Source organism: Sphingosinithalassobacter sp. CS137, from assembly GCF_014334115.1.
Lineage (GTDB): Bacteria > Pseudomonadota > Alphaproteobacteria > Sphingomonadales > Sphingomonadaceae > Sphingomonas.
In genome coordinates, this window is record NZ_CP060494.1 from 1,721,673 (window position 1) to 1,834,110 (window position 112,438).

Consider the following 112,438-nt stretch of genomic DNA (forward strand, 5'->3'; position numbering starts at 1 on the left):
CGGCATCGACGGCCGCCGCGAACCGGTCCGCGCGCGCATCGCCGACGACGTCGATCGGATTGGCGCGCGACCAGCTGGCCGGCAGCGCGGGATCGAGCCGCGCGACCGTTTCCGGAGAAAGGCTGGCCAGCGCGCCCTCGGTCTTCGCCAGCGCATCGGCCGCGAGCACTCCCGCGCCGCCGCCGTTGGTGACGATCGCCAGCCGATTGCCCGGCACCGGGCGCTTGCGGGCAAGCACCTGCGCGGCGCCGAACAGCCCGGTAAGTGTCTCGACGGGCACGATCCCGGCGCGGCGGAACGCGGCCTGGTACACGTCCCAGGATCCCGCCAGCGCGCCGGTGTGCGACATCGCCGCGCGCCCGGCCGCGTCGGTGCGCCCGGCCTTGAGCGCGATCACCGGCTTGACGCGCGACGCCGCGCGCGCCGCCGACATGAATTTGGCGGCATCGCCGATGCTCTCGACGTAGAGCGCGATCGCTTCGGTGCGCGCGTCGGCGGCGAACAGATCGATCAGATCGGCGAAATCGACGTCGGCTCCGTCGCCGAGCGAGACGATGCCGGAAAAGCCGACGTGGCGCTCGGCGGCCCAATCGATCATCGACGTCACCAGCGCCCCGCTTTGCGACAGCAATGCCAGCCCGCCCGCCGGCGCGCCGCGCTGCGCGAAAGAGGCGTTCACGCCCGCGTGCGGCATCAGCACGCCCAGGCAGTTCGGGCCGATGATGCGCAGGCCGTGGCTGTGCGCCGCGTCGAGCATCGCCTGCCGCAGCTCCGGATCGTGCAGCCCGGCCGAGATCACCACCGCCAGCCGCGTTCCCTTCGCGCCGAGTTCGGCGATGATGTCCGGCACGGTCGGCGCCGGAGTCGCGATCACCGCCAGCTCCGGTGCGATCGGAAGCTCCGCGATCGAGGGCACCCACCAGTCGTCGTCCAGCTCGATCGGGTTGGGATTGACCGCGAACACCGGGCCATCGAGCCGCGCGTCCAGTGCATTTTCCAGGACCCGCTGGCCGATCGTTCCCGCGCGGCTCGATGCGCCGACGATGGCGATGCTGCGGGGCCCGAGAAGCCGGTCGAGATTGTGAATGGTCATGCGCTGTTCTCCGCGGTGTACGAACCCGAGGGCGGACGGCGCCGAGATGCCTGCAAGGACGCGGCGGACCTATGCGGGATGTTCCGTAGTCCTCCGGAAGAATACCGATTCAGTGCGCTGTGCCCCGCCAATAGCGTTGGCGATGTCGATTCCGACGGGGAGAAGTCCGATACCGGTCAACCGCGATGCGACGCGCAGGTTCATGGCAACGGCGACTCCACTGGCTTCGCCGCGCAAGCGACAGGCTGTGCGCGAACTTCGGCCGGACGGCTGCGCGCGCAGGCTTCTTCGGCGGCGGACCGGTTCCGCGGCCGAACGAGTCGAGAGCGGCCGCACGATCGCAGTCGTCGCAGAGTGAAGGCATGACGCCAGCGTCGGCTTTGCCGCAAGGCGCCTCCCCGCGCACAGTGTACGTCAGCGGCGGGCCTGCCCCAGCTTGGCACGCACTGCCGCCGGCGGAATGCCTCGCGCGGCTCGATGCGCACAGCAGCGGGCTCGACGCCGGCGAGGTGCGAAGCCGCCGCGAACGCGACGGCGCCAACACCCTTCCCCAAGCGGCCCGATCCTCGCCGCTGATCCTGCTGCTTCGCCAGTTCCGCAGCCCGCTCATCTATCTGCTGCTTGGCGCGGCGACGTTTTCGCTGGCGATCGGCCATGCGGGCGACGCGGGCTTCATCTTCGCCATATTGCTGCTCAACGCGCTGATCGGCGCGGTGCAGGAAGGCCGCGCCGGAGCCGCCGCCCAGGCGCTGGAAGCGATGGTCAAGCAGACCGCGCGCGTCCGGCGGGCGGGGCGCACCGGCGTGGTGGACGCCGCCGATCTGGTGGCGGGCGACATCTTGCTCCTCGAATCGGGCGACCGCATTTCCGCCGACGCACGCCTGCTCGACAGCCGCGGCCTCCATGTCGACGAATCGCTGCTCACCGGCGAAGCGCTGCCGGTCGCGAAGGACGCAGGCGCGCGAACCGGAGCGGACACCCCCGCCGCCGACCGCGTAACGATGGCGCACGCCGGCACCATGGTGGTGGAGGGGCGCGCCACGGCGCTCGTCGTGGCGATTGGAGAGAACACTCAGATCGGCGCGATCGGCACCGCGCTGGCATCGGCGCGCGCGGTGCCGCCGCCGCTCGTCGTCTATCTCGAGCGCCTGTCGCGGCAGATCGCCGTGGCCACGGTCCTGCTCATCCTGCTGCTCGGCATCGCGATGGCGGCGCGCGGCGCCGGTGTCTACGACATCCTCCTGCTCGCCGTCGCGCTGGCGGTCTCGGCGATTCCCGAGGGGCTACCGATCGCAGTGACGGTGACGCTCGCCGCCGCCACGAGCCGCATGGCCAAACGCAATGTGATCGTGCGGACGCTTCCGGCAGTAGAAGGGCTCGGCGCCTGTACCCTGATCGCGACCGACAAGACCGGCACGTTGACGCGCAACGAACTGAGTGTCGAGGCCGTGCTGCTTCCGGACGGGGTGCGCATCGATCGCCCCGGCTGGTGCGACGTCTTCGATCGGCTCGAGCCGATCGCGCGCGCGGCGGTGCTGTGCAACGAGGCCGAGCGCACCGCCGGCGGCGAGCCGGTGGGCGACAGCGTCGACGTGGCGCTGCTGCGTTTCGGCGGAGATGTCGGCATCGACGGCGAGGGCGCGGTGCGCGAGGCGCTGTTCGCCTATGAGCCGGTCAATCGCTTCGCCAGCGCCGCGGTGCGCGTGAACGAGCGAACGATCGTCTACGCCAAGGGCGCGGTCGAGACGGTGGCGGGAATGTGCGACCACGCCGACCCGGCGCTGATCGCCGCGGCGGAACGATTGGCGGGCGACGGCTTCCGAGTCCTCGCGCTCGCGGGACGCGACGTGGCGAGGCTCGACGAGTGCGCGCTTTCCGCGCCTTCGGGGCTTGCGCTGCTCGGCTGCGTGGCGCTGCTCGATCCGCTGCGCGACGAAGCGATCGAAGCGGTGCGCCAGTGCCGCGGCGCGGGCATCGACGTGCGGATGGTGACCGGCGACCATCCCGCCACCGCGCGCACGATCGCGCGCCAGCTCGGCCTCGACATTCGCGAGGGCGCAGTCGTCACCGGTGCCGATCTGCGCGCGCTGGAGCACGACCCGGCCGCATTCGACGCGCGCGTGGCGGCGGCGAAGGTCTTCGCGCGCACCGAGCCCGCGCAGAAACTACGCATCGTGGAGACGCTGCAGCGCGCCGGGCATTTCGTCGCGGTGACCGGCGACGGCGTCAACGACGCGCCGGCGCTCCAGGCGGCGCAGATCGGCGTCGCAATGGGGCGCGGCGGCACCGATGTGGCGCGCGGCGCCTCCGACCTGATCCTGACGGACGATAATTTCGCCTCGATCGTCGCCGGAGTCGAGGAAGGCCGGATCACCTTCGCGAACCTGCGCAAGATCGTGATCTTCCTGCTCGCCTCCGCGATCGCGGAGATCGGCATGTTCCTTGGCGCGGTGCTGGTCGGCCTGCCGATGCCGCTCACCGCGGTGCAGCTTCTCTGGAGCAATCTGGTCACCAATGGAGTGCAGGACGTGGGACTCGCCTTTGGCCGCGGCGAGGGCGACGAGCTCACGCGCCCGCCACGCGGCGCGGGCAACCGTCTGCTCGCCAGACGCGCGCTGACGCTGATGATCGCGCCCGCGCTCGCGATGGCGGTGGCCGCGCTGCTGCTGTTCGAGTGGCAGCTCGATCGCGGGAAGACCCTCGCCGAGGCGCAGAACGCCGTGCTGCTCGCCACGGTGCTGTTCCAGAACGTCTTCGTGCTGTCGATGCGGAGCGAGCGTCGACCAATCTGGCGGACACCGATTGTCGCCAACCCCCTGCTCGCGCTCGGCGTCGCCGCGGCGCTGCTTCTGCACCTCGGCGCGATGACGCTGCCGTTCCTGCAGGAAATTCTGGGAACGGGACTTCCCGACGCGCCGATGCTCCTGCTCTGCGGGGCCATTGCGGGACTGGTTCTCCTCGTATCCGAAGCGACCAAGGCGGTGCTGAAGCGCCGCTGATCGCCTCCGGCACGCAAACACTGCAGTGGCGGCTGGTTCGGGACCGAGCCGCGCAGCAGATTCGGCCTCACGGCACCCGACTTTTCCCGGGATCGCACCGTCGCAACCGACATGTTCGAGAAGAACCTGCCTCATGCGCCTGCATCTCGCATTGACAGGCGTTCGCCGCCCGATCAAATACTCAGACAAATATAAGAGTGGAGGATGGCTTGTCGGGTGTCACCCTGACGAATGTCAGCAAGGCCTATGGCGCCGTGCAGGTGATCGATCGCCTGTCGCTCGACATCGAATCCGGCGAGTTCATCGTCTTTCTGGGCCCGTCGGGCTGCGGCAAGTCGACGCTGCTGCGGATGATCGCAGGACTGGAAACCGTCGATTCGGGCGAAATCCACATCGGCACGCGGCGTGTCGACCCGCTGCCGCCCGGCGCGCGCGGGATCGCCATGGTGTTCCAGCATTACGCGCTCTACCCGCACATGACGGTGCGCGAGAATATGGCGTTCGGGCTGCGCAACGCGGGCGTGGCATCGGACGAGATCGACCGGCGCACGCAAGCCGCTGCCGAAAGCCTCGAGATCGGCGCGCTGCTGGATCGCAAGCCCGGACAGCTTTCGGGCGGCCAGCGCCAGCGCGTGGCGATCGCGCGCGCGATCGTGAAGGAGCCCGAGCTGTTCCTTCTCGACGAGCCGCTGTCGAACCTCGACGCGGCGCTGCGGGTCCGTACCCGGCTCGAACTGGCGCAGCTTCACCAGCGGCTGCGCACCACCACCATCTTCGTCACGCACGACCAGGTCGAGGCGATGACGCTCGCCGACCGGATCGTCGTGCTCAATGCCGGCGGCATCGAGCAGATCGGCACGCCGATGGACATTTATCTGCGGCCGCGCACGCGCTTCGTCGCCACCTTCGTCGGCTCACCGACGATCAACCTGCTGCCCGCTACGCTGAGCCCTGCCTCGAACGGAGTGGCCCGTGTGCGGCTACCCGACGGCAGCGAGCTGGAGACTGGGGTGCCCACCGCGGCTTTGGGCGACACCTCCGAACTGACGCTGGGGCTGCGTGCCGAATGCGTCCGCATCGCCGATCCGCAGTCCGCGCGGCTGCGCGGCACTGCCCGCGTGGTCGAGCGGCTGGGCGAGCGCACACTGGTCCATGTCGCGCTTCCCGACGGCACGATGCTGGTGGCCGAGGACAGCGGCGTTTCGCAGGTCCGCGCCGGAGATGCCGTGGGACTCGCGGTCGAGGGCGGCGCGGCGCATCTGTTCGATCGCGACGGCATCGGCCATCATCCGGCGGCCGCGCACTAGTGGCCAACAGCTTCTCGGAACCGACGGCCCCGCTGCCGGCCGCATCGCTTCGCCGCCTGCCCTGGCCGGCGACCTGGGATCACGCGCTGTTCGTGCTGCCCTATCTCGCGGTGTTCGTGCTGATGCTGGTGGTGCCGCTAGCAATGGGCATCGGGCTTTCGACCACCAAGGGCGATCTGTTCGGCATCGAGGAATGGGTGGGGCTCGCCAATTTCATCCGGCTGTTCGGCGATCCGATCTTCCTCGAAACGGTGTGGAACACCTTCTATTTCGTGCTGCTGACGGTGCCCGCACTGGCGATCCTGGGGCTCGCGCTGGCGCTGGTGCTCAATCGCCAGACGCGTTGGGCGGCCGTGCTGCGCACCATCTTCTTCGCGTCGACCGTGCTGTCGGTCACGGTCGTCACGCTGGTCTGGCGGCTGGTGTTCCTGCCCGACAGCGGCCTTCTGGGAGTGCTCGCCGAAAGCGTGGGCGCCACGCCGATCGCCTTCCTCAACGACGAGGATCTTGCCATGCCGGCGATCGCAGTCACCACCATCTGGTGGTGCATCGGCCTGCCGATGGTGCTGTTCCTCGCCGCGCTCCAGCAGGTGCCGCGCGACCTCTACGAAGCCGCCGCGCTCGACAATGCCTCGCGCTGGACGACGCTGACGAAGATCACGCTTCCGGCGATCCGCCGCACCTTCGTGCTCGTCATCATCATCGAGATCATCCTGCAGTTCCAGCTGTTCGGCCAACCGCAGCTGATGACGCTGGGCGGCCCCAACAACGCCACCCGCCCGATCGTGCTCTTCATCTACGAAGCCGGCTGGCGGCAATGGGAGCTGGGCTATGCCGCCGCCGCGGCGCAGGTGCTGTTCGTGATGATCCTGCTCGCCGCGATGGCGCAATATTGGGTATCCAGCCGGAAGGACGGTCAATGAGCCGCCCCGGCACGAACAGTCGCATCGCGATCCTTCTGGTCGTGCTCGCCGCGGTGCTGATGCTGGTCCCGCTGCTCTGGGTGCTGGCGCTGTCGCTCAAGGCCAATGCCGAGCTGATGACCGACACCAATTCGGTGTTCCGCGGCCCCTATACGCTGGAGAATTACCGCACGCTGTTGGGCGATGGCCAGGTGTTCCGCTGGATCGGCAACAGCCTGATCGTCTCGCTGGGGATGACGGCGGGCGTGCTGATCCTCTCGTCGCTCGCCGGCTACGGCTTTTCGCGGCTGGAGTTTCCCGGCCGCAACGTCCTGTTCGTGGTCGTGCTGCTCGGCCTCGCCGTGCCCGAACAGGCCGTGATCATCGCGCGGCACCAGATGTTCAGCTGGGCCGAGCTGCACAACAGCTATATCGCGCTGATCCTGCCCGGCCTGTCAGCGCCGTTCGGCGTGTTCCTGATGACGCAATATTTCCGCGCCATTCCCAAGGACATCGACGAGGCGGCGCTGCTCGACGGCGCATCGCGCTTCCGCATCTTCTGGAAGCTGCTGCTGCCGCTCACGATTCCGGCTCAGGCGACGCTGGGGATCTTCACCTTTCTCTCCGCGTGGAACGACTATTGGTGGCCGCTCGTGTCGGCGACCGACAAGGACATGTTCACGCTGACCGTCGGCATCGCCTCGACCCAGATGAATTTCGCCCAGACCGAAGGGCTCGGCTTCCTGATGGCACAGGCGGTGTTCGCCGGATTGCCGATCCTGATCGTCTATCTCTTCTTCCAGAAATATATCGTTCAGGCAGTGGCGGGAGCGGCAGGACGATGAAGATGCGCGCCACCCTCGCCGGCATCGCCGCGCTGCTGCTCGCCGCCTGCTCGGGCGATCCCGACCCGCAGCGCACCGAACTGCGACTCCAGCGCTTCTTCGGCGCGTGCGAGGCGGAATATGGCCGGATGACCGATATTTCGAAGGCCGAGGGCGAGTGCGGGATCATGACCGCACTCATCAATCGGTTCGAAGCCGAGAACCCCGACATCGAGGTGGTCGAGAACATCGTCTTCTGGCCCGGCTACGACCAGCTGACCGCGCAGCTTGCCGCCAACGACGCCCCCGATCTGGTGACGATGCACGGATCGGTGATCGCCGATTATCAGGCGCGCGGACTGCTCGAGCCGCTGGGCGACAGCCTTGCGCGGTTCGGCGTGCCGCCCGCCGCGTTCACCGAGGCGGCACGCACGGCGGTGACGATCGACGGCACGGTGTGGGGCATGCCGATCGACACCTGGGCGCCGCTCTGGCACATCAACATGAACCTGTTCCGCGAGGCGGGGCTGGTCCGCCCCGACGGCTCGCCGATCCTCCCCTCCTCGCCCGAGGAGCTGTACGAACAGGCCGCGCAGTTCCGCGAGCGCACGGGCAAGCCCTATTTCGTGCAGGGCACCGCCAACGAATACGCCGCCTTCGCGCGCAACTTCTATACCTTCGTCATGCAGCAGGGCGGCACGCTCTACAGCGGCCCGCGCGAGGCGGATTTCACCACGCCGGAGGCACGACGGGCGCTCGAGCTGTTCAAGACCATCCATGACCGGAATCTGACGACCAAGAACCAGGATTACAGCGCGGCCGTATCGGGGTTTCTCAACGGCGACGGCGGCGTGTTCCTGGTCGGCACCTGGATGGTCGGCACGTTCAATGCCGAGGCGCAGACCGAAGGACGGCCGCTTTCCGGCGGCTATGCCGTGCGCCCCTATCCCAGCCTGTTCTCCGAGGACGTGACCTTCGCCGACGGGCACAATTGGGTGATGCCCGCCGACGACGAGCGGACGCCGGCCGAGCGCGACGCGGCACTGCGCTTCCTGAAATTCTTCGCCGAACAGGATGGCGAATGGGCGCGCACCGGCCATCTGCCCGCATTTCAGGCAGTGATCGACAGCCCGCAGTGGCGCGCCCTGCCCCATCGCGCGGAGCTTGCCAGCCTGGCCGAGAACGCGCGGCCGCTGCGCAAGGATCTGCGCCGCCAGTTTCCGATCGAAACGATCGTCGGTCAGGAAGCCGCCGCCGCCATTTCCGGCGCCAAGCCGATCGACCGGGCGCTCGCCGACATGGAGCGGCGGGTGAACGCCATTCTCCAGAACCTGTAGGATTCAAGGAACCCCTCATGCTCAAGTCCCGCGTGATCGCCGACCGCGACTTCGTGATCGCCCCGCTCGACCGTCGCGTGTTCGGCAGCTTCGTCGAGCATCTCGGCCGCTGCGTCTATGGCGGCATCTACGAGCCCGGCCATCCGACCGCGGACGCGAACGGCTTTCGCGGCGACGTGCTTGCGCTCACGCGCGAGCTGGGGGTGAGCATCGTTCGCTATCCGGGCGGCAATTTCGTTTCGGGCTATGATTGGGAAGACGGCGTCGGCCCGAAGGAGGAGCGGCCGGTGCGCCTCGATCTCGCCTGGGGATCGACCGAGACCAATCAGTTCGGCACCAACGAGTTCATGGACTGGTGCAAGGCGGCGGACGTCGAGCCGATGTTCGCGGTCAATCTCGGCACCCGCGGCCCCGCCGAGGCGCAGAACTTCCTCGAATATTGCAACCATCCGGGCGGGACCTACTACGCCGACCTGCGCAAGAGCCACGGCTATGAGAAGCCGCACGACATCAAATTCTGGTGCCTGGGCAACGAGATGGACGGACCCTGGCAGACCTGCGCGAAGACGGCGCAGGAATATGGCCGGATCGCCACCGAGACGGCCAAGGTCATGCGCTGGACCTCCGACGGTCTCGTCCTGTCCGCCTGCGGCTCGTCGCATCGCGACATGCCGACCTATGGCGCGTGGGAATATGACGTGCTCGACCATTGTTTCGAGCATGTCGATTTCATCTCGCTCCACCAATATTTCGAGAACCATGAGGACGACATCACGCTGTTCCTCACGGTGATCGACAAGCTCGATCGCTTCATCACCGAAGTGACCGCGATCGCCGATTCGGTCGCGGCCAAGCGGCGCTCCGACAAGCGGATCATGCTCTCGGTCGACGAGTGGAACGTGTGGTACCGCGCGCGGTCGGGCGAGCAGCTGCGCGGAGTGGGTTGGCCCGAGGCGCCGAAGCTGCTCGAGGAAATCTACAATTTCGAGGACGCGCTGATCGTCGGCGGCGCGCTGCTCACGATGATGAACCATTCCGACCGGGTGCAGGCGGCGTGCATCGCGCAGCTCGTCAACGTCATCGGGCCGATCATGACCGAAACCGGCGGCCCGGCCTGGCGGCAGACGATCTTCCACCCCTTCGCGCAGGCGGCGCGCTTCGGCCGCGGCAATGTGCTGCGCGCCAAGGTGGAGACCGGCAGCTTCGCGGCGGGCACGATCGAGGACGCGCCGCTGCTGGTCAGCACCGTCGTCCACGATCCCGAGACCGGCACCGCGACCGTCTTCGCGCTCAACCGCAGCACCGATCAGGAGATGCAGCTCGACGTCGAACTGCGCGGCATGGGCACCCGGGCATTGGTGCAGGCGGAGGAGCTGCACCACGCCGATCTGAAGGCGATCAACTCCAAGGATGCCCCCGAAACGGTGGCGCCGATTGCCCATCCTGCCGCCGAGCTGCGGAACGACGGTCTTTCGGCGACGCTGAAGCCGCTGTCGTGGAATGTCTTCGTCACGAAGGCCGCATGACAGCGCAGTTGTGCCAGGCGGGAAGGAGGCGGTAGAAGGAAGCATGCCGCCTGCTCCCAAGACTTCGAAAGCCGAGGACGCGCAGACGCGACGCAAATCGCTGCGCATCCATGGCGCGATTGCCCGCGATCTGGGAGTGCTGATCGTCTCCGGCCGCTACAAGCCGGGCGAGGTGCTGAACGGCGAAGTGGCGGCGAGCGGCCGGCTACAGGTCTCGCGCACCGCCTATCGCGAGGCGCTGCGCATCCTCGCGGCGAAGGGCCTCGTCGAATCGCGGCCCAAGACGGGCACGCGGGTGAGCCCGCGAGCGAAATGGCATTTGCTCGATCCCGACGTGCTCTCTTGGATCTTCGAGTTCGAGCCCGACGAGCATCTGCTCTCCAGCCTGTTCGAGCTGCGCCGGCTGATCGAACCCGAGGCGGCCGCTTTCGCTGCGCGGCGGCGAACGACTCGCCACCTCGACGAAATGGCACGCGCGCTCGAGGGAATGGCGACGCACACTCTGGCGTCCGAAGAAGGGCGCGTAGCCGATCAGGATTTCCACGCCGCGCTGCTCGATGCGTCCGGCAATCCCTTTCTGGCGACGCTGACCAGCGGCGTCGGCGCCGCAGTCGCCTGGACGACGATCTTCAAGCAGCGCAATTCACCGCTGCGCCGTGATCCCGTTCCCGATCACCAGCGCGTGTTCGACGCAGTCGCAGCAGGCGATGCCGATGCCGCGCGCCTGGCGATGTCCGAGCTCGTCGACATGGCGTTCCTCGACACCACCCGCTCGCAAGCGCCGAAGGTTCGGATCGCCCGCAGCGCGGCGCTCGACGCGCCGGAATAGCGGCGATCCGGCGCGCCATCGCCGGCGAGCATCGGGATGGCGCCCCGAGAGCCCGGACACTGGCGATGCCGCGCCCCCGACAGCTTCCGAACCCCTGGACGCGGCGTTTCTCGACGCCGCCCGTTCGCGCCGCGCCTCAGACCGCGGGCGCCGCCGTCTCGCTGTTCTTGATCTCGTGCGTCGGCTTGCTGCCCCACAGCGCATAGAAGAGCACATAGAGCTCGCACGCGGCAGTGAGCAGGAACGACATCTGCAGCCCGTAGAGATCGGCGAGCCAGCCCTGCACGACCACCAGTGCGCCGCCGGCGATCGCCATGATGAGCAGACCCGACCCTTCCTCGGTCAGCGGCCCGAGGCCGCGGATGCCGAGGGTGAAGATCGTCGGGAACATGATCGAGTGGAACAGCCCCACCAGGATCAGCGACCACATCGCCACCGAGCCGGTCGTGAAGACGGTCAGCATCATCACCACGAAGGCGCCGATGCTGGCCCAGGCGAGCACCGCCTCGGGCCGGACGGCCTGCATGATGAAGCTGCCGGCGAATCGGCCGACCATCATCCCGCCCCACAGCAGGAAGAGATAGTTGGACGCCTGAGCGTGCGTGAGATTGCCGATTTCGGGCGCCGAGATGAAGTTGATGAAGAGGTTCGAAACGCCGATCTCGGCAATGAGATAGATGAAGATGGCCGGGACGCCGAACACGAGGTTGCGGTGCCGCCAGAGCGAATGGCCCTTGCGCTCCTCGCGCGAGGCCCGCCGCGTCGCCGAGCCCATGTCGGGCAGGCGGAACTTGGCGATGACGATGGCCAGGACGAGCAGGACGCCGGCGACGATCAGATAGGGCAGCTGCACCGACTGCGCATCGGCGAGCCGCTCGGCCTCGGTCAGCACGCGCCCAGCCTCGGCGGTTCCCGAGGTCGTGCGGCTGAGGATCAGATAGCCGCCGAACAGCGGCGCGAGCGTGGTACCGAGCGAATTGAACGCCTGCACCAGATTGAGCCGCGACGAAGCGGTTTCCGGCGGACCGATCACCGCGACATAGGGGTTCGCCGCGACCTGGAGCAGCGTGATCCCGCTGGCGATTACGAACAGGGCGAACAGCGTAACGGCATAGGAAGGGATCGCCGAAGCCGGAATCATCATCAGCGCGCCGCCGGCCATCACCATCAGACCGGTCACCATTGCCTTCTTGTAGCCGATCCGCTCGATCAGCTTGGCCGATGGGATCGAGGCGACGAAATAGGCGATGAACCAGACGCTCTCGATCAGCGTGGTCTGGGTATAGGTGAGATCGAACACGCTGCGCAGGTGCGGCAGCAACGTGTTGTTGATGACGGTGATGAAGCCCCAGATGAAGAAGAGCGACGCGAGCACCCCGAGCGCCGCCCGATACACGGGGTAGGCGCCGCCGGTCGTGGAATCCGTCTTGCCGGCGCTCAGGTCCGGTGCGGGTGCGGGCATTCTGGGGTCCTCTTCCTTGAGATCAATCCGCCAACGGCCACCCGTCCGCACTCCACGTCAGGCGTCGGATGCGGAGAGTGGGAGCGCCGTTCAACTGCGTGTCATAGGCGTGGTACACGATATAGTCCTGATCGCTATCCTGCAGGATGGCGACATGGCCGCGGCCGACATAGCGGCTGCCGCTGCCCTGCCCCGATCCCAGGATCGGCGTTCCGCCGCCCTGCAGCATCGGATCCCCGTCCCGATCGAGATAGGGGCCGGTGGGCGACGTCGAGCGACCGACCACCGTGTTGTAGGTGCTGTTGCTGCCTTGGCAGCAGGAGTCGAACGAGACGAACAGATAATAATATTGGCCGCGACGGATCACGAACGGCGCCTCGACGGCACCGGGACTCGGCCGGCGCGCGAGCGAATGGACCGTGGAGTCGCCGGCGAGGCGCAGTCCGGTCGCCGGATCGATCGCGATCATCTTGATCCCCGACCAGAAGCTGCCGAAGACCATCCACTGCCGACCGTCGGCATCGGTGAAGATGTTGGGATCGATCGCATTGAAATCGTCGGTCGTGTTCGATTCGAACACCAGCCCCTTGTCGGTCCAGCCGCTGGCGGGAGCCGAGGGATCGAGCTGGGTCGCCGTGCTGAGTCCGATCGCCGACCGGTTCGAGCCGAAGGTCGAGACCGAATAATAGAGGCGAAACTCGCCGTTCGTCTTCGAAATGTCGGGCGCCCACAGGCCGCGCGTGCCGGGGATCGTTGTCGCCGCCCAGCCGGGCAAGGCGGGAAAGACCGCGCCGCGCAGCGTCCAGTCGACCAGATTGGGCGAGGTGCGCATCGGCACGATGCCCTCGGCATCGCCCATATGACCGGTGGTGAAGAGATAATAGGTGTCGCCGTCGCGCAGGATCGCCGGATCATGCACCGGCCGGATCGCGCCCTGCACTGCGACCGACGCCGGCGTAGGGGTCGGCGTGGGGGTCGGCGTGGGCGTAGGGGTCGGCGAGGGAGTCGGCGTCACGATCGGAGTGGGAGGCTTCGACGGCGCACTGGAGGCTGACCCGCTCGCGCCGCACGCGGAAAGCGCAGGGGCAAGTGCCAATGCGGCGGCTCCGACAAGCAACTTTCTCATACCGATCACTCCGTGCCTTCCGAAAAAAGGCCGGCGGCACCCGAGGATGCCGCCGGAGACAGGGAAGGACTCAGTCGAAGGTGAAGCGCGCACCGATCGCGAAGGTCCGCGGAAGGAGCGTCGTGCCGGTGTTGAACATCTCCGGATTGCCGACGTCGCCGAAGCGATAATATTGCTGCTGGACGTCTTCGGTGAGGTTCACTGCGTCGAAGGTGATGCCGATCGAATCCGTCACCGCATAGGTGAGCTGGAAGTCGAGGCTCTCCTCCGGCGTGCGCCAGAAGCCGATCGGGTTGGCGAACAGGCGGTTCTCGTTGCTGCTCAGGAACTCGTCGCGCCAGACATAGGACAGGCGCAGGCCGAGGCCGCCGTTATCATAGGCGAGCGTGACGTTGTACGAGAAGTCCGACACCCCGAAGAAGGGCGATTCATCCTGCGCGATCACGTTTCCGGCATTGTCGTACTGCGGGATGTTCTGGTTCGAGTCCAGGACGGTGAGGCTTCCCTGCACGCCCAGGCCGTCGAGAATCCCCGGCAGATAGGTCGGGAAGTAGGTGAAGCCCACTTCGATACCTTCGAGCGTGCCGTTCGAGGCGTTCGCCGGCCGCGTGATGGCGAAGCGGGTCGTGTTCGCCGTGTCGTTCAGCGGCGGCGTCGCATATTCGATCACCGAGGTGATCGGAACCACAAGGCCTTCGATCTCGCGCCGGAACAGCGTGGTGTAGATCACGCTTGCCGGTGCGAAATACCATTCGAGCGCCAGATCATAGTTCTTCGACGTGGTCGGCTGAAGATCGGCGTTGCCGCCCGTGCCGCTGCCGCGGCCGATGCCGGTAAGATCCCCGGTCAGCTGGAAATAGGGATTGAGATCCGGGAAGCTCGGACGACGCAGCGTTTCGCCATAGTTGAAGCGAAGCCGCAGGCGATCGGTGATGTCGTAGCGCACCGTCGCGCTCGGCAGGAAGTCCGAGGTGACCTGCGACGTCGAGGTGACGGTGCCGCTCACCCGATCGGTGAAGGTGAGATCGGTGTCGACGTCGACGTAGCGGACACCCGCCTGCACGTAGAGCGGCCGGCCGAACACCGAGAATTCGGTGTCGGCCTGGATATAGGCCGCCATCGACACTTCGTTGATGTCGAACACCCGGGTCAGCGACATCTGATCGCTGAGCAGCAGGTTCGGCTGGACCGCACGATAGAGCTGACGGAATTCGTCGGCGTTCTCGTAGATCGTCCTGCCGCGCGGCGTGATCCAGGTGGACGGCACATTCGCCCGGCCATCGAAGAAGTCGGTACCCTGGAAGATATATTCGTCGCCGAGGGTGCTGAACGGCTGGCCGAGGACGCCCGCATCCTGCGTGCGGACCGAATCCGCCGCCTTGCGATCGTCGTAGCGGATGCCGACTTTCACCGAGCGGAAGACGCTGTTCTCGAACTCGCGAACGCCATCGACGTGCAGCGTGAAGGCCTCACCCTCCGAACGGTTGGCGTTGTCGTAGAACTGGGCGAGCGTCCAGGCCGACGGATCGGTGAGCAGCGAATTGTCGTTGAAGTTGAATGACGGGATGCCGTTGCCCGGGTTCGTGTCATAGGTGACCGAATCCCAGACGCGCTCGATGCGGTTCGCGATGAACGACGTGTTGAATTCGCTGGTCTGGTAGGAGAGATCGGCGGTGATGCCGCCAAGATCGCCCACTTCCCACTTGCCGTTCAGCGCATAGACGAACGAGTCGGTCCGGCTCTTGGTGAAGTCGCCGCTGTTGAAGCCGAACACGTCGTCGACGGTCCGCGACTTGATGATGTTGGTGCCTTCGAAGAGCTCGACCTGCGGATTCGGGCCCACCGAGCCCCACCAGTCGACGAAGGTGAAGAGCAGGCTGTTCTGAAGCTCCTCGTCGTACCGGTTCCAGAAGAACTCGAACGTATATTGCGACGAGGCATTCGGCGCCCATTGCAGTGCCGCACTGACCGCGGCGCGCTCGCGAGTGCCGTGGACGTCCGGCGCGAAGAGCGCGTCCCGCCCGAGATAATAGGGCGTCTCCACACCGTTCAGGGTGAAGGTCGATCCCGCCTCGCTGGGAAGACCGCGGTCGAGCCCCGGCTCCCAGGCGCCCGTTTCGGGAAAAACGCGCTGCAGCGGCGTGAAGCCTGTGCCCGCCGGCGGGTTTTCGGTGACGAACGGCACCATCGCGCCGGCGATCACACTCATCTCGCGATAGTCAGTCTTCGAATAGCTGCCGCTCACCAGCACGCCGATGTCGCCGGCGCCGGTGTCCCAGCGATTGCTGACGAGGCCGCTGACGTTCGGATTCCAGCTATCCGCCTGCTCGTTGTAGATCGCGCGGCCGGCACCCGAGACGACGAAGCCGTCGAAATCGAGCGGACGGCGCGTGAACACGTCGATCTGGCCGGCGATGCCGGTTTCGATCTGCGAGGCCGCGCGCGTCTTGTAGACGTCGATCCGGCTGACGAGGTTGGCTGGAATGTCCGCCAGGGCGAACGAACGGCCCGATGCCGTGAAGATGTTGCGGCCGTTCATCGTCGTCACGACGTCGGGCAGACCGCGGATCAGGATCGCCGAGGCTTCGCCGCGCGCACGGTTGGTCACCTGCACGCCGGTGACGCGCTGCAGCGCCTCGATCACATTGTTATCTGGCAGCTTGCCGATATCCTCGGCGACGACCGATTCGATGATCTGGGTCGCTTCGCGCTTGTTCTCGAGGCCGCCGATGATCGCGGCGCGCACGCCGGTGACGACGATCTCGTCCGCCTGCTCGCGCGGCGGCGCCTGATCGCCCGCGCCGAGTGCGTCCTGCTCCTGGGGCGCATCTTGCGCCATCGTCTGTGCAGCAGCGGGCGCCGCGACGGTCGCCAGCGCAAACAGGGACGCGGAACACAGAATCGTAAGCTTGGAAGCCATGCTTTTTCCCCTCTCCTCCCGGGCGCCCTAGTGACGGCTTGGTGCCGCTCTGCCGAAGCCCGTAATTACTCAGACAAAAACCCCTAGAATGCAGAGGAAGGCGGCGCAAGAGCTTTGTGGCATTTCTCAGACATTTCGGTTCGGTGTTGCAGGAATGGCGCAGATTCGCGTGCTCACGGCGAGTGCCCGCGGCAATTTGCCCTGCCCTTTGCCGTCGGCGATTGATCCTGCGGGCGCAGGCCTATATGTCTGAGTAATTCGATTGGAAAAGAGCGGGCAACCAGGAGAGACAGGTTGGAACTGACAGGCGAACTCTTCATCGGCCAGACGCGCGTATCGACCGGCGACGGCTTCAACGCGATCGATCCGAGCAGCGGCGAACGGATCGAACCCCGGTTCAGCGCGGCGGGCACGGATGAACTCGAACGGGCCTGTGCGCTCGCCGAAGCGGCTTTCCCCACCTATTCCACGACGCCGATCGAGCAGCGCGCGGCGTTCCTCGAATCCGCCGCCGACAATATCATGGCGCTGGGCGACGCGCTGATCGAGCGCGCCCATCTCGAAACCGCGCTGCCGGTCGCACGGCTCACCGGCGAGCGGGCGCGCACCGCCAACCAGCTCAAGCTGTTTGCCGCCGAGCTGCGCGACGGCGGCTGGCTAGGCGTGCGGATCGATCCGGCGATGCCCGACCGCCAGCCGCTCCCCCGCCCCGATCTGCGCCAGCGCAAGGTGCCGCTCGGCCCCGTCGCGGTGTTCGGCGCCAGCAATTTCCCGCTCGCCTTCTCGGTGGCGGGCGGCGACACGGCTTCGGCGCTCGCGGCGGGCTGCCCCGTGGTGGTGAAGGGGCATCCGGCACATCCCGGCACGTCGGAAATGGTCGCGGGCGCGATCGCGAAGGCCGTGAAGGACGCGGGCCTGCCCGAGGGCGTGTTCTCGCTGCTGAGCGGCCCCTCGCACGAGCTGGGCAGTGCGCTGGTCGCCGATCCGCGGATCAAGGCAGTGGGCTTCACCGGATCGCGCGGCGGCGGCGTCGCGCTGATGAAGGTTGCCGCCGATCGGCCGGTGCCGATCCCGGTCTATGCCGAGATGAGCGCGATCAATCCGGTCGTCCTGATGCAGCACGCACTGGAGCAGGATGCCGAGCGGCTGGGCAAGGAATATGCCGGCTCGCTGACGATGGGCGTCGGCCAGTTCTGCACCAATCCCGGCATCGTGCTGGCGATCGACACGCCTGCGCTCGACCGCTTCGTGAAGGCCGCCGCCGCCGCGGTGTGCGATGCGCCCGCCGGCACGATGCTGACGACCGGCATCGCCGATGCGTTCCGCAACGGCGTGGCGAAGCTCGCGGCGAAGGCGGGCGTCACTTCGGTGGCGCAGGGGATTGCCGGTGAGGGCCCGAGCAGCGGCCAGGCGGCGCTGTTCACCGTCGATGCGGACGCCTTCACTAGCGATCCCGAACTGGCCGAGGAAGTGTTCGGCGCCGCATCCGTGCTGGTGCGCTGCGCCGATGCCGACGCGCTGGCACGTGCGATCGCGGGTCTGGAAGGCCAGCTCACCGGCACCGTGCATTTCGTCACTGCCGACGAGCCCGAAGTCGCCAAGATCCTTCCCGCGCTCGAATCGCGCGTCGGGCGGCTCATCGCCAACGGCTGGCCGACCGGCGTCGAGGTCAGCCACGCGATGGTGCATGGCGGCCCGTTCCCGGCGACGTCGGACGGGCGGAGCACCTCGGTGGGCACGCTGGCGATCGACCGGTTCCTGCGGCCGGTCTGCTATCAGGATTTCCCCGACACGCTGCTGCCCGACGTGCTGCGGCGCGACGCCGATGCGGGGATTCCGCGCCGCGTCGACGGAAAGCTCAAGATCTGAACTCGCCCCACAGGGGCGCAAGAACAGAAGCTACGAAAGGAAGGATGGGTTGAGGCTGGTTCAATTTCGGGCGCCCGACGGGCGTCGCGGCGTCGCTTGCGCGGACGATGGCGGGGCGCACAGGGTGAACGAGGTGGCGAGCGTCTATGAGCTCGCGCGCCTGGCGATCGCCGAAGGAGCGTCGCTCGCACAGGCCGCTCAGGCACGCGCGGGCGAGACGGTCGATCTCGCCGCCGCCGACGCCGAAGGGCGGCTGCTCGCGCCGATCGATCATCCCGATCCGGCGCATTGCTATCTGACCGGAACCGGCCTCACGCATCTCGGCTCGGCCGAGGGGCGCGACAAGATGCATCGCGCCGCGGCGGGCGGCGACGTGACCGATTCGATGCGCATGTTCCGCATGGGGGTCGAAGGCGGCAAGCCGACCGACGGCACGCCCGGCGTGCAGCCCGAGTGGTTCTACAAGGGCGACGGCTCGTGCCTCGTCGGCCCCGGCGCCGATCTCGGCTCGCCCGATTTCGCGCTCGACGGCAGCGAGGAGCCGGAAATCGCCGGCATCTATCTGATCGACGAGAATGGCCGCCCGCGCCGGCTGGGCTTCGCGCTGGCCAATGAATTCTCCGACCACATCACCGAGAAGGGCAATTACCTCTGGCTCGCCCACTCCAAGCTGCGGCCCGCCGCGCTGGGCGCCGAGCTGCTGACGGGCGAACTGCCGCAGGACGTACGCGGCACCAGCCGGATCCTGCGCGACGGCGCGGTGCTCTGGGAAAAGCCGTTCCTTTCGGGCGAAGCGAACATGTCGCACAGCATCGCCAATCTCGAGCATCATCACTTCAAATACGGCCTCTTCCGGAGGCCGGGCGACATTCACGTCCACTTTTTCGGAACCGCGACTCTCTCCTTCGCCGACAGCATTGCGACCCAGGAAGGCGATGTGTTCGAAGTGTCGGCCGCTCCCTTCACGCTGCCGCTGCGCAACCCGCTGACGCGCCTCGCGCCGGTCGATGCCCGGGTGCTGCCGCTGTGAGCGCGGTGAAGATCGCACTTGTGGGCATCGGCAAGATTGCCCGCGACCAGCATGTGCCGACGATCGCAGCAACCGACCGGTTCGAGCTCGTCGCCGCCGTCACCGGCCATACGCCGCCCGAGGGCGTTCCCGGTTTCCGCACGATCACCGAAATGATGGCCGCGATGCCCGAAGTGGAGGCGGTGTCGATCTGCACGCCGCCGCGCGGGCGCCGTCCGCTGATCGCGGAAGCGCTGGCGCACGGCCTCGACGTGATGATCGAGAAACCGCCCGCCGCCACGGTCAGCGAAGCGGAGACCTTTGCCAAGATGGCCGCCGACGCCGGCCGCATCCTCTACGCCACCTGGCATTCGCGCGAAGCGGCGGGCGTCGAGCCTGCACGCAAATGGCTCGAAGGCTGCACCATCCGGCGCGTCGAAGTGAACTGGAAGGAAGACGTGCGCGTCTGGCATCCGGGGCAGGACTGGATCTGGGAGCCCGGCATCGGCGTGTTCGATCCGGGCATCAATGCGCTGTCGGTGCTGACCCACATCCTGCCCGAACCGCTGCTGCTGCAGTCCGCCGAGCTGCGCTTTCCGTCGAACAAGCCGGCGCCGATCGCCGCCGACCTGGCGTTCGATCATGCCGGCACGCCGGTCGAGGTGTTCTTCGACTTCGACCAGCGCGGGCCGCAGACCTGGGACATCGATGTCGAGACCGACGACGGGCATCTGAAGCTGTCGCTGGGCGCCTCGAAGCTCGCGATCGACGGCGAACCCGTCGATGTCGGCGACGAGACCGAATATGGCCGCCTCTATCGCCATTTCGCCGAGCTGCTCGAGCGCCGCACGAGCGACGTCGATCTGCGCCCCTTCCACCATGTCGCCGATGCCTTTCTGCTGGGCCGGCGCAAGACGGTGGGGCCGTTCGAAGAATAGTGTCGGTCCGCCCGGTCGAGGCGGCAGAGTCTAGGGAGAGGTTGAATGAAATTGCTCAAGCGGTTCCTCCTGCCATTCGCGGCCACTGCCGCGCTGGCGGCACCGGCGAGCGCGCAACAAGCGCCCGCGACCGTGCGTGTGACGGTGGACTCCGAAAATCCGGGCGCCCGGATCGAACCTGCCATCTATGGCCAGTTCGCCGAGCATCTGGGCCGCGGCATCTACGAAGGGATCTGGGTGGGCGAGGATTCGCCGATTCCCAACACCAACGGCTATCGCAACGATGTGCTCGCAGCGCTGCGCCGCCTCCAGGTGCCGGTGATCCGCTGGCCCGGCGGCTGCTTCGCCGACGAATATGACTGGCGCGACGGCATCGGCCCACGCGACCAGCGGCCGGTGCGCGTCAACAGCCACTGGGGCGGCGTCACCGAAGACAACAGCTTCGGTACGCATGAATTCATGAATTTCACCGAGATGCTGGGCGCCGACGCCTATGTCGCCGGCAACATGGGATCGCTGCCGCCGATCGAGATGGGCCGCTGGGTCGAATATATGACTTCGGACAGCCAATCGACGCTGGCCAACGAGCGCCGCGCGAACGGCCGCGAAGAGCCGTGGAAGGTGAAATATTTCGGCGTCGGCAACGAAAGCTGGGGCTGCGGCGGCAACATGCGGCCCGAATATTCGGCCGACCTGCACCGGCGCTACCAGACCTTCGTCAAGACGCCGTGGGGCACCGATCCGATCGTGAAGGTCGCCACCGGCGCGAACATCGACGATTATAATTTCACCGAAGTGCTGATGCGCGAAGCGCGCAACCACATGAACGCGATCAGCATCCACTATTACACCTTCCCCGGCAGCTGGGAGGACAAGGGCCCGGCAACCGGCTTCCCGGTCGAGAAATGGGCCTCCACACTCCACAATGCGCGGCGGATGGACGAGCTGGTGACTCGCCACAGCGCGATCATGGATCGCTATGATCCGGAGAATCGAGTCGCGCTGTTCGTCGACGAATGGGGCACCTGGTACGATCAGGAGCCGGGATCGACGCCGGGCTTCCTCTATCAGCAGAACACGCTGCGCGACGCCCATGTCGCGGCGCTGACGCTCAACATCTTTCACCGCCACACCGAGCGCGTGAAGATGGCCAACATCGCCCAGATGGTGAACGTCCTTCAGGCGATGATCCTGACCGACGGCGAGCGGATGGTGCTGACGCCGACCTATCACATCTTCGACATGTACATGCCCTTCCGGGGGGCGACTCCCCTGCCCGCACAGGTCGAGGGGCCGAATTATACCCAAGGCGAGTATGAGATGCCGATGGTCGACGTTTCCGCTGCCCGCGGCACCGACGGCAAGCTCTACCTCTCGCTGGTTAACGTCGATCCCGAGCGCCCGGCGCGCATCGAGACGGGGCTCACCGGTCGCGCGACGGGCCGGATCCTGACCGGGCCGGAGCTCGATACCCGCAACACCTTCGACCGGCCGAACACCATTCAGCCGGTCGCCTATCAGGGCACCACCCACAACGGCCGCCTCGCCTTCGACCTGCCGGCGAAGTCGATCGCAGTCGTCGCGGTGGAGTAAGCGCAATGCTGTCGCGCCGCGGCTTCCTGGGTTCGGCGAGCGCGCTTGCGCTCGCCGGCCCCGCGCTCGCCGCGGCGCACGCGGCTCCCGATGAACGGGTGCGTGCCGCCCCGCTGCCGTTGCATGCGGTTCGGCTCGGTCCCTCCCCCTACCGCACCGCGGTCGAGGCAAATGGCCGGGTACTGCTCGCGCTCGAGCCCGACCGGCTGCTCCACAATTTCCACGCCAGCGCCGGCCTGCCGCCCAAGGGCGACGTCTATGGCGGCTGGGAGGCACGCGGCATCGCGGGCCATTCGCTCGGACACTATCTCACCGCCTGTGCGCTCCAATATGCGCAGACAGGCGACCCGGCCTTCCGCGAGCGCCTGGCCTATACCGTGGCCGAACTCGCCCGCTGCCAGGCGGCGCATGGCGACGGCTATGTCGGCGGCACCACCGTCGAGCGCGACGGTGCAGTCGTCGACGGCAAGATCATCTTCGAGGAGGTTCGCCGCGGCGACATCCGCACCGGCGGCTTCGACGTCAACGGCGGCTGGGTGCCGCTCTATACCTGGCACAAGGTGCACGCCGGGCTGATCGACGCGATCCGGCTCGGCGACGTCGAGCCCGCGCATCCCGTCCTGCTCGGCATGGCAGGCTATCTCGGCACCATCCTGGAAGGGCTGTCGGACGAGCAGATGCAGCAACTGCTCGTCGCCGAATATGGCGGGCTGAACGACAGCTATGCCGAGACCTATGCCCTGACCGGCGACCCGCGCTGGCTGCGCATCGCCGAGCGGATCCGCGACCGGCGCGTGCTCGACCCGCTGACCGCGCAGCGCAACATCCTGCCCGGGCTCCACGCGAACACCCAGATTCCGAAGCTGATCGGCCTTGCGCGGCTCTACGAGCTGACCGGCGACCCCGCGCATGCGCAGGCGGCACGCTATTTCCGCGACACGGTGGTGAACCACCACAGCTATGTGATCGGCGGCAATTCGGACCGCGAGCATTTCGGGCCGCCCGACATCCTCTCGCCCTATATCACCGATCGCACCTGCGAGGCGTGCAACAGCTACAACATGCTCAAGCTCACCCGGCATTTGTGGAGCTGGGCGCCCGACGCCGCGCTGTTCGATTTCTACGAGCGCGTGCATCTCAATCACATTCTCGGGCACCAGCATCCCGAAACCGGCATGTACAATTATTTCATGCCGCTCAGCCCGGGCTCGCGGCGGACCTGGTCGACGCTCGAGGACAGTTTCTGGTGCTGCTTCGGCTCGGGGATGGAAAGCCACGCCAAGCATGGCGATTCGATCTACTGGCAGGGCGACGACACGCTGTTCGTCAATCTGTTCATTCCCTCCGAGGCGCGCTGGGCCGAACGCGGGCTCAAGGTGGCGCTCGAAACCCGCTACCCGGATGCGGAGGACGTCCATCTGGTCGTCGCCGAGGCGCCGGACGCGCCGCTGGCGATGGCGCTGCGCCTTCCCGGCTGGGCGGAAGCGCCCGCGCTGCTGCTGAACGGCAGCCCTGCGGCGTTCGATCGGCGGAGCGGCTATGCCGTGCTCACCCGACGCTGGAGCCCGGGCGACCGGCTGACGCTGCACCTGCCGATGGCGCTGCGCACCGAAGCGACGCCGGACGATCCGAGCATCGTCGCATTCGTCAATGGCCCGATAGTGCTGGCCGCCGATCTCGGCCCGGCGGACACGCCGACGTTCGAGGGACTGCCCCCCGCGATCGTTGCCGATACGCCGACGAGCGCCGCACGCGCGACCGGCGAAGCGCACCGCTTCGCGCTGCCCGGCGTTCGGCCCGAGGGGCTCTCGCTCGTTCCCTTCCATCGCCAGCATGACCGGCGCAGCGCAGTCTATTTCCCCGTCTTCACCGCCGCCCAATGGGCCGAGGAGGAGGCGGGGTTCGTCGCCGCCGAACGGGCACGCGCCGCACTCGCCGCGCGGACGGTGGACGTGCTGCATCTGGGCGAAATGCAGCCCGAGCGCGATCATGGCTTCCGCGCGAACCACGCCGATCTCCTCTCCTGGCAGGGACGCGCCGGGCGTCAGGCCTGGTGGGGCGTCGGCAACTATATGGAGTTCGATCTCGCCGTGCGGCCGGGGCCGATGGTGCTCCAGGCGCTCTATTGGGGCGAGGAAGTCGACAAGCACTTCGTCATCTCGGTCGACGGCCAGCCGATCGCGACCGAGCGCCGGGCGAGCGCGCCGGTGCGCGCGTTCGTGACGGCGACCTATCCGCTTCCCGAGGCGCTGACGCGCGGCAAGGAGCGCGTCACCGTGCGGTTCGAAACCAAGGGGACAGACGCTCCCGTTTACGAGGTTCGGATGCTCGAGGCGGCCACGGCCCCGGACGCCTGAGGCGGCGCACCTCAGCCGGCGTAGAGATTGGGGGCGAGGCCGCGAACGCCGGCGTCGACTTCAAACAGGGCACCGGCGAGCGGCTCGAACGCGCGGCCGTCGGCGGCCGAGGTGACGAACATCCGATCGAGATCCGGGCCTGCGAAACAGACATTGGTGATCTGAGTCGCCGGCAGAGTGATCGCCCGCTCGCGCACGCCGTCGGGCGTGAAGCGGCTCACGCAGGCGCCGCCCCAATGCGCGATCCAGAGGCCGCCCTCGGCGTCGACGGTCATCCCGTCGGGCTTGCCCCATTCGCGGTCGAAGCGGATGAACGGCTCGCGGTCCGTCGCCGTGCCCCCCTCGCCCAGCCGGAAGCGGTAGACGATGCCGAGCCCGGTGTCGGTGTGATAGAGCCAGCGGCCTTCGGGGCAGAAGGCGGGGCCATTGGCGACGATATAGCCTTCGTCGATCCGGCGGACGCTGCGGTCGGGTTCGAGGCAATGAAGGCCGCCGGTGGGGCGATCGGCGCTCACCGGCATCGATCCGGCCCAGATCCGCCCGTCGCGGTCGGCTTTCGCATCGTTGAGGCGATTGTCCGGCAGATCGGGTTCGGGATCGGCGATGGGGCGGATCTCCACGCGGTCGCCGTGGATCTCCAGCTCGGCAAAACCGCTCTGGAGCCCCGCGATCAGCCCCGGCGCATCGCGGCGGCCGATCACCCAACCGATCATCTCGGGAACGTCCCAGCGGCGCACCTCGCCGCTGTCGAGCGCCAGCCGGTTGAGCGCCTGGCCGAGAATGTCGGTCCAGTAGACGGCATTCTCGCGCGCCGACCAGAACAGGCCCTCGCCCAGCCGATCGCGGACCGCGCCGCGCTCGATCACGCGATAATGCGCGCCCATCCCGCTCTCCTCAGTGATTATGCCGCGGCACGCCGACGGTCTGCGCCAGCCGCTGATACTTGACCGAATTCTCGAGCACCGCGCCGGTTTCCAGCTGTCCGGTGACGCCGCGCTGCAGCTCCTGCCACGGGGTCTGGCTCGCCGGGAACGGGAAGCCGCCGTTTGCCGCCAGCTCCTCGCGGCGGCGGGCAAGCTCCTCGTCGGAGATCAGGATGTTCGCTTCACCCTTGTTGAGATCGACCCGCACCCGATCGCCGGTCCGGAGCAGCGCCAGTCCCCCGCCTGCCGCCGCTTCGGGCGAAGCGTTGAGGATCGACGGGCTTCCCGACGTGCCCGACTGGCGCCCGTCGCCGATGCACGGCAGCGCCTGAACCCCCGCCTTGATCAGCTTCACCGGCGGCCGCATGTTCACCACTTCGGCCGCGCCCGGATAGCCGATCGGCCCGGCGCCGCGCATGATCAGCAGCGTGTGCTCGGTGACGTCGAGATCGGGATCGTCGATCCGCGCGTGATAATCCTCGGGCCCGTCGAACACGATTACCGGCCCTTCAAAGGCGTTCGGATCGTCCGGGTTCTGGAGGTAGCGCTTGCGGAAATCGTCGGAGATCACCGATTGTTTCATGATCGCGCTGTCGAACAGGTTGCCGCGCAGCACCGAGAAGCCGGCCGCAGGGCGCATCGGCCGATCATAAGGCAGGATCACCCGCTCGTCCTCGATCGTCGCATCGCGGCAATTGTCGCCGATGCTGCGACCGTTCACCGTCAGCGCGCCTTCGTGGATCAGCCCCTGCGCGATGAGCTGGGCGACCACCGCGGGAACGCCGCCGGCGCGATAATAATCCTCGCCGAGGAATTCGCCCGCCGGCTGGAGGTTCACCAGCAACGGGATGTCGCGGCCATAGGTCTGCCAGTCGTCGATGCCGAGATCGACGCCGATGTGGCGGGCGATGGCGTTGAGATGGATCGGCGCGTTGGTCGAGCCGCCGATCGCCGAATTGACTCGGATCGCGTTGAGGAACGCCTCGCGCGTCAGGATGTCGGACGGCTTGCGATCGGCATGCACCATCTCGACGATCTGCTTGCCGGTTTCGTACGCCACTTCCTGGCGATCGCGATAGGGCGCGGGAATCGCCGCCGAACCGGGCAGCGACATGCCCAGCGCCTCGGTCAGCGAGTTCATCGTCGTCGCCGTGCCCATCGTGTTGCAATAGCCGGTCGACGGCGCCGAGCTGGCGACCAGCTTGATGAAGCCCTGATAGTCGATCTCGCCCGCGGCGAGCAGCTCGCGCGCTTTCCACACGATCGTGCCGGAGCCCGTGCGCTCACCCTTGTGCCAGCCGTTGAGCATCGGCCCGACCGACAGCGCGATCGCCGGGATGTTCACCGTCGCCGCGGCCATCAGGCAGGCCGGCGTCGTCTTGTCGCAGCCGGTGGTGAGCACCACGCCGTCGAGCGGGTAGCCGAACAGTATTTCGACCAGCCCCAGATAGGCCAGGTTGCGGTCGAGCCCGGCGGTCGGGCGCTTCCCCGTTTCCTGGATCGGATGGACCGGAAACTCGATCGCGATCCCGCCGGCCTCGCGCACGCCTTCGCGGACGCGCTCGGCGAGCACCAGATGGTGTCGATTGCAGGGGCTGAGATCGCTGCCCGTCTGCGCGATGCCGATGATCGGCTTGCCCGACTGCAGCTCGGCGAGCGACAGGCCGAAGTTCATGTAGCGCTCCAGGTAGAGCGCGGTCATGTCGGCATTCGTCGGGTCGTCGAACCAGGCGCGCGACCGCAGCTTGCGGGGCTCGGCGCCGGACGGTGGCGTGCTGTCGTGGGAAGTCATCAATTACTCGCAACGGAGAAGCGCAGCACCATGGTGTTGCTGTAGGTCTCGCCGGGATTCAGACGCGCGGTCGGAAAGCTCGGCTGGTTCGGGCTGTCGGGGAAGACCTGCGGCTCGAAGCACAGCCCGTCGCCCTGGCGATAGATGCGCCCGCCCTTGCCGGTCACGGTGCCGTCGAGGAAATTGCCCGAATAGAATTGCAGGCCGGGAGCATCGCTTTCGATTTCCATCACTCGGCCCGATACCGGATCCTCGAGCCGGACGGCGGGACGCAGGGCACCCGAAGCGCCGTCGAGCACATAATTGTGATCATAGCCGCGCCCGATGCGGATCTGCTCGTTATGTCCGTTGCGGATCCGCTCGGCGATGACGGTCGGCGCGCGGAAATCGAAGGGAGTACCTTCGACGGGACGCAGTTCGCCGGTCGGGATCAGCGTCTCGTTCACCGGCGTGAAGCGCGAGGCATTCAGCGTCAGCCGCTGCGACACGGCGGCGGGCGCATCGATCGCGCCGCCGGCGAGATTGAAGAAGCTGTGATTGGTGATGTTCACCACCGTCGGCGCGTCCGTGACCGCGCCATATTCAATCTTGAGCTCATTGGCTTCGTTGAGCGTGTAGGTCGCGGTGGCGACCAGCGTGCCCGGATAGCCGCCTTCGCCGTCGGGGCTGCGATAGCTGAGCACCACCTTCGCCTCGGGACCGCTGGTGACCGAGGTGATCGTCCAGACCCGCTTGTCGAACCCGGCGACACCGCCATGGAGATGGTTCGGCCCGTCGTTGGTTTCGAGCGTGAAGCGCTGGCCGTCGAGGCTGAAGCTGCCGCCGGCGATGCGATTGGCATAGCGGCCGACGGTGGCGCCGAAATATTGCGGATTCTCGAGATATTCGGCGGCGGTGTCGTAGCCGAGCACCACGTCGGCGACATTCCCGTCGCGATCGGGCACCATCAGCGCCTGGAGCGTCGCACCCAGCGTCATCACCGTTGCCGACATACCGTTGGCGTTGGTCAGTGTGACCTTCTCGATCGGCGTGCCGTCCGCGAGCGTTCCGAACGCTTCGCGCGTCGCGTCAGCCGCCTGCGCCGGCGCGCTCATCACGAGCGCCATTGCGAGGCCGAGCGCCCCAGAAATCCTGCCAGCCAATGCACCTCTCCCGCTGTCATGCTCATTTACTCAGACAATTGGCAAGTCTCACGCGAAAGGACAAGCGAAAAGCGAGCGATGCGCGCCCAAGCTGCTGCGGTGCCGCTCCCGGTTCGCCGCTTCCCGGGGGCGCGCGGCTGCGCTATCGCGGTATCGCTCGCGTGACTGGCGATCGGATGGAGCACCATCGGGAAGCGCGAGCCGCACGGCGCCGCATCGCCTGGGCACCCCTTCCCCGCTGGAGGAACGCCATGGCCGAATCGCCCCCCCTGCACATTGCCTTTCTGTTGTTTCCCAATGTGACGCAGCTCGATCTCACCGGACCTGCGCAGGTCCTGTCGCGGCTGGGCCATGTCCGCCTCGACCTGGTGGCCCGTACGCTCGATCCGGTGCCGACCGACTCCCAGTTCGCGCTGCTGCCGACCGCCCGGTTCGAGGATATCGCGACCACCGATATCCTCTGCGTTCCGGGTGGTGCTGGAACCGTCGCGGCGATGGAGGACGTCGAAACGCTCGCCTGGCTGCGCCGCATCGGCGGCGAGGCGCACTGGGTGACGAGCGTGTGCACAGGATCGCTGCTGCTCGCCGCGGCCGGCCTACTCACCGGCTATCGCGCCGCCTGCCACTGGGCGTCGCGCCACCAGCTCGCCTGGTTCGGCGCCGAGCCGGTAGCCGAACGCGTCGTATTCGATCGTAATCGCGTGACCGGCGGCGGCGTGACGGCGGGCATCGACTTCGCGCTTGCGCTGACCGCCGCGATCCGGGGCGAAGCGCACGCCCGGCTGGTGCAGCTCGGCCTCGAATATGATCCGGCGCCGCCGTTCGATTCGGGATCGCCGGACCGCGCGGATGCCGCTACGCTCGAGCGCTATCGCACGATCGCGGCCCGCCAGGCGCCCGACCGGGAAGCACGCATCAGGGCAGTGGCGGAGGCGATGGCGGATCATGACGCAGGCTGAAGGCGCGTTCTTCCCGGTACGGCCGGTGCGGCCGCAGCGCCTTTCCTCGCCGCTGCGCAGCCTGTTCGGCGAACACGCGCGCAATTCGGTCGCCGGGTGGAGCGAAGCGGCGTTCCGCGACTGGTATGTGCAGCGGCGGGTGCTCGGGATCACCGTCCATATTCCGCGGCATCCCGATGCCGTCCAGCGCGTGCTACTCGACAATGTCGCCAACTACGAAAAGCCGCGCCTGGTGAAGCGGCTGATCGCACCGCTGATCGGGCGCGGCCTGCTCACCGCCGAAGGCGAGCTGTGGCGCACCCAGCGCAAGCTGGTCGCGGCGAGCTTCGCGCCCGGCGCGGTTTCCCGGCTGACCGGCCTGATGGCCGATGCCGCCGAGGCGCGGGTGCAGAGCTGGCCTGAAAGCGGCACGATCGACATCGCCCGCGCGGCGACGCACACCACTCTCGCGATCATCGCCGACGCGCTCTTTTCGGGCGATCCGCGCCTGAACAGCGCGCGCGCGCTCCGCCACATCGAGGATGCACTGATCGCCGTCGGGCAAGTGCGCGTCACTGCGCTGCTGGGCATGCCGGGCATCCGCATCGGGCATGTCGCGCGCGCCGGGGAACGCGGCCGCCGCTACATGCGCGCGATGCTCACCGAGATCGTGCGCGAGCGCGGGGCCGACGGCGGCCCGGATTTCCTCGGCGGGATCCTCCGCGATCTCCACGCGCGATTCCCGCCACGCGAGGCCGAAACGCTGGCGATCGACAACGCCGCGACCTTCTATGTCGCGGGGCACGAGACGACGGCCAACGCGCTCGCGTGGAGCATCTATCTGCTGGCGGGAGACCAGGCGGTTCAGGAACGTGCCCGCGCCGAGGCGCGCGCCGCGCTTCACGGTCCGGCCGAGACGCTGCCCGAGCGGCTGCCGTACCTTCGCCAGATCCTGGACGAGGCCTTGCGGCTCTATCCGCCCGTGCCGCGAATGGAGCGCGAAGCGGTGAACGCGGACGAATTGAGCGGCCATGCCATCCGCAGGGGACAGATCGTCTCGCTCTGGCCGTGGCTGATCCATCGGCACGAGCGACTCTGGGACGATCCAGACCGTTTCGATCCCGAGCGGTTCGCGCCCGGGCGCGAGCGCGCGCGCCATCGCTTCCAATATCTCCCCTTCGGCGGCGGACCGCGGGTTTGCGTCGGCGCGCGTTTCGCTACCGTCGAGGCGCTCGTCATCCTGGCGCACTGGCTGGCCGCGCGGCGCTTCGCGCTCCCCGAGGGCGCGATCGTCGAACCGCTGGGGAGCGTGACGCTGCGGCCGAAGGGCGGGCTGCCGGTACAGGTGACGCCGATCTGACCGGCGCCGGGCGTCACGCCAGCAGCGTGCGGGCGCCTTTCAAATCGTCGACGAAGCGCTCGAACTCGTCCGCGGCGCGCGCCTTGTCGGGAATGCGGAGCAGATAGCTCGGATGGACCGTGATCCAGCCCCGGCCGCCGCCCGGCAGGTCGAGCGGCCGGCCGCGCTCGCGCCCGATCGTCACCGTCCTGCCGAGCAGCGCGCGCGCGGCAGTCGCCCCCAGGGCAACGGTGATCTCCGGCCGGAGCAGCATCGTCTCCTGCTCGATCCACCAGCGGCACGCCTCGATCTCGCCGGCATCGGGCTTGGCGTGGATGCGCCGCTTGCCGCGCGGCTCGAACTTGAAATGCTTCACTGCGTTGGTGACATAGGTTTCGCTTCGATCGACGCCGGCGGCTTCCAGCGCGCGATCGAGCATCTGCCCCGCCGGCCCGACAAACGGGCGGCCCGCCAGATCCTCCTGATCGCCCGGCTGCTCGCCGACCAGCATCATCCGCGCGCTGATCGGGCCCTCGCCGAAGACGGTCTGCGTCGCATGCTTGTAGAGAGGGCAGCGCGTACAGCTCGCCGCCTCGTTGCGCAGCGCTTCCCATGCCGCCTGGAGATTGCCGCCGGCCGCTGCCGGCGTCGCCTCGATCATGCCGCTCTCCCGCGCTCGTGCGCCTTTCATCAGCTCGGGCACCAACGCGGTCTCAGGCATGTTTTTCCAGTATCGGCGGGGCATCTCCTTCAACATCGCCCCGGGCTTGAGCCGCGCCGGATTGAAGATCGCCGCATAATAGGTTTTCCACACCGCCTCGATCGGATCTTCCTCCGGCGCATCCGCCCGGGAGGCCCCGGGGCCTTCGCGCAGGATGTTCCCATCCCAATGGAGCGAAAGCTCGGGCGTCAGGATCGACCAGCGCATCGAGGCAAAACGATCGACGAAGAAGCGCGCGTTGCGGCGGACGATGTGGTGCTCGGGCTCGAACCAGGCGACATAGCGCTTGCGGTCCTCCTCCTCGACTTCGCGGAAGCGGAGAAAGGCGCGCATCTTGTGAAGGTCGCGCTGCACTGCCCTGGCGAGGCCCTCGACGCGCCGCACCAGCGGATCGGCCGAATCCTCGAGCAGCTTCGGCGTCTCGCGTAGCCGCAGCAGCAGGGCATAGAGCAGCGCGAAACGCTCCGGGTCGGAGTGGAGCACGGCCGTTTCGGCAAGATCGGGGAAGACGCGGGGGACGCGGAACCGCCCGACGGCAGGCTCCGTCGCGATCCGCTCGCCCGCGAACAGATCGTCCGAAGCCGCACCGTCGACGCGCCAGACGACCTCTTCGGCCGCCACGCCGGCGCCCGCCAGCGTGCGCGCTGCGGCGCGCCAGCCCTCGTAATCGTCCTCAGCGGAAAGCGTCGCGACGCGCATGCCGCATCACCTTGCGCACATGCGCGCCGTCACTCGCGCGCGTCGCCCGGCTGTTCGTGCTCGGCGCGCTCATATTCCTTGGGCTTCCGCGTCTCGAACACTTCGGCGAGCCGCGCCTCCTGCGCGTCCGAGAGCTCCTCGGCGGCGGCGGGGAACATCTCTTCCTCTTCCTCGTCGATATGGTGTTCGTAGCGATGCTTGAGCTCCTTGAACTTCTGGAGCCATTGGCTCGAGCTCATGTCGGTCTCGACCAGTTCGCCCAGCAGATCGTCGACTTCCTTATGCTCGGAAACCGAGTGGCGCGCATCGTCGCGCAGTTCCGGGTCGGCGAGCATCGTCGCATAGAGCGATTCTTCCTCGGCGGCGGCATGGGCCTGCAGCTCCTTGCGCAACGCCTCGAACAGCTCGCGGCGCTCCGGGCTGTCGCCGGATGTCTCGACGATGCGACCCAGCAAGTCGCGCTGGCGATCGTGGTCCTGTTTCAGATCGGCGAAAATTCGGGCTTCGGCCATGGGAGAGTCTCCTTCGCTTACCATGGCCAAACAAGCGGAAGGGCTTCGGGTTGCCGCTGCGAGTCGGTCGCAGGTGCGGGGTACGCGGACTCCGCACCTGCGCCCCGTCGTCACCGCGCGACCGTCTCGCGATAGGCGGCATGTCCGTGCCGCGGCGCTCCGGCTCCCGCTGCGAGCACGGCGGCAAGCAGCGACAGCAGCGACGCGAAGAACGCGTACCAGGCGATCGTCGAGACGACGTCAAGCGCCTGTTCGCCCGCTTTTCCGGCTTCATCGCGAACGTCGCTGACGGTGGTGCTCACATTCTGCATCGCCGTATTCGCCTGCGACTCCCAGCGCCGGGCGATGGTTTCCGCCTCCTGCGGAGTCACGCCCGCGCGCGTTGCGAGCGTCTGCACGAGCTGCTCACGCTCTTCGGGCGAGAAGGCGGCATCGGGCCCGGTGAAGAGCCGGTCGACCAGCCGGTCGATCTCGGCGCCCGCGTCGCCGGGGCTGCGCAGGATATTCTCGCCCGCGGTCTCCGCCGCGTTACGGGCGGCCATCGCGTCCTCCTGCGTGATACCCGCGCTGCGGAGGATCTGCGATGCCTCGCTGCGGATCGCCTCACGCGTCTGCTGTGCCTCGAGATCGAGATTGACGTCCTCGGGCAGCACGGCCCCGCCAACGGTGCCCACGACAGAAGCGCTCGCGCGCGCGACGGTGGTGATCGCGCCGGTCGCGGTGTTCACCACCGTGCCGAGCGCACTGGAAGCCAGCCACAGCGTTGCGATCGTCGCCAGCGCCCAGGTCGCCGCGCCATGCGCGGTCGCGGAAAAGCGGTCCGCCTGTCCGGAGGTACGGCCGGCGACGAACCCGCCGATGGCGAGCGCAACGATGCTCGTGGCGATCCACCATACCGCCGTACCGATTCCGACGCCTTCGAAGGCGGCGGCCTCGGCAGGATCGATCGCGCGCGCGCCGATCGCCGATCCCAGCAGCCCGAGCAGGATGGTGACGCCGACCGCGATGATCGCCCCGGCGAAAATCGCGCCCCAAGATATCCGTTTCAACAAGCCCGGCGGCATCGGAGCTTCCACTTCGTGCGCCACTACCGGTTCGCGGTGAACCGCCGTCGTCTCGACCATGATCGTTCCCCTGTACTATGCTGCGGAGCATCAGCGACAGGGTGCCGGCATCGATGCGGCGTGTGTGCACCCGTCGCACCTCAAGCAACCGAGCCCTATCGAGTAGGTTCCGTGCGGACGACCATTATTGTCGAGCGGCATCACTATTTTTGCCGTTCGGCAGACAACTCTACTGTGACTGCCCGCGCTCGGGCATCATAGCGATCCAGCGCGTCAGCATCGCCAGCGCTTCGTCGTGGCTGGTCGCGCGGCCGAGCTCGGGCATGGCGACTCCAGGCTCTGTGCTCGCCATGCGAAAGAGCAGGATCGACTCCTCGGGCGCTCCCGGATCGATCACCACCATGCGGCCGCCGCTGCCCCGCCCGGCCGCCGCGGGATGCTTGCCGATTCCGCGCGCTGCGGCATCGGGCTGTCTCCAGTCGAGAAAGAGGCCCGAATTGCTCGCCGAGCCGCGGGCATTATGGCAATGGGCGCAATTGACTTCGAGATAGGCCGTTGCGCGTGAATCGAGCGACGCCTCCGGGTCGTCCCAGCGTGCAAGGCGCGGCGCATCTTTGGGCGCGCGGTCGAGAACTCCCGCGGCATGCCAGCGCTGAAGCTGCGCACCGTCGTTCAGGTTGCGCGCCTTGGGGCCGATCGGCGTGATCGCGCCGCCCAGATTATGGCAATCCTTGCACTGGTTGACGTTCGGCACCGAATAGCTGATCCGTCGCTCCTGCCCGGAAGGATCGGTGAAGGCGATCGGCACGCGCGTTCCGGCGCGCCGCAGCTCGGCATCGGTGCCCTCGGCGTTCCAGACATAGGGAAGCGCCACCCAGCCGGAGGCACGACGCAGCAGCAGCCGCGTCTCGATAGGCCGGTATGCGGCTCCCTCGCCATAGCCGAAGGTCTTGATCAGCGCGGAGCCGACCGGGAATTCGAACGCCGCCTCGGCATCGTATCGAGCCGCCGTTCCCGCCGGAACATAGACATAGCGCTGCTTCACCGAATAGTCGGAGAAGAGCGGCGTATTGAGGTCGTACGGGTGCACGCCGGACGCCGGCGTCCGCGCGGAGAGGTCGGCGAAGAAGCCGTAGTCGGAAAGACGCGGCGGGAGCGCATCCTCGGTGATCGCCGCATCGTTGACCGGCGCAGCCTGGCGCACGGCCCCGGCGATCGCCACGGGCGCTGCCGCCAGCATCACCAACAGCGCCAGCCGGTTGGCGAGCCGCATCACCGCGCCGCCGCCTCCATCGCTTCGGGCAGCCGCACCGCCGGCGGTTCGGGCGCGTCCACGCCGCCGCTCAGATCGACCGGCCGGGGATCGGCCTGCGTCAGCGGCGCGCCCGGCGTGAGCCCCATGCTGAGCGCAGGCACCGCATCCTCGAGCCGCAGCGATGCGGCCGGCCCCACTCCGTCCCACAGCACCGGCGGCAGAGCGCCGCCCAGCGCCGCGGCCAGGGCCTCCCCGCCCGGAATGCCCGGCGCGAAGCCGGTCCGGCCATGGCGGTTGTCGCGGATCACGACGCGCCGCGGGAGCGGGTCGTACTCCGCGTCGACATAGTCCTCGCGATAGGAAGTGACCATCACATTGGCGGTGCCGTTCTCCGCAAGCTCATTGTCGAAGACATGGACATTGTCGTTCGCCATCACCAGAACGCCGGTACCCACCGGCACGGTCGCGACGATGTTGCCCGCGGGCGCGAAATTGGGAGTGTCGTTGGCGACGATGCGGTTGTCGAACACGCGCACGTCTCCGCCGTTTCCGCGCGGCAGGTTCGGCAGGTCGAACACCAGGATGCCGCCGGTATTGTGCGTGGCGACATTGCCGAAGACATCGGCATGGCGGCTGTTCTCGATCTCGATGCCGGCAACGTTGTACTCGACCGTCGAGTTGCGGACGATGATGTTCTCCGACTGGCCGACATAGATGCCGGCATCGGAGGCGCCGCGCACCACGACGCGATCGACGAGCACGTCGCTGCTTTCGACCGGATAGACGCCATAGGCACCGTTGGTTGCGCTCGGCCCGCCGGTCCATTCGACGCGAACGTTATGATAGACGATGCGATCGGCGGCCTTCGACTTGATCCCGTCGCCCTTTGAATCCTCCACCGCGAAATCGCGCAGCACGACATCGTCCGAAGTGACCAGCAGCCCCTCGCCCGCGCCGAGCTGATTTGCGAAGCTCAGCACGGTCTGGTCCGGCCCCGCCCCGCGGATGGTCACGCCATCGACGTCGAGCGAAAGCCCGTCGGTAAGTTCGAACCGGCCAGCGCCGATCCGCACCGTGTCGCCCGGCTGCGCATCGAGGAGCGCGAGTTGCAGCCGCTCCTGAGCATTCGGGCCCGCCTCTACTATCAGATCGCGCGCCGAGGCCGATGACGCAAAGAGCAATAATGCAGCTGCCGCCAGTCGATAGTGCATCGCATCCCTCCGTTATTTTCGAACATCATGCGGGATGACTGCACGGCTGCCAAGTCACGCGGCAAATAATTCGAGCTGCTGTTGCGGCGGCACAAGCAACGGCTTGAGTTCGGCTCGATCGGCAAGCGCGATCGGGCGCCAATCCTCCGCGATCAGGAACGGCCGCACCTTGGCGATCGAGGCCGTGAGCCGCGCCACGTCCGCCAGCCGCAGCCGCCGCCAGCGCCGCGCCGCGAGGATCGCATTCACGGCCTTCACCCCCAGCCCCGGCACGCGCAGCAGCGCCTCACGCGGGGCGCAATTGACGTCGACCGGAAACCGCTCGCGGTGGCGCAGCGCCCAGGCCAGTTTGGGATCCATGTCGAGCGGCAGCATGCCCGTCGCCGGTTCGGCCGCCGCAGCCACTTCGTCCGGCGCATAGTCGTAGAAGCGCATCAGCCAGTCCGACTGATAGAGCCGATGCTCGCGCATCAGCGGCGGGCGGCGAAGCGGCAGCACCGCACTTGCGTCGGGGATCGGACTGAACGCCGAATAATAGACGCGGCGCAACCGAAAGCGATCGTAGAGCGTAGCGGCGCGGCGCACGATGTCGCGATCGCTCGCTGCGTCGGCGCCGACGATCATTTGAGTCGACTGGCCTGCCGGGGCGAAGCGCGGCGCCGACTTGTACCGCTTCACGGCGTCGCGGCCGTCGTCGATCGCGGTGCGAGTCCCCGCCATCGCGCCCTCGATCCGATTCGCCGATTTCTCCGGCGCCAGCCGCCGCAGCCCGGCGACGGTCGGAAGCTCGACGTTGATCGAAAGGCGATCGGCATGGAGCCCCGCCTGATGCACCAGTCCGGGATCGGCATCAGGGATCGTCTTCAAATGGATATAGCCGCGAAAATCATGGTCCTCGCGCAAGCTGCGCGCGACCTCGACGATCTGCTCCATCGTATAGTCCGACGAGCGGATGATTCCCGACGAAAGGAACAACCCCTCGATATAATTGCGCCGGTAGAAGGAGAGAGTCATCTGCACGACTTCCTGCGGCGTGAACCGGGCGCGGCGGACGTTCGAGCTCTTTCGATTGATGCAATAATGACAGTCGAAGATGCAGCTGTTGGTCAGCAGGATCTTCAGCAGACTGATGCAGCGTCCATCGGGCGCATAGGCATGGCAGATGCCCATCCCTTCGGTGGAACCCAGCCCCTTGCCGCCGCCGGAATTGCGCTTCGCGGTTCCCGAGGATGCGCAGGAGGCGTCATACTTCGCGGCGTCGGCAAGGATCGCCAGCTTTGCGCGTAGATCGAGCTGAGCCATGATGTTCCTTTTATGTTCTATGGCTTGCTCCGTCCAGAGCAATGGACGTTAAGACCCGCCAGCATTAAGCAGTGCGCAGAGGGGGCGCCGATGGCCGCACGCGTGAATCGGGAGTTTCTAAGGCTGCTCGCGGTGCTGCTGCTCACCTGCGCCGCCGGCTGGTTCTTCAAGTCGCACTGTATGGCGGGGGGCTGGACCGAGCTCGAGCAATATACCACCGGCTGTTACAGCGACACGGTGCCCTTCTGGGGCGGGCGCGGCGTAGCGGCTGGCGAAGCACCGTATTTCGAGGCGCGGATGGAGTATCCGGTGCTCACCGGCGCGCTGATCTGGGCAGAGGGCGGCGCGGCGCGGCTGGTGTTCGGCGGCAGCGCTGGGGCGATCCATTTTCTCGGCTTCGTCACGCTGGCGAACACGGCGCTCGCAGCGCTGCTCCTCTATCTCTTCTGGCGCGAAGGGCTGGACAGGAGACGGCTCTGGGCCTGGGCAGCGGCACCGCCGCTGATTCTCTACGTCGGGCACAATTGGGACATGCTGGCGGTCGGCTTTGCAGCGGGCGCCATGCTGCTCGCGCGCCGCGGCGCCCTGGCGCATGCCGCAGCGGTGGCCGGGCTGGGAGTCGCGGCCAAGCTGTTTCCCATCCTGCTGCTGCCGCTGCTGGGGCTGCAGGCGTTGTTCGGCGGCACACGCACCGGTTGGGGGGCGCGGCTGCTGCGCGCCTCGGCGCTTGCCGCAGCGGCGGTCGGCGCCTGGGCGCTCGTGAACCTGCCGGTGGCGCTGGCGGCGCCGGAAAACTGGTCCGAATTCTATCGCTTTTCCGGGGCGCGCAGCGGAACCGCGGCATCGGCCTGGGAGATCTTCACGGCGTTCGGCTGGTGGCGCACCACGATCCCCGAACGCAATCTGCTCGCCGCGCTGATCTTCCTGACCGGCGCCTCGGGCATCGTCGCGCTGGGATGGCGCCGCCACCGCGAGCGGCTGTGGGTGCTCTTTCCGCCGGTGCTCGCCTGGTTCATGCTGACCAACAAGGTTTATTCGCCACAATTCGATCTGTGGCTCTATCCGCTGCTGCTGCTGACCGCACCGCGGCTGTGGCCGGTTGCGCTGTTCCTCGTCGGCGGGATCTGGGCCTATTTCGCCGAATTCTGGTGGTTCGCAGGCATCGAAGGCGCCGCGCTCGCGGCCAGCCACGCGGACATCGCGCTCGCGGCGCTGCTGCGCGGGGGCGCGATGCTGTGGCTCATCGCCGACGCGCTGCGCCTGCCGCCGCCGCAGTGGCTGAGTTTTCCGCGGCAGCGGCTACAGAGTGCGCAGACCGCCGAGCGAGCGGACGTCACGGCACCAGCGTGACGTTGCTCTCCTGCTCTCGGCGCTGGCGCCGCTCGGCAGTCGCGCGCGTGGCTTCCTGAACGAAGCAGCCGGTTGCGCCGCCCGGCCCTACCGCGGAGCAGCTTCCCACGCCCGTCGCGCCTTCCTGCAAGGCGGACTGCTGGCGCACCGCCCAGCTCTGATTCTCAGGCGTGATTTCGGCCTGCTCGCGCAATGCCCGCGGAATCCGGTAACGTTCCGTCTCCGGAGCGCGGACGCAGATCGCGTCGCGAGGGCACGGATCCTCTCCGAAAATCGTGACCACGCCATTGATCGGCGCATCCTGAGCCAGTGCGGGAGCGGCTATCGCCACGCCCGCTGCGGCCAGCGTCATTGCCAGAAGTGTCTTCACCTTGGTGACTCCTTCCACGCCCGAACCCCGGGCGCTCAAATATGTTTCGACAGGCCGATCGCCGCGCGACAGCCCAGTCGGATCAGCCCTGCCAGCAACGGATAGGCGGGTGCCGATTCGGCACCGGCCTCCAGCGCAGCGTCGCGGTGCTCGATCTCTTCGTCGCGAAAGCGGCTCACCGCTTCGCTCAATTCGGAATCGCTTTCCCCCAATTGCTCGAGCTGAGCGAGGTAATGCCGGTCGATTTCGGTCTCGACCGCAGCGGTGCACGCCATTGCCGCTTCAGGCCCGAGCGCCGCCGTCGAGACGCCGAGCGCATATCCGGCGACATTCCAGAAGGGCTGCAGCGCCGTCGGCCGCACGCCGCGCGCGGCAATCATCGTATCGAAGAAGGCGCGATGCCGCTCTTCCTGATTGGCCATCCCCGCGATCGCGCGCGAGGTCGGCGTGCGATCGCCCATCACCGCCAGCTGCCCTGCATAGATCCGAGTGGCGCCATATTCGCCCGCCTGATCGACTCGGATCATCTGGGGCACCGGCTCGCGCCGGTCTCCGGGCTTCCAGCGGCTCATAGCGCGCGCCTTCGCCCGACCAGCGCGAGGATTACAGCTGCACCGCCGAGCGAGAACAGCGCGTTCCACCCCGCAAGCGACAGGCCGAAGGTCCATTGCGGAGCATCGCAGCGGACCAGCGGCGCACGATTGATCGAATCGAGCAGGTCGGCACCGCTCAGCTCGGCGCCGGCCTTTGCCGTGCATCCGGTGATGCCCGGCCACCAGCCATATTCGACACCCGCATGAAACACGCCGATCGCTCCACTAACGGCAATCAGCGCCGCCGCGATGCAGATAAGCGTGGCGCGCGTGAAGCGATGCTGAACGAAGAATGCCGCCGCCGCGATCGGGATAGCGGCATAATGCGGCCAGCGCTGCCAGTGGCACATTTCGCACGGATAGAGCCCGCCCAGATATTGCGACCCGAGCGCTCCGGCGAGCAGGCCGAGCGGCAGCAGCAGCGCGATCCGGCGCGCGAGAAGAATGTCTCTGCTCATCGGCCTCCGGCTCAGCGCCCGCCCTGCGGCGCCGCCGGCGAGCCGGCCATGCGCGGCCGATCATCCAGCCGCGCGATCGTCTGCAGCGCATAGTGGAGCTGGAAATCCTCGATGCCCTGCTCCTCCAGCTCTTCCGCCGTCGCGGAGAAGCGGGGATCGGTTTCGGTGTCCTCCTCGAGCACTGCGTCGTCGGTTTCGATCTCGTTGATCAGGTGGCGGCGCAGATCCGCCTCGCGAAACACCGGCCGCGTCGCCCGATCGGGATCGGAAAGCTGCGGCACGGCGATATCCGGCTCGATGCCGCCTTCCTGCACCGAACGGCCCGACGGAGTATAGTAGCGCGCGGTGGTGAGCCGTAGCGCCGTCGTCGGGCCCAGCTGGATCAGCGTCTGCACCGATCCCTTGCCGAAGCTGCGGTCGCCCATCACCAGCCCGCGGTGATGATCCTGCAGCGCGCCGGCGACGATTTCCGAGGCCGAAGCCGATCCGGCATCGACCAGCACCACGATCGGCAAGCCGCGGGTAAGATCGCCAGGAACCGCCGATTCCGCATAATAGCGTTCGATGTCGGCACGGTCGCGTCCGCGCTGGGAGACGATCTCGCCGTGCGAAAGGAACACGTCGCTCACTTCGATCGCCTGGCTCAGCAATCCGCCGCCGTTGTTGCGCAGATCGACGATATAGCCGAGCGGCGGACGCCCCAGCGATTGCTCGATCGCGCGAATTGCCGCGCGCGTGTCGGCGCCGGTGCTCTGCGAGAAGGTGTTGATGTTGATGATGCCGACGCCGTCGCGCACTTCCCACTTCACCGGCTTCTGCACGATCACTTCGCGCGTGAGCGTCACTTCGATCGGCGCATCGGCGCCCGGCCGCACGAGCGACAGCGTGATGTCCGTTCCCGGCGGTCCGCGCATCTGTTCGATCGCCTCGTCGAGCGAGCCCCCGTAGATCAGCTTGCCGTCAAGATGAGTGATATAGTCGCCCGCCTTGATGCCGGCACGATCTGCGGGCGTATCCTCGGTCGGCGCCACGACCTTGACCGCCCCGTCCTCCATCGTGACGACAAGGCCGAGGCCGCCATATTCGCCTTCGGTCTGGATCCGGAGATTGTCGAAATCGAGTTCGTCGACGAACGAGCTGTGCGGATCGAGCGCCGAAAGCATGCCCCGGATCGCGCCCTTGATCAGCGTTTCGTCCTCCACCTGATCGACATAGTTCGCTTTCACGCGATTGAAGATGTCCATGAACAGGTCGAGCTCGCGATAGCTGTTGCTCTCAACATTCGCCATCGCGCTTGTCGCGACGGGCACGAGCGCGAGCGCGCTGACGGCAGCAGTGACCTGAAGGAGCGGACGGTACATCGGATACTCTCGGAGACGGGAAGGTTCCGCTTGAAGATAGGCTATTTGCCGGCCGGAGCAAAGCGGCGGCATCTCTCTAGGCGCGGCGCCTTCAGTCGAGCAGCGCAGTGATGTCCATCGGCTGGCCGCGGCGGCGCAGCTCCACCGTGACGGTCGGCGATTCGGCGTCGGCTGCGCGCGCGATTCGGGCGCCTTGGGCGATTGTGTCGCCTGCATCGACACCGATCTCGGCAACTCCCGTCAACAGCGAGGTCCATCCTTGGCCATGGTCGATGATGATCACACCCCGATAGCCGCGAAACGGATCGGCATAGACGACGCGGCCAGCGGCCGGCGCGACCACTTCCGCGCCTTTCCACGACGCGATGGTGAGGCCGCGCGCACGCACGCCGGTCGCCGAGACTTCGCCCAGGCCGCGAACGACTTGACCGGCGACGGGCAGACGATAGGGCGCTGCGCGCCCCGAACCGCCAGCGAACGCCTGGCCGTCGCCTTCGCTTTCTCCGGAGCGCGGGCGCGGCAACGGGCCGGGTAGCGTTTCCAGATCGCTGCGCACTTCGCCCGCCGTTTCCATCTCTTCCATCTGGTCGACGATGTCGCGCGCGCGCTCGCCCAGGGCGATGGCGCGATCGGATTCGATCAGCGCGGTCCGATCGAGCTGGCGCGACCGCAAGCGATGCTGCGCTTCCATCCGGACAAGGCCCAGCCGCTCGGCCTCGAGCCGCTCGCGGCTCTCGCGCAGGGTGCGCACCGCGGCCTCTGCATTGGACCGCAGCGACCGGATGCGCTCCAGTTCGGCCCGCACGTCCGCGGTGCGCGCCTCGACTACCGGAAGCGTCGTGCCGAGCACTGCGCGCACATGAACGATATCCTCGGTAGATCCGGGCTGCACCAGCCCCAGCGCCGGCGGCCGCCGCGCGAGCGACTGAAGGGCGGCGACCAGCCGCAAAATCGCTCCCTGCCGCTCGGCCAGTCGGGTGCGCTGCGAATCGAGCAGCCGATCCACGATCGCGATCCGCGCGCGCGCGGCCAGGATGTCGGCCTCGGCGGCCTGGATTCGCGCCGCCGCCGCGGCTTCGCGGGCGCGCGCCTGCGCGGCATCGTCGCGCGCGGCGGCGGCGGCGCGCTCGAGATCCTGTGACCGTTGCTGCGCGGCACGCGAGGCATCGCGGGCCGCACGCAGCCGATCCTGCTGCTGATCGATGCTCGGCGTTTGCGCGCGCACCAGCGTGCCGCCGGCCAGCATCGCCAGCAGGGCCACCGCGAGGAAGGAGCTGCGCACCGGACCCATCTTCAACCTTCGCGATGATAGGGATGGTTGGCGAGGATGCTAACCGAGCGCCATAATTGCTCGGCGAGCATCGCGCGGGCCAGCAGGTGCGGCCAGGTGGCCGGTCCGAAGGCCAGCAGCAGGTCCGCCTCGGCACGCGCGCTGTCGTCGAAGCCGTCGGCGGCACCGATCTGGAAGCGCGCTTCGCGAATGCCATCGTCGCGCCAGGCGCTCAACCGCTCGGCCAGCACGCGTGAGGGCAGGCTCTCGCCGGTCTCGTCGAGCAGGACGCGCCGAGTGGCGCTCTCCAGCGCCGGCATGCGCCCGCCCGTGTCGGGCAGTTCGGTCACTTTGACCGGCCAGGTGATCCGCTTGAGATAGCGATCGACGAGCTCCGCTTCGGGCCCTCGGCCGATCCGGCCGCGTGCGACGATGTGAAGCAGCATCGCGTATGCGAAGTCAGGCCTGTCCGGCGGGCGGCGCGTCGCCGAACGCCCACATGCGCTCGAGATTGTAGAAGCTGCGTACTTCCGGGCGGAAGAGGTGGACGATCACGTCGCCCGCGTCGATCAGCACCCAATCCGCGGTGGGCAGCCCTTCGACTCGAGCCGAACGCCCGAATTCCGCCTTGATCTTCTCGGCGAGCTTCGCCGCCATCGAAGCGACCTGGCGTGTCGACCTGCCCGAGGCGACGACCATATAGTCGGCGATGCTGCTCTTGCCCGCGAGCGGGATCGAGACGGTCTCCACGGCCTGGTCGTCGTCGAGCGACGCCAAAACGAGCCGATGCAACGCCTCGACACCATCGGTATCGGGCGAACGAAGCACGGTAGGAGATGTGGCCAAGGGAACTCCTAGAGTTTCTCAGAGTCGGTGCCGGGTTTTCGGGACGGCAGAAACTGCCGGTGCCAGGCGGGATCGGCAGCCCGAAGGCGTGTTGCCGATGTAGGGTCGGGGCGGAAGCGCAACAGCACGAGTGCCGGCAATCTCCAACGCGTCCAGTTCTTCGCCTGGCCTGCGGGCCGCACAAAGCGCCGCAGCCAACTCATCGCAGGACTTGCGTGAGCGTTTGCATCATACCCCGGCCGCGAGATTACCGCAATCGGAACCTGTCGCGCGATTTGGCGCCAGCCGCGCCAGCGGTGGAAACCCTCCAGATTGTCCGCTCCCATCAGCCAGATGAAGCGATGCCGGGGATAGAGGCGGGGCAGTTTTGTGAGCGTATCGACGGTGTAGCGCGTGCCGAGTCGCTTCTCCACCGCGGACACTCGGATCGGCGCGTGCTTCGCCATCTTCCGCGCCGACGCCAGTCGTGCGGCAAAGGGGGCCATGTCGTCGCGATCTTCCTTGAGCGGATTGCCGGGCGAGACGAGCCACCATATTTCGTCGAGCCCGAGCGCCCGCATCGCCTGGAGCGACACATAGCGATGGCCCGAATGCGCGGGGTTGAACGAGCCGCCGAGCAGCCCCACGCGCTTCATGCCGTCAGCGTCCGCGCGTCGGCAGTCACTCGTCGGGCTGTCCCGCCTGCGCGAGCTTCGTGCGATACTCGCTTTGCCGCGCCAGCATCCAACCGGGATATTCACGCGGCAGCGCGCTTGCTTCGGCGAGCGACGCCAGTTCGGCCTCGCTCAGCCGAACATCGACTGCGGCAAGATTGTCCTGGAGCTGATCGACGCGCTTCGCGCCCACAATAACGCTCATCACCGCATCCTGATGCAGCAGCCATGCGAGCGCGATCTGCGCCATCGAGATGCCATGCCGATCCGCGATCGGAGCCATTGCATCGAGCACCCGCTCGCCGCGTTCGGCGTCGACCGGCGGGAAATCGAAATTGGCGCGACGCCCGTCTTCTCCGCCGCTGCGATACTTGCCGGTGAGATAGCCGCCCGCCAGCGGGCTCCACACCATCAGTCCCATTCCTTCGGACTGGAGCATCGGCACCAGCTCGCGCTCCAGGTCCCGCCCGGCGAGCGTGTAATAGGCCTGAAGCGTTTCGAACCGACCGATCCCGAGCCGTTCGGAAATCCCGAGCGCCTTCGCGATCTGCCATGCCGCCCAGTTGGACACACCGATATAACGGACATGGCCATGCTGAACGAGCGTCTCGAGCGCGCGCAGCGTCTCCTCGATCGGTGTCGCGGGATCCCAGCCATGGATCTGATAGAGGTCGATATGGTCGACGCCGAGGCGCTTCAGGCTGGCATGCGCCTGATCGAGGATATGCCCGCGCGAGGCGCCGCGATCATTGACGCCCTCCCCCATCGGCCCGAGCACCTTGGTGGCGATGACCACGTCCTCGCGGCGCGTGCCGAGGTTTCGCAGCGCCTGCCCGACGATCTCCTCCGATCGGCCCTCTGAATAGACGTTCGCCGTGTCGATGAAGTTGACTCCGGCCTCGAGCGCAGTGCGGACGAGCGCATCGGCTTCGTCCTGCTGCACCTGCCCAACCGCCTTGAACATTCCCTTGCCGCCAAAGGTCATCGCGCCGAGACAGAGCTCGGACACGAACAGGCCGCTATTTCCGAGGCGCTTGTACCGCATTGCCGTTCCTCAGCGTTGGAGTGGCGTCACGGACGCGTCTGGCCGGTTCCGTGGACGATCCATTTGTAGGTCGTGAGCCCTTCGAGTGCGACCGGCCCACGCGCATGCAGCCGCCCGGTCGAAATGCCGATCTCCGCGCCAAGGCCGAATTCGCCGCCATCGGCGAACTGCGACGAGGCGTTCCACATCACGATCGCGCTGTCGACTCCGTTCAGGAACTTCTCGGCGGTCGCGGCATCCTCGGTCACGATCGCGTCGGTGTGATGCGAGCTGTGCCGCGCGATATGCTCCATCGCGCCGTCGACGCCATCGACTCGCTTCACCGCGAGCACTGCGTCGAGATATTCCGTGTCCCAATCCTCGTCCGTCGCCGGCTCGACATGTGCGTCCAGCGCCTGGGCATCGGCATCGCCGCGCAGCGCGCAGCCCGCTTCGACGAGCGCCGAAAGGATCGGCTTGGGATCGGCGAACTTCCTGTCGATCAGCAGCGTCTCCATCGCCCCGCAGATGCCGGTGCGGCGCATCTTCGCGTTGACTGCGATCTCCTTCGCCATCGCCGGATCGGCCTTGGCGTCGACATAGGTGTGGTTCATGCCGTCGAGATGCGCGAGCACCGGAACGCGGGCGTCCTGCTGGACCCGCGCCACCAGCGACTTGCCGCCGCGCGGCACGATCAGATCGATCACGCCGTCCGCCTTGAGCATCGCGCCCACCGCGGCGCGATCCTGCGTCGGCACGAGCTGGACGGCGTCGCCCGGCACGCCGGCGGCCTCCAGCCCTTCCGCCATTGCCTCGCGGATCGCGCGATTGCTGTGCACCGCTTCCGATCCGCCGCGCAGAACCGCCGCGTTGCCCGACATCACGCACAAGGCGCCGGCATCGGCGGTGACGTTGGGGCGGCTTTCGTAGATGATGCCGATGACGCCGATCGGCACGCGCACCCGGCGCAGCACCAGCCCGTTCGGTCGCTTGTCCTCGCTGATGACGCCACCGACCGGATCGTCGAGCCCGGCAATCGCCTCGACTCCGGCAACCATGCCCTCGAACCGCTTCGGATCGAGCTTCAGCCGGTCGAGCAGCGCGCCGGACAAGCCGCGCGCCTCGGCCGCCTTCATGTCTTCCGCGTTGGCTTCGAGGATTTCCGCTTCCGCGGCGCGGAGCGCCCTGGCCGCACTGCGCAGCGCAGCGGCCTTGGCCGCACTGTCCATCTGCGCGAGCCGGTTCGAAGCGGCGCGGGCGCGCGCGCCCAGTTCCGCGATCAGCGTTTCGGGGTTCGTTTCGGTCAGCGTATCGGTCATGGCCTTCTATCTGGTGTTCGAGGCGGCGGGGTCAACCGTGCGAAGCATCTCGTCTGCCGAGCCGGTTGCTGGTAGGAACGCGCCATGGGGGAATTCGACGCAGCCGGAGAGATCGTAACGGGCGGGCTGATCGCGCGCGCGATCGAGCCTGGTACCGACGCGGGCGGTGCACACGGCGACGTCTGCCTCAACTGCGGCACGGCGCTGATCGGGCCGCATTGCCACCGCTGCGGGCAGGAAGCGCATGTCCATCGCACGATCGGCGCCGTCTGGCACGAGATCCTGCACGGCGTGGTCCATTTCGAGGGCAAGCTCTGGCGCACGCTGCCGCTGCTCGCGTGGCGGCCCGGCGAGTTGACTCGGCGCTATATCGAAGGCGAGCGCCGGCGCTTCGTGTCGCCCATGGCGCTGTTCCTGTTTTCTGTCTTCACCATGTTCGCCGTCTTCCAGATCACCGGCACCACCACGCCTCCGGATTTCAAGACCGATGCGCAGGTGCTTTCTGGCTTTCAGAACGCCGCGGAGAACATGCGCGAGACGCGGCGTTCGGTAGCGGAGCGCCGCGAGGAGCTGTCCGCAGACGATCCGGAGCGCGCGCAGGCGGCGCAGCGGCTCGCGGAGCTCGACCATTCGATCGCCGAACTCGACCGGATGACCACGATAGTGGAGGGGACCAGCGTCCGCGACGAAGTCCACACCGGCTGGAAGCGGCTCGACAAGGGCATCGAGAAGGCCGCGAAGAACCCCAGCCTGATGCTCTACAAGCTCCAGGCGAACAGCTATAAATTCTCCTGGCTACTGATTCCGCTGTCGCTGCCGTTCGTCTGGCTAATGTTTGCGTGGAAGCGGCAGTATCACGGCTACGACCACGCCGTGTTCGTGACCTATTCGATCGCGTTCATGTCGCTTCTGTTCATCGCGATCACGATCGGGATGCACGCGGGAGCTCCCGGGTGGCTGCTGACGCTGGTGGCGCTGGGGATACCGCCGCTTCATATCTACCGGCAGCTGAAGGGCGCCTATCGGCTCGGGCGTGTCTCCGCGCTTCTGCGCACGGCATTGCTGCTGGTGATCATCCTGATTGTCGGAATCCTGTTCCAGCTGATCCTGCTGCTCCTTGGGCTGCTCGGCTAGACTCTCGGCTCCGTCCCCTGGCGCAACTGACGCCGCCCGTGCGCAGACTCGACCTGCGCGAAAGCAATGCACCCACGCGGGTGCCATCGCTTGGGAAAACAAAAGGCCCTTCCGCGACGCTCGATCGCGGAAGGGCCTTTGCTTCGCGCCTTGGTAAACGCTTAGGCCCCCTGCGGAGCCGGATTGCCGAACGGACCCTTGGGCCGGCGGATCTTCGGGATCGAGGTTCCCGCCGCAGCGATCGGCTTCGCCCCGGCGTCCGGCACATCGCGGCCGATATCCTCGCCTGCGATCAGCCGCTTGATCTCGTCGCCGGTCAGCGTCTCGAACTCGAGCAGCGCCTGCGCCAACGTGTGCAGCTGATCGCTGTGATCGGTCAGGATCTGCCGCGCCCGCGCGAGGCCGCCCTCCACGAGCTGCTTGATCTCGGCATCGATCAGCTGCGCCGTCTCGTTCGACATGTTGGCAGGACGGTTCATCTGATAGCCGAGATAGCTCTCGTCCGAGCCGCCATATTCGAGCGGGCCCACCTTCTCCGACATGCCCCAGCGCGTCACCATGTCGCGCGCCAGACTGGTCGCGTACTGGATGTCGCCCGAGGCGCCCGACGAGACCTTGTCATAGCCGAAGATCACTTCCTCGGCGATGCGGCCGCCCATCGAGACCGCGAGGTTCGCGTACATCTTGTCGCGATGATAGCTGTAGCTGTCGCGCTCGGGCAGGCGCATCACCATGCCCAGCGCGCGGCCGCGCGGGATGATCGTCGCCTTGTGGATCGGATCGCTCGCCGGCTCGTGCAGCGCGACGATCGCATGGCCTGCCTCGTGATAGGCGGTCATGCGCTTCTCGTCCTCGCTCATCACCATGGACTTGCGCTCCGAGCCCATCATGACCTTGTCCTTGGCGTCCTCGAACTCCTGCATCGCGACGAGCCGCTTGCCGCGGCGCGCGGCGAGCAGCGCCGCCTCGTTGACGAGGTTGGCGAGGTCCGCGCCCGAGAAGCCCGGCGTGCCGCGCGCGATCACGCGCGCGTCGACGTCGGGCGCCAGCGGCACCTTCTTCATATGGACCTGGAGGATCTTGACGCGGCCGTCGATGTCCGGGCGCGGCACCACCACCTGCCGGTCGAAGCGGCCCGGGCGCAGCAGCGCCGGATCGAGCACGTCGGGCCGGTTGGTCGCGGCGATGATGATGATGCCTTCGTTCGCCTCGAACCCGTCCATCTCGACGAGCAGCTGGTTGAGCGTCTGCTCGCGCTCGTCGTTCTGGTTGCCGAGGCCCGCGCCGCGCGAGCGGCCGACTGCGTCGATCTCGTCGATGAAGAGGATGCAGGGCGCGTTCTTCTTGGCCTGTTCGAACATGTCGCGCACGCGGCTGGCGCCGACGCCGACGAACATCTCGACGAAGTCGGAACCCGAGATGGTGAAGAAGGGGACGCCTGCCTCCCCCGCGATCGCGCGGGCGAGCAGCGTCTTGCCGGTGCCGGGCGAGCCGACCAGCAGCGCACCCTTCGGGATCTTCCCGCCCAGCCGCGCGAACTTCGTCGGATCCTTCAGGAATTCGACGATCTCCTGCAATTCCTCGCGCGCCTCGTCGATGCCGGCGACATCGTCGAAAGTGACCTTGCCTTCCTTCTGGGTGAGCATGCGCGCGCGCGACTTGCCGAAGCCCATCGCGCCCGAGCCCGAATTCTTCTGCATCTGGCGCAGCACGAAAAAGGCGATGCCGAGGAACAGCAGGAAGGGCAGCGACTGATAGAGGAGGTACACCCAGATCGAGGGCGATTCCTCGGCCCGGGCACTGATCGTCACGCCCTTGTCGCGCAGCCGCTGGACGAGCTGCGCGTCGCCGGGATTGTTGGTGCGGAACTGCGATCCGCCCGACATGGTGCCGGTGATCGGGCCCGAACCAGGCGCCATGCTGACGTCGGTGACTTCGCCGCTCTCCACCTTGTCGAGGAAAGTGGAATAGGGGATCGTATCGGCCGCGCCCTGCGTCGAGCGGCCGTCGAACAGGCTGACGAAGAGCGCGAGCGCCGCGAGAATGCCTACCCAGATCAGCAGGCTCTTCATCCAGGGATTGCCGTTGCCGTTGCCGTCAGGCTGCTTGTCGTTGTCGTTCATCGAGACTCGGTACCTTTCAACCCCCGATAGATAAGCGCGCGGGGGTTAATGGCAATGGAACGGAGCGCGGATTACGCCGATCAGTGTGATCGGCGCGGCGGAGCAAGGGTGAAGCGCCAGCGATCCCCCTCCGGCCGCGCCAGCACATCGGCCAGGGTGCCCGGCTCGCCCCGCCCGAGCGACTCGGTCAGCCGATCGAGCCCCTGTTCGTGCCACGGCCCGCCCCGGCCATTCTCGTGCCGTACATGGTCGATCGCCCTATGAACGAGGCGTCGCCGCAGCTCATAGGGCAGGTTTGCCACGTCCAGAATCGCAGCCGGTCCGCCCGGCCCCGGTTCGCTCTCGGCAGCGAACCGCTGCGGCAGCTCGCGATCGAGCAGCCACTGAAGCGCATCCTCGGCGTGCCTCAGATTCTCCGCCGCCCGTGCGAGCCGCCCCGGCGTCAGCTCCGGCGTCGCGGCGAGCAGCGCACGGATGCGGCTGCGGTCATAGGCGGGATCGATGTTGCTCGGGTCGGCAACGCTCGGCGCTCCTGCGCAGGCGACGATCCCCTCGAGTTCCGCGCGGCTCCAGCCAAGCAGCGGGCGGATGAGGAGCGGCGACTGTCGATCGCCGCCGGTAATGCGCCGCATGCGCGGCATCGCGGCGAGCCCGCCCACTCCCGATCCGCGGCGGGCGCGCAGCAGGAAACTCTCCGCGACGTCGTCGCGCTGATGCGCGGTCGCCACCCATGGCGCTTGTGTATCGGCGGCCCACGCGCCGAGCATCCGATACCGCAAGGCGCGCGCCTGCTCCTGAACCCCGGCCGAGCCGATGCGATCGCCCGGTGGCCCGAGCACCACATGCGGCACGCCAAGCGCAGCGCAGAGAGAGGCCACCAGCGCCGCCTCGCAGGCAGCCTCGGCGCGCAATCCGTGATCGACGGTCGCGACCGTCACTCCGCCCGGAAAAGCCGCATGCGCCAGCAGCAGCAGCGCCATACTGTCGCCGCCGCCGGACACCGCAAGACCGAGCCGATGCGCGTTCGACGGCGCCTCTCCCGTCAGCGATTCGACGTCACGCCGCAGGCGGGCGACGGCCTCGGCCGGCGGCGGCCGCCGGAGCTCAGCGGCAGCGGGAGGCCCTGCGGCCATCGGCGACCTGCGTGCGCATCTGATCGGAGATACGATCGCCGTAAACCTCGAGCAGCTCGTCATAGACTCGGCAGATTTCGGCCGAGGGCTTGTTCAGTTGACGAAGCGCCTGAGCGAGGAAGAAAAGGCTATCCGGAGCCCGCTCCCCATCCGGATCGCGCTGATAATTTGTGAGAAAAGCCTCGGCCGCCGCGGCAGGCGCGCCTTCGTCGAGGAACACACGGCCGAGCAGATTGCGCGCCCAGCTTGCGCGGCGATGGTGCGGATGGCGCTCGGCGACGGTCGAAAGCTGTTCGCGCGCCTCGGGATAGAGCTCCGCCTGCCACAGGCGATAGCCATAGACATAGGCATCCTCGGCCGCGTCGCCGCTGCTGGGCCGCTCGACCGCGTCGATCCACGCGCGACGCTCGGCATTCGGGCGCGGCGTTGCCGAGCGTGCGGCAGTCGAAGCTGTGGGCGCGGCGTCGTTGCGCGGAGCGGCCGCCACCGGTGCGGGCTCGGCCGTACGCGCTTCGAGCGCGTCGAGCCGCGCCTGCAGCGCACGCTGCCCCGCGGCCATCTGATCCTCGATCTGGCGCAGGCGATACTGCGCCTGCTCGACCTGCCCGGTGAGTGTGGTGATCTGGCTTTCAAGCGCAGTCACGCGCTGGGTGAGATCGGTGATCGGGCTGGACGCCGGAAGCCCGGGAGCAGTCGTGCTCTGCGCGGGCTCGGTGATCTGAGGCTCGAAATACTGGCCGGCTCCGCCCGGAAACACCCGGCGCTGCACTGCACGCATCTCGCGCTCGAGCCGATCGACCCGGCTTTCGATCGCGCTTTGCGCCTGAGCGGTGCCCATCGATCCAAACGCCGCCAGAACGACGGCGGCAGCCATCAAAATTCGCATTGAAACACCCCTGGGTGGCGCACGATCAAGCCTATAGCTGACATGGCGCACCTGTCGCCAGCCTTAAGGAGCCGCTTGCGCCCCCTCGCCCGCCTGTCGGGCGCGGATCGCCTGCGTCGTGACTTCCAGATCGACGGTTTCCTGCGCCGGGCCGAGGAGCCCCGCATCGGCGCCGTTAATCGTGACGCGCAGCTGGTCGGCGCGGCCGGTTCGCACGCGCGGAGCTTCGGCGGTCATCGGAATATCGTACCGCTCGCCGGGCTGCATCTCCTTCTCGAACAGCCGCTCGCCCTGCGCATCGGTGACGCGCAGCCAGACGGTGTCGATCGCAGTCAGCCCCACTTGCCCGCCGGCCGCCGGGATCGGCGTGGGCGTAGGCGTCGGCAAAACCGCGTCGGGGTCGGTCGCCACGCCGCCGGTGGGCAGCGCCAGCGTCTCCTGCGGCGGCGGCGCTTCGCCACCCCGGAAGAGGCTGGTGGTATAGAAAAGGACGACGCCCAGCAGCACGAGCACCGCGACCAGGACGCCAGCCCACACGAGACCGCCGGACGGCGTGCGCGTGGGATCTTCCATCTCATAGGGAACGGTCGCCGGAGCACGATCGTACGTCGCGTCGAGTTCCTTGCGCAGGTCTCGCGCGATCGCCACTTCGTCGGCGTTCACGGCGCGGGCATAGGCCTTGGCAAAGCCCATCGCATAGGTGGGCGACGGGAGCCCCGAATAATTGCCCTTCTCGATCGCCTCGAGATGCCGTTGCGGGATGCGCGTGCGCGCGGCGATGTCGGCAAGCGCCAGCCCCTGCGCCTCCCTGGCCGCGCGGAGCTTTTCACCCACCGTGGTTGGAAACAGCGTTGCGTCTGCGGCGGGTTCGCCGTCCATTCTGTTCTCCGCGCGAAACGTTGCGGTTTGACTGAGATCCCGCCCTGTCGATCGGTGTCTCTCAGCCGAGGTGCAGTGTCAACGCCGCAACCGGCTAATTTGTCCCTGAATCAAGCCAGTTCGACGGAGTTCTCCGCTGCCCAGGCGCTCAGGCTGCTGCGCAGCGGCGCGCGCGGCTCGGCGAGGCATGCCGCCATGTGCGTCCGGAGCGCCGCACGATCGACCGAGCGGATCATCGCCTTCACCGGCCCGACCGCCGCCGGCGTGATCGACAGCCGCTCGATACCGATCCCGATCAGCGCCATCGCCTCCAGCGGCCGCCCTCCCATTTCGCCGCACACGGCCACCGGCACTCCGGCCGGCGTAGCCTGATCGACGATCCGCTTCAGGAAGCGCAGGATCGAGGGGCTCAGCCAATCATAGCGCAGCGCGAGCTTCGGGTGCGCACGATCCGCGGCGAAGAGAAACTGAGTGAGATCGTTGGTCCCGATCGACAGGAAATCGAGCCGGGGCAGCAGCAAATCCAGCACTTCGGCCAGCGCCGGGACTTCGAGCATGGCACCATAGCGCACTTCGTTCGGCAGCTTGCGCCCGCGCGCGCTCAGCCAGGCCCGCTGCGCCTCGAACAGCGCGCGCGCCTGCTCGAACTCCCACGGCTCGGACACCATCGGGAACATGACGTTCAGCGTTCGCCCCGCCGCCGCTTCGAGCAGCGCGCGCGCCTGGGCCTTCATCAGCCCGTCGCGCTCGAGCGCCAGCCGCAGCGCGCGCCAGCCCATCGCGGGATTCTCTTCGTCGCCGTCGTCGTGGTTGAGATAGGGCAGCGCCTTGTCGCCGCCGATGTCGACGGTGCGGAAGATCACCGGACGCTCGCCGGCGGCGTCGAGGACGTCGCGATAGAGCCGCAGTTGGCGTTCGCGCTGCGGCAGCGTCGCCGACACGAGGAACTGAAATTCGGTGCGGAACAGGCCGATGCCGTCGGCGCCGGTGAGATCGAGCGCCGATACGTCATCGCGCAGCCCCGCGTTCACCATCAGCTGGAGGCGGTGGCCGTCCCTGGTGACCGGCGGCTCGGCCTTCAGCCGGGCGAAGGCGGCGCGCCGCTTCTGGGTGACGAGCAGCTTCGCCTCGAACGCCTCTTCCATCGGCGCGCTCGGGCGGATGAAGAGGCTTTCCTCGCTCACGTCGAGCAACAGCAGATCGCCTTCGGCGATCAGGCGGCGCACGTCGCGGACGCGCCCCAGAACGGGCACGCCCATCGCCCGCGCGACGATGGTGACATGGGCAGTGAGCGACCCCTCCTCCAGCACCACGCCCTTCAGCCGCCGCCGGTCGTATTCGAGCAGCTCGGCAGGGCCGAGATTGCGCGCGATCAGGATCGCATCCTGCCGCAGCCCGAGCTGCGCGGCCGTGCCGAGCTGGCCCGAGACGATCCGCAGCAGGCGGTTCGACAAATCCTCCAGATCGTGCATGCGATCCTGAAGCAGCGGATCGGAAATCTCGCGCATGCGCATCCGCGTGCGCTGCTGAACACGCTCGATCGCGGCCTCGGCCGTGAGGCCGCTGTCGATCGCCTCGTTGATGCGGCGCGACCAGCCTTCGTCATAGGCGAACATCTTGTAGGTCTCGATGACCTCCTCATGCTCGCCGCCGGTGCCGAACTCGGCCTGGCTGGTCATCCGGTCGATCTGCTCGCGCATCTTGTCGAACGCGGCATAGACGCGATGGCGCTCGGCCTCGGTATCCTCGGCAACCGTATGCTCGATCGTGATCCGCGGCTGGTGATAGACGGCGATTCCGCGCGCCATCCCCTCGACCAGCTTGAAGCCGGGGATTCGGATCGCCGCTGTCGATTGCGGCCGCGCGGAGGTCGCCCCGGCCGGATCGATCAGCCCGGCATTCGCGATCAACTCGGAAAGCACCATGGCGACGGTCTGCAGCGCCTCGATCTCGACATCGGCATAGCGGCGCGGATCGGCATGCTGGACCGCCAGCACACCGACAGCGCGCTCCTTGCGGATGATCGGGACGCCGGCGAAGCTGTGATAGGCTTCTTCGCCGGTTTCGGGCCGGTAGGCGAAGTCGGGATGCGAGGCCGCCTCGTCGAGGTTCAGCGTCTCGACATTCGCCGCGATGGTGCCGACGAGACCTTCGCCGAGCGCCAGCTTCGTGACGTGAACCGCGTCCTGGTGCAGGCCGCGCGTCGCGAACAGCTCGAGCACGCCCTCGCGCAGCAGATAGATCGAGCAGACCTCACTATCGAGCGCTTCGCCGATGATGTTGACGACCGAATTGAGCTTCGCCTGCGCGGCCGCGCGCGACGCCATCACGTCGTGGAGACGGGTCAGGATCTCGCGAGCGGAGGCGGCGGCCGAGACGGGCATTCTATGGCGCTACCAGATTGCCGCGGCCTGCGCCAAGCGGCTTGCGCAGCGGCGTTGCCACCGCTGCCTCACTCCGCCGGCGCGATCACGGTATCGGAAGCCAGGAACACGGCCGGATCATAGGCGATGCGCGGGATTCCACTCCCGCTGGCGCGCCAGGCGACGAGGCGCGCACGATAATCCGTCCAGGCGGCGTGATATGCAGTGAACGAACGATCGAGATCCGCAAGCGCCGTGGCCGCGAAGCCCGGAAGCGCAGCCGTGTCGGTCGCGGCGGCGGCCACTGCAATCTCTTCCGCCGTTCCGCAGAAGCCGTCGCGACCGGTCGGCTGGGCGAAGTAATTGTACAGCCCGGTCATCGCGCGATCATAGGCGAGCTGATTCGCATGCTCGTCGACGACGGCTTCATGCGCACGGGCGAGCGCGCGCGAATGAACCGACAGCAGCCGGTTGTATGCCGGCACGATGCCGTCCGCCTGCGTGCACTGCAGCGCTGCGACGTTGAGGCCGGCGCGCAAGTGCCACAGCGTGGCGGCGGGCGAGAGGCCGCGGTTGGGCGTGGGAAGCGGCGGCTGGTCTGCCATTCCGCCCGGCGGCGGTTGTGGCGGCGCGGGCGGCGTCGGCGGGAGCGCTGCGGCCGGCTCCGGTGCGGCTGCACGCGGAGCGCAGCCACTCAGCAGGGCGACGGCGGCAAGCGCGTAGAGCAAGGGCGGGCGCAACATCGACAATCCTTTTCGCGCCCCCCGGCTATCCGTCCTCTTGCGCAAAAGCGTTAGCGCGTCGTTAAATGAGCCGACGGATTGCCGGCGATACGAGGAGGACGTGATGACACGTGCATGGGCGAAGGTGGCCGGTAGCCTGTCAGCGGCGGCAGTGCTGGGCGGGGCACAGCCGGCCCCGCAGCCGCAGAATGCGGGCAGCAGCTGTAGCGACCAAATCAGCCGCTGGATCACTCTGCGGAACCTTACGCAATCGATCGTGTACCGCGTGCACGAGCGCAGTCCAGGCGACGCCGAGTGGCAGAACTTCGACAAGCTGGGCGATGTTGCCCTGCTGCCGGGCCAATCGGTGCGGATGGCGATGAGCCGGGCAGATTGCCGGTGCAGCAGCGACCTTCGCGTCGAGTTTTTCGGAGGCGCTCCGGAGCGGGTCTTTACCCGCGTCAGCTACTGCGGCGGCACGACCACACTCGACGTCGACTGATCGGTCGCGTCAGGCGGCGCGCTTTTCGAGCGCCTGCGCCGCCTCGGCCATCAGCGTGCCGATGATGTCGGCGACCGGCTCCTCCTTGGTCACCATGCCGACCGACTGGCCCGCCATCACGCTGCCGTGCTCGACATCGCCGTCGATCACCGCGCGGCGCAGCGCGCCTGCCCAATAATGCTCGATCTGAAGCTGGGCCTCGGCCATCGCCACCCTGCCTTCGTCGAGCGCCTGAGCGACCTCGCGCTGCTTTGCGGTGAACAGCTCGCCGCCCGCGTTCTTGAGCGCGCGGACCGGAATCACCGGCAGCCGCGGATCGATCTGAACACTGGCCACCGCATCGCGCGCCGAGGCACGAATGAACGCGCGCTTGAAATTGGCGTGGGCGATGCTCTCGTTCGCGCAGACGAATCGCGTGCCGAGCTGCACGCCCGCGGCGCCCATGTCGAGATAGCCGGCGATCGCCTCGCCGCGGCCGATGCCGCCGGCGACGAACACCGGCACCTGGCTCGCCATCTCGGGCAGGATCTCCTGCGCCAGCACGCTCGTCGACACGGGACCGATATGGCCGCCCGCCTCCATCCCCTCGACCACGAGCGCGTCGACGCCGGAGCGAACGAGCTTCTTGGCGAGACTGAGCGCCGGAGCGAAGCAGATCAGCCTCGCGCCCTTGGCCTTGATCGCATCGACGCTGCCCGACGGCGGCAAGCCGCCCGCCAGCACGACATGGCCGACCTCGTGCTTCGCGCAGACGTCGATCAGATCGAACAGCTGCGGGTGCATGGTGATGAGGTTCACGCCGAATGGCTTGTCGGTGAGCGCACGGGTGCCGGCAATCTCGGCGTCGAGCAGTTCGGGAGTCATCGCGCCGCACGCGATCACGCCGAACCCGCCGGCGTTCGAGATCGCGGAGACCAGATTGCGCTCCGAGACCCAGGACATCGCGCCGCCGAGGATCGCGACCTCCGTACCCAGGAATTCGCAGCCGCGCGCCATGCGCCGGGACAGGCGCTCGGCGCCGATCGAGGAGGTGTCGTTCATAGATGGGGCCTAGCCGCGCTCGCCCGGTTCAGGCAAGCTCGCGCCGATGCGACAGGCCCAGACGACGCTTACGATCGATACTCCGGGACAGGGGCTGCACGAATGTACGCGCGCGGTGCTCGACTGGGTCGCGTCGACCCGGATCGAAACGGGGTTGCTGACGCTGTTCGTCCGCCACACCTCCGCCTCGCTACTGATCCAGGAGAATGCCGCGCCTGCCGCGCGCCGCGATCTCGAGCGCTATTTCGCCCGCATCGCGCCTGAAAGCTCCGGCTATGAGCACGACGACGAAGGCCCCGACGACATGCCGGCGCATCTTCGATCGGCGCTGACGGCGACCAGCCTGTCGATCCCGGTCGCGTCGGCGCGTCCCGTGCTGGGGACCTGGCAGGGGATCTATCTGTTCGAGCATCGCGCGGCGCCGCACCGGCGCGAACTCGCGCTGCACCTGATCGGCGACTAGAGCCCGCCGCCGGCCGCGACGTCCACGAGCAGCTTGACGTTGAGCGCGACGATGATCGCGGCGATTGCCCAGGCGGCCAGGATCAGCCAGCGCGGATTGACGAACTCGCCCATCTTCGTGCGATCGCTGGTGAAACGCACCAGCGGGATCACTGCGAAGGGCAGTTGCATGCTGAGGATGACCTGGCTGAGCACGAGCAGCTGCGCCGTGCCGCTTTCGCCATAGAGCACCGCGACCACCACCGCCGGGATGATTGCGAGCAGCCGCGTGATCATCCGCCGCAGCCATGGCGCGATGCGGATCTCGAGAAAGCCCTCCATCACGATCTGCCCGGCCAGCGTGGCAGTGATGGTGGAATTCTGGCCCGAGGCGAGCAGCGCCACGGCGAACAAGGTGCTCGCCGCCGCAACCCCCAGAGTCGGCGCCAGCAAGGCATAGGCGTCCTGGATCTCGGCCACGTCGGTGCGGCCGGCGGTGTGAAAGGCCGAGGCCGCGAGGATCAGGATCGCGGCGTTGATGAACAATGCCAGCATCAGCGCGACACTGCTGTCGATCGTCGCAAACCGGATCGCTTCACGCCGGCCGCGCGGCGTGCGCTCGAAGGCACGCGTCTGAACGATCGACGAGTGGAGATAGAGGTTGTGCGGCATCACCGTCGCTCCCAGGATGCCGATCGCAATGTAGAGCATCGCCGGGTTCGTCACGACTTCGGGCGAAGGCACGAAACCACCGAGAATCGCGCCGATCTCTGGCTGCGAAAGCGCCAGCTCGAACGCGAAGCACACGGCGATCACGATCAGCAGCGCCACGATGAACGCTTCGAGCCAGCGGAAGCCGCGATGCTGCAGGAAGAGGATCAGCATCACGTCGAGCGCGGTAAGGCAGACGCCCCACACGATGGGAATGCCGAACAACAGGTTGAGCGCGATCGCGGTGCCGATCACTTCGGCAAGATCGCAGGCAATGATCGCGAGCTCGCACGCGATCCACAGCACGAAGCCGACCGGGCGGCTGTAGTGATCGCGGCATGCTTGCGCGAGATCGCGCCCGGTGACGATCCCAAGCTTGGCGGCAAGCGCCTGGAGCAGGATCGCCATGATGTTGGACAGCAGGATGACCGATAGCAGCGTATAGCCGAACTGCGAGCCGCCCGCGATGTCGGTGGCCCAGTTGCCCGGATCCATGTATCCCACGGCGACCAGATAGCCGGGGCCCGCGAATGCACCGAACTTGCGCCAGAAACGTCCCCCGTTGGGGACGGAGACCGTCCGAAACACTTCGGGCAGGCTCGGCAGCGAGCGGCGGCGCCAGCCGGGCGCGTCCGACGGTTCTTCCATGCGCACCCCCTGCGTCAGCACTGTGCAATAAAATGAGCCGAGGCTAACTTATATCCATGAACCGGCAGCGATGAAATGAAAAATGCGCTTCCCGATGCCGCCGCACAGGCGCAACGCTTCGCGCGTGTCCGCGAGGCGCATCGAACCGAAGTCCAGGAGGATTATGTCGAGCTGATCGCCGATCTGATCGCCGCGAAGGGCGAGGCGCGGGCGGCGGATCTCGCCGAGCGGCTGGGAGTGAGCGCGGCGACGGTGACCAAGACGCTGATGCGGCTCAAACGAGACGGGCTGATCGACACCGAGCCTTATCGCTCGATCTTTCTGACGCCGGCCGGAGCAGAGATGGCCGGCCGTTCAAAGGCGCGGCACGATCTGGTGGTGGCGTTCCTGGTCGACATCGGCGTGCCGCTCGCCACGGCGGAAATCGATGCGGAGGGCGTAGAGCATCATCTCAGCGCCGAAACGCTGGCCGTGATGCGAAACCGGCTCGAGCGCAGCCGCTCGCGATCCGTCCCCAATCAGGCCGCTTCGTCAGGCGCGTCGAGCCCATAGGCAGTGTGGAGGACGCGCACCGCCAGCTCGGTATAATCCTCCTCTACCAGCACCGAGACCTTGATCTCGGACGTGGTGATCGCCTGAATGTTGATCCCGCGCTCGCCGAGCGTCTGGAACATCGTGGCGGCGACGCCCGCATGACTGCGCATGCCGACGCCCACGACCGAAATCTTGCTCACCCGCACATCGTGCATCAGCTTGGCATAGCCGATCTCGGGCCGCGCCTTGTCGAGCACGTCGAGCGCGCGCGCCAGTTCGGCCTTGGGCACGGTGAAGGTCACGTCGGTCGAGCCGCCGCTGTGCGCGACATTCTGGACGATCATGTCGACGTTGATGTTCGCTTCGGCAAGCGGGCCGAAGATCGCCGCCACCGCGCCGGGCCGGTCGGGCACTTCGGTGAGCGTGATCTTCGCCTCGTTCTTGTCGTGAGCGATGCCGGTGATGAGCTGGCGTTCCATGTCGAGTTCCTCTTCGCCGACGATCAACGTACCGGGCACCGGGTCGCCGTCCGGATCGGTGAACGACGACAGCACCTGGACGCGCACGCCTTCTTTCATCGCGAGCCCCACCGAGCGAGTCTGCAGCACCTTCGCGCCGACGCTGGCGAGCTCGAGCATTTCCTCATAGGTCACGCGCTTGAGCTTGCGCGCCCTCGGCACGATCCGCGGATCGGTGGTGTAGACGCCGTCCACGTCGGTGTAGATGTCGCAGCGATCGGCCTTCATCGCCGCCGCCATCGCCACAGCAGACGTATCCGATCCGCCGCGGCCCAGCGTGGTCACGCGCTCGCCCGCAGCGATGCCCTGAAAGCCAGGGATCACCGCGACTTCGCGCTGCGCCATCGAAGCGAGCAGCGTATCGGTTTGGATGTCGGCGATCCGCGCCGAGGCATGGCCGTCCGACGTGCGGATCGGCAGCTGCCAGCCGAGCCAGCTGCGTGCGGGCACCCCGATCGCCTGAAGCGCGATAGCGAGCAGCCCGCTCGTCACCTGCTCGCCGCTCGACACGACCACGTCATATTCGCGCGGATCGTAGAGCGAGCTCGCCTCACGGCAGAAATTCACCAGCCGGTCGGTCTCGCCCGCCATGGCGGAAACGACGACGGCGACTTCATTGCCCTGGTCCCACTCGTGTTTCACCCGAGCGGCGACATTGCGGATGCGCTCGATGCCGGCCATCGAGGTGCCGCCGAACTTCATCACGATGCGCGCCATGGAAACTTGCCTGATCCCGGAGCTTGGGAGAGATGGGCGGTCCTGATAGGAGCGGGCGATGGCGAACGCAACAAGTGCAACGATTGACCCCCGCGAAGCGGAACATTTCGGCAGGCTGGCGGCCGATTGGTGGAATCCCCGGGGCTCCTCGGCGATGCTCCACCGGCTCAATCCGCCCAGGCTCGCCTATCTGCGCGCGGCGATCGACGGCCACTGGCATGGCGACCGCAGCGGCTTCGCGCCGCTGGCGGGCAAGCGCGTGCTCGACGTCGGCTGCGGCGCCGGGCTGCTGGCCGAGCCGCTCGCCCGGCTGGGCGCCGCAGTGACGGGAGTGGATGCCGCGCCGGAGAATATCGGCGCGGCCCGCGCGCATGCCGCCGCATCGGGGCTGAAGATCGAGTATCGCAACGGCGGCATCGAAGCGATCGCAGGCGCGCGGTTCGATCTCGTCACGTCGATGGAAGTGCTCGAGCACGTCGCCGACCCCGCGGCGTTCGTGCGCGGACTGGCCGGCGCCGTTGCCGAGGGTGGCCTCCTTGTCCTTTCGACTCCCAATCGGACGCCGCTTTCGCGAATCGCCTTGATCACATTGGGCGAAGGCAGCGGCGCCATTCCCCGCGGCACCCACGACTGGAACCGGTTCGTCACTCCCGAGGAGACGGAAGCGCTGCTCGCCGATGCCGGCATGCGCGTGACCGACCTGAGCGGGCTGAGCTTTTCGCCGGGCCGCGGCTTCACTCTGGGGAGCGACACTTCGCTCGACTATCTGGTTACCGCCGTCCCGGCCTGAGCCGGCCCCGCCGATCAGAACAATCGTCCACCGTTCGGCACCGGCATTGTCGGGCGGACCAGCACCACCTTCCCCTCCGCATCGGGGAAGCCCAGCGTCAGGACTTCGGAAAGCGCGGGCCCGATCTGGCGCGGCGGGAAATTGACGACTGCCGCCACCTGCATGCCCGGCAGCTCGTCGAGCGCATATCGTTCGGTGATCTGGGCTGACGAGCGCTTGATGCCTATGGTGGGGCCGAAATCGATGCGCAGCCGATACGCGGGCTTGCGTGCCTCGGGAAAGGGCAGCGCCTCGATGATCGTGCCGACGCGGATATCGACTGCCAGAAAGCTGTCGAAACCGATCTCCACTGCGGCCGGCGCGCCCGGATCATGGCTGATGTGCATGGCGAATTCCCCCTTCCCCGTGCTTGTGCCGCGAGCAGCCGCTGCGCGCTACTCCCGGCAGGCGTCGACGAAGGTGCGGGCCAGATTGGCCGGCACCGCCGGAAGCGGGCCGACCTGTTGCGCGCCATAGACGATCCCGATCCCTTCGGGGTTGCCCACGATCGCCGCGAACTCGGACGGCAGCGGCCCCGCGCCGGTCACGCCGCCGCGCTGCGCATCGCCGCCGGGATCTGCGACCAGCGCGACGACCGTTTCTCCGGCTCCGAAGTTCATCTGCTCCTCACTTCCGATAGGTTCGAAGCCGGGCACGTTGATACGAAGCCGGTCGGTGCCCCCGCTCGCTGCGCAGATCAGCGTCGCCGTCGGCGTGCCTGTGTCCGACGTTAGCGCGAGCATCGCCGCGCCATTGCCCGAGCGAAGTTCCCATGCGGTGACCGGCACCTCGGGATCGACCGCGGGCACCGGCACTTCCGCGACTTCGTTCGCCATCGGCTCATGCGCGGTCGGATCATCCTCCGCAGCGGGCGGAGGCGCTTCCGAACAGGCGGCGGCAAGCGCGAGAAGGGCGACGGGGGCAAAGATCGAGCGCATGGAGTGGCGAACGCGAAACCCGCCGGATCGCTCCACGCCTTCGGAAAGCGATGCGCTGTCGGAGATCCCCCGCACCTGCCTCGATCTCGGGCGTGGCCTGCCGCATCAGCGGTGGGTGGGGCGCTCGACAGCGATGCGCGAGCATTGATCCGATCTTAACGTCCTGCGGCCTACCTCGGCACGAGGGAGCGATGAACATCACAACGGCCGCCAAGGGGAAGACGCAGAAGCCGCACGCGCGTTGGCCGCGTGCGGAGCGGCGCCTGATTCCCCGCGTGCCTGCCGCGATCGCCGACCGGCTGGCGCTGCAACAAAGCGAGCGGCTGCACGCATTCCTCCCGCTGATGTGCCTGCTGATCGCCGCGAACGCGCTGGCGATGGCCTATGCCGTGCTGGGCGACCTGCCCTGGTGGCAACAGGCGGCGCCACCGGTGATCATCGTCGGCGCCTGTCTGGCCGTGCTCGCCGCGAGCCGGATCGCAAAGCGACCCGTCAGCGCGGAAGCGGCGCGCCGCCAGCACCGCCGCGCCGCTGCGCTCGCCGGAGCGCTGGGGCTGGTCGCGGGCTTCTGGTGCGTCAACGCCTTCACCGAGACCGAGCAATATTATTGCATGACCGCGCCGGTATTCATCGGCATTTCGGCGATCGTCGCCGCGACCTGCCTGTTGAGCGTGCCCGGCGCGGCGATCGCGGCGATGGCCGCCACGCTGGCGCCGATCATCGTCAAGCTTGCTTCCTACGACTATGGATCGCTGCGTGCGATGGCCGCGATGCTGGCCCTGGTTGCGCTGATGCAGGCGGGCGTGGTGCTCGCTAAGTTCCGCGAAACGATCGCCACGCTGGCGCTGGAGGCGCGGCTGGAGCGGATGGCCGAAGCCGACGCGCTCACCGGGCTCGACAACCGGCTGGCGTTCGACCGCAAGCTGGAGGCGCAACTCGATGCCGGCGCGTCGGTGATCGTGGCGCTGGGCGATCTCGACGGTTTCAAGCCGGTGAACGACACGCACGGCCATGCCGCGGGCGACGCCGTGCTGATCGAGATCGCGCGGCGGATGACCGCGCTGGCGCCGAGCGCGCTGTCGGTAGCGCGGCTGGGCGGCGACGAATTCGCGCTGCTGTTCGCCGACGGCGCAGCAAGCCAGGCGCGGCACGAGATAGAAGCGCTCGGCGCCGCACTGGCGCTGCCGATCGCGTATGACGGAACGGCACTGCACGTTGGATGCAGCCTCGGCACCGCGACGAGCGACCGCGACGGCGCGGCGATGGGCGCGCTGCTGCACGCCGCGGACATGCGCCTGTACGCGGCGAAGGCGGCGCGCTGCGGCGGCGGTCGCACCGAGCGGCGCAGCGCGGCGGCCTGACTCGACGCCGCAGCGCCGGCCCCGCGCAGCCGACGGATCAGCCGCACCCCTCGACATAGCCGAGCACGGGCATCGTGCCGATGTGGATCGCAGTGACGGTGCCGCGCTCTCCAATCTCGAAGCGCAGCGCCGGATCGCCGCTGTCGGCATTCGGCGCGGTGAGATATTTGGCGGGCGCCGCGACATATTTGTGCGGCTCTTCGCGGAAGCCGGCGAAATCGGCGCGCACCGCCGATTCGCTCGCGCCGACGCCGATCCCCTCGATCAGCTTCACGTCGGATCCCTCGGCCACGGTGATGCGGCGAACCGCGCCCCGTTCGACGATCGCATAGACGCCGGGATAGTCGGGCGAGCGGATGGCGGCGCACGCATCCGCCTCCTGTGCGCCGCCGACGGCCCAGCTGGAATCGGTGGGGACCGGCTGGCCGATGCGCAGCGCGCCCAGCCCCTCGAGAGTCAGCACGGGGTCGCCCGCGGCGGGCGCGGCCGCGTTGGCAGTGGCGTCGCTGCCGTCGGCCGCGCCGATTTCCGCAGTCACCATGGCGTTCGGGGCCCCCGCAGCACTCTCTTCCGGAGCGGGCGAGCAGGCGGCGAAGCTGAGCGCGAGTGCGCTCGCGGCGAGGATCCTCTTCATGGCGCCGGGAACGAGCGCGAGCCGGGGCGGTTCCCGCCGCGCCGGCGCTCCGCCGCCATTGGCGCGCGGCCAAAATTCGGCGCGGCGCTCATGGCGCCGCCGCGCGGCGGCGACCGGCGCGATCGCGCAGCCAGCCGCCGAGCGCCCACCAGCCGAGCGCCCAGAGCAGCCCGAAGCTCCACCCCGCCAGCACGTCGCTGGGGAAATGCACCCCGAGATACATGCGGCTGAACCCGATCAACAGCACCAGCAGCAGCGCGCCGCCCGCCAGATACAGCCGCTCGCGCCGCCCCGCGGTGATCTGGGCGAGGAGCAGCGCGAGCGTGGCATAGACGATCGCGCTGTTGCCCGAATGGCCGCTGGGGAAGCTCGCCGATCCGGCCTCGACCAGATGGTCGACGAATTCGGGGCGCACCCGGCCCACGATCGACTTGGCCGCGGCGATCGCCAGCGAGCCGCTGACGACCCCGGCCGCGAGCAGCGCGGCGGTGAGCACATGACGGCGCAGCAGCAGCCAGCCGATCGCGGCGAGCGTGACGAGCGTGAGCACCGTTCCGCCGCCCAGCGCAGTGATGTCGAGCATCGCCTGTTCGAACCAGCCGGGCCCCACCGGCACGCCCGGCGCACCGCCGTGGCGCAGCGCGAGCAGCACCGCGCGATCGAACTCGAACTGCACACCGCGCGCGAGCGTGGCGCCGAGCACCGCGATCAGCAGCACCGCGACCGCTGCGAGCACGGCGGCGAGCAGCAGGCCCGGATGCCGCCGCGCCTCGGCGCTGCGATCGGGCGTGATCGGACCGGCGGCGGCGAGCGCGTGGTCGAGCGGCGTATCGTCGGCGGCGGGAGAAGGCGTGTCGGCTGAAGTCATACCCGATCGAACCCGCGGGCCCGCCGCGAGGTTTCAGCCGCGCTGCATCCGGCGCGGATCGGGCGCCGCTTGTGGCACCCTGATACCCGAATGCAGCGAATGCGACGCTACGTCCCCCCTTCTTCGTCCTCCTCCTCCCCCCGCCATATGCTGGGATTGGCGCGACGGTAATCGGCGCGGAACTGGGGATCCCACATCGGGGGCTCGCTGCGCCGCTGCCGCGCGAGCATCTCGTCATAGGCGACGCGCTCGGCGTGCAGCTGCTCCTCGCTGCGGTGGAAGCGTTCGGGAAAGCCGACCGGCGTGCGGGGCCGGGGGGCGCCGAGTTCGTCGGCCCAGGCATCGTCCGCCAGGCGACTGGCGGCGCGCGCGAAGCCCTGTGCCTCGGCATCGGGCGCACGCGCGGCGACATAGCCGTCGATCCAGGCGCCGTAGCGGACGGGATCGCGCATGCGCAGGATGAACATCGCGAGCCGCTCGTCATAATAGCGCCGTTCGCCGATGATCTCGCCCTGATAGAAGACCGGACGCGCCACGCCGTGGATCGCGCGCGAGAGCGTGGCTTCGGCGAGCCGCTGGACGGCATATTCGAGCGCATGTTCCCACGCCGCCCGGAACGACGTGGCGTCCGGCCGGGCGCGCAGGCGATAAGCCGAGCTGGCGTGCATGCCGACCGCGCGCGCGGCGTGATCGACGCAGCCCGAGGCGGCCAGCGCCTCGATGAATTCGACCTGTTTCTCGGCGCTCCAGCCATCGTGCGGCGCGGCGTGGGGACGGGATCGAAGCCGGCGGCGAAGGGTTCGCGGTCCGAGGCCGGTTCGGGCGGAATCGGGGATCTGCCATGCGTCATCCCGCAGGATGAAGCAGAAAGCGCGCGTGTAGGACAGCGGCGGACGGGCGGTGTAGGACCGAAACGGCCCGAGGTGTGGCCGATCGGCATCCATCAGGCGCGGCAAGGCGCGGCAGGGCGCGGGGCGCCCCGCGATCCCCCTTTGGGCAAGATGCGGCGGACGGCGCAACGGCGGGAGGGTAAAGCGCGCAGGGCGGCGGCCCGTCAGCCGCGCGGCCGCTTTGCCGCAACATCGCCGGCGGCGCGGACGATCGGCGGGACCGAGAGCAGGATGGCCGAGACGAGGCCGCCGATCGCGACCAGGCCGAGCGGCGTGATCCGGACCCTGGCCGAGGCGCGGAACCGGCCGGCCTTGAGCACGGCATGCGCGGTTTGCGGGACGGCGAGGGGGGCGGTGGCGGTGGCTGTGGCGGTGGCTGTGGCTGTGGCGGGAGGGTGCGTCATGCCGGGGCAAACGCGCGAGGGCGCGATCGGATCAGCGGGGCGCGCCGCAGCGCTCAGCCGGGCTTGCGCGCCTTATGCGCGGCGATCGCCTCGTCGAGCGCGGCGATCCGCTGCCGCTCGGGCGTATCCTTTGCCAGCCCCTTGAGGCGACAGGCCGCCCAGAGCTGGCGGCGTTCGGATTCGAGCTTCTTGAGATAGAGATCGGCCATCGGCGCGGCCTAGCCCGAGATGCGGGCCCGGGGGAAGGGGTGCGCGGAAGCGCGGCGGCGGCGATCGGGGGGTGGGGTGAGGTTGGTATTGTGTCCCCGGAATCCTATCGCAGGGGGGGGAGTGGTGAGTATCAGGTGCTGCAGGTGGCGCAGTGCCGGTATCATTATTGAAGCGACTCATTTGCACCACATTCCGACTCCACACGTATCTATTTGTTGACGTGCGCGGATACGCCCACGCGTGAGGGAAGCATGCTGGCTACCATTGGCTATGAGCGCTCAACGCTCTCCGATTTCATAGCAACTCTACAACTTGCCGGAGTTGAACTCTTGGTCGACGTTAGGGAACGAGCACAGTCTCGGCGCCCGGGCTTTTCAAAGAAGTCTCTAGCGGAAGCACTGAAGTCCGCAGGAATTGAGTATCTGCACCTTCCCCAACTGGGCGACCCCAAGAGCGGCAGAGAGGCCGCCCGTTCCGGAAATATGACGTTGTTTCTGCAAATATTTAACGGCGTAATGAAAGGAACCCGCGCGCAAGAGGCTTTAGGCCAACTTGAGAAGCTCGCCGCAGAGAAGCACATATGCTTGATGTGCTTTGAGCGCGATCAGAGAGAATGCCACAGGAAGATCGTTGCCGAGAACCTTGAGATTCGCTTAGGTGTAAAGGCCACACATTGGGGTGTGGCCTTGGGGGCAGGCAATGGCGGCGCAGATCGACGAGTGCTTCATATTGATCAAGGCGCAGCCGCATCGATCTAGTAAGTACTATGAAACGGTCTGCTGCGCCGGGGTTGGCAGGGATCAAAAGTGGCGCAGGCAGTATCCTGTACCGTTTAGGATTTTATCCGACACGCAGAAGTTCAAGCGCTGGAATTGGATCCGGTATAAGTTCACTAGGTCAAAAGAGGACCCTCGGACAGAAAGCCAGAAGGTCATTCCAGAAAGCCTTGAGCTCATTGGTGAGATCAAAAAGGGGGAGCGAGCGTCGTTCCTCGATCCATTGATCCGCGCCTCTTTCGCAGAAGCGGATGGTAAGAGAGAATCTCTGACTCTAATAAGACCCAAGACGTTTGCCTTAGAGGCAAAAGAAAAGTCCGCTCTGGAAATCATGCGTGAGACAGTAAAGCACGGAGAGCTGGCTAACCAGCTTTCAATGTTTGACTCGACCGCCAGGCCGCTAACTCCTTGTCCGATGCGCTTCATTGCGAAATGGAGAGATCAGGATGGCAAGGAGCGAACTCATGAATGTGATGACTGGGAAACGGCAGCTGCCTTTAGTCGCTTTGAGCGGGCATACGGGCGCGTTGAGGCTCTGAGGTCCCTCCGCGGAAAGTATGAGGACGAGTACATGCGCGCTGGGCTGGCGCTGGGTTTCAGCACGCATAAGCGACGCAACGCCGAATTCGGCACTCAGAACCAGTGGTTGCTTGTTGCGATGATACGGCTCGACGAAATCAAGCAGCCGTCGCTTAGCTTCTGAAGGTGGCGACGGTCGCTTGAGCTTGCGTGCGATAGATGCTCAATCATGCTCCCGCCCGCCAGCACCCATATAGAGTTCGCTGCCGGCTTCCTTGAACACCTTGCTCATCTGCTCCATCCCCGCTTCGGCATCGGCCGGATCGCTCTGGGCTGAGCCCCCTCCACCATGCTGCGCATGGTCCCCAGTGTCAGGTCGCGCATCCCCCCGGGATGCGCTGAGATTGCCGGGGGCAATCTCACCTGACACTCCGTTCCGGGGAGGATTGGCGGCGAGGAAACCCTCGGCGCCCTGATTCTGCTTCGCGGCGAAAGTCCCGAGTTCGAGATCGCGTCCATCCCCCGGATGGCCGCTATTTGCTGCGCGTCCCGCAGCAAATTCTCGAACTTCCTGCGTGATCTTCATCGAGCAGAATTTCGGGCCGCACATCGAGCAGAAATGCGCGGTCTTGGCGCCTTCGGCCGGCAGCGTCTGGTCGTGGTACTGTTCCGCCGTGTCGGGATCGAGCGACAGGTTGAACTGGTCGCGCCAGCGGAATTCGAAGCGGGCGCGGCTTAGCGCGTCGTCGCGCAGCTTGGCGGCGGGGTGGCCCTTGGCGAGATCGGCGGCGTGGGCGGCGAGCTTGTAGGTCACCACGCCCACCTTCACATCGTCGCGGTCGGGCAGGCCGAGATGCTCCTTGGGCGTGACGTAGCAGAGCATCGCCGTGCCGTACCAACCGATCATCGCGGCGCCGATGCCGCTGGTGATATGGTCGTAGCCCGGCGCGATGTCGGTGGTGAGCGGCCCGAGCGTGTAGAAGGGCGCCTCGCCGCATGCCTCCAGCTGCTTGTCCATATTCTCCTTGATCTTGTGCATCGGCACATGGCCGGGGCCCTCAATCATCACCTGAACGTCGTGCTCCCACGCCTTCTTCGTCAGTTCGCCCAGCGTGTAGAGCTCGGCGAACTGCGCCTCGTCATTGGCGTCGGCGATGCTGCCGGGGCGCAGACCGTCGCCCAGCGAGAAGGCGACGTCATAGGCCTTCATCAGCTCGCAGATTTCCTCGAACCGTTCGTAGAGGAAGCTCTCCTTGTGATGCGCGAGGCACCATTTCGCCATGATGCTGCCGCCGCGGCTGACGATGCCGGTGACGCGCTTCGCGGTGAGCGGGACATAGGGCAGGCGGACGCCGGCGTGGATGGTGAAATAATCGACGCCCTGTTCGGCCTGCTCGACCAAAGTGTCGCGGAAGATCTCCCAGGTCAGATCCTCGGCGATGCCGCCGACTTTCTCGAGCGCCTGGTAGATGGGGACAGTGCCGATCGGCACGGGGCTGTTGCGCAGGATCCATTCGCGCGTGTCGTGGATGTTGCGGCCGGTGGAGAGGTCCATCACCGTGTCGGCGCCCCAGCGCGTGGCCCAGACCATCTTGTCGACTTCGCTCGCCACGTCGGAGGCGACGGCGCTGTTGCCGATATTGGCGTTGATCTTGACCAGGAAGTTGCGGCCGATCGCCATCGGCTCGGACTCGGGGTGGTTGATGTTGCTGGGGATGATCGCGCGGCCGCGCGCGACTTCGTCGCGGACGAATTCGGGCGTGACATGATCGGGGATCGCGGCGCCGAAGCTCTCGCCGTCGCGGGTGGCGGCGGCGTGCATCGCGTCGCGGCCCAGATTCTCGCGGATCGCGACATATTCCATCTCGGGCGTGACGATGCCGCGACGGGCATAGTGCATCTGGCTGACGTTCATCCCCGGTTTCGCGCGCAGCACCGTCTTGCGCACGTTCGGGAACGGCTGGACCCCGCCCGAGCGATCGGGGCCGAGCTGGCCATTGTCCTCCGGCCGCACCTCGCGCTGGTCGACTTCCTCGACGTCGCCGCGACCGCGAATCCAGTCGCGCCGCAGCTCGGGCAGGCCGGCCATGATGTCGATCCGCGCGTTCGAGTCGGTATAGGGGCCCGAGGGATCATAGACGCGCAGCGGCGGCTCGCCCGACGAAGGCTCGAGATCGATCTCGCGCATCGCGACCTTCAGCGGACCGACGTGCACCTTGCGGCTGCCGCGGATCGCGCCGGTGGTGACCTTGAGCTCGGGGAATGCGGGGTTGTCGGCCATCGTATCGCTCCTCATGCGGAGGGACACGGATTTCGCGAGGCGAACGCCGCTCCCTCCCTACGCCGGTGTCAACCGGATCAGGTTCTGCGGGTCGCAGGCTCGTGCCTGCCTCTCAACCGCCGTTGCAGCGGTCCCCCGGGGATAGCGCCTGTGTAACAGCTTCGCGGCGACGGCGACAGGGCACGAATTCGCTTTCCACAGTGGAAAGTTTTGACTTGCCAAAGTGGAAAGACCCGCGCTATGACTTTCCATATTGGAAAACGAGGAGCCAAGCCATGAGTCCCGAGGAAGCCCGCGCCGCACTTGCCCAGGTGCAGCAGACCGACCAGCGAATGGCCACCCGCATGCGCTGGCCGTTCCGCCGCCATGCGATGTTCGGCCTGTGCGAGGCGCTGATCGTCGGCGGGATCGGCACGGGCCATCCGGTCGGAATCGCCGCAATGGGCGCGGGATGCGCCCTCACCGCAGTGCTGATCCTCGACGACAAGAAGCGCCACGGCATGTTCGTTTCCGGGCTGCAAGGACGGCGGACCTGGCCGGCGCTGGCGATCGCGGTGATCCTGGTGCTCGCGGGGGTTATCGGCGCGCTGGCGCTGCGCGACGCGGAAGGCGTCGATCCGCGCGTGCTGGCGATCGCGGCGGTCGTCTGGGCCGGCTGCACCGCCGCGAGCCTGTGGTGGGAGCGGCTGTACCGGGCCGAGCTGGCCTCGGGAGCAGCCCGGTGAGCCGCGCCCCGCAGGTCGATCCGGCGCTGCACGCGCCTGCGCGGCTGCAGATCGCGGCGATGCTCGCACGCGCCGACGAAGTCGAGTTCGCGACGCTGCGCGAGGTACTGGAGGTGAGCGACAGCGTGCTGTCCAAGCATCTCTCGGCGCTGAGCGAGGCGGGCTATGTCACGCTCAAGAAGGCGAAGATGGACGGGCGCCAGCGCACCTGGGCGGCCTTCACCCGCGCGGGGCGCAAGGCGTTCGCGAGCCATATGGCGGCGCTCCAGGCGCTGATCGCGGCCGCCGAGGGCGCGACGGCGCCGGAGAGTCAGAAGGAGTAGGCGAGGCCGATTGCGCCCATCCACTGGTCACGCGACCCCGTGCGCGTGACCGGACTGTCGGCGAAATCGTTGACCAGGCGGCGATACATGCCGCCCGCGACGAGCTGGAGCCCGCCGGTGAGATCGCCGGTGAGCGAGACGGCAGTGCCCGCGCCGATGCCCCAGTTCTTCCACCCGCCATCGGCATCATAGGCGGGCAGGCCGCTGGCCGCCGCATCGGCGGGGGTGACGCTGAAATAGGCATCGGCATAGCCGTTTTCGGCGCGCTCGGCCGAGGCGAACACCGCGACCGCTGCCTTGCGGCTTAGCGGAGTCATGTAGCTGACCGATGGCGAGAGAATGCCGCTTTCGTGCGCGCCGTTGACGTCGTAGCGATAGCTGAGCGTGACCGAAAGCCGGTCATAGTCGCTGGTGACAACGCCGACGCGCGCGACGCCGACATAGCCGCCGAGTTCGATGCCGGTATTGCGCTCCGGAAGCGCCGCAACGCGCGGGTCGTCGATCGAATCCGCGCTGGTGCGATTGAAATCGAGCACGAGCGAGGGTCCGGCCTGAATGTCCCAGCCGGGGCCGCCGCTGTCGCGGACCAGATCGACGCTCAGCCGATTGCCGATGAACTGGAAGGCAAATCCCGAGACGCGGCCGATCGCACCCGGCGCGGGCGTGATCGACGTGTCGCCCGAGCCTTCATATTGCGGAAGCACCACGCCGGCGGCTCCGGCCATGACGAAATCGCCACCGGCATCGGCGCTGCGATCCTGCGCCAGAACGGGCGTGGCGAACAAGGTCGCGACGAGAAAGGCGGCACGGCGAAGCGCTGGGGGCACGAAGTCACTCCTGCGAAGAATGTTGCGGGTGCGAAACGCGGTTCGGGGCAATAGGGTCCGCGCGGGGATGCGGCTCAGAGAAGATAGCGCAGCCGCACCCGCTGAGTCGCGCCCTCGGCCGGCAGCGAGAAGCGTGCGGCGGCGAAACGCGGCGGGCCGAAACCAACCGCCGGGTTCTGCGAGAAGCCGAAGCCCTCACGCGGGATGCCGGCAAAGGTATCGAGCCGCGCATTGCCGTTCTCGTCGTGGATCACGGCAAGCGCATAGGCGCCGGGAGCGAGCCGCTCGAGCCGGAGGCTGGCCACCGTCGCCGGAACCGTGCGCGTGATCGCGACGGCATCGTCGTGACAATCGGGAAAACTCGCCGGATCGCGGGTCAGGCAGAGGCGCAACACGCCGCGTTCCGAGCGCAGCGCAGCAAACTCGATCTCAAGGCTTGCCGACGGCTCTTCCAGCGGCGCCATCGCGGGCAGCAGCGCGGCGGCGAGCAGCAGCGCGATCGCGCGCGAAGTCGCCCGTCCCCCTATCGGTGCCGCAAAGCCGATCCCAGAAGCGGAAGTAGAGCCCATAGTTGCACCCATATTGCTCGTGATGGCGCTGATGATGGCTCGCCGTGATCAGCCAGGCCCCCACTGGCCCCCGCCACATGAACCGGGGGAAAATCTCCCACCCCATGTGATTGGTCACACCCATAACCGTCATGATCGCCAGCACCAGCCCCAGCGCGCCGACATGGATCGGAATCACGAACACCAGCAGCGGAATCACCACCGCCCCCGTGAGCGCCTCGATCGGATGGAAGCTCATTGCCGCCCAGGCGGTGGGCGGACGGCTGGCGTGGTGCACGGCATGGGCGATGCGGAACCACTTCGGCCGATGCATCCAGCGGTGGGTCCAGTAGAACCAGCTGTCGTGCGCGAAGAGATAGAGCAGCACTGACAGCGGCAGATACCAGAGCGGCCAGGCGGAGACATCGGTGTAGATCCGCGTCCAGCCGTGATTCTGCCATCCCCAGGCGACGACCCCGGCGGGGATCCCGTAGATCGCCGCGCTCGCCAGCGACCAGCCGATCTCGCGGCGCACCTGCGCGTCGAGCCCGGCGTAGAGACCCGGATGCCGCAGCCGCGTGGCCAGCGCGAAGCCTCCGCTGGCGATCAGATAGCGCACGCCGACGATCAGCGTCATCGCGAGCGCGGACAGGAGGATGGCGAGAGCGACCGTCATTGTCGCGCTACCCTACACCGGCCGCGACCGGCTGGAAACGCCGGCGGGCCCATGCGGCGGAACTACGGCCCCGCCCGCTCGGCAGCCGCAGCGAGTTCGCGGAACCAGCGCAGCTTTTCCTCGAACCGCAGCCGGGCGAGACCGCTGGGCGACGGAAGCACGACGTCGCGCGCGGGCGGAAAGAGGCTGGCGCGCTGAAGCCCCCAATCGGCGCGGGCGCGCCCGGCGGCGGCGAGATAGACGCCCTTGCCCGTATAGCCGATCGCGCGAGGGCGGCAGCGCGCGACGATCTCCGCCAGCCGGGGCACGCCCGCGCGCAGCTCGGCGCGACCGAGCTCGGCGGCGGTGGCAGTGGCGCGCGCGACGAGGTTGGTCGAGCCGATGCCGTGATCCAGCAGCGCGCGGCATTCGTCGGGGCGCAGCAGCCGCGGCGTCAGGCCGCTCGCGTGGAGCAGCCGCCAGAACTGATTGCCGCGCCCGGCATAGTGGTGGCCGGTATCGCCCGAGCGGATGCCCGGATTGAAGCCGACGATCAGCACATCGAGATCGGACGCGAGGATGTCTTCCATTCAATCGGCGTAAATCATCTTGCGGGTCATGCCGCCGTCGACGACGAACTGCTGTCCGGTGATGAAACCCGCGCCCTCGCTTGCGAGAAACGCCACCGTGGCGGCGATGTCCTGCGGCGTGCCCACCCGGCCGACCGGATGCTGCTCGCAGTCGATCGGACGATGCTCGACCGACTGGCGCTCGCCTGCCTTCTGCCAGTCGCGAGTTTCGATCCAGCCGGGAAGGATCGCGTTGACGCGGATGTCGGGACCGAGGCTGATCGCGAGCGCGTGGGTGAGCGCACACAGCCCGCCCTTGGCGGCGGCATAGGCTTCGGTCTGCGGCTCCGACTGGAGCGCGCGCGTCGATGCCATGAACACGATCGAGCCCTTCGCGGCCCGCAGCAGCGGGACGCAGGCGCGCGTCATCAGAAAGCCGCCGGTGAGGTGGCTGTCCTGCCACTTCCGCCAGGTTTCGAGGGCGAGATCCTCGATCGGACCGGTATAGGGATCGGCGATGCCGGCGTTGCTGACGAGCAGATCGAGCCGGTCGCCGGCGAAGCCGCGCCAGGCGGCGACCGCATCGGCGACGGCGCTTTCGTCGCCGACGTCGACGGTGCGTGCGAAGAGCGGCGCCTGGGGGAGACGCTCGCGCATCTCGGCGACCGCTTCGCCATCGGCGTCGAAGATGCCGACGCGCCATCCCTGATCGAGCAGATGCTGGACGGTCCCGCGGCCGATCCCCTGTGCGCCGCCCGTTACGATTGCCGATTTCATCACCGTTCCTCCTCGCCTGCGCTGCCAACGAAAATGCGGAACTTTGGTTCGGCGCGGCCGGTTCGATCGGCGGGAGGCATGGGTGGCACTTTTCTTCACCAGCGACACGCATTTCGGCGATCACCGCACGCTCAACATCCACAAGCGGCCGTTCGGCAGCGTGGCCGAAATGGATGCGGCGATCCTTGCCAACTGGAACGCGGCGATCGCGCCGGACGACATCGTGTGGCACCTCGGCGATTTCTGCCGAAAGGCAAGCGAGGCAGCGGCGCTGCTCGCGCGGCTGAACGGCCGCAAGCATCTGGTGCGCGGCAACAACGATCCCGACGAAGTGGCGCAGGCGCAGGGATGGGAGAGCGTGCAGGACTATCGCGAGCTGACCGTGCGCGACCGGCTGCTGGTGCTGTGTCACTATCCTTTCCGGAGCTGGAACGGCCAGCACAAGGGCGCGATAAATCTGCACGGCCACAGCCACGGCCGGCTGAAGCCGATGCCGCGGCAGATCGACGTCGGAGTGGATGCCCGCGACTATCGCCCGGCGCCGCTGGAGACGCTGCTCGCCTGAAGGCGCGCGCCGGGGCTTTCCCAGCCGCACGCGATTCGCTAACCGCCGGACATGCCATCCACCCTCTCCTGCGACGTCGCGATCGTTGGCGGCGGACTCGCGGGCGGATTGCTGGCGCTGGCGCTCAGGAAGAAGCGCCCCGATTGCGACGTGCGACTGGTCGAGGCGTCGGGCCGGATCGGCGGCAATCACATCTGGTCGTTCTTCGCCGACGATGTCTCGGCGCAGGACCGCTGGCTGGTGGCGCCGCTCGTCAGCTACGGCTGGACCGGCTATGACGTCGCCTTTCCCGCGCATGGCCGGCGGCTCAAGACGCCCTATTACTCGATCGAATCCGAACGGCTCGACCAGCTGGTGCGCGAGACGCTGCCCGAGGGCGCGCTGATGCTGAAGCGCAAGGTGCTGGGCGCGAGCGCGAAGGCAGTGGTGCTGGCCGATGGCGACCGGATCGAGGCCGGCGGCGTGATCGACTGCCGCGGCGCGGCCGACCTGTCGCAGCTCGAACTCGGCTGGCAGAAATTCCTGGGGCGCGAATTCCGGCTCGACGAGCCGCACGATCTGAAACGGCCGATCGTGATGGACGCCACCGTCGAACAGATCGACGGCTATCGCTTCGTCTATACGCTGCCCTTTGCGGCGACGCGGGTGTTCGTCGAGGACACCTATTACAGCGACCGCCCCGAGATCGATGCCGATGCGTTGCGCGGGCGGATCGACGCCTATGTCGCCGCGCGCGGCTGGCAGGTCGAGCGCGTCGCGCGCGAGGAGGGTGGGGCGCTGCCCGTCGCCATGGGCGGCGATTTCGAGGAATATTGGCGATCGGGCGGCAACCGAGTCGCCAAGGCGGGAATTCGCGCGGGGCTGTTTCATCCGATGACCGGCTATTCGCTGCCCGACGCGGTGCGAACCGCCGTACTGGTGGCGAATGCGCCCGATCTGTCGGGCGCGGCGCTGCACGAGCTGCTCCATGGCCATGCGCGCAAGACGTGGAAGAAGCGGCGTTTCTACCGGATGCTCGCGGCGATGCTGTTTCGCGCCGCCGAGCCGGGCGAGCGCTATCGCATCCTCGAACGATTCTATCGGCTGGACGCGGGGCTGATCGCGCGCTTCTATGCCGGCCATTCGACGGCGACCGACCGGCTGCGCGTGCTGAGCGGCAAGCCGCCGGTGCCGATCGGCAAGGCGGTCGCCGCGATCCGGGAGAAGCGTACGTGAAGCAGGCAGCAGTGATCGGGGCCGGATTCGGCGGCCTCGCGCTGGCGATCCGTCTCCAGTCGGCGGGCGTCGACACCACCATTCTCGAGGCGCGGGACAAACCGGGCGGGCGCGCCTATTTCTGGGAGAAGGACGGCTTTACCTTCGACGCGGGCCCGACGGTCATCACGGCGCCCGAGGCGCTGGCCGAGCTGTGGCAGATCAGCGGTCACGACATCGCCGAGGACGTGAAGCTGGTTCCGGTATCCCCCTTCTACCGGCTCGACTGGCCCGACGGGACGCGGTTCGACTATTCGAACGACGATGCGCAGCTGCGCGCCGAGATCGCGCGGCTCGACCCCGAGGATGTCGACGGGTACCGCCGCTTCCTCGCCTATTCCGAGGCCGTGTATCGCGAAGGCTATGTGAAGCTCGGCCATGTCGCCTTCCTCGATTTCGCGTCGATGGTGAAGGCGGCCCCGGCGCTGGCGCAGCACCAGGCGTGGCGATCGGTCTATTCGATGGTGTCGCGCTTCGTGAAGAACGAGAAGCTGCGCCAGGCGCTGTCGTTCCACACGCTGCTGGTGGGCGGCGACCCGATGAAGACCAGCGCGATCTATGCGCTGATCCACAAGCTCGAGCGCGACGGCGGCGTATGGTTCGCGATGGGGGGCACCAACCGGCTGGTCGCGGCGATGGTGACTCACTTCGAGCGGCTGGGCGGGACGCTGCGGCTCGGCGATCCGGTAGCGGCGATCGACACGCTGGGCGACCGAGTGACAGGCGTTCGCACGCAATCCGGCTTCGAGCTCAAGGTCGATGCGCTGGCGAGCAACGCCGATGTGGTGCACAGCTATCGCCACTTGCTCAAGGAATCGCGCAGCGCGCGGCGGACCGCGTCGCGGCTCGAGCGCAAGCGCTTCTCGCCCTCGCTGTTCGTGGTGCATTTCGGCGTGGAGGGCGCCTGCCCCGACGTGCCGCACCACAGCATCCTGTTCGGCCCGCGCTACAAGGGGCTGCTTGCCGACATCTACGACCACGGCGTGCTGAGCGAGGATTTCTCGCTCTACCTCCACCACCCGACCGCGACCGACCCGTCGATGGCGCCGCCCGATCACGCGACCTTCTATGCGCTGGCGCCGGTGCCGCATCTGGGGAAATTTCCCGCCGACTGGTCCGAGATCGGACCGATGCTGGAGGAGCGCATCCTGGCCGAAGTAGAGAAGCGCATGGTGCCGAAGCTGCGCGAACGGATCGTCACGCGCTTCCACTATGCGCCGCCCGATTTCACGCACGATCTCAACGCCCATCTCGGCTCGGCGTTCAGCCTGGAGCCGATCCTGACGCAGAGCGCCTGGTTCCGCGTCCACAATCGCGACGACCGGATCGGCAACCTCTATTTCGTCGGCGCAGGCACGCATCCCGGCGCGGGCATTCCCGGCGTGGTGGGAAGCGCCAAGGCGACTGCGGCGCTGATGCTGGAAGGCGCCTGATGCGCCGCGTGGCGGTGTATTGCGGATCGGCGACGCCCGCCGATCCGGTCTATCTGGAAGCGGCGCGATCGGTGGGGCGGGGCCTTGCCGAGCGCGGGATCGGCGTGGTCTATGGCGGCGGGCGGCTGGGGCTGATGGGCGCGGTCGCCGATGCGGCGCTGGAAGCCGGCGGCGAGGTGATCGGCGTGATCCCGCAGGCGCTGGTCGACGCCGAAGTGGCGCACCGCGGGCTCACCGCGCTCGAAACCGTTCAGACGATGCACGAGCGCAAGGCGCGGTTCACCGAACTGGCGGACGGTTTCATCAATCTGCCCGGCGGCACCGGCACGATGGACGAGCTGTTCGAGGCGCTGAGCTGGGCGCAGCTCGGCTATCATGGCGATCCGATCGGGCTGCTCAATGTCGCCGGCTATTACGACAAGCTGGTCGAATTCTGGGACCATATGGGCGTCACGGGCTTCGTGCGGCCGCAGCACCGGGGGCTGCTGATCGTCGAAGCCGAACTGCAGCCGTTGCTCGATCGGATGGCCGGTTTCGAGCCGGCGGTTCCGATCATCCGGATGACGCGCGAGCAATTGTGAGCGCCCAGCCGTCCCGCGCCGCGATCGTCGCCACCGCACAGGAATCGATCGCGCGCGGTTCGAAGAGCTTTGCCGCCGCGTCGCGGCTGTTCGACCGCGCAACGCGCGAGCGCGCCTGGCTGCTCTATGCCTGGTGCCGCCGCTGCGACGATCTGGCCGACGGGCAGGAGCATGGCCATGGCGCGGTTCCGGTGCGCAATCCGCAGGAGCGGCTGGCGCTGATCCGCGGGGCGACGGCGACCGCATTGGCGGGCGAGCAGGTCGGTGATCCGGCGTTCGACGCGCTGCGGATCGTCGCGCGCGAAACGCGCCTGCCGCACGGCTTCGCCAATGATCTGGTCGAAGGGTTCGCGCTCGACGCCGACGACTGGCGACCGCGCAGCGAGGCCGATCTGATGCGCTATTGCTATCATGTCGCCGGCGCGGTCGGATGCATGATGGCAGTGATCATGGGCGTCGATCCCGCCGACGACGAGACGCTCGACCGCGCCTGCGACCTGGGCCTCGCCTTTCAGCTCGCCAACATCGCGCGCGACATCGAGGCCGACGACCGCATCGGCCGATGCTATCTGCCGATGGAGTGGCTCGCCGAGATGGACATTCCGCCCGGACAGCACATGAAGCCGCCCTTCCGAAGCCGCCTGACGGTGCTCGCACGACGGTTGGCCGAGCGGGCGCAGGCCTATGAGGCGAGCGCGCGACGCGGCACGCCCGCGCTGCCGCTGCGATCGGCCTGGGCGGTGCTGGCGGCGGCCGGCATCTACGGCGACATCGCCCGCGAAGTCGCCGCGCGCGGCGAGCACGCGTGGGATCACCGGGTCCACACCGGGCGCCTCGCGAAGCTGGGCTGGATCGCAAAGGCGCGCTGGCAGGCGGCGACCCGCGCGCGGCGCTATCCGCCGGCGCCGCGCGATTCCGAGCTCTGGACGCGGCCGCGCCACGCCCGATAGGATCGGCCGGAGTGAGAGTGGGACAGGAAGATCCCATCGCGCCGCATGCGGCCGAGGCGATCAGCTGCCGCGCTGGATACCCGAGAGGTCGAGCTTGACCATGCGGATGTTGCGCTGCTGGCAGGCGGCGTTGATTTCGGGATAGGGAACGTCGGTGTTGCGCATCAGCGCGGCGCGCAGTTCGCGCTGGCAGGCGCTGGCGCTCTCATACCGCGCTGGCTCGATCCGCTGCTCGCGGCAATCGAAACTGCCGTCGCCGCAGCCCAAGATCGCAATGACGTAGAACACCGGGCTCATTCCCTTCTCCTCCTTGAAGATATTAACGAAGGGAGGGGAGTGCCGTTCCCGACGGGGTGCTGAATCATTGCAGGATCGCTGCTGCGGCCCCAGATTTGCGGGCATGCCTCCGATCGACTCCACTTCCGCGGCCGAGCGGCCGATGCTCGGCACGCTGCGGCGTTTCCTGCCCTATCTCTGGCCCAAGGGAGCGCCGGGGCTGCGCGCGCGGATCGTGGTCGCGCTGGCGCTGGTCGTCGTTTCCAAGCTGATCCAGGTATTCGCCGTCCCCTTCGCGTTGCAGGGCGCGGTCGACACCATGGCCGAGGGTTCGCGCGAGGCGGTGTGGCTGGTGGTGGCGCTGGTCGGCGGCTATGCGGCCGCGCGCGCGGGCACCGTGCTGTTCGACAATCTGCGCAACGCGGTGTTCGAGCGCGTGGGCCAGGACGCCACGCGGCGGCTGGCGTCCGACGTGTTCCGCCACCTCCACCAGCTGTCGCTGCGCTTCCACCTCGAGCGGCGCACCGGCGCGGTCACCAAGGTGGTCGAGCGCGGCACCAAGAGCGTCGATTCGATGCTCTATTTCCTGATCTTCAACATCGCGCCGACGATCCTCGAACTGGCGCTGGTGACGATCATCTTCTGGACGCGCTTCGGCTTCTGGCTGGTCGCGGGCACGCTGACGATGGTGGTCGTCTATATCGGCTTCACGCGCATCGTGACCGACTGGCGCTCCAAGCTGCGCGAGAAGATGAACGACCTCGACACCGGCGCGGTGGCGCATGCGGTCGATTCGCTGCTCAACTTCGAGACGGTGAAATATTTCAACGCCGAGCGGCGCGAGGCCGAGCGCTACGACCGGGCGATCCACGATTATGCCAAGGCAGCCACCGTGAGCGAGAATTCGCTCGCCTGGCTGAACGTAGGCCAGAGCCTGATCACCAACACCATGCTGGGCGCGGGCATGGCGCTGGTGGTGTTCGGATGGTCGACGGGACGGTTCAGCCCCGGCGACGTGATCCTCGTCTCGACGCTGCTCAGCCAGTTGTTCCGGCCGCTCGACATGCTCGGCTGGGTGTATCGCACGATCCGCCAGGGCGTGATCGACATGGCCGCGATGTTCGACCTGATCGACGCTCCGACCGAAGTGCGCGATGCCGAAGGCGCGCCGCAGCTCGACGTGCGCGCAGGGCACGTCCGGCTCGAGAACCTGCGCTTCGGCTATGATCCCGACCGGGAGATACTGAAGGGCATCGACCTCGACGTGCCGCCTGGATCGACGCTGGCGGTGGTCGGGCCTTCGGGCGCGGGCAAGTCGACGCTCGCGCGGCTGCTGTTCCGCTTCTACGACGCGACCGGCGGGCGGATCACGATCGACGGACAGGATATCCGCGCCGTGACGCAGCAGAGCCTGCGCGCGGCGATCGGCATCGTCCCGCAGGACACGGTGCTGTTCAACGACACGATCGGCTACAATATCGCCTATGGCCGCGACGGCGCGACTTCGGATCAGGTCGCCGCGGCGGCGCGGGGGGCGGCGATCGCCGGCTTTATCGAGGCGCTTCCCGACAAATATGAGACGCGGGTCGGCGAGCGCGGGCTCAAGCTTTCGGGCGGCGAGAAGCAACGCGTCGCGATCGCGCGCACGCTGCTGAAGGATCCGCCGATCCTGATCCTGGACGAAGCGACCAGCGCGCTCGACAGCCGCACCGAGGCGGAGATCCAGAGCACGCTCGAGGCGATCGAGCGCGGCCGGACGACCATCGTCATCGCGCACCGGCTTTCGACCGTGGTACATGCCGATCAGATCGTGGTGCTCGAAGCCGGGCGCGTGGCCGAGCGCGGCACCCATGCCGAGCTGCTGCGGCAGCACGGCCTCTATGCCGAAATGTGGGCGCGCCAGCAGGCCGAGCGCGACGCCGAAGAGGACGAAGCAACGATCGCAGCCGAATAGGAGAGAGTGATGAACCGAACGGGAAAGATGCTGACCGGACTGGGCGCCGCGGGGCTGCTGGGCGGCGGACTGGCGCTCTGGTCCAGCCTGTCCGCACGCGGCGCCGAAGCAGCGGTACCGCCGGACGGGGAGTTTCTCGAAGTGGAGGGCGCGCGAATCCACTATGTCGATCGCGGTGAAGGCCCGCCGGTGGTGATGATCCACGGGCTGCTCGGCCAGATGCGCAACTTCAACTATGGCGTGGCCGATGCGCTGGCGCAGGATCATCGCGTGCTGCTGGTCGATCGGCCCGGCTGGGGCCATTCGCAGCTGACGCAAGCCGAGCGGCCGGGGATCGCCGAACAGGCAACGATGCTCGCCGATTTCCTGCGCGCCAAGCGCGTGGGACCGGCGCTGATCGTCGGTCATTCGCTGGGCGGCGCGGTGGCGCTGGCGCTGGCGCTCGACCATCCCGATCTGGTGCGCGGGCTGGCGCTGATCGCTCCGCTGACGCAGCCGATGCCAGCCCCGCCGCCGCAGTTCGTGGCGCTGATGACTCCGCCGCTGATCCGCACTCTGGTCGCCTGGACGCTCGCAGTGCCCGGCGGCCAGATCAACGGGCCCGCGGCGGCGCGGGCGGTGTTCGCTCCCGATGCCGTGCCCGAGGATTTCCAGACGCGCGGCGGGGGTGCGCTTTCGATCCGGCCGTCGAGCTACGAAGCCGGATCGTTCGAAGTGACTCACGCCGCGGCGGAAATGGCGGCGCTGGCGGAGCGCTATGGCGCGCTGCGGCTGCCGGTCGGCATTCTGTTCGGCCGCGACGACGCGGTGCTGGCGCCCGAGGACCATGGCGCGAAGGCTGCGCAGGCGATCGTCGGCGCCGACCTGAAGCTCGTGGCGGGCGGGCACATGCTGCCCGTCACCTGGCCCGAGGCAACCGAGCAATGGATCCGGGACCGCGCGGCGATCGGCTGAGCGCATCGCGCCCGCGACCCGAGGCGACGGCGCTGCGATCGATCACTGCTGTTCGGAGAGGCGCCCAAAGAGGTGCACTCCTCAACCGGCGGCGGCGGGCTCGGTCGTCCAGCCGAGCCGCGGGATGGTGATCGAGCGCCTGCCGCCCAGATCGGTGCGCGTGACGAACAGTTCGCGGCTTTCGATATAGGCAATGAGGCGGCGCACCCGGCCGGGCGAGCTGGTTCCGTAGCTTGCGGCGAGTTCGGCATCGCTGGGGCAGGGCGCGCCTTCGCGCGCCGCGCGGGCGACGAGCAGGAAGGGGCCGAGCATGTCGTCGGGCAGCGCTTGCGCCGCCTCCATCGCCGACCGCCAGCCCGCGTCCTCCAGATCGAGGATGCCGGCGCGCGCCGCCGAAAGCCGCCGGACGAAGCCGGAGAGGTCGAGCGGCGGGCGCGGCACGCCGGCCATGCGGCAGCGGACCTGGAAATCCTGATAGAGCACTGCGGGCGAGCGCAGCGTGGCATCGGGATCGTCGACGATGGCGCGCAGCACGTCGACGATCACTGCCTCCAGCGCTTCGGGCTCGATCTCGGGCGCGGCTTCGGCGGGCGCCGGCACGCTGCGCGCGAGGCTTTCCATGAGCCGGTCCGACGCCATCGGCGGTGGTGGCGGCGGTGGCGGCGGCGGTGGCGGCGCCTCGACCGCGGCGAGCAGCAGATCCTTGATGTCCTCGGCCGGTGCGTCGGGCAGCGGCATCAGCTTGGGGCTGGCGCTGCGCGCGCTGGTCTCGACCGGCCCGATCGTGACCGAGATCGGCCGTCGCGCGACCGCAGGCCCAAGCGCGAGAAAGGTGCCGCGCGCGAGATCGCGGATCGCCTCGGCCTGGCGGCGCTCCATGCCGAGCAGATCGGCGGCGCGCGCCATGTCGATATCCAGGAAGGTGCGGCCCATGAGGAAATTCGATGCCTCGGCCGCGACATTCTTGGCGAGCTTGGCAAGCCGCTGGGTGGCGATCACTCCGGCGAGCCCGCGCTTGCGGCCGCGGCACATCAGGTTGGTCATCGCCGAAAGCGAGGCGCGGCGCACTTCCTCGGCGACTTCGCCGCCGCCCGAAGGCGCGAACAGCTGCGCCTCGTCGACCACCACGAGCGCGGGATACCAGTGATCGCGGGGGGCATCGAACAGGCCGTTGAGGAAGGCGGCGGCGCAGCGCATCTGCCCCTCGGCCTCGAGCCCCTCCAGACTGAGCACCACGCTGGCGCGATGTTCGCGGATACGCGCAGCGAACTGCACCATCTCGCGCTCCGAATAATCGGCCGCCTCGATCGCGACATGGCCGTATTTGTCGCCCAGCGTGACGAAATCGCCCTCGGGATCGATCACCACCTGCTGGACCTGGCCGGCGCTCTTTTCCAGCAGCCGCCGCAACAGGTGCGACTTGCCCGAACCCGAATTGCCCTGAACCAGAAGCCGCGTCGCCAGCAGCTCCTCCAGGTCCATCGAAACCGGCTTGCCGCTCGCGTCCGCACCCATTTCCACGCGAACCGTCATGGCCGCCGTTTGGACGATCCGGGGGGGCAGGAGCAAGCGCGGACTTGCCCGCGGGCCTCCGGCCATGGAAAGAGCGTCGCCATGCGCGACCCCCGCGAGATCCTCCGCGAGACCTTCGGCTTCAGTGGCTTCCGCGGAGTGCAGGAGCGCGTGGTCGATCGCGTCCTTGCGGGAAAGCGCACGCTGGCGGTGATGCCGACCGGCGCGGGCAAGTCGCTCACCTATCAGCTGCCGGCAGTGGCGATGCCGGGCACCTGCCTCGTCGTCTCGCCGCTGATCGCACTGATGCACGACCAGCTGCGCGCCGCCGAGGCCGTCGGCATCCGTGCCGCGACGCTGACCAGCGTCGACGAGAATCGCGAGGAAACGGTCGCGCGGTTTCGCGCCGGGCAGCTCGACCTGCTCTATGTCGCGCCCGAGCGGGCTTCGGGCGAGGGGTTCCGCAACCTGCTGCGCACCGCGCCGCTCAGCCTTTTCGCGATCGACGAGGCGCATTGCGTTTCGGAATGGGGGCACGACTTCCGGCCCGACTATCGGCTGCTGCGACCGATGCTCGACGCCTTTCCCGACGTGCCGCGGCTGGCGCTCACCGCGACGGCGGACGCACACACCCGGGCGGACATCCTCGAGCAGCTCGGGATTCCCCAGGACGGCCTGATCGTCGCCGGATTCGACCGGCCGAACATCCGCTATCTCATCTCGCCGCGCGAGCAGGCGACTCGCCAGATCGAGGACGTGCTGCGCGCCGAGCCCGGGCCGGGGATCGTCTATGCGCCCACCCGCGCGGCGGTCGAGCGGCTGGCCGAGAAGCTGGGCAGCGGCGGGCGACCCGTGCTCCCCTATCACGCCGGGCTCGATCCCGAGGTGCGGCGCCGCAACCAGGCCGCCTTCGTCGCATCGGAAGAAATGGTGGTGGTCGCCACCATCGCCTTCGGCATGGGGATCGACAAGCCCGACGTCCGGTTCGTGGTCCATGCCGGCCTGCCGAAATCGATCGAGGCCTATTATCAGGAAACCGGCCGCGCCGGCCGCGACGGCGATCCGGCGGTGGCGCATCTGTTCTGGGGGGCGGACGATTTCGCGCGGGCGCGGCAGCGGGTGGCCGAAGTCGACGCGCGGCGGCAATCGGGCGAGCGCACGCGACTCAACGCGCTGGGTGCGCTCGTCGAGACCGCCGAATGCCGCCGGGCGATCCTGCTGCGCCATTTCGGCGAGGACCCGCCCGCGAACTGCGGCAACTGCGACAATTGCCTCGCCCCGCCCAAGGCCGTCGATGCGACGGTGGTGGCGCAGAAATATCTTTCCGCGGTGTTCCGCACCGGCATGTTGTTCGGTGCGGGCTATGTCGAGAGCGTGCTCGCCGGCCAGTCGAGCGAGCGGAGCATGACCAACGGCCATGAGAAGCTTTCGGTGTGGGGCATCCTGGAACCCGAGGAAGCGCCGCTGGTGAAGCCGGTCGCGCGTGCGCTGCTGGTGCGCGACGCGCTGCGCGCCAACGCCCATGGCGGGCTCGAGTTCGGGCCCGGCGCACGGCCGCTGCTGAAAGGCGAGGCAACGCTGTCGCTGGTCGTGCCGCCAAAGCGCGAGCGGCGCCGGCGCGGCGCGGCGACGGCGGGCGGCGCCAATCCGGTCGGCAATCCGCTGTTCGAAGCGCTGCGCAGCAAGCGGCGCGAGATCGCGCAGGAAACCGGCCTTCCGCCCTATGTGATCTTCCACGATTCGGTGCTGCGCGACATGGCGCTCTCGCGGCCCGGCTCGCTTTCCGAGCTGGGCGCGATTTCGGGCGTTGGAACCCGAAAGCTGGAAGCCTATGGTGACGCCTTTCTACAGGTGATCCGGGAGGCGGCATGATGCGTTCGGCAGTGGTTCTGATCGCGGTGGCGCTTGCCGCGTGCTCGCCGATGGCGGGGCCGGGTACGGCCCCGACCGCCGATCTTCCCGATGCGATCCATCTCACCGTCAAGAGCTGGGGCGTGAACCTGCACGACTGGCGGATCGCGGCCGACGGGACCGGCACCTACACCTATGCCGACACGACGGGCGAGACGAGCTTCATGCAGGCGGACCAGGTGACAAAGCGCGTGTCGATCACGCCCGCCGGCTATGCACGGATCGCCGCGGCGCTCGAGCCGGCGGCGCCCTATGTCCGGGGCGAACCGCTCGCGTGCGCGCACCGGATCACGGACATGCCGTACGGCACGGTGACGTTCGAGGACGACGGCAGCGAGTCCAGCTTCGACTATAACATCGGCTGCCAGTCCGAGGCCGCGGCACAGGTCTATGACGCGATCGCCGCCGCGCGCGACGAAGTGGCCGCGATGACGGCTTCGATGCCGGAAGCATCCCGAGCCCCGTCTAACCGATAGCGCGAGGTCGGGCGCGGCCTGCTCGCGGTTGACGCAGCGACGCGAAAGATCGACTCGCTGAAAGGTCCAGCAAGAACCGAAAGAACGCCTGCCATGTACCAGCCCCGCAAGGTCGACGAGAACATCACCGTTGCGCCGCAGATCGCGCCCGACGATCTGGCGGCGATCGCCGAAGAGGGCTTCCGAGTCGTCGTGAACAACCGCCCCGACGGTGAGGAGGGCGCGCAGCCGAACAGCGGCGATATCCGTGCCGCGGCGGAGCAGGCGGGGCTGCGCTACGAATTCATTCCGGTCACGCACGCCGGATTTTCGGGCAATCAGGTCGAGGCGATGGCCGAAGTACTGCGGCGGGCGGAAGGCCCGGTGCTCGCCTTTTGCCGCTCGGGCACGCGATCGGCGCATCTCTGGGCGCTCGCCGCGGCGAGCGAGGGCGGCGACCCCGCGGTGCTCACCACCCGGGCGGCGGCGGCGGGATACGACATCTCGGCGATCCGGCCGCTGCTCGACACGCTTTCCGGCCAGCCGTGAACTGGGCGCTGCTCGGCGGATCGCTCGCCGCGGTGCTGGCGCTCGCCGGCATCGCGCGAGCGCTGCGGCTGGGCGGGGCGAGGCTGGAGAGCGAGGCCGAAGCGATTGCCGCAGCCGAGGAGATCGTGAGCGATTTCGAAGGCCGCGAGGCGCGCCTGGCCGCCGACGGATCGGGCGCGGTGGTGTTTGGCAACGGCAGCGAGCTGGTGGCGCTGCGGCGGCACGGCGCGCGGTTCTTCGCCCGGCGCTTCGCCCGGCCGCTCGCCGCGGAGGCTTCGGGGACCACCGTGGTGATCGAGAGCGGCGAGCGGCTGGCGGGGCCGTTCCGCTTGACGCTTGAAACCGAGGACGAAGCGCGCTTACTTACAGCCATGTTAGGAAGCGCGCCTTGAACCTGCCCGACCCGGTCGATCTCGCGGTTCCCGCGTTCGTCCTGCTGGTGCTGGCGGAAATGGTGTTCGCCTGGGCGAAGGATCGGCGGCGCTATTGCCCGCGAGATACGCTGACGTCGCTCGGGCTCGGGCTCGGCAGCACGGTAGCGGGCGTTCTAGCCGGCGGGTTCGTGCTGGCTTCGGCGCTGTGGGTGCACCAGTTCGCGCTCTTCGACATCGGCTATGCCTGGTACTGGTTCGTCATTGCCTTCGTCCTCGACGACCTCGCCTATTATGTCTTCCACCGCTCGGCACATCGGGTGCGCTGGTTCTGGGCGAGCCATGTCATCCACCACAGCTCGCAGCACTATAATCTCTCGACTGCGCTGCGGCAGACCTGGACGGGCTTTTTCAGCCTGACCTTCCTGTTCCGGCTGCCGCTGTTCCTGATCGGCTTTCCCCCGGCGATGGTCTTCTTCGTCGCGGGGCTGAACCTGATCTACCAGTTCTGGATCCACACCGAAGCGATCGGGCGGATGCCGCGGTGGTTCGAGGCAGTGATGAACACGCCTTCGCACCACCGCGTCCACCACGCGACCAACCCGCGCTATCTGGACAAGAATTACGCGGGCGTCTTCATCGTGTGGGACAAGCTGTTCGGCACCTATGAGGCCGAGCGCGACGACGACCGGCCGCGCTACGGCATCGTCAAGGATCTCGGCAGTTTCAACATCCTGTGGGCGGCGACGCACGAATGGGTGGGGATCGCCACGGACGTGTGGCGCGCGCCGAACTGGAAGGCGCGCATCAACTATATGATCGCGCCGCCGGGCTGGAGCCATGACGGCAGCCGCGACACTTCGGAGACCATCAAGGCAAATTGGGAAGCGCGCGAAGCGCGCCGGGGAGAGGGAATCGCGTGGAAGAAGCCGACATCGTCGTCATCGGCGGAGGATCGGGCGGGAGCGCCGCCGCAGGCCGCCTGAGCGAAAACGGACGCCGCACCGTCGCAGTGCTTGAAGCCGGCGGGCGCAATAGCGGCTGGAAGACGATCATGCCGGGCATGATGCCGTTCCAGAGCCCGTCCACCAACTGGCAGTTCGAGACCGTGCCGCAGCCGGGACTGAACGGACGGCGCGGCTATCAGCCGCGCGGCCGGGGCCTGGGCGGATCGAGCGCGATCAACGCGATGCTCTATGTCCGCGGGCACCGCTGGGACTATGACAATTGGGCGGCGCTGGGCTGCGACGGGTGGAGCTATGACGAAGTGCTCCCCTGGTTCAAACGCTGCGAGCACAATGTGCGCGGCGAAAGCGACTATCACGGCGGCGACGGCCCGCTGTGGGTGAGCGACCAGGATTATGCGCATCCGGGCAGCGAAGCCTTCATCCGCGCGGGCGAGGCGCTGCAGATCCCGCGCAACGACGATTTCAACGGCGCGCGGCAGGAAGGCATCGGCCTCTATCAGGTGACTCAGAAGAACGGCGAGCGCTGGACCGCGGCGCGCGCCTATCTTGGCGAGGCGAAGCGGCGCGAGAATCTCAACATCCTCACCGACGCGATGGTCGAGCGGGTGCTGTTCGAGAACGGCCGCGCCTGGGGCGTCGCCTATGTGCGCGACGGCCAGCCGCGCACGATCCGCGCGCGCGAGGCCGTGGTGCTGGCGGCGGGCGTGTTCCAGACGCCGCAGCTGCTGATGCTTTCCGGCATCGGGCCGGGCGATCACCTGCGCGATCATGGCATCGGCGTATTACGCGACAGCGCGAATGTGGGCGGCAATCTGCAGGACCACGTCGATTATGTCGCGAGCTTCGAGACCAAGGGAAGCCTGTTCCTGGGCAGTTCGCTTCCGGGCGCGATCAAGATGCTGGGCGGGTTGCTGCGCTGGGCGGCGACGCGCAAGGGGCCGATGACCACGCCCTATGCCGAAGCGGGCGCGTTCCTGCGTACCGATCCGAGCGCGCCGGCGCCCGACGTGCAGCTCCACCTGCTGATCGCGATCGTCGAGGATCATGGGCGCACCAAAGTGGCCGGGCACGGATTTAGCTGCCACGCCTGCGTCCTGAGGCCCGAGAGCCGCGGGACGGTGCGGCTGGCGTCGATCGATCCGCAGGCGGCGCCGCTGATCGATCCCGGCTTCCTCTCCGACGCGCGCGATCTCGAGACGCTGAAGCGCGGGGTACGGGCGATGTACCGCATCCTCGAGACCGCGCCGATGTCCGACTATCGCGGCATGGACCGGTATCCGATCGACTTCGCCGACGACGCCGCGCTCGAACGGCTGATCCGCGCGCGCGCCGACACGGTCTATCACCCGGTCGGCACGGCCCGGATGGGATCGGATGAAGGCGCGGTGTGCGATCCACGACTGAAGGTGCGCGGAGTCGACGGGCTCTACCTCGCCGACGCGTCGATCATGCCGCGGCTGGTGAGCGGCAATACCAACGCGCCGAGCATCATGATCGGCGAGCGCGCGGCCGACTTCATCGCGGCGGACCTCGGCTGAGGATCGGCGCGCCCGCCGCGCGGGTTCGTGCCGGGCAACCTCCGGACGCAAAAAAAGGGCCGGCGCTTTCGCACCGGCCCAGTTGTCCGCAGGAGGAACCTGTGGTGCGCGGGATCAGACCCCCCGCGCGAATTCGGGATATGCCTCGACTCCGACCTCATCGAGATCGAGCCCGGCCAGTTCCACTTCTTCGGTGGGACGCAGGCCGATGGTGAACTTCAGGATCGTCCAGACGATGGCAGAGGCGATCAGCACGAACACGCCGGTCGCGACCACGCCGGTCGCCTGGGCGACGATCGGCACGCCGGGGTTGGTGATCGACACCGCGAGCGTTCCCCAGATGCCCGAGAACAGATGGACCGGGATCGCACCGACGACATCGTCGATCCGCAGCTTGTCGAGCATCGGCACCGCCAGCACGACGATCACGCCGCCGACCGCGCCGATCAGGATCGCCGCACCCGCGCTGGGTGTCAGCGGCTCGGCGGTGATCGACACGAGGCCGGCCAGCGCGCCGTTCAGCACCATCGTGACGTCGACCTTCTTATAGAAGATCTGGGTGAGGATCAGCGCCGCGACCACACCGCCGCATGCCGCCAGATTGGTGTTGACGAAGATCTTCGACACGTCGCTGACATCGCCCACCGTGCCCATCGCGAGCTGCGAAGCGCCGTTGAAGCCGAACCAGCCGAGCCACAGGATGAACGTGCCCAGCGTGGCAAGCGGGATGTTCGACCCCGGGAAGACGTTGATCCTGCCATCGACATAGCGCCCGAGCCGCGGGCCGAGGATGATCGCACCGGCAAGCGCCGCCCAGCCGCCGGTCGAGTGCACCAGCGTCGAGCCAGCGAAGTCGGAGAAGTCCATCGCGTCGAGCCAGCCGGCGCCCCATTCCCAGCTCACCACCACCGGATAGATCACCGCGGTGAGAACGATGGTGAACAGCAGGAACGGCCACAGCTTGATCCGCTCGGCAAGCGTGCCCGAGACGATCGAGGCGGTCGTGGCGCAGAACACCATCTGGAAGAACCAGTCGGATGCCACCGAATAGCCGGTTTCGGTGTCGGCGGAACCGACCGCCTGCATCGGATAGAGGAATCCGGCGCTGCCGAAATAGCCGTTGAAATCGCCCGGATAGGCGATCTGATAGCCGACCACCCAGAACATGATGCCCGCGATCGAATAGAGCACGATGTTCTTGAGACACTGCATCGAGACGTTCTTGGAGCGGACCAGGCCGGCCTCGAGCATGGCGAAGCCCGCGGCCATCCACATCACGAGGAAGCCGCCGATCAGAAAGAGCAATGTGTTGAGGATATAGGCCGTGCCGGCGCTGACCGCTTCGGCCGCGGGCGCCGCTTCGGCGACTTCCTGCGCGAAGCCGGGCGCAGCAATCGCGGCCAGACCGATTCCGGCCGCGGTGAATAGAATTTTCCGCATGGATGTGGATCCCCCTTGAATGATCACAGCGCCGTCTCGCCGGTTTCCCCGGTGCGGATGCGCACGGCCTTGCCCACGTCGAGCACGAAGATCTTGCCGTCGCCGATCGCACCCGTGCTGGCGGCGGACTGGATCGCCTCCACCGCGCGATCACAAAGCCCTGCGTCGCAGGCGATCTCGAGCTTGATCTTGGGGACCATGTTGGTGCTGTATTCGGCGCCGCGGTAGATTTCCGTCTGGCCCTTCTGGCGTCCGAAGCCCTTGACCTCGGTAACGGTCATGCCGGCGACCCCGACTGCCGTCAGCGCCTCCCGAACATCGTCAAGCTTGAACGGCTTGATGATGGCGATGATGAGTTTCATTCCGCCCCCTTTCTCGTTTCCCGAGAGCAAGAGCAGCAAAGGGCGTGCCAGAGACAAAAACGCGCGTTTTCGCGGCTTCCGACGCAACGAAAGATTAGCGAAAGGTAAATTTTTGTGCAGTTGCGAAAGTGTGCCCAAAAATCAGGCAGCGGTGTCGACGATCCTCCGCGCCTCGGCAAGATCGTCGGCATCGACCATCACGCGCACCGGGATGAGAAAGGCACTGCCTTCCGCGATGCTCGATTCGGCATCGAAGGCGATGGCCGGGATCCCCTCGGATTCGAGGCGGCCGACGATGAGGTGCGCCTCGAAACGATTGTAGCGGCCGAGCTCGGCGAGCGCCATCAGCCGGCCGGCACTTGCGTCGGCACTCGGACCGGCAGCCCGTCGATGCTGCGATCGCGCGCCATGAACTTCGCCAGGCGCTCCTTCGCACTCAGCTTGGCATGCGCCTTCGACAGCGTTTCGCGCGGACGATCAAGCGTCATCAGCGGCACGCCCCAGCCGCAGCTCGTCTGTACCTGCTCGACAGCCATGTCGAAGATCTGGCGCGTTCCTTCGAGCATTGCGAAATGCGGTATCAGCGCGCCCCACTCGGCATCCTGCGGAAGCACCGGCCGCGCCCGGCCATAGAGACGCAGGATCAGCGCCGGCTGCTCGAAGGCACAGAACATGACGGTGATCCGGCCGTCGGCGATCAGATGGGCATTGGTCTCGTTCCCCGAGCCGCCGACGTCGAGCCAGGCGACTCGGTTCGTACCGAGCACCCGGAAGCTGTCCATTCCCTTGGGACTGAGATTGATCCGTGCCTCCGCCGCCGCGGTGGCGACGAAGAACACCGGCTGTTTGGCGACGAAGGCGATGTGCCGATCGTCCAGCGCATCGAAGAATTCGGCCATGCCCCCTCCGATTGAAGCGCATGAACCATGCGCATAGCCTGTGCGCATGAAGCATGACCTGATCGCATCCGGCAAGCGCAAGGCGGTCAATCTATCGCTGGACCCGGGCGTAGTCGAGGCAGCCACCGGCGTCTGAGCTTCTCCTTCTACCCCGGAACGCTTCCCGCTGCAAGGATTTGCGCGCTTTCGTGCCACGGTATCATTTTGTCTGACGTCCCAGCCCCAATGGGGGATGGAAGATGACCGCTTATACCATGGGCGAGGCCGCGGGCCTGGCGATCGAGCACGTCCCGACGCGCGGCATGACGGCGGGGATCGGCGCCGCGACAGCATCGAGGAAGGGACGTTTGAGGTGCGGTTTTTCGCCCCGCCGGAGAAGGGCGAGACCGACCGGATGCTGAAATGCGCGCGCGCCGCGCTCGATGCCGGGCGGCGGATAAAACGGGCGGCGCGGGCAGAGGAACGCCCCCTGCGCGCCGCCGAGCGGCCGATCGCCGCGCTCACCGCCGCCGCCATTTGCGTGTTCGAGGAATTGCTGACGCTTGCACGGCTCAATCGCGGGCGTGTTTATCCGAGCTATGACTATCTGGCATCGGCAACGGCGCTTGGTCGGGCGACGGTGGCGCGTGCCCTCGCCCAGCTCGAGGCGGCGGGGTTTCTGGTCCGCCAGCGGCGCTTTCGCCGAATTGCCGGGGCCGGGCCGGGGCCGCGCTACAAGCAGACGTCCAATGCCTATCGCGCGCTGCTGCCTGCATCGGTGCAGCGTTTCCTTCCGCGCTGGATGCGCCCCGCTCCCCTGCCCTGCGATGCGCAGCACGACATTGCCGAGGACGCGCGCGCCGTTGCGAGGATGCGGGCGGGGCTGAGCTGTCGCGAACTGGGGGAGACCGTCGCCGGCGGTGCATTGGGCAAGGCGCTGGCCAAATTGGGTGCGGCAATCGATCGACGTTCGTGCGAGTCTCAAAACGAGACAGAACCGCTCCTTCAGTCCTATGGATATGGTAAAGAATGACATTGCCCTGGTCGGGCAATGGCGTCGGGCCTGACGGCCACCCCCGGTCCCAATGCCGTCTCCCATCGCAACTGACTGCCCATATGGACAGAGGCGGAAGCGGCGGCGATGCCGCCGCAATGCTCCCCGACGGGAGCAAGTGGTTTCCGTCAGCGTCGTTCGCCGGTGCCGCGATCGCGGCAATGGTCCGAAGACTTGCGGCCATGCCAGATTTCCCTATATTCGGTCCGTAAATGGTCCAGGCAAGGAGCGGGATATGGGTTTTGGCGAACGCATCCGGCCGGTCAGCTATTTGAAGGCGCATGCCGCCGATGTGCTGCGCGACCTGGCCGATCATCGCGAACCGATGGTCATCACCCAAAACGGTACCGCGCGCGCCGTGTTGCAGGATGTCGCCAGCTATGAGGCGACGCAGGAAATGCTTGCGCTGCTCAAGCTGCTGGCACTGGGCAATGACGATATCGCGAAAGGCCGCGTTGCCCCGGCGGCCGAGACAATTGCGAAGCGGCGCGGCGCAACCCGTTTGTGACGCGCCGATATACGGTGCTGCTAACCATGGGCGTCGAACGCGATCTTGATGAAATACATCGCTGGATCCTGCGCGACAGCGGCGTTGCGGCCGGAGACGCCTTTCTCGACCGGATGCTGGCACGCGTCGAAACGCTCGGCCAATTTCCCGATCGCGGCGCGGTGCCGCCCGAACTAGCGGCGTTGGGAATCGCCGAATTCCGCCAGCTTTCCGATCCGCCCTGGCGAATCCTCTATCGCGTTGTCGACGATCGCGTGTTCGTGATGCTGATTGCGGATGCCCGCCGTGATTTTCGCGGCCTGCTCGAACGCCGATTGCTGGCGCGTTGAGGGATGCACGGCGCCGGGCTTGACCCGGTTGCCGGCCTTGCGCATTGGTTGACATGACGAAGTGCATTCTTGTCTATTATAGTACAAGCATACATGTCTACATATGGTTCGATACTGGGCGGAGAGGCGCAACATGGCCGTAATCGCAGTGATCAGCCAGAAGGGCGGCGCGGGAAAGACGACGCTGGCGCTGCATCTGGCCGCTGCCGCACAGGAAGCGGGCCAGACGGCATTGGTATTCGACACCGACCCCAGGCGACCGCCAGCCAATGGGCAAGCTGGCGCCAGGACGCGCCGCCCGAGGTGATTGACAGTCCACCGCCCAGGCTGGCCGCCAAGGTGGCGCAGGCTGTCGAGCAGGGCGCGGAGTTCATTGTCATCGATACGCCGCCCCATGCCGACAGCGCGGCGCGCGCCGCCGTGGAAGTCGCCGACCTGGTGCTCATCCCGTGCCGGCCGAGCGCATTTGATCTGGCCGCCATCCAGACGACCGCGAAGCTGGTCCAATTGCTGCGCAAGCCGGCTTATGTTGTGTTCACTGCCGGGTCGCCCAACGCGCCGCGCATCTATGAGGAGGCTGGCGAGCTGGTTGCCGGGTTCGGCACTCCCCCCTGCCCCGTCCAGATACCCGATCGCGCAGCCTATCGTCATGCCAGTGCCGAAGGACGATAGGTGCTGGAGATCGAGCCCCGGGGCAAGGCCGCCGAGGATACTAGACAGTTCTATGAGTTGACATGTAGACAAGTCGGCATGAAGACGCCGACGCGCAAGATGAAATCCGTATGAGCCGCAAGCCGAGTTTCGCCAACCTGCGCGATCGCGGGACTGCCAGCGATCCCGCGCCGCAATCGGTCGCTGCTGCCACCAACGCCGCGCCGGCGCCGACGGGCGGCACGATGCCGGTTGCGCCGAGCCGCCAGGGTCGCAAGCAGATCGCCGGCTTCTTCAGCCCGGAAATGTCGTTCGCGATGCACATGCTCGCGCGGCGCGAAGGCAAGAGCCTTCAGGCGTTGATGGCCGAGGCTTTCAACGACGTGCTGCGCAAATATGGCGAAAGCCCGATCAGCGACTAGCCGCGGTTGATCGGATATTCGCCTTGTCGGATTGCAGACATGTCGGCGAGGCGACATCAACATTCTGTATTCGGGCGATCCGTCATGTCCGTCGGCGCACGATAATATAGCCCGATCCGGCGCGGCGCGCTGCGCCGCCGGGCAAGCGCGTTGCGGACGAAGCGTTCGGCCTCGCCATGCTCGGAAAAGCCATGCTTTCGTTGCTGGCCGGGCCGTGACGGGCGACCCCAGCGGGTTACGATCGCGATCATTCCGAACAGGTCATGCTGCGCAGCAACCGACCATCCCGCCGGATCGTTCCGGCCGGATCCACCGCAACCAGCGCGATCGGCGTGAAGGGCAGGGGGGGTCATGCCTCGATCATAGGGGGCATCGCAGAATTTCTTTCTGCGCGTACGCTAAGCGTTCGGCGAAGCTGACCCCGATCGCAGGCGGTCGATGGTCTGCCGCTCGAACGCCTGAGGGTTCTGGGCAGCGATCCGTAGCATCTCTTCATCCAGCGCCAGTGCGACCTTGCCATCGGCGAGCATGAGGCCGGCGTCACACGCCGAGGCGAGCGTGCCAAGGTCGTGGAGGGCGGTGATGAGCGTCAGGCCGGCATAGACCATGTCGCGCAGAACCTCGCGCAGGTCGAAGATCGCGACGGGATCGAGCCAGTTGAATGGCTCGTCGAGGATCACGATCGGATGACCGCCCGCGAAAGCCGCGGCAATGGCGATCCGCTGTCGCATGCCCGCAGAGCAGTCGCCGATCCAGCGGTCCAGCAGCGGAGCCAGGCCCAGCGCTTCATACAGCTTTCCCAGGCGGGGGCGGACATCATCGATGCTCCCGCCGACAAGTTCGAGAACGTCGCGGCCACGCAAGGCATCCGGCAGCTTGTCCGCAGGAGGAGAGAAGCCGAAACGCAGCGCCCGAGCGGCACGATCGTCGACCAGCTCCTCGCCACCGATCCGGCATGATCCGCCGACGAAGGGCAGCCGGCCGGCAAGCGCTCTCAGCAGGCTGGTCTTGCCCGATCCGTTGGCGCCGATGAGGCCGAACCACGATCCGGGTGCTATGGTCAGATCGACGTCCTGCACGACGCGCTATCCGCTCCGCTCGACGATTGCGCCTGTCAGCTCGACGGGGAGGCTCATGCCAGCAGCCACGTCTTCGTCCGCCCGCGGCGTTGCAATTGCCAGAGCATGGCGAGCGCGAGGACGGGCAAGGCCACCGGCATCGAATAGGCGACCAGCATAAGCAATCCTGCGAGGATGGAGACGAGGAAATCGGCGAACCGCTTGGTATGCAACCGGTAGGCGAGGACGCGTAGCGTCAGGAGCAACAGCATTGCACCCCCTGTGGCGACCACGATGCCGCCCGCGATCGGTCCGAGCCAGGCCCAGCAGCCCGGCACCGTGATAGCCAGAAACGACGCCATTCCCTTGGCGTGGCGAACGATAATCCGCCGCGATCCATGTCCGGCGACCGTCATGAAGCGGACGATGGCGTCATCGATGCTGGTCAGCGTCAGGGTGAGCAGCACCGAGGCTATGCCGACCACCGCCATCAGCGCGTTCGTGCCCAGCGTGCGGGCCGGCAACAGCAGCAGGAGCAGGACCGTCGCAGCCGCTACCCCGGCGATCGGGCGATGCGACCATGCGCGGAGCGTCCGTCCCGGTCGCGCCATGCCGACGATCCGTTTCGGCATCCTGACACCACCCGTTAGTCCGGCGATCAACACGCCGGCGAGATAGGCGGGTACGCTGACGACCAGCAGCGAAGGGCGCACGACCAGAGTCGTCACGGCCAGCAGCGTCAATCCGACGCCATGCCATGCTGTCATGTAGCGTCGGCGTGTCTGCGGGTGCAGGGCGTCGGCCGCGAGCAACCCGTCGAACGCATGGAAAGCAAGACGCCCCTCGACAAGGCGTCCCGCCCCGGTGCCGATCAGCGTTCCCGCACCGAGCGCCGTCCACGCCGCAACCCTCCAGGGACGGTCGGCGAACCACGCATGGGCGACGGCCAATGCAGCAAGCAGCATGAGCGCGGCGATCGCGCGGTCGTGCCAGCCCGCGAACGTCGCGCGGATCGTATTCAAGGCGATCAGCCGATCCTGACGAACCAGGCGGTTCATTTCGCCTTGCGCCGGTCGAGCAGTCGCTACCCGTCATTGCGCGACTCACCCTTCGGCCCGACGAAGCGGTAGAGCGTCTGGCGGGTGATGCCGAGTTCGGCGCACAGCTCGGCGATCTTGGTTTCGGGCTTGCCCATCGCCGCCTGGGCGAGACGCAGCTTGGCCGGCGTCATCTTGAACGGGCGACCGCCGCTCCGCCCGCGAGCACGCGCCGAGGCAAGGCCGGCCTTGGTGCGCTCGACGATCAGCTCACGCTCGAACTCGGCGAGCCCTGCGAAGATCGCGAAGACAAGTCGGCCATTGGCGGTGGTGGTGTCGATCGATGCGCCCTCGCTGGCGAGCACCTTCAACCCGATGCCGCGCTTGGTCAGGTCGCCGACCAGATTGACGAGGTGGCGCAGGTCGCGCCCCAACCGGTCCAGCTTCCAAACCACCAGCGTATCGCCATGGCGCAGCGCCTTGATGCAGGCGTCCACCCCGGCCGATCGTCGCGCTTGCCCGATGCGGCGTCGGTATAGAGTTGATGCTCCAGATCGACGCCGGCTTTCGCCAGCGCGTCGCGCTGAAGGTCGATGACCTGGCTGCCGTCCGCCTCGACACCCGCGCATAGCCAATCAGCGCCGTCACTTTAACGTGCGTCTGTGTGACAGATGACGCCAGCGCCGCAAAGCGCGGCCTTCCTGTCACTTAACCAGTCACTCCGGCTATGTCGCGTCAACGTCATCACGGCATGATTGTGTGACAGCAGAAGAAGCAGGGTCAAGATGGTCGCGCACATCCTGTCGCCGGCGCAGCGCGCCGCATTGTTCGATCCGCCCTCGGACCCTGCCACGATCGAGCGGCTGTACACGCTTGGCCCCGACGATCTGGTCGAGGTGTTCCGACGAAGGCGTCCCGCCAGCCGCATCGGCTATGCGGTGCAACTCGGCTACCTCCGCCATCCCGGCCGTGCGATCGAACCCGGTGAGGTGCCACCTGCGGCGATGCTCACCGTGCTGGCTACCCAGATCGGCTGCACGCCCGACGCCTTCGCCGACTATGCCGCGCGTGACACGACGCTACGCGAGCGTCGTGCCGCGATCGAACGCAGGCTCGGCCTCCGCACCTTTGAGCGCGCCGACCGCGGCATGGTCTTCGCGACCGCCAGCGAGGTGGCCGCATCCACCGACCGCTGCGATGCCATCGTCCCGGCCATGGTCGAGCGGTTGCGCGGGGCGGGTGTCGTGCTGCCGCTGCCCGCGGCCCTCGAACGGATCGCGCTGGTCGCCCGCGCGGAAGCGAGGCGGCAGGCGTTCGCCCGTCTCGGCCGCGACCTGACGCCGGACCAGGTGGAGCGGCTCGATGCACTGCTACGGATCGGGGGAACCCCCACCCGTTCACCGCTGGCGTGGATACGCGACTGGCCGGAAGCGCCCGGTGCCGGCAACCTCAGGGCGATCGTTGAACGGCTCGATCATGTCCGTGGCCTCGGCATCGAGGCGGAACGGGCGCGGCGCATCCATGCCAGTCGCTATGCGGTGATCGCGCGCAGGCCGCGATTATGACCGCCCAACACCTGAGCCGGCTCGAAGACCGGCGTCGCCTCGCCACGCTGGTCGCCTTCGCGATCGAGATGGAGGTGGCGCTGACCGACGCCGCCATCCTGATGGTCGAGAAGCTGGTGGGCGCGATGTTCCGACGCGCCGATCGCACCCGGTCGGAGCGGCTGATCGAACAGGCCCGACTGTTCCGCGACACCGCCCGCCTGCATATTCGCCTCGGGCGGACGCTGCTCGACGCACGCAGCACCGGGAGGAACGTGCTGGCGCTCGTCGACGAGCGGATCGGATGGCCGGCGCTCGAACAGAGCATGCGCGCTGCCGAGGAACTGACCCGTCCGGGCGAAGATGGCCTCGACGAGGTGGTGGAACGCTATCCGGCGGTTCGCCGCTTCCTGCCGACCTTCCTCGTCTCGTTCCGCTTCCGGACGGCCCGCCCCGGTGATCCGCTGCTCGGCGCGGTCGAACTGCTCCGCACCTTCTACGCGGACGGCCGGACGATCCTGCCGCGCAAGGCACCCGTGTCATTCCTCAAGCCCGAGTGGCACCGCATCGTCATACCGACCGATGGCGCGTTCAACCGGCGCGCCTGGGAGATCGCGGTGCTGGTCCATCTGCGCGACCGGCTCGCCTCGGGCGCGATCTGGGTGGACGGCAGCCGCGCCTATCGCACGCTCGACGATTATCTTCTGCCGACTCCAGCCTTCGCGACCATGCGCGCCGAAGGGCAGCTCGGCCTCGCTGTGAGCGGCAGTGCGGCCGACTGGATCGCCGTGCACCGCGGCCGGCTGCGCCGCGGATGGACGAAGTCGAGGCCGCCGCGGCCCAGGGAACACTGCCCGATGCCGCGATCGAGAACGGCCGCCTGACCATCTCGCCGCTGCGGCGCTCAACACCCGACGAGGCGGAGGAACTGAAGGCCCGCCTCTATGGCCTGCTGCCGCGTATCCGCATCACCGATCTGCTCGCCGAAGTCGCGGCCTGGACCGGCTTCGCCGATCGCTTCGTCCATGCCCGCACCGGCATGGCGGCGAGCGACCAGTCCGCCCTGATGGGCGCGATCCTCGCCGACGGCACCAATCGGTCTGGCTCGTATGGCGGAAAGCTCGCGTGGGCTGACCCCTGCCCGACTGCTGTGGACCGCCGAATGGCATATCCGGGACGAAACCTATGCCAGCGCACTCGCCGCGATCGTCGATCATCACCATGCCCATCCGCACAGTCGGCTGTGGGGACCGGGCGACACCTCCTCGTCGGACGGGCAATTCTTTCGTGCGGGCGGACGTGGCGAGGCGCGCGCCGATCACAACGCCCGCTACGGAAGCGAGCCGGGCGTGCTGTTCTACACCCATGTCTCCGACCGTTTCGCGCCGTTCCACAGCAAGGTCATCGCCGCCAATGCCGGCGAGGCGCCGCACGTCATCGACGGCCTGCCCGACCATGAGAGCGGCATCGCGATCCGCGAACATGCGACCGATACCGCCGGCGCCGTCGATCATGTCTTCGGCCTGTGCCACCTGCTCGGCTTCCGCTTCGCACTGCGCATTCGCGACCTCGGCGAACGCCGTCTCTACGCCATGAGCGACCTGGCACCCTGGCCGACGCTACGACCGCTCGTAGCCGGCCCAGTCAATCTCCGCGCTATCGAGGAGGATTGGGACGAGACGCTGCGCCTCGCCGCGCCGATCCGGGCCGGTACCGTCCGCGCATCGATGATGCTGCGCAAGCTCGCCGGCTATCCACGCCAGAACCCCGTCGCTCGCGCCCTGCGCGAGATCGGGCGGGTGGAACGCACTCTGTTTATGCTCGACTGGCTCGACGATGCCGATCTGCGTCGCCGCACCAACGCCAACCTCAACAAGGGCGAGGCCCGCAATGCGCTCGCCCGCACCGTGTTCGTCAACCGGCTCGGGCGAGCTGCGCGACCGCACCTTCGAGAATCAGCGGCACCGCGCCTCCGGCCTCAACCTGATCGTCTCGGCCGTCATCCTGTGGAATACCGTCTATCTCGATCGCGCCGCCCGTCACCTGCGTGACCGTGGCATCGACGTGCCCGAGACCCTGCTCGCCCATGTCGCCCCGCTGGGCTGGGAGCATATCAGCCTCACCGGCGACTATCTGTGGAGCGAGATCGACAAGCCCCGCGAACGGTTCAGGCCGCTGCGGACAACGGGATCAGCGGCCCGCCCTTAGCGTACGTTCGGAAAGACATTCTGCGACGACCCCATCATAGCGGGCGGGCGCGGCGGCGGTGACGGAATACTGAATAAATCGGACCGCCATGACCAGTGTAGCGATGACTGTGCACATGTCGACAGGACGACATGTAGGGTTGTATAGCCGTTTTGGCCGGGGCCAGCGACCGACCCGCTGGAAGCGAAGCATCGGGACCGCCCCCCTGGATGCCGTAAACCGGAAAGCCGATTTCAAGGCGCACGTCACGATCGATCCTGTACGATAGGGGATCATGTATCGGACAGCGCCCGCGTACAACCGCATATCACCCGTTTGCGGCCGTCCGCTCGTCTCATTTAACCGGTACGATTTGCTTTGCAGTGACGGGGCGTTGAACGTTACATATCGGCGATGAGCGCGACGCTGATCGGCTATGCCCGTTGTTCGACCGATGGCCAGGACCTCGCTGCCCAACGCGCGGCGCTCGCCGCGCTGGGGGTGGGCGATGATCGCATTTATACCGATCATGGCTTTACCGGTACCAACCGTTCACGGCCGGGGCTCGATCAGGCGCTGGCCGCGGTGCGGGCAGGGGATACGCTGGTCGTTGCCAAGCTCGACCGGCTCGCCCGCTCAGTCCCCGATGCGCGCGCGATCGGCGAATTGCTGCAGGGCAGGGGAGTGCGGCTCCAGATCGGCGGCAGCGTACACGACCCCGCCGATCCGATGGGGCGGCTCTTTTTCAATATTCTCGCGACATTCGCCGAGTTCGAGGCGGACCTGATCCGCATGCGCACGCGTGAGGGTATGGCGGTCGCGCGCGCCCGGGGCAAGCTGCGCGGCAAGAAGCCCAAGCTCAGCGACCGGCAACAGGCCGAGCTGCGCCGCATGCATGCCACAGGCGAATATTCTATCAGCGACCTTGCCGAGCTGTTTGCCGTATCGCGGCCGACCATCTATCGCGTGCTGAAACGCACTTCGTGACCTTGCTGGCAAGGGACGGTGCGTCGAAAATCTGCGGAATTCGGGGTACCAATGCCAGACACATTCAAGCGCGCTTCCCGTGGCCGACGGGGTCCGGCGCAATCTGCAAGTTTCACTTCGGCATTTCGGGGAAAACCCGGTGAACTGATTCCATTCTATGTGGTAATCGGTCTGCTGCTGTGCAGCATGTTCTTCGGCGGATCCAACCAAGTGCAGACGGTGCATCTTCTGGTGCTGCGCCCCGTTTCGGTAATTGCGATTGCCGTTATACTTGTTCGACCGGGATTTCCCGAAATGGTGCGCTATCGGATTCCGGTGGCATTGCTGCTTGCATTTGCCTGTCTGATGCTGATGCAACTGATCCCATTGCCGCCATCGCTTTGGATGCACTTTCCCGGGCGTGCCATTTTCGCTAGTGCAGCGCAGATCGCCCAGACGGAACAACCATGGCGACCGCTTTCGCTTGTTCCCGATCGCACGCTTAACAGCTTTTTTGCCCTCATTCCGCCAGTGACCGTCCTGCTGGCAGGCGCCGCCATGCGCCGCGACCAGCGCCTTGCATTGATTCCAATCACCCTGCTTGTCGTTGTAGCCAGCGCGGTGCTTGGTATCCTCCAGTCTGCCGGCGGCGATGTCAGCCCCTTTTATCTCTTCCATATCCATTCACAGGATGTCCCGGTCGGCTTCTTTTCGAACCGGAACCATCAGGCAACATTGTTGGCGCTGGCGCTGCCATTGCTGGTGGTGTTCCTGAGCATGTCATCGCGAAATGTTCATGCGGAACGCTCGCGCGCTGCCATGGCATTGGTGGCGGCGCTGCTCATCCTGCCATCAATCCTGGCGACTGGTTCGCGCACCGGAATGGTGATGGGGGCGGTGATGCTGCTCCTCGCGGCGGTCCTCTTCTTCACTTCGCGCGAGCCCCGCCCGATGGGTCCTCAGTGCTTGCCTGCCTGGGTGGGCTGGGGTGCGCTCCTGGCGCTGCTAACAATTGCTGCGGCGACGCTCTATTTCGGTCGCGCCGTGTCCGTCGATCGGATCATGGCATTCGATGCGGATGCCGAACAGCGACTGCGTTCGCTGCCGGTGGTACTCGACATGATACGTCATTATTTCCCTGCCGGGACCGGATATGGCGCGTTTGACGCGGCCTATCGCATTGCCGAACCGGATGCCCTGCTGCATCCCACCTATTTCAATCACGCGCATAATGACTTGCTCGAACTGATACTGGAAGGCGGGATCATAGCGGCGATACTGTTGGTCGCGTTTCTCATGTGGTGGATCGTCACGACGATCAAGGTCGCCCGCGGGCCGTATCCGTTCGGCGCACGGGCGCTTGCCGGACTGGCTGGATCTGCTGGCATCGGCGTGCTGCTGGCGTCGAGCTTGGTGGATTATCCGCTACGTACCACGTTGCTCGCGGTTGTCCTCGCCACATGCTGCCTGTGGCTTGGTGATGCGGCGGCCGAACAGGGCTGGGCAGGGAGGCAGAAGCGCCAGCGGAAATAATTGCATCCTTACTGCGGATGGGCTAGGCAACCCCGGCGAAATCCAGGGTTCCCGACCACGATGAAGTTTGCGACAACAATAGCCGTGATGCTAGTGATGCTCTCGGGCTGTTCTTCTTATAAGCTGATCGGCCGCGAAGACTTGCAAGTGGTTTCTGGTGGAGAATTACCTGCGCCTACGCGTCAGGATCTCATCCTTGAACAGCGATCATACGTAATTGGTCCGTTCGACAAGGTGACGGTCGACGTATATGGTGTTCCCGAACTCAAGCAGACTGTGACTGTGGACGCGAGCGGGGTGATATCGCTTCCGCTCGCCGGAACGGTCGTTGCGGCGGGAAAGACGCCGTCGGAACTTGCCGACGCCATCGCTGACCAACTTCGCGGGCGCCATCTGCGCGACCCGCAGGTGATCGTAAATACCGATACGGTCAATCAGATGATCACCGTGGACGGCGAAGTCCAGCAGCCCGGTCTTTATCCGGTGACGGGCCGCATGACGTTGCTGCGGACGATCGCCACCGCGCGCGGTCTGTCGCAATTCGCCAACAGCAGCTATGTCGTGGTGTTCCGTCACGTCGCTGATCAGGATATGGCGGCGCTGTATGATCTGCGCGCGATCCGGCAAGGTATCTATCCCGATCCTGAGGTATATGCGAACGATGTCGTTGTGGTTGGGGAGTCCGCAGGGCGTCGCGTCTTCTCCAATGTCATCTCCGGCTCCGCCCTTCTATCTGCTCCGCTGATTGCTCTTTTGCAGTAGCGTGCGAACGAGAACCAATTTTCCGATGAACCATCTGAATTCGAGCCGGCCGATGTTCGATGCGGTTTCCGGCGAATCCTATCATCGTCCGGCGCAGCGATGGAACGCGCCCGATGCAGCCGAAATCATCACTCAGGTGCTGTCGATTGCGCGGCGTCGCAAATGGCTCATCGCAGGGTGCGTCGTCGGCGCGTTGCTGCTCGGTCTGGTTGCGACGCTATTGATGACGCCGCAATATCGCGCCTCGGCAACGCTGGAAATCCAGCGCGAGAACAGTTCGATGATCCGGGTGGGTCAGGATCCGGCCGCCATGGCGAGTGTCGACCAGGAATTCTACGAAACCCAGTATGGCCTTCTCCAGGCCGGATCGCTTGCCGAACGTGTGGCGCAGGCACTGCGTCTTGGCGATGATGCCAAATTCTTCGAAAAGTTCGGCTATGGATCCGGCGCATCTCCGCAGGAAGTGCTTGATTCGGTCGGAGCGGATCGTGACACCCGTATCCGGGTGGCAGGGGAAATCTTGCTCGACCATTTCAGTGTCGACCATTCGCGCCTTTCTCGCCTGGTCAATATTCATTTCGAAAGTCCTGATCCGCAGTTCTCGAAACGCGTGATCGATGCATGGTCGGCAAATTTCATCCGTATGACGCTAGAGCGTCGTTATGACGCCACGGCATATGCCCGCGACTTCCTGGAAAACCGGATTGAACAGTTGCGGACGCGGATCAATGAATCTGAACAGAAGGTGGTCGATTACGCGGCCCAGCAGCAGATTATAAATCTGCCCTCTACCGGTGGTACCGGCGGCGAGGGCGGCACTACCGAACGGCCACTCGTCGCTGAAGATTTGGCGATCCTGAATCAGCAACTGGTGCGCGCAACGGCGGATCGCATCGAGGCGGAGAGCAGGTTGCGTATTTCCGCCGGGGAATCTTCCGAAGGTCTGGAGAATCAGGCCATTTCGCGGATGCGCGAGCAGCGAGCAAGTCTTGCTGCCGAATATGCCCGAATGATGGTTCAGTTCGAGCCGACATATCCCCCCGCAATGGCGTTGCAGAGCCAGTTGACGCAGATGGACCGGGCGATAGCGCGCGAGGAAAGCCGCATTTCGGGTTCGCTCCGGCAGACCTATGAGGCGAGCCTTGCGCGTGAGCAGCAACTGCGCAAGCGGGTCGATGAGCTTAAACAAGCCGTACTGGATTCGCGTCGCCGCAGCATCCAATATAATATCTATCAGCGCGACGCCGATACGAATCGGCAACTCTATGACGCGCTGTTGCAGCAATATAAGGAAATCGGAGTCGCCGGAGGGGTGGGCGCCACCAATATCTCGGTAGTCGATGCGGCTGAAGTGCCGCTGAAGCCTTCAAGCCCGAAAATTCCGCTCAATCTTGCGCTCGCGTTGATGGCCGGGCTGCTGCTTGGCGCGGGTGCCGCCTGGGCGCTTGAGCAGATTGACCAGGGGATCACCGATCCAGGCGAAGTCGAGACGGATCTTGGAGTTCCGCTGCTGGGTACAATTCCCACATCAGTCGAGACCAACATTCTCGAGGCGCTTGACGATCGCAAGTCGGGGATCAGCGAGGCCTATGTGTCGCTACGCACGCGACTGTCCTTTGCAACCGATCACGGTGTCCCGCGCACCCTGGCCGTCACCAGCAGCCGTCCAGCAGAGGGCAAGTCGACCAGTGCCTACGCGCTCGCCCTGTCGCTTGCGCGCAGCCAGAAGCGAGTCGTGCTGATCGACGCGGACATGCGCTCGCCCACGGTGCACCATGAGTTCAACATCTCGAACACCCATGGGCTGAGCAATTATCTGTCGGGCAGCGACGACCTGGCACAGGCAGTGAAGCCGAGCAGCCATGAAAGGTTGCATGTGATGCCTGCAGGCCCGCCGCCGCCCAGCGCGCCCGAGCTTCTGGCTGGCGAGCGGTTCAATACCCTGGTGATGGAATTGCTCGAGCAGTTCGATCATATCGTATTCGACGCGCCGCCGGTGATGGGCCTGGCCGACGCTCCCTTGCTCGCAAGCAGAGTGGAAGGCGTCGTCTATGTGGTCGAGGCCCATGGCACGCAGAAGAGCATGGTCCGTGTCGCGCTCAATCGCTTGATCGATTCCAATGCGCAGATCTTCGGCGCGGTGCTCACCAAATTCGATCCGCAACGTGCTCATTACGGCTATGGCTATGATTATGGCTATGGCTATGGCTATGGCCAGAGCGACGGCTCCAAGACATAGTGGAATGCGGGTGATGCGTGACCGGGGCATGAACCGCAAAATGCTGGCGCGCGGCGCAATCGTGCTGGTCCTTGGTGGTGCGCTCCTGTGGCTGGTAAGCGTCGTAACCGTCGCACAGGTCCGTGCGCGTACCGATCCGGCCGGCGCGCTGGCGGTCTGGGGCTGGAACAGCGAAGCCCTGGGCGGTGGGGCCATCGCAAGCATTCAGGCCGATCCGGAGGGGGTCGATACGACGCGCGTTCGCGCGCTGGCGGTGCGGGCATTGCAGCGTGACCCCACGAGTGTAACAGCTGCAGCGACGCTCGGGATATTGGCGGCGATGGCCGATGATGACGCGCGGGCAGTGGGTGCCTTCACCTACGCCCAGTCGCTGTCGCGGCGCGATCCGACGACCAATCTCTGGATGATCGAACATGCCGTACAGGCCGGCGATGTGCGATCTGCGTTAGCCAACTATGATCGCGCGATGCTCACCTCTCGGAGCCTGCGTCCGTTGCTGACGACTACCCTGGCACAGGCCACGTCCGACCCGGCTGTATTCGCCGAACTGGCACCCATGGTACGCCGGCGTCCGTTATGGTGGGCCGACTATGTTTCAGCCTTCATCACTTCCAGTCCGACCCCTGCGAGGACCTTTCCGCGCATGTTTGCGCTGCTCGCGCTAAATCCCCAGGTCCCGCGAGAGCGCGAATGGCTGAAAGCGGCCATGCATCGGCTCATCGACGAGAAGGCTTATGCGACCGCCGCAGCCTTTTATCGCGCCACCGTTCCGGGTTCCGTGGGGCTTTTGCGCAATGGTTCCTTTGAGGCGGCGAATGATTTTCCGCCATTCGACTGGCAGTTTACCGACACTCCGGAACTCCTTGCCCGGCAGGAGGCGGCATCGGGCGCTGGTGGTGGCGCGGCGTTGTTGGTCGAGGTGCAGCGCGACCGTGGCGGCCTTGCCGCGCAACAGCTTCTCACGCTTGCGCCGGGGCAATATCGGTTGACCGGCCATGTGGGCGCGCCGGACGCGATTGCGGTGGCTAATGCGCGTCTGGCGCTGCGCTGTTACCGCAGCCCGGGCGAACTAGCCTCCATCACGTTGCCCACCCCCCGGGATGCCGGCGCGAATTTCGGCTTGTCTTTTCGGGTCGGCCCGAATGACTGTGCTGTGCAGACGCTCGACCTTCTCGTGTCGGAAAGCGGCAGCCCGCGGGACGCGGCGCTGTGGCTCGACGATCTTCACCTTGAGCCTCTCTCGAACTCCGTCGGCGCATCGGCCCGGCCGCCATCCTGAGACAGGCACCGACACGACCGGGCCGCTACGGCCAATCCGCATCTGACCGGCCGTGACGGCGCAGCTCGCAATGGAACTGATACAAGCATGACCAATGACAGTGCACCCAAAGTTGTAATTGTCGGGCTGGGATATGTCGGACTGACGCTTGCCGTTGCGCTGGCACGGCGCAATGTGCGTGTTTACGGCATTGAGCGGCGGCAAAGCGTCGTCGACATGACAAATGAGGGACGACCTCATTTTGCCGAGGTCGGGCTGGACACGGCACTGTCCGACGTAGTCTCGCGAGGCCTGCTCACCTGCAGTACGACTACCGAGGATATTCCTGCGGCCGAATACTATATCATCACTGTCGGAACGCCGCTCAAACAGGGCACGCATGAGCCGCGCCTCGACATGATCGAGGAAGCCACGCGCCAGGTCGCGGGGCATCTTACCGATGGCGCCTCGGTGATCCTGCGTTCTACCGTCCGTATCGGCACCACCACTGGCGTGGTGCGTCCCGTCCTCGATGAATCGGGCAAGGAGTATTACCTGTCGATGTGCCCCGAACGGACGCTGGAGGGGGACGCGCTGCGCGAACTCGCAGTGCTGCCGCAGATCGTTGGCGGCGTCACGGAAAAGGCGTCCGACCTGGCGGCGTCGCTGTTCAGCCGTCTGACGCACACGATCGTTCGCGTCGCCGATCCGGAGACGGCGGAGATGATCAAGCTGGTCGACAACACGTCGCGTGACGTGCGTTTCGCCTTCGCCAACGAAGTCGCGCGCGCCTGCGACGCAATCGGTATAAATGCCAATGACGTGATCCGCTTTGGCAAGCTTGGCTATAGCCGCACCGATGTCGCGCTTCCCGGGCTGGTCGGGGGACCCTGTTTGGAAAAGGACCCGCACATCCTGCTCGCCTCGGTGGCGCCGCATGGCATGACGCTGGAGATCACCGCTGCGTCACGCGCGGTCAATGAGCGACAGCCGGCCGAAACGGTCCAGGCGCTGCTCGACAAGCTCAAGTCGCGTGCTCCGGGGCCGTTCCGCATCGCGCTGGGCGGCGTCGCCTTCAAAGGCCGGCCGGAAACCGATGATCTGCGTGGATCCATGTCGCTTCATGTGATCGATCAGCTTCAGGCGAGCGGGGATTGTTCGCAACTTCGCGTTTTCGATCCGATGGTCCGGCGCACAGATCTCGAAGCCGTTCGAAAAGAACTGATCGTATGTGACGATTTCATAGAAGCATGCCGAGGCGCCGACCTGGTAATAATTGCCAATAATCATCCAATATTTTCGTCTATTTCTGTCGACGAACTTTTCTCCGTAATGAAACAAGGCGCTATTATATATGATTACTGGAATAATTTTAGCCAGCAGCCACCGGAAATTTTGAGAAATCGATATTTCACTATTGGAAATCTGGTCGGGAACCATCGATGAGCAAAGTTGCAGTTACCGGCGCCGGCGGTTTTATCGGCGCGTATCTCACGCGCCAACTGCTTGCCGAAGGGCATGAAGTGACCGCGATCGACAATTACCTGCGCGGACGTGCGAGCCGGCTCGACGATGTCGAAGGACCGCTGCGCCGCGTTGATTGCGATGTGCGCGACCGCGATGCTCTGGTCGAGGCGTTTCGCGGACATGATGCGGTATTTCATCTTGCCGCGATCAATGGCACCGAAAATTTCTACACTCGGCCGGCCCTCGTGCTGGATGTGGGGGTGCGTGGCGCGATCGCTGTGTGCGAGGCGTGCATCGACGCCGGTGTGCAGGATCTGGTGGTCGCGTCGTCGGCGGAGGTCTATCAGACCCCGGCGATCGTGCCGACGCCGGAGACGATCGACATGATCATCCCGAACTCGCTCAATCCGCGTTATTCCTATGGAGGGTCGAAGCTCATCTCGGAACTCATCGCCTTCAATTATTGTCGCGACAAGCTGGCAAAGGTGCAGGTGTTCCGGCCGCACAATATCTATGGCCCCGATATGGGGTGGAAGCATGTGATCCCCCAGCTGATCGACAAGGTGCGGGACGCCTGCGATCGCGGCGATCGCGGCATCACGCTTCAGGGATCGGGTACTGAGACACGGGCATTTTGTTATGTTGACGACGCGGTCAGCGGGATCCTGCGGATGTGGCAGGCGGGTGATACGATGAATGTCTATCACATCGGCTCGATGGAGGAAGTCGCGATCCGCGATCTGGCGCAGCGCGTCGCCGGCGCGCTGGGCGCAGACATCACGCTCCTCGATGGCCCCGCCGCTGAAGGGGGAACGCCGCGGCGCTGCCCCGACATCGCCAAGATGCGCGCGCTGGGATATTTGCCGCAGGTCGATCTTGACGAGGGTGTGCGCCGTACGGCGGAATGGTATTGCGCTAATCTCCGTCCGGAAGACGTCAATGAACTGCTGTGACGGGGGCTGCGATGTATAGCCTGAGCGGAAAACGGGTTTTCGTCGCGGGTCACCGCGGGCTTGTCGGTAGCGCCATCGTGCGCCGTCTGGCCGAGGAAGACTGCGAGGTTCTGACCGCGACGCGGCAGGATGCGGACTTGCGTGACCAGGCCGCTGTACGCACATGGATGGCGGATCGCCGGCCCGACGCGGTTTTTCTGGCCGCCGCCAAGGTGGGCGGCATTCTGGCCAACGCCACTTATCCGGCGGATTTTCTGTACGATAATCTGATGATCGAGGCCAATGTCATCGAGGCGGCGGCGCGGGTCGGAGTCGAGAAGCTGCTGTTTCTTGGTTCGAGCTGTATCTATCCCAAATTCGCGGAACAGCCGATCAGCGAGGACAGCCTGCTCACCGGACCGCTCGAGCCCACCAATCAATGGTATGCCGTTGCCAAGATCGCCGGGATCAAGCTTAGCGAGGCGTATCGCGTCCAGCACGGGCATGATTTCATTTCGGCGATGCCGACCAACCTTTATGGCCCGAACGACAATTTCGACCTTCAGTCGAGCCATGTGCTACCGGCGCTGATCCGCAAGGCGCATGAGGCGAAGCGAAGCCGGGCCGATGCCATTTCCATCTGGGGCTCGGGCAGTCCCCGCCGCGAATTCCTGTATGTCGACGACCTCGCCGACGCCTGTGTGTTTCTGATGAATCACTATTCCTGCGCGGAGCATGTGAACGCGGGATCGGGGGAGGATATTCCGATCTACGATCTCACGCGCCTTGTTTGCGACATTGTCGGGTTTGAAGGCGAAGTGGAGCGCGATCTGAGCAAGCCTGATGGAACGCCGCGCAAGCTGATGTCCGCCGACCGGCTGAAAGCGATGGGCTGGCGCCCGCAGGTGTCGCTAGAGGACGGCATTCGGCGCACCTATCAATGGTACCTCGAACACCATGCCGATCTGGCCGCATGAGGCGCCGATGACACACCCCAATCCCGTTTCGAGCGACTATGCGTTGAAGCTCAACCACGGTGATCGCCATCTCGCCCCCCCGCCGGGAACGTTCGGCCTGCGCAAGCTGCCCGCCACGCGGATCCTGACCGTCCCGGTCAGCCTTATCGACATGACGGTCGCCGTCGACACGGTAGTGGGATGGGCGGAGCAGGGCACTTCGGCGATGGTGTGCGTCCGTGACGTCCATGGTATCATGTGTGCGGAGGAAGATCCCGCGCTTCAGGCCGTGCATGAACGTGCCAGCATGATTACTCCGGACGGCATGCCGCTTGCGTTGGTGAGCCGAATGCGCGGGCATCAAACCGCGCGCGTCCCTGGCCCCAGTCTGGTCGAACATGTCTGTCGCGCGACGCAAGACAAGCCGATCCGGCACTTCCTGTTCGGCGGGAAGGAAGGCATTGCGGACCGAATGGCGGAGAATCTTCGCAAGCGATTCCCGGGAGTTCAGATCGTCGGAACATTTTCCCCGCCGTTCGGCACGCTTTCCGACGAAGCGCGCGGGAGCCATCTGCAGCAAATCCTTGCCACCGAGCCGGATATCGTCTGGATCGGCATGTCGACTCCGCGGCAGGATTTCTGGATGGACGCGAACCGTGAGGCGCTTGCTGGCAAGGTGCTTATTGGCGTTGGCGCGGCGTTCGATTTCCATGCCGGCGAGGTCCAGCGCGCGCCTCGCTGGATGCAGGATAGCGGCCTGGAATGGCTGCATAGGCTCGGCAGCGAGCCGCGCCGCCTGTGGCGCCGCTATCTGGTGATGGCGCCCAAATTCCTATTTCGTGTAACAGCGGCGAGCCTGCAGAAA

105 protein-coding genes, 4 pseudogenes and 2 riboswitches (2 of these 111 only partly in view) are annotated in these 112,438 nt (G+C 67.0%); of the genes and pseudogenes, 54 read left to right on the forward strand and 55 right to left on the reverse strand.

The window, feature by feature from the left end; translation table 11 throughout:
• Positions 1 to 1,093: the 5' portion of a bifunctional acetate--CoA ligase family protein/GNAT family N-acetyltransferase gene (locus H7V21_RS08485; RefSeq protein ID WP_188053094.1), read on the reverse strand. 1,577 nt of this gene lie to the left of the window's left edge; only the first 1,093 of its 2,670 coding nucleotides appear in the window; its start codon is at positions 1,091 to 1,093; the stop codon falls past the left edge of the window.
• Between the two features lie 407 nt (positions 1,094 to 1,500).
• Between H7V21_RS08485 and H7V21_RS08490 the strand changes: the two genes are divergently transcribed.
• From H7V21_RS08490 to H7V21_RS08520, 7 genes are all read left to right on the forward strand, one after another.
• The gene (locus tag H7V21_RS08490) at positions 1,501 to 4,092 is read left to right on the forward strand and encodes a cation-translocating P-type ATPase (RefSeq protein WP_188053095.1); all 2,592 of its coding nucleotides are present in this window, start codon (positions 1,501 to 1,503) and stop codon (positions 4,090 to 4,092) included.
• A gap of 209 nt (positions 4,093 to 4,301) precedes the next feature.
• A complete protein-coding gene (locus H7V21_RS08495) occupies positions 4,302 to 5,399 on the forward strand; it encodes an ABC transporter ATP-binding protein (protein WP_188053096.1) in 1,098 nt (365 codons plus the stop codon).
• A complete protein-coding gene (locus H7V21_RS08500; RefSeq protein WP_262503779.1) occupies positions 5,399 to 6,322 on the forward strand; it encodes a carbohydrate ABC transporter permease in 924 nt (307 codons plus the stop codon). Before H7V21_RS08495 ends, H7V21_RS08500 begins: the two co-directional genes overlap by 1 nt.
• Positions 6,319 to 7,146, forward strand: coding sequence for a carbohydrate ABC transporter permease (locus H7V21_RS08505; protein ID WP_188053097.1), 828 nt, complete (start codon positions 6,319 to 6,321; stop codon positions 7,144 to 7,146). Before H7V21_RS08500 ends, H7V21_RS08505 begins: the two co-directional genes overlap by 4 nt.
• Positions 7,143 to 8,462 carry an extracellular solute-binding protein gene (locus H7V21_RS08510; RefSeq protein ID WP_188053098.1) on the forward strand — a complete coding sequence of 440 codons (1,320 nt, stop codon included), beginning with the start codon at positions 7,143 to 7,145 and terminating at the stop codon, positions 8,460 to 8,462. The genes H7V21_RS08505 and H7V21_RS08510 overlap by 4 nt, the downstream gene beginning before the upstream one ends.
• A gap of 17 nt (positions 8,463 to 8,479) precedes the next feature.
• A complete protein-coding gene (locus H7V21_RS08515) occupies positions 8,480 to 9,988 on the forward strand; it encodes an alpha-N-arabinofuranosidase (protein WP_188053099.1) in 1,509 nt (502 codons plus the stop codon).
• 43 nt (positions 9,989 to 10,031) lie between these two features.
• Positions 10,032 to 10,817 (forward strand): FadR/GntR family transcriptional regulator, encoded by a 786-nt coding sequence (locus H7V21_RS08520; RefSeq protein ID WP_188053100.1) that lies wholly within the window; start codon positions 10,032 to 10,034, stop codon positions 10,815 to 10,817.
• Positions 10,818 to 10,953: 136 nt separating this feature from the next.
• Here H7V21_RS08520 and H7V21_RS08525 read toward each other — a convergent pair whose 3' ends face one another.
• The 3 genes from H7V21_RS08525 to H7V21_RS08535 form a co-directional block, all read right to left on the reverse strand.
• Complete coding sequence (locus H7V21_RS08525) at positions 10,954 to 12,279, reverse strand: sugar MFS transporter (RefSeq protein ID WP_188053101.1); 1,326 nt, start codon at positions 12,277 to 12,279, stop codon at positions 10,954 to 10,956.
• A 22-nt stretch (positions 12,280 to 12,301) separates the two neighbouring features.
• A complete protein-coding gene (locus tag H7V21_RS08530; protein WP_188053102.1) occupies positions 12,302 to 13,405 on the reverse strand; it encodes an arabinan endo-1,5-alpha-L-arabinosidase in 1,104 nt (367 codons plus the stop codon).
• A 70-nt stretch (positions 13,406 to 13,475) separates the two neighbouring features.
• Positions 13,476 to 16,325, reverse strand: coding sequence for a TonB-dependent receptor (locus tag H7V21_RS08535; RefSeq protein WP_188053103.1), 2,850 nt, complete (start codon positions 16,323 to 16,325; stop codon positions 13,476 to 13,478).
• 294 nt (positions 16,326 to 16,619) lie between these two features.
• Here H7V21_RS08535 and H7V21_RS08540 point away from each other — a divergent pair, with 294 nt between their 5' ends.
• Genes H7V21_RS08540 through H7V21_RS08560 form a run of 5 tightly spaced genes read left to right on the forward strand, consistent with a single transcriptional unit; the run spans position 16,620 to position 24,091 of the window.
• Positions 16,620 to 18,194: an aldehyde dehydrogenase (NADP(+)) gene (locus H7V21_RS08540; protein ID WP_188053104.1), complete on the forward strand. Its 1,575-nt coding sequence runs from the start codon at positions 16,620 to 16,622 to the stop codon at positions 18,192 to 18,194.
• Positions 18,195 to 18,243: 49 nt separating this feature from the next.
• The gene (araD1, locus tag H7V21_RS08545) at positions 18,244 to 19,224 is read left to right on the forward strand and encodes an AraD1 family protein (protein ID WP_188053105.1); all 981 of its coding nucleotides are present in this window, start codon (positions 18,244 to 18,246) and stop codon (positions 19,222 to 19,224) included.
• A gap of 5 nt (positions 19,225 to 19,229) precedes the next feature.
• A complete protein-coding gene (locus tag H7V21_RS08550) occupies positions 19,230 to 20,141 on the forward strand; it encodes a Gfo/Idh/MocA family oxidoreductase (protein WP_316714646.1) in 912 nt (303 codons plus the stop codon).
• A gap of 45 nt (positions 20,142 to 20,186) precedes the next feature.
• Entirely contained in the window at positions 20,187 to 21,734 is a 1,548-nt protein-coding gene (locus H7V21_RS08555; protein ID WP_188053107.1) for an alpha-N-arabinofuranosidase, read from the forward strand.
• A gap of 5 nt (positions 21,735 to 21,739) precedes the next feature.
• Positions 21,740 to 24,091: a glycoside hydrolase family 127 protein gene (locus tag H7V21_RS08560; protein ID WP_188053108.1), complete on the forward strand. Its 2,352-nt coding sequence runs from the start codon at positions 21,740 to 21,742 to the stop codon at positions 24,089 to 24,091.
• 11 nt (positions 24,092 to 24,102) lie between these two features.
• Here H7V21_RS08560 and H7V21_RS08565 read toward each other — a convergent pair whose 3' ends face one another.
• The 3 genes from H7V21_RS08565 to H7V21_RS08575 are packed head-to-tail and all read right to left on the reverse strand — an operon-like array spanning position 24,103 to position 27,900.
• Positions 24,103 to 24,975, reverse strand: coding sequence for an SMP-30/gluconolactonase/LRE family protein (locus H7V21_RS08565; RefSeq protein WP_188053109.1), 873 nt, complete (start codon positions 24,973 to 24,975; stop codon positions 24,103 to 24,105).
• Between the two features lie 10 nt (positions 24,976 to 24,985).
• Positions 24,986 to 26,806, reverse strand: coding sequence for an IlvD/Edd family dehydratase (locus H7V21_RS08570; RefSeq protein WP_188053110.1), 1,821 nt, complete (start codon positions 26,804 to 26,806; stop codon positions 24,986 to 24,988).
• Positions 26,806 to 27,900, reverse strand: a complete 1,095-nt coding sequence (locus H7V21_RS08575) for an aldose epimerase family protein (RefSeq protein WP_262503781.1) — start codon at positions 27,898 to 27,900, stop codon at positions 26,806 to 26,808. Before H7V21_RS08575 ends, H7V21_RS08570 begins: the two co-directional genes overlap by 1 nt.
• Positions 27,901 to 28,099: 199 nt before the next feature.
• Positions 28,100 to 28,181, forward strand: a riboswitch (ZMP/ZTP riboswitch).
• An 18-nt stretch (positions 28,182 to 28,199) separates the two neighbouring features.
• Between H7V21_RS08575 and H7V21_RS08580 the strand changes: the two genes are divergently transcribed.
• Together H7V21_RS08580 and H7V21_RS08585 are read left to right on the forward strand one after the other, a co-directional pair.
• Positions 28,200 to 28,907 (forward strand): DJ-1/PfpI family protein, encoded by a 708-nt coding sequence (locus tag H7V21_RS08580; RefSeq protein ID WP_188053112.1) that lies wholly within the window; start codon positions 28,200 to 28,202, stop codon positions 28,905 to 28,907.
• Positions 28,894 to 30,246 carry a cytochrome P450 gene (locus tag H7V21_RS08585; RefSeq protein WP_188053113.1) on the forward strand — a complete coding sequence of 451 codons (1,353 nt, stop codon included), beginning with the start codon at positions 28,894 to 28,896 and terminating at the stop codon, positions 30,244 to 30,246. The genes H7V21_RS08580 and H7V21_RS08585 overlap by 14 nt, the downstream gene beginning before the upstream one ends.
• 13 nt (positions 30,247 to 30,259) lie before the next feature.
• Here H7V21_RS08585 and H7V21_RS08590 read toward each other — a convergent pair whose 3' ends face one another.
• From H7V21_RS08590 to H7V21_RS08615, 6 genes are all read right to left on the reverse strand, one after another.
• Positions 30,260 to 31,645 carry a UdgX family uracil-DNA binding protein gene (locus H7V21_RS08590; RefSeq protein ID WP_188053114.1) on the reverse strand — a complete coding sequence of 462 codons (1,386 nt, stop codon included), beginning with the start codon at positions 31,643 to 31,645 and terminating at the stop codon, positions 30,260 to 30,262.
• A 29-nt stretch (positions 31,646 to 31,674) separates the two neighbouring features.
• The gene (locus tag H7V21_RS08595) at positions 31,675 to 32,157 is read right to left on the reverse strand and encodes a hemerythrin domain-containing protein (RefSeq protein ID WP_188053115.1); all 483 of its coding nucleotides are present in this window, start codon (positions 32,155 to 32,157) and stop codon (positions 31,675 to 31,677) included.
• A gap of 110 nt (positions 32,158 to 32,267) precedes the next feature.
• Positions 32,268 to 33,281: a TIGR04086 family membrane protein gene (locus tag H7V21_RS08600; protein ID WP_188053116.1), complete on the reverse strand. Its 1,014-nt coding sequence runs from the start codon at positions 33,279 to 33,281 to the stop codon at positions 32,268 to 32,270.
• 169 nt (positions 33,282 to 33,450) lie between these two features.
• Positions 33,451 to 34,494: an SO2930 family diheme c-type cytochrome gene (locus tag H7V21_RS08605; protein ID WP_188056439.1), complete on the reverse strand. Its 1,044-nt coding sequence runs from the start codon at positions 34,492 to 34,494 to the stop codon at positions 33,451 to 33,453.
• Positions 34,494 to 35,687: a parallel beta-helix domain-containing protein gene (locus H7V21_RS08610; RefSeq protein WP_188053117.1), complete on the reverse strand. Its 1,194-nt coding sequence runs from the start codon at positions 35,685 to 35,687 to the stop codon at positions 34,494 to 34,496. The genes H7V21_RS08605 and H7V21_RS08610 overlap by 1 nt, the downstream gene beginning before the upstream one ends.
• A gap of 54 nt (positions 35,688 to 35,741) precedes the next feature.
• Complete coding sequence (locus H7V21_RS08615; RefSeq protein ID WP_188053118.1) at positions 35,742 to 36,989, reverse strand: putative DNA modification/repair radical SAM protein; 1,248 nt, start codon at positions 36,987 to 36,989, stop codon at positions 35,742 to 35,744.
• 90 nt (positions 36,990 to 37,079) lie between these two features.
• Between H7V21_RS08615 and H7V21_RS08620 the strand changes: the two genes are divergently transcribed.
• A complete protein-coding gene (locus H7V21_RS08620) occupies positions 37,080 to 38,339 on the forward strand; it encodes a hypothetical protein (RefSeq protein WP_262503782.1) in 1,260 nt (419 codons plus the stop codon).
• Here the strand turns inward: H7V21_RS08620 and H7V21_RS08625 are convergent.
• From H7V21_RS08625 to H7V21_RS08670, 10 genes are all read right to left on the reverse strand, one after another.
• Complete coding sequence (locus H7V21_RS08625; RefSeq protein ID WP_188053119.1) at positions 38,323 to 38,709, reverse strand: hypothetical protein; 387 nt, start codon at positions 38,707 to 38,709, stop codon at positions 38,323 to 38,325. The genes H7V21_RS08620 and H7V21_RS08625 overlap by 17 nt on opposite strands.
• Positions 38,710 to 38,744: 35 nt before the next feature.
• Positions 38,745 to 39,281, reverse strand: a complete 537-nt coding sequence (locus H7V21_RS08630) for a demethoxyubiquinone hydroxylase family protein (protein ID WP_262503783.1) — start codon at positions 39,279 to 39,281, stop codon at positions 38,745 to 38,747.
• Entirely contained in the window at positions 39,278 to 39,760 is a 483-nt protein-coding gene (locus tag H7V21_RS08635; RefSeq protein ID WP_188053120.1) for a disulfide bond formation protein B, read from the reverse strand. Before H7V21_RS08635 ends, H7V21_RS08630 begins: the two co-directional genes overlap by 4 nt.
• 11 nt (positions 39,761 to 39,771) lie before the next feature.
• Complete coding sequence (locus H7V21_RS08640; RefSeq protein WP_188053121.1) at positions 39,772 to 41,121, reverse strand: S41 family peptidase; 1,350 nt, start codon at positions 41,119 to 41,121, stop codon at positions 39,772 to 39,774.
• Between the two features lie 91 nt (positions 41,122 to 41,212).
• Complete coding sequence (locus tag H7V21_RS08645) at positions 41,213 to 42,412, reverse strand: murein hydrolase activator EnvC family protein (RefSeq protein WP_188056441.1); 1,200 nt, start codon at positions 42,410 to 42,412, stop codon at positions 41,213 to 41,215.
• A gap of 2 nt (positions 42,413 to 42,414) precedes the next feature.
• Complete coding sequence (locus tag H7V21_RS08650; protein WP_188053122.1) at positions 42,415 to 42,837, reverse strand: 23S rRNA (pseudouridine(1915)-N(3))-methyltransferase RlmH; 423 nt, start codon at positions 42,835 to 42,837, stop codon at positions 42,415 to 42,417.
• A gap of 13 nt (positions 42,838 to 42,850) precedes the next feature.
• Positions 42,851 to 43,219: a ribosome silencing factor gene (gene rsfS, locus H7V21_RS08655; protein ID WP_188056442.1), complete on the reverse strand. Its 369-nt coding sequence runs from the start codon at positions 43,217 to 43,219 to the stop codon at positions 42,851 to 42,853.
• A gap of 26 nt (positions 43,220 to 43,245) precedes the next feature.
• Positions 43,246 to 43,872, reverse strand: a complete 627-nt coding sequence (locus H7V21_RS08660) for a nicotinate-nucleotide adenylyltransferase (RefSeq protein ID WP_188053123.1) — start codon at positions 43,870 to 43,872, stop codon at positions 43,246 to 43,248.
• 25 nt (positions 43,873 to 43,897) lie between these two features.
• Positions 43,898 to 44,935: an aldo/keto reductase gene (locus tag H7V21_RS08665; protein ID WP_188053124.1), complete on the reverse strand. Its 1,038-nt coding sequence runs from the start codon at positions 44,933 to 44,935 to the stop codon at positions 43,898 to 43,900.
• Positions 44,936 to 44,961: 26 nt separating this feature from the next.
• On the reverse strand, positions 44,962 to 46,233 hold the full coding sequence (locus tag H7V21_RS08670; protein ID WP_188053125.1) for a glutamate-5-semialdehyde dehydrogenase: 1,272 nt from the start codon (positions 46,231 to 46,233) through the stop codon (positions 44,962 to 44,964).
• A gap of 84 nt (positions 46,234 to 46,317) precedes the next feature.
• Here H7V21_RS08670 and H7V21_RS08675 point away from each other — a divergent pair, with 84 nt between their 5' ends.
• Positions 46,318 to 47,367, forward strand: a complete 1,050-nt coding sequence (locus H7V21_RS08675) for a DUF3667 domain-containing protein (protein WP_188053126.1) — start codon at positions 46,318 to 46,320, stop codon at positions 47,365 to 47,367.
• A 161-nt stretch (positions 47,368 to 47,528) separates the two neighbouring features.
• Here the strand turns inward: H7V21_RS08675 and ftsH are convergent, their stop codons facing one another.
• The 6 genes from ftsH to H7V21_RS08705 all read right to left on the reverse strand — a co-directional run bounded on the left by ftsH (position 47,529) and on the right by H7V21_RS08705 (position 55,494).
• A complete protein-coding gene (gene ftsH, locus H7V21_RS08680; RefSeq protein WP_188053127.1) occupies positions 47,529 to 49,490 on the reverse strand; it encodes an ATP-dependent zinc metalloprotease FtsH in 1,962 nt (653 codons plus the stop codon).
• Positions 49,491 to 49,570: 80 nt separating this feature from the next.
• Positions 49,571 to 50,623, reverse strand: coding sequence for a tRNA lysidine(34) synthetase TilS (tilS, locus tag H7V21_RS08685; RefSeq protein WP_188053128.1), 1,053 nt, complete (start codon positions 50,621 to 50,623; stop codon positions 49,571 to 49,573).
• Positions 50,595 to 51,497, reverse strand: coding sequence for a tetratricopeptide repeat protein (locus H7V21_RS08690; protein ID WP_262503784.1), 903 nt, complete (start codon positions 51,495 to 51,497; stop codon positions 50,595 to 50,597). The genes tilS and H7V21_RS08690 overlap by 29 nt, the downstream gene beginning before the upstream one ends.
• 75 nt (positions 51,498 to 51,572) lie before the next feature.
• Positions 51,573 to 52,388: a helix-turn-helix domain-containing protein gene (locus H7V21_RS08695; protein WP_188053130.1), complete on the reverse strand. Its 816-nt coding sequence runs from the start codon at positions 52,386 to 52,388 to the stop codon at positions 51,573 to 51,575.
• Between the two features lie 110 nt (positions 52,389 to 52,498).
• Positions 52,499 to 54,772, reverse strand: coding sequence for a phosphoenolpyruvate--protein phosphotransferase (gene ptsP / locus H7V21_RS08700; protein ID WP_188053131.1), 2,274 nt, complete (start codon positions 54,770 to 54,772; stop codon positions 52,499 to 52,501).
• Between the two features lie 68 nt (positions 54,773 to 54,840).
• Positions 54,841 to 55,494 carry a hypothetical protein gene (locus tag H7V21_RS08705; protein ID WP_188053132.1) on the reverse strand — a complete coding sequence of 218 codons (654 nt, stop codon included), beginning with the start codon at positions 55,492 to 55,494 and terminating at the stop codon, positions 54,841 to 54,843.
• 103 nt (positions 55,495 to 55,597) lie between these two features.
• Here H7V21_RS08705 and H7V21_RS08710 point away from each other — a divergent pair, with 103 nt between their 5' ends.
• Entirely contained in the window at positions 55,598 to 55,975 is a 378-nt protein-coding gene (locus tag H7V21_RS08710) for a hypothetical protein (protein ID WP_188053133.1), read from the forward strand.
• A gap of 9 nt (positions 55,976 to 55,984) precedes the next feature.
• Here H7V21_RS08710 and H7V21_RS08715 read toward each other — a convergent pair whose 3' ends face one another.
• Positions 55,985 to 57,016 (reverse strand): NAD(P)H-dependent flavin oxidoreductase, encoded by a 1,032-nt coding sequence (locus H7V21_RS08715; protein ID WP_188053134.1) that lies wholly within the window; start codon positions 57,014 to 57,016, stop codon positions 55,985 to 55,987.
• 46 nt (positions 57,017 to 57,062) lie between these two features.
• On the opposite strand from H7V21_RS08715, the gene H7V21_RS08720 reads away from it, so the two are divergent.
• A complete protein-coding gene (locus tag H7V21_RS08720; protein WP_188053135.1) occupies positions 57,063 to 57,479 on the forward strand; it encodes a secondary thiamine-phosphate synthase enzyme YjbQ in 417 nt (138 codons plus the stop codon).
• Here H7V21_RS08720 and H7V21_RS08725 read toward each other — a convergent pair.
• Complete coding sequence (locus H7V21_RS08725) at positions 57,476 to 58,816, reverse strand: Nramp family divalent metal transporter (RefSeq protein ID WP_188053136.1); 1,341 nt, start codon at positions 58,814 to 58,816, stop codon at positions 57,476 to 57,478. The two genes, H7V21_RS08720 and H7V21_RS08725, sit on opposite strands and share 4 nt — an antisense overlap.
• 75 nt (positions 58,817 to 58,891) lie before the next feature.
• Here H7V21_RS08725 and mntR point away from each other — a divergent pair, with 75 nt between their 5' ends.
• On the forward strand, positions 58,892 to 59,368 hold the full coding sequence (gene mntR / locus H7V21_RS08730) for a manganese-binding transcriptional regulator MntR (protein ID WP_188053137.1): 477 nt from the start codon (positions 58,892 to 58,894) through the stop codon (positions 59,366 to 59,368).
• On the opposite strand, the gene H7V21_RS08735 is transcribed toward mntR, so the two are convergent.
• Positions 59,335 to 60,585, reverse strand: coding sequence for an aspartate kinase (locus tag H7V21_RS08735; RefSeq protein ID WP_188053138.1), 1,251 nt, complete (start codon positions 60,583 to 60,585; stop codon positions 59,335 to 59,337). The two genes, mntR and H7V21_RS08735, sit on opposite strands and share 34 nt — an antisense overlap.
• A 58-nt stretch (positions 60,586 to 60,643) precedes the next feature.
• On the opposite strand from H7V21_RS08735, the gene ubiG reads away from it, so the two are divergent.
• Positions 60,644 to 61,375 carry a bifunctional 2-polyprenyl-6-hydroxyphenol methylase/3-demethylubiquinol 3-O-methyltransferase UbiG gene (gene ubiG / locus H7V21_RS08740; RefSeq protein WP_188053139.1) on the forward strand — a complete coding sequence of 244 codons (732 nt, stop codon included), beginning with the start codon at positions 60,644 to 60,646 and terminating at the stop codon, positions 61,373 to 61,375.
• A 14-nt stretch (positions 61,376 to 61,389) separates the two neighbouring features.
• On the opposite strand, the gene H7V21_RS08745 is transcribed toward ubiG, so the two are convergent.
• Positions 61,390 to 61,761, reverse strand: a complete 372-nt coding sequence (locus tag H7V21_RS08745; RefSeq protein ID WP_188053140.1) for a tRNA-binding protein — start codon at positions 61,759 to 61,761, stop codon at positions 61,390 to 61,392.
• Positions 61,762 to 61,809: 48 nt separating this feature from the next.
• Positions 61,810 to 62,352 (reverse strand): hypothetical protein, encoded by a 543-nt coding sequence (locus H7V21_RS08750; RefSeq protein WP_188053141.1) that lies wholly within the window; start codon positions 62,350 to 62,352, stop codon positions 61,810 to 61,812.
• A 191-nt stretch (positions 62,353 to 62,543) separates the two neighbouring features.
• On the opposite strand from H7V21_RS08750, the gene H7V21_RS08755 reads away from it, so the two are divergent.
• Positions 62,544 to 63,713 (forward strand): sensor domain-containing diguanylate cyclase, encoded by a 1,170-nt coding sequence (locus H7V21_RS08755; protein ID WP_188053142.1) that lies wholly within the window; start codon positions 62,544 to 62,546, stop codon positions 63,711 to 63,713.
• A gap of 37 nt (positions 63,714 to 63,750) precedes the next feature.
• On the opposite strand, the gene H7V21_RS08760 is transcribed toward H7V21_RS08755, so the two are convergent.
• From H7V21_RS08760 to H7V21_RS08780, 5 genes are all read right to left on the reverse strand, one after another.
• A complete protein-coding gene (locus tag H7V21_RS08760; protein ID WP_188053143.1) occupies positions 63,751 to 64,347 on the reverse strand; it encodes a hypothetical protein in 597 nt (198 codons plus the stop codon).
• A gap of 88 nt (positions 64,348 to 64,435) precedes the next feature.
• A complete protein-coding gene (locus H7V21_RS08765) occupies positions 64,436 to 65,215 on the reverse strand; it encodes a phosphatase PAP2 family protein (protein ID WP_262503785.1) in 780 nt (259 codons plus the stop codon).
• 107 nt (positions 65,216 to 65,322) lie between these two features.
• The gene (locus tag H7V21_RS08770) at positions 65,323 to 66,159 is read right to left on the reverse strand and encodes a hypothetical protein (protein WP_188053144.1); all 837 of its coding nucleotides are present in this window, start codon (positions 66,157 to 66,159) and stop codon (positions 65,323 to 65,325) included.
• 110 nt (positions 66,160 to 66,269) lie between these two features.
• A complete protein-coding gene (locus H7V21_RS08775; protein ID WP_188053145.1) occupies positions 66,270 to 66,509 on the reverse strand; it encodes a hypothetical protein in 240 nt (79 codons plus the stop codon).
• A 53-nt stretch (positions 66,510 to 66,562) separates the two neighbouring features.
• Entirely contained in the window at positions 66,563 to 66,718 is a 156-nt protein-coding gene (locus H7V21_RS08780; RefSeq protein ID WP_188053146.1) for a hypothetical protein, read from the reverse strand.
• A gap of 252 nt (positions 66,719 to 66,970) precedes the next feature.
• On the opposite strand from H7V21_RS08780, the gene H7V21_RS08785 reads away from it, so the two are divergent.
• Positions 66,971 to 67,477 carry a DUF488 family protein gene (locus H7V21_RS08785; RefSeq protein ID WP_188053147.1) on the forward strand — a complete coding sequence of 169 codons (507 nt, stop codon included), beginning with the start codon at positions 66,971 to 66,973 and terminating at the stop codon, positions 67,475 to 67,477.
• A complete protein-coding gene (locus H7V21_RS08790) occupies positions 67,419 to 68,198 on the forward strand; it encodes a hypothetical protein (protein ID WP_188053148.1) in 780 nt (259 codons plus the stop codon). The genes H7V21_RS08785 and H7V21_RS08790 overlap by 59 nt, the downstream gene beginning before the upstream one ends.
• Before the next feature lie 39 nt (positions 68,199 to 68,237).
• Here the strand turns inward: H7V21_RS08790 and thiC are convergent, their stop codons facing one another.
• Entirely contained in the window at positions 68,238 to 70,295 is a 2,058-nt protein-coding gene (gene thiC / locus H7V21_RS08795; RefSeq protein ID WP_188053149.1) for a phosphomethylpyrimidine synthase ThiC, read from the reverse strand.
• 37 nt (positions 70,296 to 70,332) lie between these two features.
• Positions 70,333 to 70,443: riboswitch (TPP riboswitch) on the reverse strand.
• Positions 70,444 to 70,570: 127 nt separating this feature from the next.
• Here thiC and H7V21_RS15855 point away from each other — a divergent pair.
• The gene (locus H7V21_RS15855; RefSeq protein WP_188053150.1) at positions 70,571 to 71,020 is read left to right on the forward strand and encodes a hypothetical protein; all 450 of its coding nucleotides are present in this window, start codon (positions 70,571 to 70,573) and stop codon (positions 71,018 to 71,020) included.
• A complete protein-coding gene (locus tag H7V21_RS15860) occupies positions 71,017 to 71,343 on the forward strand; it encodes a transcriptional regulator (protein ID WP_188053151.1) in 327 nt (108 codons plus the stop codon). Before H7V21_RS15855 ends, H7V21_RS15860 begins: the two co-directional genes overlap by 4 nt.
• Here the strand turns inward: H7V21_RS15860 and H7V21_RS08810 are convergent.
• From H7V21_RS08810 to H7V21_RS08830, 5 genes are all read right to left on the reverse strand, one after another.
• Positions 71,331 to 72,170, reverse strand: coding sequence for a MipA/OmpV family protein (locus H7V21_RS08810; RefSeq protein WP_262503786.1), 840 nt, complete (start codon positions 72,168 to 72,170; stop codon positions 71,331 to 71,333). The genes H7V21_RS15860 and H7V21_RS08810 overlap by 13 nt on opposite strands.
• Positions 72,171 to 72,244: 74 nt before the next feature.
• A complete protein-coding gene (locus tag H7V21_RS08815) occupies positions 72,245 to 72,634 on the reverse strand; it encodes a DUF2141 domain-containing protein (RefSeq protein ID WP_188053152.1) in 390 nt (129 codons plus the stop codon).
• Positions 72,600 to 73,394, reverse strand: a complete 795-nt coding sequence (locus H7V21_RS08820; RefSeq protein ID WP_188053153.1) for a sterol desaturase family protein — start codon at positions 73,392 to 73,394, stop codon at positions 72,600 to 72,602. The genes H7V21_RS08815 and H7V21_RS08820 overlap by 35 nt, the downstream gene beginning before the upstream one ends.
• 62 nt (positions 73,395 to 73,456) lie before the next feature.
• Positions 73,457 to 73,963 carry a mismatch-specific DNA-glycosylase gene (locus tag H7V21_RS08825; RefSeq protein WP_188053154.1) on the reverse strand — a complete coding sequence of 169 codons (507 nt, stop codon included), beginning with the start codon at positions 73,961 to 73,963 and terminating at the stop codon, positions 73,457 to 73,459.
• On the reverse strand, positions 73,964 to 74,719 hold the full coding sequence (locus tag H7V21_RS08830) for an SDR family oxidoreductase (protein WP_188053155.1): 756 nt from the start codon (positions 74,717 to 74,719) through the stop codon (positions 73,964 to 73,966).
• A gap of 82 nt (positions 74,720 to 74,801) precedes the next feature.
• Between H7V21_RS08830 and H7V21_RS08835 the strand changes: the two genes are divergently transcribed.
• From H7V21_RS08835 to H7V21_RS08855, 5 genes are read left to right on the forward strand one after another with little or no spacing between them, the layout of a single operon-like run.
• Positions 74,802 to 75,284 (forward strand): metallophosphoesterase family protein, encoded by a 483-nt coding sequence (locus tag H7V21_RS08835; RefSeq protein ID WP_188053156.1) that lies wholly within the window; start codon positions 74,802 to 74,804, stop codon positions 75,282 to 75,284.
• A 51-nt stretch (positions 75,285 to 75,335) separates the two neighbouring features.
• Positions 75,336 to 76,499 carry a lycopene beta-cyclase CrtY gene (crtY, locus tag H7V21_RS08840; RefSeq protein WP_188053157.1) on the forward strand — a complete coding sequence of 388 codons (1,164 nt, stop codon included), beginning with the start codon at positions 75,336 to 75,338 and terminating at the stop codon, positions 76,497 to 76,499.
• Positions 76,496 to 77,971, forward strand: coding sequence for a phytoene desaturase (locus H7V21_RS08845; RefSeq protein ID WP_188053158.1), 1,476 nt, complete (start codon positions 76,496 to 76,498; stop codon positions 77,969 to 77,971). Before crtY ends, H7V21_RS08845 begins: the two co-directional genes overlap by 4 nt.
• Positions 77,971 to 78,552: a TIGR00730 family Rossman fold protein gene (locus H7V21_RS08850; RefSeq protein WP_188053159.1), complete on the forward strand. Its 582-nt coding sequence runs from the start codon at positions 77,971 to 77,973 to the stop codon at positions 78,550 to 78,552. Before H7V21_RS08845 ends, H7V21_RS08850 begins: the two co-directional genes overlap by 1 nt.
• The gene (locus tag H7V21_RS08855) at positions 78,546 to 79,502 is read left to right on the forward strand and encodes a phytoene/squalene synthase family protein (protein ID WP_188056445.1); all 957 of its coding nucleotides are present in this window, start codon (positions 78,546 to 78,548) and stop codon (positions 79,500 to 79,502) included. The genes H7V21_RS08850 and H7V21_RS08855 overlap by 7 nt, the downstream gene beginning before the upstream one ends.
• Positions 79,503 to 79,562: 60 nt before the next feature.
• On the opposite strand, the gene H7V21_RS08860 is transcribed toward H7V21_RS08855, so the two are convergent.
• The gene (locus H7V21_RS08860; RefSeq protein WP_188053160.1) at positions 79,563 to 79,799 is read right to left on the reverse strand and encodes a hypothetical protein; all 237 of its coding nucleotides are present in this window, start codon (positions 79,797 to 79,799) and stop codon (positions 79,563 to 79,565) included.
• Between the two features lie 103 nt (positions 79,800 to 79,902).
• On the opposite strand from H7V21_RS08860, the gene H7V21_RS08865 reads away from it, so the two are divergent.
• Together H7V21_RS08865 and H7V21_RS08870 are read left to right on the forward strand one after the other, a co-directional pair.
• Positions 79,903 to 81,732, forward strand: coding sequence for an ABCB family ABC transporter ATP-binding protein/permease (locus H7V21_RS08865; protein WP_188053161.1), 1,830 nt, complete (start codon positions 79,903 to 79,905; stop codon positions 81,730 to 81,732).
• Between the two features lie 9 nt (positions 81,733 to 81,741).
• On the forward strand, positions 81,742 to 82,686 hold the full coding sequence (locus H7V21_RS08870) for an alpha/beta fold hydrolase (protein ID WP_262503787.1): 945 nt from the start codon (positions 81,742 to 81,744) through the stop codon (positions 82,684 to 82,686).
• An 81-nt stretch (positions 82,687 to 82,767) separates the two neighbouring features.
• Here the strand turns inward: H7V21_RS08870 and H7V21_RS08875 are convergent, their stop codons facing one another.
• Positions 82,768 to 84,219 carry an ATP-binding protein gene (locus tag H7V21_RS08875; RefSeq protein ID WP_188053162.1) on the reverse strand — a complete coding sequence of 484 codons (1,452 nt, stop codon included), beginning with the start codon at positions 84,217 to 84,219 and terminating at the stop codon, positions 82,768 to 82,770.
• A gap of 81 nt (positions 84,220 to 84,300) precedes the next feature.
• Between H7V21_RS08875 and recQ the strand changes: the two genes are divergently transcribed.
• From recQ to H7V21_RS08905, 6 genes are all read left to right on the forward strand, one after another.
• Entirely contained in the window at positions 84,301 to 86,070 is a 1,770-nt protein-coding gene (gene recQ / locus H7V21_RS08880) for a DNA helicase RecQ (protein ID WP_188053163.1), read from the forward strand.
• Entirely contained in the window at positions 86,067 to 86,585 is a 519-nt protein-coding gene (locus H7V21_RS08885; protein ID WP_188053164.1) for a hypothetical protein, read from the forward strand. Before recQ ends, H7V21_RS08885 begins: the two co-directional genes overlap by 4 nt.
• 93 nt (positions 86,586 to 86,678) lie before the next feature.
• Positions 86,679 to 87,113 (forward strand): TIGR01244 family sulfur transferase, encoded by a 435-nt coding sequence (locus tag H7V21_RS08890; RefSeq protein ID WP_188053165.1) that lies wholly within the window; start codon positions 86,679 to 86,681, stop codon positions 87,111 to 87,113.
• Positions 87,110 to 87,505: a hypothetical protein gene (locus H7V21_RS08895; RefSeq protein WP_188053166.1), complete on the forward strand. Its 396-nt coding sequence runs from the start codon at positions 87,110 to 87,112 to the stop codon at positions 87,503 to 87,505. The genes H7V21_RS08890 and H7V21_RS08895 overlap by 4 nt, the downstream gene beginning before the upstream one ends.
• Complete coding sequence (locus H7V21_RS08900; RefSeq protein WP_262503788.1) at positions 87,502 to 88,470, forward strand: sterol desaturase family protein; 969 nt, start codon at positions 87,502 to 87,504, stop codon at positions 88,468 to 88,470. Before H7V21_RS08895 ends, H7V21_RS08900 begins: the two co-directional genes overlap by 4 nt.
• Positions 88,404 to 89,990 carry a GMC family oxidoreductase gene (locus H7V21_RS08905; RefSeq protein ID WP_188053167.1) on the forward strand — a complete coding sequence of 529 codons (1,587 nt, stop codon included), beginning with the start codon at positions 88,404 to 88,406 and terminating at the stop codon, positions 89,988 to 89,990. Before H7V21_RS08900 ends, H7V21_RS08905 begins: the two co-directional genes overlap by 67 nt.
• Positions 89,991 to 90,104: 114 nt before the next feature.
• Here the strand turns inward: H7V21_RS08905 and H7V21_RS08910 are convergent, their stop codons facing one another.
• The 4 genes from H7V21_RS08910 to H7V21_RS08925 all read right to left on the reverse strand — a co-directional run bounded on the left by H7V21_RS08910 (position 90,105) and on the right by H7V21_RS08925 (position 92,691).
• Positions 90,105 to 91,430: an ammonium transporter gene (locus tag H7V21_RS08910; protein WP_188053169.1), complete on the reverse strand. Its 1,326-nt coding sequence runs from the start codon at positions 91,428 to 91,430 to the stop codon at positions 90,105 to 90,107.
• A gap of 23 nt (positions 91,431 to 91,453) precedes the next feature.
• The gene (locus H7V21_RS08915) at positions 91,454 to 91,792 is read right to left on the reverse strand and encodes a P-II family nitrogen regulator (protein WP_188053170.1); all 339 of its coding nucleotides are present in this window, start codon (positions 91,790 to 91,792) and stop codon (positions 91,454 to 91,456) included.
• Between the two features lie 141 nt (positions 91,793 to 91,933).
• Complete coding sequence (locus H7V21_RS08920) at positions 91,934 to 92,137, reverse strand: DUF2007 domain-containing protein (protein WP_188053172.1); 204 nt, start codon at positions 92,135 to 92,137, stop codon at positions 91,934 to 91,936.
• Positions 92,137 to 92,691: a pyridoxamine 5'-phosphate oxidase family protein gene (locus H7V21_RS08925; protein ID WP_188053174.1), complete on the reverse strand. Its 555-nt coding sequence runs from the start codon at positions 92,689 to 92,691 to the stop codon at positions 92,137 to 92,139. Before H7V21_RS08925 ends, H7V21_RS08920 begins: the two co-directional genes overlap by 1 nt.
• A 352-nt stretch (positions 92,692 to 93,043) precedes the next feature.
• On the opposite strand from H7V21_RS08925, the gene H7V21_RS08935 reads away from it, so the two are divergent.
• The 5 genes and pseudogenes from H7V21_RS08935 (at position 93,044) to H7V21_RS08955 (ending at position 95,634) form a co-directional block, all read left to right on the forward strand.
• Positions 93,044 to 93,703 carry a helix-turn-helix domain-containing protein gene (locus H7V21_RS08935; protein ID WP_262503789.1) on the forward strand — a complete coding sequence of 220 codons (660 nt, stop codon included), beginning with the start codon at positions 93,044 to 93,046 and terminating at the stop codon, positions 93,701 to 93,703.
• A gap of 256 nt (positions 93,704 to 93,959) precedes the next feature.
• Entirely contained in the window at positions 93,960 to 94,232 is a 273-nt protein-coding gene (locus tag H7V21_RS08940) for a type II toxin-antitoxin system Phd/YefM family antitoxin (protein WP_188056448.1), read from the forward strand.
• 14 nt (positions 94,233 to 94,246) lie between these two features.
• Positions 94,247 to 94,561, forward strand: a complete 315-nt coding sequence (locus tag H7V21_RS08945) for a type II toxin-antitoxin system RelE/ParE family toxin (RefSeq protein WP_262503790.1) — start codon at positions 94,247 to 94,249, stop codon at positions 94,559 to 94,561.
• Between the two features lie 133 nt (positions 94,562 to 94,694).
• Positions 94,695 to 95,347: pseudogene (gene parA, locus H7V21_RS08950) on the forward strand (ParA family partition ATPase).
• Positions 95,344 to 95,634 (forward strand): ribbon-helix-helix domain-containing protein, encoded by a 291-nt coding sequence (locus H7V21_RS08955; protein ID WP_188053179.1) that lies wholly within the window; start codon positions 95,344 to 95,346, stop codon positions 95,632 to 95,634. Before parA ends, H7V21_RS08955 begins: the two are co-directional and overlap by 4 nt.
• A gap of 56 nt (positions 95,635 to 95,690) precedes the next feature.
• Here the strand turns inward: H7V21_RS08955 and H7V21_RS08960 are convergent, their stop codons facing one another.
• The 4 genes and pseudogenes from H7V21_RS08960 to H7V21_RS08975 form a co-directional block, all read right to left on the reverse strand.
• Complete coding sequence (locus tag H7V21_RS08960; protein ID WP_188053181.1) at positions 95,691 to 95,987, reverse strand: WGR domain-containing protein; 297 nt, start codon at positions 95,985 to 95,987, stop codon at positions 95,691 to 95,693.
• Positions 95,988 to 96,032: 45 nt separating this feature from the next.
• Positions 96,033 to 96,713 (reverse strand): ATP-binding cassette domain-containing protein, encoded by a 681-nt coding sequence (locus tag H7V21_RS08965; protein WP_262503791.1) that lies wholly within the window; start codon positions 96,711 to 96,713, stop codon positions 96,033 to 96,035.
• A 53-nt stretch (positions 96,714 to 96,766) separates the two neighbouring features.
• A complete protein-coding gene (locus H7V21_RS08970; protein ID WP_188053183.1) occupies positions 96,767 to 97,750 on the reverse strand; it encodes a hypothetical protein in 984 nt (327 codons plus the stop codon).
• 26 nt (positions 97,751 to 97,776) lie between these two features.
• Positions 97,777 to 98,377: pseudogene (locus H7V21_RS08975) on the reverse strand (recombinase family protein).
• A gap of 137 nt (positions 98,378 to 98,514) precedes the next feature.
• Between H7V21_RS08975 and H7V21_RS16000 the strand changes: the two are divergent.
• The 11 genes and pseudogenes from H7V21_RS16000 to H7V21_RS09025 all read left to right on the forward strand — a co-directional run.
• Positions 98,515 to 98,949 (forward strand): annotated as a pseudogene (locus tag H7V21_RS16000) (DUF4158 domain-containing protein); the annotation flags it as partial.
• 180 nt (positions 98,950 to 99,129) lie between these two features.
• Positions 99,130 to 101,481: pseudogene (locus H7V21_RS16005) on the forward strand (Tn3 family transposase); the annotation flags it as partial.
• A gap of 393 nt (positions 101,482 to 101,874) precedes the next feature.
• A complete protein-coding gene (locus H7V21_RS08985) occupies positions 101,875 to 102,447 on the forward strand; it encodes a recombinase family protein (protein WP_188053185.1) in 573 nt (190 codons plus the stop codon).
• Positions 102,448 to 102,498: 51 nt separating this feature from the next.
• Positions 102,499 to 103,959 carry an O-antigen ligase family protein gene (locus H7V21_RS08990; RefSeq protein ID WP_188053187.1) on the forward strand — a complete coding sequence of 487 codons (1,461 nt, stop codon included), beginning with the start codon at positions 102,499 to 102,501 and terminating at the stop codon, positions 103,957 to 103,959.
• An 87-nt stretch (positions 103,960 to 104,046) separates the two neighbouring features.
• Complete coding sequence (locus tag H7V21_RS08995; protein WP_262504082.1) at positions 104,047 to 104,721, forward strand: polysaccharide biosynthesis/export family protein; 675 nt, start codon at positions 104,047 to 104,049, stop codon at positions 104,719 to 104,721.
• Positions 104,722 to 104,746: 25 nt separating this feature from the next.
• Complete coding sequence (locus H7V21_RS09000) at positions 104,747 to 106,960, forward strand: GumC family protein (RefSeq protein ID WP_262503794.1); 2,214 nt, start codon at positions 104,747 to 104,749, stop codon at positions 106,958 to 106,960.
• A gap of 13 nt (positions 106,961 to 106,973) precedes the next feature.
• Entirely contained in the window at positions 106,974 to 108,239 is a 1,266-nt protein-coding gene (locus H7V21_RS09005; protein WP_188053191.1) for a hypothetical protein, read from the forward strand.
• 87 nt (positions 108,240 to 108,326) lie between these two features.
• Positions 108,327 to 109,664: a nucleotide sugar dehydrogenase gene (locus H7V21_RS09010; protein WP_188053193.1), complete on the forward strand. Its 1,338-nt coding sequence runs from the start codon at positions 108,327 to 108,329 to the stop codon at positions 109,662 to 109,664.
• Positions 109,661 to 110,638, forward strand: coding sequence for an NAD-dependent epimerase/dehydratase family protein (locus H7V21_RS09015; protein ID WP_188053195.1), 978 nt, complete (start codon positions 109,661 to 109,663; stop codon positions 110,636 to 110,638). Before H7V21_RS09010 ends, H7V21_RS09015 begins: the two co-directional genes overlap by 4 nt.
• Positions 110,639 to 110,649: 11 nt before the next feature.
• Positions 110,650 to 111,594 carry a GDP-L-fucose synthase family protein gene (locus H7V21_RS09020; RefSeq protein ID WP_188053197.1) on the forward strand — a complete coding sequence of 315 codons (945 nt, stop codon included), beginning with the start codon at positions 110,650 to 110,652 and terminating at the stop codon, positions 111,592 to 111,594.
• Between the two features lie 7 nt (positions 111,595 to 111,601).
• Positions 111,602 to 112,438 carry the 5' portion of a WecB/TagA/CpsF family glycosyltransferase gene (locus tag H7V21_RS09025; protein WP_223177010.1) on the forward strand. 6 nt of this gene lie beyond the right edge of the window, so only the first 837 of its 843 coding nucleotides appear in the window; the start codon lies at positions 111,602 to 111,604; its stop codon lies beyond the right edge, outside the window.

Excerpts from the sequence above, each read along its gene's own strand:
- H7V21_RS08505 (WP_188053097.1), top strand. The coding sequence starts at position 6,319 with ATGAGCCGCCCCGGCACGAACAGTCGCATCGCGATCCTTCTGGTCGTG.
- H7V21_RS08510 (WP_188053098.1), top strand. The coding sequence starts at position 7,143 with ATGAAGATGCGCGCCACCCTCGCCGGCATCGCCGCGCTGCTGCTCGCC.
- H7V21_RS08515 (WP_188053099.1), top strand. The coding sequence starts at position 8,480 with ATGCTCAAGTCCCGCGTGATCGCCGACCGCGACTTCGTGATCGCCCCG.
- H7V21_RS08520 (WP_188053100.1), top strand. The coding sequence starts at position 10,032 with ATGCCGCCTGCTCCCAAGACTTCGAAAGCCGAGGACGCGCAGACGCGA.
- H7V21_RS08525 (WP_188053101.1), bottom strand. The coding sequence starts at position 12,279 with ATGCCCGCACCCGCACCGGACCTGAGCGCCGGCAAGACGGATTCCACG.
- H7V21_RS08530 (WP_188053102.1), bottom strand. The coding sequence starts at position 13,405 with ATGAGAAAGTTGCTTGTCGGAGCCGCCGCATTGGCACTTGCCCCTGCG.
- H7V21_RS08535 (WP_188053103.1), bottom strand. The coding sequence starts at position 16,325 with ATGGCTTCCAAGCTTACGATTCTGTGTTCCGCGTCCCTGTTTGCGCTG.
- H7V21_RS08555 (WP_188053107.1), top strand. The coding sequence starts at position 20,187 with ATGAAATTGCTCAAGCGGTTCCTCCTGCCATTCGCGGCCACTGCCGCG.
- H7V21_RS08560 (WP_188053108.1), top strand. The coding sequence starts at position 21,740 with ATGCTGTCGCGCCGCGGCTTCCTGGGTTCGGCGAGCGCGCTTGCGCTC.
- H7V21_RS08565 (WP_188053109.1), bottom strand. The coding sequence starts at position 24,975 with ATGGGCGCGCATTATCGCGTGATCGAGCGCGGCGCGGTCCGCGATCGG.
- H7V21_RS08570 (WP_188053110.1), bottom strand. The coding sequence starts at position 26,806 with ATGACTTCCCACGACAGCACGCCACCGTCCGGCGCCGAGCCCCGCAAG.
- H7V21_RS08575 (WP_262503781.1), bottom strand. The coding sequence starts at position 27,900 with ATGAGCGCGCCGGCGCAGGCGGCTGACGCGACGCGCGAAGCGTTCGGA.
- H7V21_RS08580 (WP_188053112.1), top strand. The coding sequence starts at position 28,200 with ATGGCCGAATCGCCCCCCCTGCACATTGCCTTTCTGTTGTTTCCCAAT.
- H7V21_RS08585 (WP_188053113.1), top strand. The coding sequence starts at position 28,894 with ATGACGCAGGCTGAAGGCGCGTTCTTCCCGGTACGGCCGGTGCGGCCG.
- H7V21_RS08590 (WP_188053114.1), bottom strand. The coding sequence starts at position 31,645 with ATGCGCGTCGCGACGCTTTCCGCTGAGGACGATTACGAGGGCTGGCGC.
- H7V21_RS08595 (WP_188053115.1), bottom strand. The coding sequence starts at position 32,157 with ATGGCCGAAGCCCGAATTTTCGCCGATCTGAAACAGGACCACGATCGC.
- H7V21_RS08600 (WP_188053116.1), bottom strand. The coding sequence starts at position 33,281 with ATGGTCGAGACGACGGCGGTTCACCGCGAACCGGTAGTGGCGCACGAA.
- H7V21_RS08605 (WP_188056439.1), bottom strand. The coding sequence starts at position 34,494 with ATGCGGCTCGCCAACCGGCTGGCGCTGTTGGTGATGCTGGCGGCAGCG.
- H7V21_RS08610 (WP_188053117.1), bottom strand. The coding sequence starts at position 35,687 with ATGCACTATCGACTGGCGGCAGCTGCATTATTGCTCTTTGCGTCATCG.
- H7V21_RS08615 (WP_188053118.1), bottom strand. The coding sequence starts at position 36,989 with ATGGCTCAGCTCGATCTACGCGCAAAGCTGGCGATCCTTGCCGACGCC.
- H7V21_RS08620 (WP_262503782.1), top strand. The coding sequence starts at position 37,080 with ATGGCCGCACGCGTGAATCGGGAGTTTCTAAGGCTGCTCGCGGTGCTG.
- H7V21_RS08630 (WP_262503783.1), bottom strand. The coding sequence starts at position 39,281 with ATGAGCCGCTGGAAGCCCGGAGACCGGCGCGAGCCGGTGCCCCAGATG.
- H7V21_RS08635 (WP_188053120.1), bottom strand. The coding sequence starts at position 39,760 with ATGAGCAGAGACATTCTTCTCGCGCGCCGGATCGCGCTGCTGCTGCCG.
- H7V21_RS08640 (WP_188053121.1), bottom strand. The coding sequence starts at position 41,121 with ATGTACCGTCCGCTCCTTCAGGTCACTGCTGCCGTCAGCGCGCTCGCG.
- H7V21_RS08645 (WP_188056441.1), bottom strand. The coding sequence starts at position 42,412 with ATGGGTCCGGTGCGCAGCTCCTTCCTCGCGGTGGCCCTGCTGGCGATG.
- H7V21_RS08650 (WP_188053122.1), bottom strand. The coding sequence starts at position 42,837 with ATGCTGCTTCACATCGTCGCACGCGGCCGGATCGGCCGAGGGCCCGAA.
- H7V21_RS08660 (WP_188053123.1), bottom strand. The coding sequence starts at position 43,872 with ATGAAGCGCGTGGGGCTGCTCGGCGGCTCGTTCAACCCCGCGCATTCG.
- H7V21_RS08665 (WP_188053124.1), bottom strand. The coding sequence starts at position 44,935 with ATGCGGTACAAGCGCCTCGGAAATAGCGGCCTGTTCGTGTCCGAGCTC.
- H7V21_RS08670 (WP_188053125.1), bottom strand. The coding sequence starts at position 46,233 with ATGACCGATACGCTGACCGAAACGAACCCCGAAACGCTGATCGCGGAA.
- H7V21_RS08675 (WP_188053126.1), top strand. The coding sequence starts at position 46,318 with ATGGGGGAATTCGACGCAGCCGGAGAGATCGTAACGGGCGGGCTGATC.
- ftsH (WP_188053127.1), bottom strand. The coding sequence starts at position 49,490 with ATGAACGACAACGACAAGCAGCCTGACGGCAACGGCAACGGCAATCCC.
- tilS (WP_188053128.1), bottom strand. The coding sequence starts at position 50,623 with ATGGCCGCAGGGCCTCCCGCTGCCGCTGAGCTCCGGCGGCCGCCGCCG.
- H7V21_RS08690 (WP_262503784.1), bottom strand. The coding sequence starts at position 51,497 with ATGGCTGCCGCCGTCGTTCTGGCGGCGTTTGGATCGATGGGCACCGCT.
- H7V21_RS08695 (WP_188053130.1), bottom strand. The coding sequence starts at position 52,388 with ATGGACGGCGAACCCGCCGCAGACGCAACGCTGTTTCCAACCACGGTG.
- ptsP (WP_188053131.1), bottom strand. The coding sequence starts at position 54,772 with ATGCCCGTCTCGGCCGCCGCCTCCGCTCGCGAGATCCTGACCCGTCTC.
- H7V21_RS08705 (WP_188053132.1), bottom strand. The coding sequence starts at position 55,494 with ATGTTGCGCCCGCCCTTGCTCTACGCGCTTGCCGCCGTCGCCCTGCTG.
- H7V21_RS08710 (WP_188053133.1), top strand. The coding sequence starts at position 55,598 with ATGACACGTGCATGGGCGAAGGTGGCCGGTAGCCTGTCAGCGGCGGCA.
- H7V21_RS08715 (WP_188053134.1), bottom strand. The coding sequence starts at position 57,016 with ATGAACGACACCTCCTCGATCGGCGCCGAGCGCCTGTCCCGGCGCATG.
- H7V21_RS08720 (WP_188053135.1), top strand. The coding sequence starts at position 57,063 with ATGCGACAGGCCCAGACGACGCTTACGATCGATACTCCGGGACAGGGG.
- H7V21_RS08725 (WP_188053136.1), bottom strand. The coding sequence starts at position 58,816 with ATGGAAGAACCGTCGGACGCGCCCGGCTGGCGCCGCCGCTCGCTGCCG.
- mntR (WP_188053137.1), top strand. The coding sequence starts at position 58,892 with ATGAAAAATGCGCTTCCCGATGCCGCCGCACAGGCGCAACGCTTCGCG.
- H7V21_RS08735 (WP_188053138.1), bottom strand. The coding sequence starts at position 60,585 with ATGGCGCGCATCGTGATGAAGTTCGGCGGCACCTCGATGGCCGGCATC.
- ubiG (WP_188053139.1), top strand. The coding sequence starts at position 60,644 with ATGGCGAACGCAACAAGTGCAACGATTGACCCCCGCGAAGCGGAACAT.
- H7V21_RS08745 (WP_188053140.1), bottom strand. The coding sequence starts at position 61,761 with ATGCACATCAGCCATGATCCGGGCGCGCCGGCCGCAGTGGAGATCGGT.
- H7V21_RS08750 (WP_188053141.1), bottom strand. The coding sequence starts at position 62,352 with ATGCGCTCGATCTTTGCCCCCGTCGCCCTTCTCGCGCTTGCCGCCGCC.
- H7V21_RS08755 (WP_188053142.1), top strand. The coding sequence starts at position 62,544 with ATGAACATCACAACGGCCGCCAAGGGGAAGACGCAGAAGCCGCACGCG.
- H7V21_RS08760 (WP_188053143.1), bottom strand. The coding sequence starts at position 64,347 with ATGAAGAGGATCCTCGCCGCGAGCGCACTCGCGCTCAGCTTCGCCGCC.
- H7V21_RS08765 (WP_262503785.1), bottom strand. The coding sequence starts at position 65,215 with ATGACTTCAGCCGACACGCCTTCTCCCGCCGCCGACGATACGCCGCTC.
- H7V21_RS08770 (WP_188053144.1), bottom strand. The coding sequence starts at position 66,159 with ATGGATGCCGATCGGCCACACCTCGGGCCGTTTCGGTCCTACACCGCC.
- H7V21_RS08775 (WP_188053145.1), bottom strand. The coding sequence starts at position 66,509 with ATGACGCACCCTCCCGCCACAGCCACAGCCACCGCCACAGCCACCGCC.
- H7V21_RS08780 (WP_188053146.1), bottom strand. The coding sequence starts at position 66,718 with ATGGCCGATCTCTATCTCAAGAAGCTCGAATCCGAACGCCGCCAGCTC.
- H7V21_RS08785 (WP_188053147.1), top strand. The coding sequence starts at position 66,971 with ATGCTGGCTACCATTGGCTATGAGCGCTCAACGCTCTCCGATTTCATA.
- H7V21_RS08790 (WP_188053148.1), top strand. The coding sequence starts at position 67,419 with ATGGCGGCGCAGATCGACGAGTGCTTCATATTGATCAAGGCGCAGCCG.
- thiC (WP_188053149.1), bottom strand. The coding sequence starts at position 70,295 with ATGGCCGACAACCCCGCATTCCCCGAGCTCAAGGTCACCACCGGCGCG.
- H7V21_RS15855 (WP_188053150.1), top strand. The coding sequence starts at position 70,571 with ATGAGTCCCGAGGAAGCCCGCGCCGCACTTGCCCAGGTGCAGCAGACC.
- H7V21_RS08815 (WP_188053152.1), bottom strand. The coding sequence starts at position 72,634 with ATGGCGCCGCTGGAAGAGCCGTCGGCAAGCCTTGAGATCGAGTTTGCT.
- H7V21_RS08820 (WP_188053153.1), bottom strand. The coding sequence starts at position 73,394 with ATGACGGTCGCTCTCGCCATCCTCCTGTCCGCGCTCGCGATGACGCTG.
- H7V21_RS08825 (WP_188053154.1), bottom strand. The coding sequence starts at position 73,963 with ATGGAAGACATCCTCGCGTCCGATCTCGATGTGCTGATCGTCGGCTTC.
- H7V21_RS08830 (WP_188053155.1), bottom strand. The coding sequence starts at position 74,719 with ATGAAATCGGCAATCGTAACGGGCGGCGCACAGGGGATCGGCCGCGGG.
- crtY (WP_188053157.1), top strand. The coding sequence starts at position 75,336 with ATGCCATCCACCCTCTCCTGCGACGTCGCGATCGTTGGCGGCGGACTC.
- H7V21_RS08850 (WP_188053159.1), top strand. The coding sequence starts at position 77,971 with ATGCGCCGCGTGGCGGTGTATTGCGGATCGGCGACGCCCGCCGATCCG.
- H7V21_RS08860 (WP_188053160.1), bottom strand. The coding sequence starts at position 79,799 with ATGAGCCCGGTGTTCTACGTCATTGCGATCTTGGGCTGCGGCGACGGC.
- H7V21_RS08865 (WP_188053161.1), top strand. The coding sequence starts at position 79,903 with ATGCCTCCGATCGACTCCACTTCCGCGGCCGAGCGGCCGATGCTCGGC.
- H7V21_RS08870 (WP_262503787.1), top strand. The coding sequence starts at position 81,742 with ATGAACCGAACGGGAAAGATGCTGACCGGACTGGGCGCCGCGGGGCTG.
- H7V21_RS08875 (WP_188053162.1), bottom strand. The coding sequence starts at position 84,219 with ATGACGGTTCGCGTGGAAATGGGTGCGGACGCGAGCGGCAAGCCGGTT.
- recQ (WP_188053163.1), top strand. The coding sequence starts at position 84,301 with ATGCGCGACCCCCGCGAGATCCTCCGCGAGACCTTCGGCTTCAGTGGC.
- H7V21_RS08885 (WP_188053164.1), top strand. The coding sequence starts at position 86,067 with ATGATGCGTTCGGCAGTGGTTCTGATCGCGGTGGCGCTTGCCGCGTGC.
- H7V21_RS08890 (WP_188053165.1), top strand. The coding sequence starts at position 86,679 with ATGTACCAGCCCCGCAAGGTCGACGAGAACATCACCGTTGCGCCGCAG.
- H7V21_RS08910 (WP_188053169.1), bottom strand. The coding sequence starts at position 91,430 with ATGCGGAAAATTCTATTCACCGCGGCCGGAATCGGTCTGGCCGCGATT.
- H7V21_RS08915 (WP_188053170.1), bottom strand. The coding sequence starts at position 91,792 with ATGAAACTCATCATCGCCATCATCAAGCCGTTCAAGCTTGACGATGTT.
- H7V21_RS08920 (WP_188053172.1), bottom strand. The coding sequence starts at position 92,137 with ATGGCGCTCGCCGAGCTCGGCCGCTACAATCGTTTCGAGGCGCACCTC.
- H7V21_RS08925 (WP_188053174.1), bottom strand. The coding sequence starts at position 92,691 with ATGGCCGAATTCTTCGATGCGCTGGACGATCGGCACATCGCCTTCGTC.
- H7V21_RS08940 (WP_188056448.1), top strand. The coding sequence starts at position 93,960 with ATGGGTTTTGGCGAACGCATCCGGCCGGTCAGCTATTTGAAGGCGCAT.
- H7V21_RS08955 (WP_188053179.1), top strand. The coding sequence starts at position 95,344 with ATGAGCCGCAAGCCGAGTTTCGCCAACCTGCGCGATCGCGGGACTGCC.
- H7V21_RS08960 (WP_188053181.1), bottom strand. The coding sequence starts at position 95,987 with ATGACCCCCCCTGCCCTTCACGCCGATCGCGCTGGTTGCGGTGGATCC.
- H7V21_RS08970 (WP_188053183.1), bottom strand. The coding sequence starts at position 97,750 with ATGAACCGCCTGGTTCGTCAGGATCGGCTGATCGCCTTGAATACGATC.
- H7V21_RS08985 (WP_188053185.1), top strand. The coding sequence starts at position 101,875 with ATGAGCGCGACGCTGATCGGCTATGCCCGTTGTTCGACCGATGGCCAG.
- H7V21_RS08990 (WP_188053187.1), top strand. The coding sequence starts at position 102,499 with ATGCCAGACACATTCAAGCGCGCTTCCCGTGGCCGACGGGGTCCGGCG.
- H7V21_RS08995 (WP_262504082.1), top strand. The coding sequence starts at position 104,047 with ATGCTAGTGATGCTCTCGGGCTGTTCTTCTTATAAGCTGATCGGCCGC.
- H7V21_RS09000 (WP_262503794.1), top strand. The coding sequence starts at position 104,747 with ATGAACCATCTGAATTCGAGCCGGCCGATGTTCGATGCGGTTTCCGGC.
- H7V21_RS09005 (WP_188053191.1), top strand. The coding sequence starts at position 106,974 with ATGCGTGACCGGGGCATGAACCGCAAAATGCTGGCGCGCGGCGCAATC.
- H7V21_RS09010 (WP_188053193.1), top strand. The coding sequence starts at position 108,327 with ATGACCAATGACAGTGCACCCAAAGTTGTAATTGTCGGGCTGGGATAT.
- H7V21_RS09015 (WP_188053195.1), top strand. The coding sequence starts at position 109,661 with ATGAGCAAAGTTGCAGTTACCGGCGCCGGCGGTTTTATCGGCGCGTAT.
- H7V21_RS09020 (WP_188053197.1), top strand. The coding sequence starts at position 110,650 with ATGTATAGCCTGAGCGGAAAACGGGTTTTCGTCGCGGGTCACCGCGGG.